This window comes from Bacillus sp. FSL M8-0063, from assembly GCF_038005545.1.
GTDB classification, from domain to species: Bacteria; Bacillota; Bacilli; order Bacillales; family Bacillaceae_G; genus Bacillus_A; species Bacillus_A wiedmannii.
Genome location: NZ_JBBOTJ010000001.1, coordinates 4281163 through 4375687 on the forward strand (window position 1 = coordinate 4281163; position 94525 = coordinate 4375687).

At 35.8% G+C, this 94525-nt stretch carries 92 protein-coding genes, 8 tRNA genes, 3 pseudogenes and 1 riboswitch (1 of these 104 cut by a window edge); of the genes and pseudogenes, 31 read left to right on the forward strand and 72 right to left on the reverse strand.

Annotated elements, in window-relative coordinates; all coding sequences use genetic code 11:
* Positions 1–170: the beginning of a MerR family transcriptional regulator gene (locus tag MKX31_RS21920; protein WP_064474482.1), read on the reverse strand. The gene continues 595 nt to the left of window position 1, outside the view; the window shows 170 of its 765 coding nt (coding positions 1–170); the start codon lies at positions 168–170; the stop codon falls past the left edge of the window.
* Between the two features lie 128 nt (positions 171–298).
* The gene (gene luxS, locus MKX31_RS21925) at positions 299–772 is read right to left on the reverse strand and encodes an S-ribosylhomocysteine lyase LuxS (RefSeq protein ID WP_001141371.1); all 474 of its coding nucleotides are present in this window, start codon (positions 770–772) and stop codon (positions 299–301) included.
* Positions 773–900: 128 nt separating this feature from the next.
* Between luxS and yidD the strand changes: the two genes are divergently transcribed.
* The gene (gene yidD, locus MKX31_RS21930) at positions 901–1137 is read left to right on the forward strand and encodes a membrane protein insertion efficiency factor YidD (RefSeq protein WP_098110792.1); all 237 of its coding nucleotides are present in this window, start codon (positions 901–903) and stop codon (positions 1135–1137) included.
* Here the strand turns inward: yidD and MKX31_RS21935 are convergent.
* A complete protein-coding gene (locus MKX31_RS21935) occupies positions 1134–1697 on the reverse strand; it encodes a beta-class carbonic anhydrase (protein ID WP_000838167.1) in 564 nt (187 codons plus the stop codon). The two genes, yidD and MKX31_RS21935, sit on opposite strands and share 4 nt — an antisense overlap.
* Positions 1698–1921: 224 nt before the next feature.
* Here MKX31_RS21935 and cydA point away from each other — a divergent pair, with 224 nt between their 5' ends.
* Positions 1922–3271, forward strand: coding sequence for a cytochrome ubiquinol oxidase subunit I (gene cydA / locus MKX31_RS21940; protein WP_098110793.1), 1350 nt, complete (start codon positions 1922–1924; stop codon positions 3269–3271).
* A complete protein-coding gene (gene cydB / locus MKX31_RS21945) occupies positions 3261–4289 on the forward strand; it encodes a cytochrome d ubiquinol oxidase subunit II (RefSeq protein WP_098110794.1) in 1029 nt (342 codons plus the stop codon). The genes cydA and cydB overlap by 11 nt, the downstream gene beginning before the upstream one ends.
* 165 nt (positions 4290–4454) lie before the next feature.
* Here the strand turns inward: cydB and MKX31_RS21950 are convergent, their stop codons facing one another.
* Complete coding sequence (locus MKX31_RS21950) at positions 4455–4688, reverse strand: spore germination protein (RefSeq protein ID WP_033657613.1); 234 nt, start codon at positions 4686–4688, stop codon at positions 4455–4457.
* A gap of 82 nt (positions 4689–4770) precedes the next feature.
* Entirely contained in the window at positions 4771–5577 is an 807-nt protein-coding gene (locus MKX31_RS21955) for an S-layer homology domain-containing protein (protein ID WP_064474479.1), read from the reverse strand.
* Positions 5578–6287: 710 nt separating this feature from the next.
* On the opposite strand from MKX31_RS21955, the gene MKX31_RS21960 reads away from it, so the two are divergent.
* Together MKX31_RS21960 and MKX31_RS21965 are read left to right on the forward strand one after the other, a co-directional pair.
* A complete protein-coding gene (locus MKX31_RS21960) occupies positions 6288–7322 on the forward strand; it encodes a YdcF family protein (RefSeq protein ID WP_340981507.1) in 1035 nt (344 codons plus the stop codon).
* A gap of 188 nt (positions 7323–7510) precedes the next feature.
* Positions 7511–8383: a YitT family protein gene (locus MKX31_RS21965; protein ID WP_000411242.1), complete on the forward strand. Its 873-nt coding sequence runs from the start codon at positions 7511–7513 to the stop codon at positions 8381–8383.
* Positions 8384–8478: 95 nt separating this feature from the next.
* Here MKX31_RS21965 and MKX31_RS21970 read toward each other — a convergent pair whose 3' ends face one another.
* The 5 genes from MKX31_RS21970 to MKX31_RS21990 all read right to left on the reverse strand — a co-directional run bounded on the left by MKX31_RS21970 (position 8479) and on the right by MKX31_RS21990 (position 11299).
* Positions 8479–8667, reverse strand: a complete 189-nt coding sequence (locus MKX31_RS21970; RefSeq protein ID WP_340981509.1) for a hypothetical protein — start codon at positions 8665–8667, stop codon at positions 8479–8481.
* A 126-nt stretch (positions 8668–8793) separates the two neighbouring features.
* Entirely contained in the window at positions 8794–9609 is an 816-nt protein-coding gene (locus tag MKX31_RS21975) for a DUF4247 domain-containing protein (RefSeq protein ID WP_000071177.1), read from the reverse strand.
* A 12-nt stretch (positions 9610–9621) separates the two neighbouring features.
* Positions 9622–10128, reverse strand: coding sequence for a DUF4178 domain-containing protein (locus MKX31_RS21980; RefSeq protein ID WP_000051753.1), 507 nt, complete (start codon positions 10126–10128; stop codon positions 9622–9624).
* 21 nt (positions 10129–10149) lie between these two features.
* On the reverse strand, positions 10150–10554 hold the full coding sequence (locus MKX31_RS21985; protein ID WP_000220323.1) for a DUF350 domain-containing protein: 405 nt from the start codon (positions 10552–10554) through the stop codon (positions 10150–10152).
* 79 nt (positions 10555–10633) lie between these two features.
* A complete protein-coding gene (locus MKX31_RS21990) occupies positions 10634–11299 on the reverse strand; it encodes a PspA/IM30 family protein (protein WP_340981510.1) in 666 nt (221 codons plus the stop codon).
* A gap of 402 nt (positions 11300–11701) precedes the next feature.
* Between MKX31_RS21990 and MKX31_RS21995 the strand changes: the two genes are divergently transcribed.
* On the forward strand, positions 11702–12280 hold the full coding sequence (locus MKX31_RS21995; protein ID WP_064474478.1) for a lipoprotein BA_5634 family protein: 579 nt from the start codon (positions 11702–11704) through the stop codon (positions 12278–12280).
* Between the two features lie 38 nt (positions 12281–12318).
* Here the strand turns inward: MKX31_RS21995 and MKX31_RS22000 are convergent, their stop codons facing one another.
* Genes MKX31_RS22000 through MKX31_RS22010 form a run of 3 tightly spaced genes read right to left on the reverse strand, consistent with a single transcriptional unit; the run spans position 12319 to position 14715 of the window.
* On the reverse strand, positions 12319–12486 hold the full coding sequence (locus MKX31_RS22000) for a FeoB-associated Cys-rich membrane protein (protein ID WP_000989597.1): 168 nt from the start codon (positions 12484–12486) through the stop codon (positions 12319–12321).
* Positions 12487–12502: 16 nt separating this feature from the next.
* Positions 12503–14491, reverse strand: a complete 1989-nt coding sequence (gene feoB, locus MKX31_RS22005; protein WP_340981511.1) for a ferrous iron transport protein B — start codon at positions 14489–14491, stop codon at positions 12503–12505.
* Positions 14488–14715, reverse strand: coding sequence for a FeoA family protein (locus MKX31_RS22010; protein ID WP_064474476.1), 228 nt, complete (start codon positions 14713–14715; stop codon positions 14488–14490). The genes feoB and MKX31_RS22010 overlap by 4 nt, the downstream gene beginning before the upstream one ends.
* Before the next feature lie 194 nt (positions 14716–14909).
* Positions 14910–15011: riboswitch (TPP riboswitch) on the forward strand.
* A gap of 86 nt (positions 15012–15097) precedes the next feature.
* Here MKX31_RS22010 and MKX31_RS22015 point away from each other — a divergent pair.
* A complete protein-coding gene (locus tag MKX31_RS22015; protein ID WP_088047679.1) occupies positions 15098–15769 on the forward strand; it encodes an energy-coupled thiamine transporter ThiT in 672 nt (223 codons plus the stop codon).
* Positions 15770–15977: 208 nt separating this feature from the next.
* On the opposite strand, the gene MKX31_RS22020 is transcribed toward MKX31_RS22015, so the two are convergent.
* The 6 genes from MKX31_RS22020 to MKX31_RS22045 form a co-directional block, all read right to left on the reverse strand.
* On the reverse strand, positions 15978–17831 hold the full coding sequence (locus MKX31_RS22020) for a sensor histidine kinase (protein ID WP_340981512.1): 1854 nt from the start codon (positions 17829–17831) through the stop codon (positions 15978–15980).
* Positions 17828–18517, reverse strand: a complete 690-nt coding sequence (locus MKX31_RS22025; RefSeq protein ID WP_064474474.1) for a response regulator transcription factor — start codon at positions 18515–18517, stop codon at positions 17828–17830. The genes MKX31_RS22020 and MKX31_RS22025 overlap by 4 nt, the downstream gene beginning before the upstream one ends.
* 39 nt (positions 18518–18556) lie before the next feature.
* Positions 18557–19177 carry a class D sortase gene (locus MKX31_RS22030; protein ID WP_340981513.1) on the reverse strand — a complete coding sequence of 207 codons (621 nt, stop codon included), beginning with the start codon at positions 19175–19177 and terminating at the stop codon, positions 18557–18559.
* 88 nt (positions 19178–19265) lie between these two features.
* Complete coding sequence (locus MKX31_RS22035) at positions 19266–19667, reverse strand: LPXTG cell wall anchor domain-containing protein (RefSeq protein ID WP_064474472.1); 402 nt, start codon at positions 19665–19667, stop codon at positions 19266–19268.
* A gap of 177 nt (positions 19668–19844) precedes the next feature.
* Positions 19845–20177: a hypothetical protein gene (locus MKX31_RS22040; RefSeq protein WP_000415592.1), complete on the reverse strand. Its 333-nt coding sequence runs from the start codon at positions 20175–20177 to the stop codon at positions 19845–19847.
* Between the two features lie 183 nt (positions 20178–20360).
* The gene (locus MKX31_RS22045) at positions 20361–20576 is read right to left on the reverse strand and encodes a hypothetical protein (protein WP_340981515.1); all 216 of its coding nucleotides are present in this window, start codon (positions 20574–20576) and stop codon (positions 20361–20363) included.
* 160 nt (positions 20577–20736) lie between these two features.
* Between MKX31_RS22045 and hpt the strand changes: the two genes are divergently transcribed.
* Complete coding sequence (hpt, locus tag MKX31_RS22050) at positions 20737–21264, forward strand: hypoxanthine phosphoribosyltransferase (protein ID WP_064469199.1); 528 nt, start codon at positions 20737–20739, stop codon at positions 21262–21264.
* A gap of 83 nt (positions 21265–21347) precedes the next feature.
* Positions 21348–22250 (forward strand): diacylglycerol/lipid kinase family protein, encoded by a 903-nt coding sequence (locus MKX31_RS22055; protein ID WP_064474471.1) that lies wholly within the window; start codon positions 21348–21350, stop codon positions 22248–22250.
* 78 nt (positions 22251–22328) lie between these two features.
* On the opposite strand, the gene MKX31_RS22060 is transcribed toward MKX31_RS22055, so the two are convergent.
* Entirely contained in the window at positions 22329–22475 is a 147-nt protein-coding gene (locus MKX31_RS22060; RefSeq protein WP_445661308.1) for a DUF7003 family protein, read from the reverse strand.
* 123 nt (positions 22476–22598) lie between these two features.
* On the opposite strand from MKX31_RS22060, the pseudogene MKX31_RS22065 reads away from it, so the two are divergent.
* Both MKX31_RS22065 and MKX31_RS22070 read left to right on the forward strand, forming a co-directional pair.
* Positions 22599–22883, forward strand: a pseudogene (locus MKX31_RS22065) (Rpn family recombination-promoting nuclease/putative transposase); the annotation flags it as partial.
* Positions 22884–22993: 110 nt separating this feature from the next.
* Positions 22994–23558 (forward strand): annotated as a pseudogene (locus tag MKX31_RS22070) (Rpn family recombination-promoting nuclease/putative transposase); the annotation flags it as partial.
* Here the strand turns inward: MKX31_RS22070 and MKX31_RS22075 are convergent.
* The 3 genes from MKX31_RS22075 to MKX31_RS22085 all read right to left on the reverse strand — a co-directional run bounded on the left by MKX31_RS22075 (position 23527) and on the right by MKX31_RS22085 (position 24393).
* Positions 23527–23748, reverse strand: a complete 222-nt coding sequence (locus MKX31_RS22075) for a hypothetical protein (RefSeq protein WP_064475076.1) — start codon at positions 23746–23748, stop codon at positions 23527–23529. The pseudogene MKX31_RS22070 and the gene MKX31_RS22075 sit on opposite strands and share 32 nt — an antisense overlap.
* A 43-nt stretch (positions 23749–23791) precedes the next feature.
* Positions 23792–23971, reverse strand: coding sequence for a hypothetical protein (locus tag MKX31_RS22080; protein WP_000924667.1), 180 nt, complete (start codon positions 23969–23971; stop codon positions 23792–23794).
* 74 nt (positions 23972–24045) lie between these two features.
* Entirely contained in the window at positions 24046–24393 is a 348-nt protein-coding gene (locus MKX31_RS22085) for a YxeA family protein (RefSeq protein ID WP_064474469.1), read from the reverse strand.
* A gap of 217 nt (positions 24394–24610) precedes the next feature.
* On the opposite strand from MKX31_RS22085, the gene MKX31_RS22090 reads away from it, so the two are divergent.
* The 3 genes and pseudogenes from MKX31_RS22090 (at position 24611) to MKX31_RS22100 (ending at position 25737) form a co-directional block, all read left to right on the forward strand.
* A complete protein-coding gene (locus tag MKX31_RS22090) occupies positions 24611–25069 on the forward strand; it encodes a helix-turn-helix transcriptional regulator (RefSeq protein WP_064474468.1) in 459 nt (152 codons plus the stop codon).
* Between the two features lie 73 nt (positions 25070–25142).
* Positions 25143–25328, forward strand: a pseudogene (locus MKX31_RS22095) (Rpn family recombination-promoting nuclease/putative transposase); the annotation flags it as partial.
* Between the two features lie 229 nt (positions 25329–25557).
* Positions 25558–25737 (forward strand): cold-inducible protein YdjO-related protein, encoded by a 180-nt coding sequence (locus MKX31_RS22100; protein ID WP_064474467.1) that lies wholly within the window; start codon positions 25558–25560, stop codon positions 25735–25737.
* Positions 25738–26218: 481 nt separating this feature from the next.
* Here MKX31_RS22100 and MKX31_RS22105 read toward each other — a convergent pair whose 3' ends face one another.
* From MKX31_RS22105 to MKX31_RS22165, 13 genes are all read right to left on the reverse strand, one after another.
* Positions 26219–28060 (reverse strand): FtsX-like permease family protein, encoded by a 1842-nt coding sequence (locus MKX31_RS22105; protein WP_064474466.1) that lies wholly within the window; start codon positions 28058–28060, stop codon positions 26219–26221.
* Positions 28061–28075: 15 nt separating this feature from the next.
* Complete coding sequence (locus tag MKX31_RS22110) at positions 28076–28837, reverse strand: ABC transporter ATP-binding protein (RefSeq protein WP_088047683.1); 762 nt, start codon at positions 28835–28837, stop codon at positions 28076–28078.
* A gap of 92 nt (positions 28838–28929) precedes the next feature.
* A complete protein-coding gene (locus tag MKX31_RS29335) occupies positions 28930–29265 on the reverse strand; it encodes an ATP-binding protein (RefSeq protein WP_002099385.1) in 336 nt (111 codons plus the stop codon).
* Between the two features lie 32 nt (positions 29266–29297).
* Positions 29298–29747, reverse strand: coding sequence for an LPXTG cell wall anchor domain-containing protein (locus MKX31_RS22120; RefSeq protein WP_064474464.1), 450 nt, complete (start codon positions 29745–29747; stop codon positions 29298–29300).
* Between the two features lie 326 nt (positions 29748–30073).
* Positions 30074–30730, reverse strand: coding sequence for a YkyA family protein (locus MKX31_RS22125; protein ID WP_340981516.1), 657 nt, complete (start codon positions 30728–30730; stop codon positions 30074–30076).
* Positions 30731–30747: 17 nt separating this feature from the next.
* Positions 30748–31569 carry a peptidoglycan-N-acetylglucosamine deacetylase gene (locus MKX31_RS22130; protein WP_088047684.1) on the reverse strand — a complete coding sequence of 274 codons (822 nt, stop codon included), beginning with the start codon at positions 31567–31569 and terminating at the stop codon, positions 30748–30750.
* A gap of 83 nt (positions 31570–31652) precedes the next feature.
* Positions 31653–33515, reverse strand: a complete 1863-nt coding sequence (locus MKX31_RS22135) for an ABC transporter permease (RefSeq protein ID WP_340981518.1) — start codon at positions 33513–33515, stop codon at positions 31653–31655.
* Positions 33516–34145: 630 nt separating this feature from the next.
* The gene (mreC, locus tag MKX31_RS22140) at positions 34146–34907 is read right to left on the reverse strand and encodes a rod shape-determining protein MreC (RefSeq protein WP_154131507.1); all 762 of its coding nucleotides are present in this window, start codon (positions 34905–34907) and stop codon (positions 34146–34148) included.
* Positions 34908–35107: 200 nt separating this feature from the next.
* On the reverse strand, positions 35108–35473 hold the full coding sequence (locus MKX31_RS22145) for a YxeA family protein (RefSeq protein ID WP_064474459.1): 366 nt from the start codon (positions 35471–35473) through the stop codon (positions 35108–35110).
* A 112-nt stretch (positions 35474–35585) separates the two neighbouring features.
* Positions 35586–37094, reverse strand: coding sequence for a sensor histidine kinase (locus MKX31_RS22150; protein WP_064474458.1), 1509 nt, complete (start codon positions 37092–37094; stop codon positions 35586–35588).
* A complete protein-coding gene (locus tag MKX31_RS22155) occupies positions 37078–37779 on the reverse strand; it encodes a response regulator transcription factor (protein ID WP_000033681.1) in 702 nt (233 codons plus the stop codon). Before MKX31_RS22155 ends, MKX31_RS22150 begins: the two co-directional genes overlap by 17 nt.
* Positions 37780–37807: 28 nt before the next feature.
* Positions 37808–38422 (reverse strand): DedA family protein, encoded by a 615-nt coding sequence (locus MKX31_RS22160; RefSeq protein WP_000418951.1) that lies wholly within the window; start codon positions 38420–38422, stop codon positions 37808–37810.
* Positions 38422–39000, reverse strand: a complete 579-nt coding sequence (locus MKX31_RS22165) for a class I SAM-dependent methyltransferase (protein WP_001176096.1) — start codon at positions 38998–39000, stop codon at positions 38422–38424. Before MKX31_RS22165 ends, MKX31_RS22160 begins: the two co-directional genes overlap by 1 nt.
* 308 nt (positions 39001–39308) lie before the next feature.
* Between MKX31_RS22165 and MKX31_RS22170 the strand changes: the two genes are divergently transcribed.
* The gene (locus tag MKX31_RS22170) at positions 39309–39767 is read left to right on the forward strand and encodes a hypothetical protein (protein ID WP_001064712.1); all 459 of its coding nucleotides are present in this window, start codon (positions 39309–39311) and stop codon (positions 39765–39767) included.
* A 67-nt stretch (positions 39768–39834) separates the two neighbouring features.
* On the opposite strand, the gene MKX31_RS22175 is transcribed toward MKX31_RS22170, so the two are convergent.
* Both MKX31_RS22175 and MKX31_RS22180 read right to left on the reverse strand, forming a co-directional pair.
* The gene (locus MKX31_RS22175) at positions 39835–41784 is read right to left on the reverse strand and encodes an ABC transporter permease (protein WP_000176143.1); all 1950 of its coding nucleotides are present in this window, start codon (positions 41782–41784) and stop codon (positions 39835–39837) included.
* Positions 41771–42541, reverse strand: a complete 771-nt coding sequence (locus MKX31_RS22180) for an ABC transporter ATP-binding protein (RefSeq protein ID WP_000859659.1) — start codon at positions 42539–42541, stop codon at positions 41771–41773. Before MKX31_RS22180 ends, MKX31_RS22175 begins: the two co-directional genes overlap by 14 nt.
* Positions 42542–42847: 306 nt before the next feature.
* Between MKX31_RS22180 and MKX31_RS22185 the strand changes: the two genes are divergently transcribed.
* The gene (locus tag MKX31_RS22185; RefSeq protein WP_064474457.1) at positions 42848–43720 is read left to right on the forward strand and encodes an AraC family transcriptional regulator; all 873 of its coding nucleotides are present in this window, start codon (positions 42848–42850) and stop codon (positions 43718–43720) included.
* A gap of 42 nt (positions 43721–43762) precedes the next feature.
* On the opposite strand, the gene MKX31_RS22190 is transcribed toward MKX31_RS22185, so the two are convergent.
* Together MKX31_RS22190 and MKX31_RS22195 are read right to left on the reverse strand one after the other, a co-directional pair.
* Positions 43763–44401, reverse strand: coding sequence for an SdpI family protein (locus MKX31_RS22190; protein ID WP_064474456.1), 639 nt, complete (start codon positions 44399–44401; stop codon positions 43763–43765).
* Entirely contained in the window at positions 44398–44670 is a 273-nt protein-coding gene (locus tag MKX31_RS22195; protein WP_001070536.1) for an autorepressor SdpR family transcription factor, read from the reverse strand. Before MKX31_RS22195 ends, MKX31_RS22190 begins: the two co-directional genes overlap by 4 nt.
* A 209-nt stretch (positions 44671–44879) precedes the next feature.
* Between MKX31_RS22195 and MKX31_RS22200 the strand changes: the two genes are divergently transcribed.
* The 6 genes from MKX31_RS22200 (at position 44880) to MKX31_RS22225 (ending at position 53441) form a co-directional block, all read left to right on the forward strand.
* Complete coding sequence (locus MKX31_RS22200; RefSeq protein WP_000276736.1) at positions 44880–45575, forward strand: response regulator transcription factor; 696 nt, start codon at positions 44880–44882, stop codon at positions 45573–45575.
* 2 nt (positions 45576–45577) lie between these two features.
* Positions 45578–46600, forward strand: coding sequence for a sensor histidine kinase (locus MKX31_RS22205; protein WP_000765337.1), 1023 nt, complete (start codon positions 45578–45580; stop codon positions 46598–46600).
* A gap of 94 nt (positions 46601–46694) precedes the next feature.
* On the forward strand, positions 46695–48674 hold the full coding sequence (locus MKX31_RS22210; protein WP_340981519.1) for an ABC transporter permease: 1980 nt from the start codon (positions 46695–46697) through the stop codon (positions 48672–48674).
* Positions 48675–48742: 68 nt separating this feature from the next.
* The gene (locus MKX31_RS22215; RefSeq protein WP_064474454.1) at positions 48743–50698 is read left to right on the forward strand and encodes an ABC transporter permease; all 1956 of its coding nucleotides are present in this window, start codon (positions 48743–48745) and stop codon (positions 50696–50698) included.
* Between the two features lie 20 nt (positions 50699–50718).
* Positions 50719–51471: an ABC transporter ATP-binding protein gene (locus tag MKX31_RS22220; protein ID WP_000393250.1), complete on the forward strand. Its 753-nt coding sequence runs from the start codon at positions 50719–50721 to the stop codon at positions 51469–51471.
* Positions 51468–53441 carry an ABC transporter permease gene (locus tag MKX31_RS22225; RefSeq protein WP_340981520.1) on the forward strand — a complete coding sequence of 658 codons (1974 nt, stop codon included), beginning with the start codon at positions 51468–51470 and terminating at the stop codon, positions 53439–53441. The genes MKX31_RS22220 and MKX31_RS22225 overlap by 4 nt, the downstream gene beginning before the upstream one ends.
* 54 nt (positions 53442–53495) lie before the next feature.
* Here the strand turns inward: MKX31_RS22225 and MKX31_RS22230 are convergent, their stop codons facing one another.
* From MKX31_RS22230 to MKX31_RS22260, 7 genes are all read right to left on the reverse strand, one after another.
* A complete protein-coding gene (locus tag MKX31_RS22230; protein ID WP_064474452.1) occupies positions 53496–53693 on the reverse strand; it encodes a YjcZ family sporulation protein in 198 nt (65 codons plus the stop codon).
* Positions 53694–53861: 168 nt separating this feature from the next.
* The gene (gene gntP, locus MKX31_RS22235) at positions 53862–55187 is read right to left on the reverse strand and encodes a gluconate permease GntP (RefSeq protein WP_088047692.1); all 1326 of its coding nucleotides are present in this window, start codon (positions 55185–55187) and stop codon (positions 53862–53864) included.
* Positions 55188–55299: 112 nt separating this feature from the next.
* Positions 55300–56025: a GntR family transcriptional regulator gene (locus tag MKX31_RS22240; protein WP_098110801.1), complete on the reverse strand. Its 726-nt coding sequence runs from the start codon at positions 56023–56025 to the stop codon at positions 55300–55302.
* Complete coding sequence (locus tag MKX31_RS22245) at positions 56025–57041, reverse strand: sugar kinase (RefSeq protein ID WP_340981521.1); 1017 nt, start codon at positions 57039–57041, stop codon at positions 56025–56027. The genes MKX31_RS22240 and MKX31_RS22245 overlap by 1 nt, the downstream gene beginning before the upstream one ends.
* Positions 57034–57789, reverse strand: coding sequence for a 2-dehydro-3-deoxy-phosphogluconate aldolase (dagF, locus tag MKX31_RS22250; RefSeq protein ID WP_098850457.1), 756 nt, complete (start codon positions 57787–57789; stop codon positions 57034–57036). Before dagF ends, MKX31_RS22245 begins: the two co-directional genes overlap by 8 nt.
* A 1-nt stretch (position 57790) precedes the next feature.
* Positions 57791–58894: a DgaE family pyridoxal phosphate-dependent ammonia lyase gene (locus tag MKX31_RS22255; protein ID WP_098110804.1), complete on the reverse strand. Its 1104-nt coding sequence runs from the start codon at positions 58892–58894 to the stop codon at positions 57791–57793.
* Positions 58872–59972: an amidohydrolase/deacetylase family metallohydrolase gene (locus tag MKX31_RS22260; RefSeq protein ID WP_340981523.1), complete on the reverse strand. Its 1101-nt coding sequence runs from the start codon at positions 59970–59972 to the stop codon at positions 58872–58874. Before MKX31_RS22260 ends, MKX31_RS22255 begins: the two co-directional genes overlap by 23 nt.
* A gap of 192 nt (positions 59973–60164) precedes the next feature.
* Here MKX31_RS22260 and MKX31_RS22265 point away from each other — a divergent pair, with 192 nt between their 5' ends.
* Complete coding sequence (locus MKX31_RS22265) at positions 60165–61394, forward strand: translocation protein TolB (RefSeq protein ID WP_340981524.1); 1230 nt, start codon at positions 60165–60167, stop codon at positions 61392–61394.
* An 86-nt stretch (positions 61395–61480) separates the two neighbouring features.
* On the opposite strand, the gene MKX31_RS22270 is transcribed toward MKX31_RS22265, so the two are convergent.
* The 9 genes from MKX31_RS22270 to MKX31_RS22310 form a co-directional block, all read right to left on the reverse strand.
* Positions 61481–62341, reverse strand: a complete 861-nt coding sequence (locus MKX31_RS22270) for a M15 family metallopeptidase (protein WP_340981525.1) — start codon at positions 62339–62341, stop codon at positions 61481–61483.
* A 91-nt stretch (positions 62342–62432) separates the two neighbouring features.
* The gene (locus MKX31_RS22275; protein WP_064474443.1) at positions 62433–63530 is read right to left on the reverse strand and encodes a HAMP domain-containing sensor histidine kinase; all 1098 of its coding nucleotides are present in this window, start codon (positions 63528–63530) and stop codon (positions 62433–62435) included.
* Complete coding sequence (locus MKX31_RS22280) at positions 63523–64221, reverse strand: response regulator transcription factor (RefSeq protein ID WP_000790344.1); 699 nt, start codon at positions 64219–64221, stop codon at positions 63523–63525. Before MKX31_RS22280 ends, MKX31_RS22275 begins: the two co-directional genes overlap by 8 nt.
* Before the next feature lie 160 nt (positions 64222–64381).
* Positions 64382–65488, reverse strand: a complete 1107-nt coding sequence (gene menC, locus MKX31_RS22285) for an o-succinylbenzoate synthase (protein WP_098101784.1) — start codon at positions 65486–65488, stop codon at positions 64382–64384.
* Positions 65489–66934 carry an o-succinylbenzoate--CoA ligase gene (locus MKX31_RS22290; RefSeq protein WP_064474441.1) on the reverse strand — a complete coding sequence of 482 codons (1446 nt, stop codon included), beginning with the start codon at positions 66932–66934 and terminating at the stop codon, positions 65489–65491.
* Positions 66935–67136: 202 nt separating this feature from the next.
* The gene (gene menB, locus MKX31_RS22295) at positions 67137–67955 is read right to left on the reverse strand and encodes a 1,4-dihydroxy-2-naphthoyl-CoA synthase (protein ID WP_000963888.1); all 819 of its coding nucleotides are present in this window, start codon (positions 67953–67955) and stop codon (positions 67137–67139) included.
* Positions 67956–68023: 68 nt separating this feature from the next.
* Positions 68024–68836, reverse strand: coding sequence for a 2-succinyl-6-hydroxy-2,4-cyclohexadiene-1-carboxylate synthase (gene menH, locus MKX31_RS22300; RefSeq protein ID WP_064474440.1), 813 nt, complete (start codon positions 68834–68836; stop codon positions 68024–68026).
* Positions 68833–70587 (reverse strand): 2-succinyl-5-enolpyruvyl-6-hydroxy-3-cyclohexene-1-carboxylic-acid synthase, encoded by a 1755-nt coding sequence (menD, locus tag MKX31_RS22305; protein WP_064474439.1) that lies wholly within the window; start codon positions 70585–70587, stop codon positions 68833–68835. The genes menH and menD overlap by 4 nt, the downstream gene beginning before the upstream one ends.
* Positions 70584–71978 carry an isochorismate synthase gene (locus MKX31_RS22310; RefSeq protein WP_064474438.1) on the reverse strand — a complete coding sequence of 465 codons (1395 nt, stop codon included), beginning with the start codon at positions 71976–71978 and terminating at the stop codon, positions 70584–70586. The genes menD and MKX31_RS22310 overlap by 4 nt, the downstream gene beginning before the upstream one ends.
* A gap of 194 nt (positions 71979–72172) precedes the next feature.
* Here MKX31_RS22310 and MKX31_RS22315 point away from each other — a divergent pair, with 194 nt between their 5' ends.
* Positions 72173–73126: a 1,4-dihydroxy-2-naphthoate polyprenyltransferase gene (locus MKX31_RS22315; protein WP_000425755.1), complete on the forward strand. Its 954-nt coding sequence runs from the start codon at positions 72173–72175 to the stop codon at positions 73124–73126.
* Between the two features lie 121 nt (positions 73127–73247).
* Positions 73248–73979 (forward strand): yteA family sporulation protein, encoded by a 732-nt coding sequence (locus tag MKX31_RS22320; RefSeq protein ID WP_064474437.1) that lies wholly within the window; start codon positions 73248–73250, stop codon positions 73977–73979.
* Between the two features lie 43 nt (positions 73980–74022).
* Here MKX31_RS22320 and cspD read toward each other — a convergent pair whose 3' ends face one another.
* The gene (gene cspD, locus MKX31_RS22325; protein WP_001193052.1) at positions 74023–74223 is read right to left on the reverse strand and encodes a cold-shock protein CspD; all 201 of its coding nucleotides are present in this window, start codon (positions 74221–74223) and stop codon (positions 74023–74025) included.
* Between the two features lie 321 nt (positions 74224–74544).
* On the opposite strand from cspD, the gene MKX31_RS22330 reads away from it, so the two are divergent.
* The 3 genes from MKX31_RS22330 to MKX31_RS22340 all read left to right on the forward strand — a co-directional run bounded on the left by MKX31_RS22330 (position 74545) and on the right by MKX31_RS22340 (position 76480).
* Positions 74545–75327, forward strand: coding sequence for a TIGR00266 family protein (locus MKX31_RS22330; protein ID WP_064474436.1), 783 nt, complete (start codon positions 74545–74547; stop codon positions 75325–75327).
* Positions 75328–75546: 219 nt separating this feature from the next.
* Positions 75547–76269, forward strand: coding sequence for a lipase family protein (locus tag MKX31_RS22335; protein ID WP_001260119.1), 723 nt, complete (start codon positions 75547–75549; stop codon positions 76267–76269).
* 76 nt (positions 76270–76345) lie between these two features.
* Entirely contained in the window at positions 76346–76480 is a 135-nt protein-coding gene (locus MKX31_RS22340; protein WP_081257150.1) for a hypothetical protein, read from the forward strand.
* 157 nt (positions 76481–76637) lie between these two features.
* Here MKX31_RS22340 and glgP read toward each other — a convergent pair whose 3' ends face one another.
* The 5 genes from glgP to glgB form a co-directional block, all read right to left on the reverse strand.
* Positions 76638–79046, reverse strand: coding sequence for a glycogen phosphorylase (gene glgP, locus MKX31_RS22345; protein WP_087984936.1), 2409 nt, complete (start codon positions 79044–79046; stop codon positions 76638–76640).
* Between the two features lie 18 nt (positions 79047–79064).
* Positions 79065–80495: a glycogen synthase GlgA gene (glgA, locus tag MKX31_RS22350; protein ID WP_002203738.1), complete on the reverse strand. Its 1431-nt coding sequence runs from the start codon at positions 80493–80495 to the stop codon at positions 79065–79067.
* A gap of 113 nt (positions 80496–80608) precedes the next feature.
* Positions 80609–81643, reverse strand: coding sequence for a glucose-1-phosphate adenylyltransferase subunit GlgD (gene glgD, locus MKX31_RS22355; protein WP_088047694.1), 1035 nt, complete (start codon positions 81641–81643; stop codon positions 80609–80611).
* Positions 81644–81661: 18 nt separating this feature from the next.
* Positions 81662–82792 carry a glucose-1-phosphate adenylyltransferase gene (gene glgC, locus MKX31_RS22360; protein WP_000057613.1) on the reverse strand — a complete coding sequence of 377 codons (1131 nt, stop codon included), beginning with the start codon at positions 82790–82792 and terminating at the stop codon, positions 81662–81664.
* A complete protein-coding gene (glgB, locus tag MKX31_RS22365) occupies positions 82740–84677 on the reverse strand; it encodes a 1,4-alpha-glucan branching protein GlgB (protein ID WP_098110811.1) in 1938 nt (645 codons plus the stop codon). The genes glgC and glgB overlap by 53 nt, the downstream gene beginning before the upstream one ends.
* Positions 84678–85149: 472 nt before the next feature.
* On the opposite strand from glgB, the gene MKX31_RS22370 reads away from it, so the two are divergent.
* Together MKX31_RS22370 and MKX31_RS22375 are read left to right on the forward strand one after the other, a co-directional pair.
* The gene (locus MKX31_RS22370; RefSeq protein WP_064474432.1) at positions 85150–85755 is read left to right on the forward strand and encodes a CalY family protein; all 606 of its coding nucleotides are present in this window, start codon (positions 85150–85152) and stop codon (positions 85753–85755) included.
* 32 nt (positions 85756–85787) lie between these two features.
* Entirely contained in the window at positions 85788–90011 is a 4224-nt protein-coding gene (locus MKX31_RS22375) for a S8 family serine peptidase (protein ID WP_340981533.1), read from the forward strand.
* Positions 90012–90182: 171 nt separating this feature from the next.
* Here MKX31_RS22375 and MKX31_RS22380 read toward each other — a convergent pair whose 3' ends face one another.
* Together MKX31_RS22380 and MKX31_RS22385 are read right to left on the reverse strand one after the other, a co-directional pair.
* Positions 90183–91127 (reverse strand): L-lactate dehydrogenase, encoded by a 945-nt coding sequence (locus MKX31_RS22380; protein WP_000715344.1) that lies wholly within the window; start codon positions 91125–91127, stop codon positions 90183–90185.
* Between the two features lie 399 nt (positions 91128–91526).
* A complete protein-coding gene (locus tag MKX31_RS22385) occupies positions 91527–92126 on the reverse strand; it encodes a TetR/AcrR family transcriptional regulator (RefSeq protein WP_064474430.1) in 600 nt (199 codons plus the stop codon).
* 323 nt (positions 92127–92449) lie between these two features.
* On the opposite strand from MKX31_RS22385, the gene MKX31_RS22390 reads away from it, so the two are divergent.
* A complete protein-coding gene (locus MKX31_RS22390; RefSeq protein WP_064474429.1) occupies positions 92450–93673 on the forward strand; it encodes an MFS transporter in 1224 nt (407 codons plus the stop codon).
* Positions 93674–93836: 163 nt separating this feature from the next.
* Here MKX31_RS22390 and MKX31_RS22395 read toward each other — a convergent pair.
* The 8 genes from MKX31_RS22395 to MKX31_RS22430 all read right to left on the reverse strand — a co-directional run bounded on the left by MKX31_RS22395 (position 93837) and on the right by MKX31_RS22430 (position 94515).
* A tRNA-Glu gene (locus tag MKX31_RS22395) sits at positions 93837–93908 on the reverse strand.
* Between the two features lie 5 nt (positions 93909–93913).
* Positions 93914–94004 (reverse strand) — tRNA-Ser (locus tag MKX31_RS22400).
* Positions 94005–94010: 6 nt separating this feature from the next.
* Positions 94011–94085: transfer RNA gene (locus MKX31_RS22405), tRNA-Asn, on the reverse strand.
* A gap of 7 nt (positions 94086–94092) precedes the next feature.
* A tRNA-Ile gene (locus tag MKX31_RS22410) sits at positions 94093–94169 on the reverse strand.
* A 10-nt stretch (positions 94170–94179) separates the two neighbouring features.
* Positions 94180–94250: transfer RNA gene (locus tag MKX31_RS22415), tRNA-Gly, on the reverse strand.
* 13 nt (positions 94251–94263) lie between these two features.
* A tRNA-Lys gene (locus MKX31_RS22420) sits at positions 94264–94339 on the reverse strand.
* A 10-nt stretch (positions 94340–94349) separates the two neighbouring features.
* Positions 94350–94425 (reverse strand) — tRNA-Thr (locus MKX31_RS22425).
* 14 nt (positions 94426–94439) lie between these two features.
* Positions 94440–94515: transfer RNA gene (locus MKX31_RS22430), tRNA-Phe, on the reverse strand.
* Positions 94516–94525 lie beyond the last annotated feature (10 nt).

A 94525-nucleotide genomic window follows, 5' to 3' on the forward strand; every position in this document is an offset into this window, starting at 1 on the left:
TTAAAAGTTGTGATTTGCTGCAATGTAATTACATCATCTTTTGAATAGTAACGATATCCTGAGTCAGCAACATAAGACGGTCTTAACAATCCAATTTCCTCATAATATCTAAGTGTTCTCGTCGTTACATTCGTTTCTTTTGAAATTTCGCCAATGCTATACTTATCCATCATTTCCTCCCTTTACTTACTTTATTTATCCCTACTATAAACTTTGACGTATACGTTAAAGTCAATACTCTTCATAACATACATTTCTACAAATAAAAAAACTGCCCTTTCACAGGCAGTTTTTCTTTCTATCCAAACACTTTCTCAAGTTCATCTTTATCTTGGCTTAACCAGAAGTTCATTAAGCGTTGAGCTCCTTCTAAGTCGTGAAGCTTCGCTTGACCACATTGTGTTTCATTTGCAGCTGGAATTTCTGTAATTTGAACCGCATCTTTTAATGTTAGTTCTAATAAATCAATAATTTCTCGAACCGTTGGTGTTCCGCTTACTACAAGATAATATCCTGTTTGGCAGCCCATTGGTGAAATATCGATAATATCAAAATGCGGATAACGATCAATATATTTACGTAAATTAAATGCTAATAAATGTTCTAACGTATGAATAACATCTGGTTTCATTGCTTGTTTATTCGGTTGGCAAAAACGAATATCAAATTTATTTACAATACCGTCACTTCCTACGTTGTGAACTCCGCAATGTCTTACATAAGGCGCCTTTACAATCGTATGATCTAATTCAAAGCTTTCTACTGATGGCATACAACATCTCTCCCGCTTTTAATTTAATTCCGTTATATCCAATATGATATAACGGAAATCAACATTAGTAAAGTATTATGTACAGTCGTGCTATAATACTTTAAGACTATGCGGAAAAGGAGACCATTATGAAACAGATTTTTATTTGGATTATACGCTTCTATCAAAAATTCATTTCTCCAATGACACCACCAACGTGCCGCTTTTATCCAACTTGCTCGCATTATGGATTAGAAGCATTTCAAAAACATGGTGCCCTAAAAGGTTTTTTGCTAACTTGTAAGCGGATATTAAAATGTCACCCTTTCCACCCGGGAGGATTTGATCCTGTCCCAGATAAAAAGGATGACAAAGTAAATTCTTAATTATCGTAACCATTCACAACTAAATCTAATTTTCCTGTGTCAGGATCTATAACAAGACCGTGAACAGGTACTTCTTCAGGAAGTAATGGATGGTTGCGAAGTATTGATACGCTATGTTCTACACTTTCTTCTACACTAGAGAATCCTTGTAGGAATCTTTCTAAATCGATTCCAGAATAACGAAGTGTATCTAATTTCTCTTCTGTGATACCGCGCTCTTTCATCTTCTCGATTGTACTGCTCGCTTGAATTTTAGCCATACCGCAATCATGGTGGCCAACTACACAAACTTCATCAGCACCAAGTTCGTATACAGCAACTAAAATACTACGCATAATACTTCCGAACGGATGGGAAATAACAGCGCCTGCTACTTTAATAATTTTCACATCACCGTTACGCATATTCATCGCTTTCGGTAATAATTCAACAAGACGAGTATCCATACAAGAGATAATTACCATCTTTTTGTTTGGAAATTTACCTGTTTCGTACTCTTCATATTTTTTTTCTTCAACAAATTTTTCATTGTATTGTAAAATCTCTTCTAATGACTTCATAGTAAAGAACCCTCTTTTCTCTCATTTACATTACTTATATAGTGTACCAAAATTTAAAAAACTCAAAAAGGATATTGCTTTATAGTAAAAATAAGATATTTTCAGATAACCGACATAATTCTTTCAAAATATACACACACCTTTGTAACAAGTCCCCCCTATTTAAAACGTTTTTTCACTATAAACTGATTGTAGATAATGTAAAAAAGGAGTGAATATTTATTATGTCCGACGTTCTGTTACTGAGTCGTTTTCAATTTGCAATTACTATTTTTTATCACTTTTTATTTGTACCTTTGACAATCGGACTTGTTATTTTAGTAGCATGTATGGAAACTCAATACGCCCGCACATTGAATCCAACATACCGCAAAATGGCAAATTTCTGGGGTAAATTATTTACAATTAACTTCGTAATGGGGATTATAACTGGGATTACGATGGAATTCCAATTTGGAACAAACTGGTCTGAGTACTCCAAATATATGGGAGATATTTTCGGATCACCTCTCGCAATCGAAGCACTCGTTGCCTTCTTCTTAGAATCTACTTTCATGGGAATATGGTTATTCGGTAAAGACAAAATTTCACCAAAGTTCCGTGCCTTCTGTATGTGGATGGTTGCACTTGGAACAAATATTTCCGCCCTTTGGATTATTACAGCAAACGGCTTTATGCAAAACCCTGTTGGCTACGTCGTACGTAACGGCCGCGCTGAATTAAGTGATTTCTGGGCACTTGTGACAAATCCATATGCTTGGAACATGTTCTTCCATACTGTAATTGGTTGTTATATCGTTGGTGCTTTCTTCGTTATGGCAATTAGTGCCTATCATTTATTACGCAAAAATGAAGTTGAATTCTTCAAAAAATCATTTAAGTTTGGTTTAATGTTAGGTTTATTCGCTGCAACTGTTACACCGTTTATGGGTCATCAGTCTGGTGTATCAGCAGCTAAATATCAACCAGCAAAAGGAGCTGCGATGGAAGCGGTTTGGGAAACTGGAAAAGGACAAGGCTTCTCGATTGTTCAAATTCCTGATGTGAAAAACGAAAAGAACTTTGAATTCCTTACGATTCCGAAACTAGGGAGTTTCTTCTATACAAACTCATTTGATGGCGAAATTGTTGGTTTAAAGGATATCCCGAAAGATGAACGTCCAAATGTTAACCTCGTGTACTATAGCTTCCGCTTAATGGTTGCACTTGGTATGTTCTTTATGGCATTAACTTGGTACGGTTTCTACTTAAACCGAAAAGGAAAACTAGAAAACTCAAAACGTTATTTAAAAATCACAATATGGTCGGTCTTACTACCATATATCGCAATTAACGCTGGTTGGATTGTTGCCGAAGTAGGTCGTCAACCATGGACAGTTTATAAACTAATGCGTACAGCAGAATCTGTATCACCTATATCTGTTCCACAAATTTGGTTCTCATTAATTAGTTTAATCTTGTTCTACACTTTACTTTTAATCGCAGACGTATACTTAATGCTAAAGTTCGCGAAAAAAGGACCAGCAGCATTAGAAGAACCTGCTACTGAAGGAGGTGCAGCTCATGTCTCATGATATGCTTGCAATCATCTGGTTTGGTTTATGGGGCGTGATTTGGACAGTTTACTTCATTCTTGATGGGTATGCACTTGGTAACGGAATGATTTTTCCTTTCGTTGCGAAAGACCGACAAGAACGAAATCAATTACAAGAAGCAATTGGCCCATTCTGGGGTGGTAATGAAGTATGGTTAATTACAGCTGGTGGCGCAACATTTGCTGCCTTCCCAGTCACGTATGCAAATATGTTTAGTTATTTATATACACCACTATTTTTAGTATTACTCGCACTGTTTGCTCGTGCTGCTGGACTTGAATTTATGCATAAAGACGATTCACCAATTTGGCAAAAAACTTGTAAATGGGCATTTACAATTGGTAGTTTCCTAATCGCCTTCTTATTCGGAGTTACGTTCGCTAACCTTTATTACGGACTACAAATCGGAAAAAATGGCTATGAAGGAAATTTACTTAGCTTATTAAATCATTACGGTATTTTAGGAGGTCTGTTCTTCACAGCTATATTCGTCGTATCTGGTGCCCTTTGGGTTATAATTAAAACGACTGGTGAAGTATCTGATCGTGCTTATAAAATCGCAAGACCATTTTCAATGGCAGCTGCTATTATTTTAGCTATTTTCTATGTAGCAACTGCAAATCGTACAAATTTATTCCAAAACTTCACAGAATATCCTGTACTATTCATTCTGCCAGTACTTGCAATGTTAATGAGTGTACTCGCACTTATTATGGTGTACAAACATAAAATCGGTCTTGCATTCACATTCGTTTGCTTAACAATCGCAATGTTTATGACAACTGGATTTGCAGGTATGTTCCCAAGAATGTTGCCATCTCGTATTAACGACGCTTATAGTACAACGTTATATAACGCAGCTGGTAGTCAATTAAACTTAAAAATTATGTTCTTCGTTGCAATGGTTATGGTACCAATTGTTATTGGATATCAACTTTGGAGCTACAGTATCTTTAAAAATAAAATTCATAAAGACTCTGCTAAAGGGTATCACTAAAATAAAAAAGACACTTCGTTTGAAGTGCCTTTTTTGTACGTATGATTTTTGATAAGATGTTATATTTCCAATCTAACAACTATAATACAGAAGAATCATGAACAGCTCACAGCTAGATTGTAGCACAGGGCAAGTTCATCATTTTATGCAATTTTACATATTTATCTATAAAGTAAACTGTATTCCTTGATCGTTCGCATCGCTATCCCTTACATCTGCTGTACTAATACCACTAAATGTTTGTACTTTTTTTCCTGTATTCGATGATCCTGATCCATTATAAGCTTTCGTTTTTTCAATCGGCTGCACGTTATATTTATCTCCTAAATTAATTGTTCCGTTACAGTTTTCAATAATAACGCCTTCCACAACTGATGGCATTTTGTCACCTACTTTCATTTCGTTACTTTTATTTTATGAGAATCGCCTAAAAAAATAGCATGTACAAATAAGAAAAAGCACTCAGACTGAGTGCTTTTTCTTATTTCCCTTTTTTATTTCTTTCACAAGCAATTCCATCGCCATCACGATCTAAATGCTTACCATAATACGGACTCTCTCTTGTAATATCATAATATCCAGCATCGTTTGCTTCTTTACAATTAGCAAAGCGTTTCGGATCCGGTTTTACTTCAGGCTTCACTTCTGGTTGTGGTTGTTTTGCTCCTGGTCTTTCTTCAAATGGTAACGTTGCATTATATAAGAACTGAACGTATTGCTCACGACTTACATGCATTTTAGGTGCGAATTTACCATCACCAGTTCCAGCCGTAATATAATTTGATTTTATTGCAGTAATCGCAGGATTCGCCCATCCATTTCTATCTACATCCGGGAAATTATGATCCCCTCTTATTTGCAATTGGAATCCCCTTGTCAAAATTTGTGCCATTTCTTCACGAGTTAACGAATCTTTCGGTCTAAATTTTCCTGTGTTATCTCCAACGAATACACCCATCTCTGTTAAAGCAAGAATCTCTTTTTTAAACATAGTTGAACGATCCGTAACATCTTTATACGGATTGTTATACTGTTCTTTTACTGTCGGTTTTAAATGACGGAACATAAGAGCTGCAACTTGCTCACGTGTTACATCATCACCAAATCCAAAAATCCCATTTCCGTATCCAGCAACAACGTTTTTATTTGCTAAATCCATAATTGCTTTATAAGACCAATGATTGTTTGGAACATCTTTAAAATCTGCACTTGCCTGTGCTGTTCCAATTGAAGTAAATGCTGTAGTTGCAACAATTGCACCTGTTAAAATTAATTTTTTAAATCCCATATTTGAGTCTCCTTCTCTTTCCTATAATAATCATTTAACAATATAACAAATTATTCTAATATATTTTGTCACATTATGTCGAACACAAAAAAGAATCCAGCAGGATTCTTTTTTGCTAAGCATGAATGGCAATTTTGGAGACAGTTGACTTCTTCAAAAATTTATTAGGGGTAATATTTTGAAAAAGAAAGCCTTTCATATGTAGGTTAACACCACTGGAATATATAGTAAATTGATAATGTTTATACGGAAGATTGCTAATGTTTAGTATAGATAGTTTCCACTATGTAAACAGTAGAAACTATCTATACTAAACAACAAAAAGGCGTCTTCAAAGAAGACACCTTTCATAAACAGACACTATAAAACAGAATTATTTATTGTTATACGATTGTTAGATACAAAAAGTAGAGGGAAATGTTTGTAAGAAATTCTGCTTTATATAGTCTGCCTACCACTTATATTTTAATCCTCTTCATTTGAAAATAAATATAATATGCATAATTACATGAAAAAAAGAAAAGACACTCCATAGAGTGCCTTTTCAACCATTTTACTTTTAATATATCGCCTTACATACATTTTAACATATGTATCCATACATTTTATTGAGAAAATTCAAAATCATTTTTCCTTTCATTTTTAATTATAAAATCATGTAATATAAAAGGTATGTCAAATTCTTTTACAAATTGAGGTGTACTATATTTATGTATTTTGGAATCATTCCTCTTATATTGTTTATTATTTTTCTTATCTCATATTTAAAAGATCCACGAAAAATAATAAATGGCTTTTTATTTAATGCCTTTTTCTGTTCATTTCTATTATTTTGCGCTATAGCCTCATATGAGTCTGGTAGTAACTCTTTACATTTTATCGTTATTATTCCCATGTTAGCGCTAATTGTAATGATACCTTTTGCTATAGTCGCTTTAATGTTTGGACTATTTCTTAATGCAAAAATTTTAATGCAACGTGAAGGAAGACGCTTCACAAACTCTTTAACTTTAATTGCTGCTTTAGGGATTTTATTCTTTATTATGCTCGCTATCATAAATCCAGCAAATTTATTCTCAGAGCATTTTCAATTTATTTTTACTGCGATTTCGCTTATAACTATGTATTTCTTTGTACATTTGTCTAACTTCTTAAGCGCATATTTTTTATATCAATTCAATAGACCAAGACGTAATCAAGATTTCATCATCGTTCTTGGTAGTGGCTTAATTAATGATAAAGTACCACCTTTACTTGCAAGTCGTATTAATAAAGCAATCGACTTTTATTGGAAACAAGCCTCTGTAAATGCACCACCAACAATCATTTTCTCTGGTGGACAGGGTCCAGATGAAGGTCTTCCTGAAGCAGAAGCAATGCAAAAATATGCTGTTGAAAAAGGAATTCCGTTTGAACATACAGTACAGGAAAATCGCTCTGTCAACACATATCAAAACATGTCGTTCTCTAAAGAAATTATGGATTCTTTAAAACCAGAAGGTAAGTATAGAAGTATCTTTACAACGAACAACTTCCATCTTTTCCGTGCTGGTATATATGCAAGACAAGCTGGTCTTAATAGCCAGGGAATTGGATCAAAAACAGCATTTTATTACTGGCCTAACGCAATGATTCGTGAATATGTCGCAATTGTTGTAATAGGACGTAAGCGCCATATGAAAGTGTGCGGGACTATTTTAGGTTTCGCTTTATTCCTAACAGTCCTTAGTTTTATTGTTTCTTAACATTCTCCCATCCTTTCATAAGGATGGGATTTCTTATACTTATTTCAAAAATATTTTAAAGATAATATGGTGATAATATTCCCTGCATACATCCATTAAAGGAGAAATTTTTCACATTAAATGTTAAAATGAAATTTAGGTGTGAATTACGTAACAAATAAGAAACTAGTTTGAAACGAGGAAATTACATGGAGAAAATTATCAAAAACAAGCCCAATAAGCTAAAAATCGCTTCAAAAGCTTTGATGATTATTATTGGGGCATTTATCACAGCATACGGATTAGAAGCGGTATTAATTCCAAATAACGTATCAGACGGTGGTGTGACTGGTTTAAGTATCGTTAGTTCAAGATTATTTGGATTGCCATTAGGAGCTCTAATCGCAGTTATTAACATTCCTTTCGTTTGGTTAGGATATAAACAAATAGGTAAAAGCTTTGCAATTTATTCTATTATCGGGATTGCTTCATTAGCAATAGGTACCGTTGTTATGCACGGAATACCTACTATTATTGAAGGCGATACACTACTCGTTACAGTTGTTGGTGGTATTATTATCGGTTTCGGTATGGGACTAGCATTACGTAACGGCGGCGCATTAGATGGAATCGATATGCTAGCTGTATTACTTTCTCGTAAGTTACCTTTTGGAACAAGTGACCTTATTTTATTCTTAAACATGTTCGTATTTATTTTCGTATCAACAGTATTCGGTCTTCAAGGAGCTATCCTTTCGGCAATTGCTTACTTTATCGCTTCGAAAGTCATTCATATCGTTGAAGTTGGTTTAAGTGGTTCGAAAACATTTAAAATCATCACGAAAGAACCTGAATTAATGGTAGAAACAATTCGTGATCGTTTAGGCCGAAGCGCAACGTATAACGAAGTATACGGTGGTTATTCAAGAGAGAAATTTAAAGAAATTTCTTGTGTAATTAACCGTTTAGAAGAAAGTAAAATGAAGGATTTGATTAATGAAATCGATCCAAATGCCTTTATTACAGTTTATGACGTAGCAGAAGTAAAAGGCGGTAACTTTAAGAAACGTGATATTCATTAATCATTATGAATAAAGAGGGTGTGCCAACAATTTGGCACACCCTCTTCTTATTATTAAGTTGCGGTCGATATATTCTAATAATCGCTCATATATTTTTACTCTCCCCATCTTCTTCCTCTCTTAATCCATGCTACGTATTTTTGAAAGGCGGGCACTTCTTGTTGAAAACGAAGCGGAACATATAGAAAGAGAGTACATGTACATAGTATCCATAGAATACCTACTACAAAGTAAAATTTCATCGTTGTGCTAATAAATAAACTGAGGAATAAGACGAGGAACATAATCAAACTAAACCTTATATATAGTCATAATAATCTCCTCCTTATAACTTCCTTGTATCAGCTACAAGGAATTAATTTCCATAATAAAAAGACCGAAAAGCAAATTCTACTTTTCGATCTTTTTAACTATCTTCGCTTCGTAATCTTTCCTGAACCACCGACCCTCGTTTTCGGGGGAGATGTATTCCTTGGCGGCGTTTTAATAGATGATTTCGGCTTCACATCTGATCCGCTCGAGCCACCTGGTGTTTTTGTAATTTTCCCTTTGCTTCCAGTAGAAGGCGGAGGTGTACTACTTCCTTTTTTCGTAATACTTCCTGTATCTCCTACGGAAGGTTTCGAATCTACATTATCGCCTCGCTTAATGATAGATCCTTTCCCTTCCTTCGTAATTGGAGGCGGGGTTTTCTTTTCTTCTTTCGTAGGCGGTCTCTCTGGAATAACCGGTTTATGATTTTGTCTGTCATTATATCCGCGATAATCACCGTATGATGATTTTCGTGAACCGAATATATCGTTTAAAATACTCCCCATAATATATCCTTGCAGGAAGGATGGTTGGTAATTTTGACGGACAAATTCTTTATTACTTATTTCAATTAACGTATCAGAAGGTTTCTCTTTATCCTTTTGCAGGTTATAAATCTTATCAGAATAAACGAGGAACATTTGATTTTCGTCTTCTTTAGATGCTTGCTTCGGTTCTCTTTCATTAATGAGTTCCTTTGCGACTTCAGGAACTGACCGATTGGCGGCCCTATACACGTAAGATTCTTGTTTACCTTCTTTTGCGACAGATTCTAGCGGATAACGATCTTGAATCGACTTTGTCTGTCCGCCTTGACAACCTGATAAGGCATATCCAGCAACAACAAGTAATAGAACGATAGCAAGTATAGGGATCGCGAACGATTTAATCATGGTAAACAATCGGTTTGACATGATTACGCCCCCTTACGTTGCTCTTATAATTTGTACATCAGCAGGAATAATTGCTTCTCCCTCATACATCATTGTGCGACCATTTTGCCATTCAATACGTAATAATTTTCGGTTATCTGATTGGAATTCCCATACGTACTGTTCCTCTGAAGCAGAGAATGGTGTTTTCCCCATCACAACAACACGTCCGTTATATTGCTCTTCCATATGGTACTCTGTATCATCCATTTCAATTGTCGTCGGAACTTCATCAATTGAATCTAAACGACCATCGATTGGTGTATATAATTTGTAATACGTATTTTCACGATCTTCAATTTTTAAATAACGAATATCTTTCCCATCTTGCAGTGTTAAAACAATTTCTTTACGAGAATGCATACTCGTTTTCCCAGTTAATTCGTACATGACTAATGAAACTTCAATCATATCGCCAGGAGCTAACGTTAACAAACTTTTCTCTGGTTTCGGCGGCTCTGGGCTCTTCATTATATTTTTAATTCGTTTAAATAAACTCATGATTTACCCCTCCTTCTCTCTTTATAAACAAGCACCTAAAATAAGTGCACCAACGATATGTAATGATCCGGCCAACATCGCATGTGCAACACTGCCTTCTTTCGTACCTTCTTCTAAATCTAAACCAGACATTTTCTTTAACACAAATTCAATAAACATTTCTACTACTAATAAAATAACGAAAGAAACTGCTGATGCAAGTAGTGCTTGCCATAAGTCGTTTGCTTTCGTTATGGATTGAGATAAAATGTACCCTTGCGCGAATAATTTCATAACGAAACGAGTTGTTACAGCTGTATTCCCATTCTTTATTTCTTTTAAATCATTGTATTTAGTAAAAATTGAATCAACCCACATAATTGCAAATAAAAGTACTGCACTTGCTCCAGTCCATACAAGCATGGCTAACACATTTGTCCATGTCATTGCAAAACCTCCTCTAAAAAGTAATAGAAAACCGACATGAATTCTCTTCAGACATGTCGGTTTCTTTGTCTATTCTATATTATTTCTCATACTGCTTCATAATACGAGCTAATTCATCGTCAACAGCAGAATTTTTATTTAAGCTTGCGAATTCATCATCTAGTGACTTTTCTTTTTTATAAACTTCGCCACTTGCTTCTGCTTCAGCCTCTAATTGAAGAGCTTTCTCTTCCATACGGCTTAAACCAGCTTTTGCTGAGTTTGAATCAAATCCAGACATCGCCTGATTAATATTCTTTTGTGCTTTCGCCGCATTTACACGTGCTACAAGTGTTTCACGTTTATTTTTCAGCTCTGTTAATTGCTTACGCATTTCTTCTAGCTTCAGGCGAAGATTATCAGCAGCAGCTTTATTTTGCTCATAGCTTGCTTTATATTCATTCATCTTTTGCTCTGCATTTTGTTTTTCTTCAAGAGCACGACGCGCAAGGTCAAGATTGCTTGCTTGAAAAGCCATATGAGCTTGCTCTTCACGTTTTTTCACAAGTGCTTCTTGCTCTTCAAATAATATTTTGAATTTCTTCTCAAGTGCAATTTGAGCTGCTACACTTTTCTCAGCTTCTTGTACATCCGCTTGCATATCGCGTAAATATTGATCCGTCATCTTAACTGGATCTTCCGCTTTTTCAATTAATGAATATACATTCGACATTGTTAAATCTCGTAATCGTTTAAATACAGACATTCTAATTCCTCCTATGACTTACCTCATATTTCAAATTCACTACTTGGAAAACTGAAAAATCTCCCTTAACAGTAAAGAATATTCATTTTTACAGCCTATGTGTTTATTATAACAAAACTAATATGTCCTTACATGTTATTTCCAAAATACAGCCAATATAATATGACATTCTAGATAAAACATTGTATTCCTAATATATTCTCATTAACCCTCTTCAGAATTGACTTATTTTTATACACTTTCACTAAATTACATTATTGTAATTTTACTGTAAGCTAACTCGATAGTTACGTTGCAATATTTCTTATACACTAATACCAGCAGCAACGAACAAGCTTCTCATCATTTCAGAACTAATACAAAAATGTATTTACTATAAAACATATAAAAGGAGAAATCATCATGAAAAAATTAGTAGGAATCGGATTAGCAGCAGCAATTTCACTTGGAGCATTATCAGGTTGTTCTTTATTAGGAGAAAAAGCGAACGGATTAGTATTATACGGATCAGAAGAGCAAGTTCAAAAAATTACAGATCAAAATAAGAAAGAAGTAAAAGAAAAAGACTTTTATAAAATGAAAATGGCAACATTAGAGGGTAAAAAAGTACTTGTAATGGATAAGAAAACTGGTGATGAACTTGTTAAGAAAGAACTACTTAAAAAAGTTGATAAAAATGATGATACAAAGGCAATCGATAAATTACCAGCTGTAACAGAAGAAGAAGGCGTGCTGTTTGCAAAAGAGAAAGTAGAAAATGCTACGCTTGATGGAGCAAAATTAAAATATGAAGGCAACACAATTATCGGTGATGGCCGTTCTTATGCAGATATGTTTGCTATCGTTGATGATGCAACATATGTAAATGTAAAAGGTGAAGAAAAATCTGTAGGTATTTTGAAATTTGATAAAGACCCAAGCAAAGAGCTACCTGGAGCAAATGGAGTAGAAGCTTCTCAACTTGTAAAAATTAAAAAATAACAAAAAAAAGCTTTGCGAAATTCGCAAAGCTTTTTTTGTTATTTGTGAGCAATTTGCTCCATATCCGGACTACAAGTTTGCGACTGACATGACTTATTTAAAGAACATGCTGCGCATTTTCCCTTTTTACTTCTCTTTACAAAATTAACTAACGTGTATGCTGCATAACCAAAAATGATAGCTCCAATTATAATATTGACCATCACTCTAATACATCTCCTTCTAGAATCCGAGTAAGGATCCAACTTGGTATATAATGAGCGTTAATACATAAGCAACGACGAGCGGATACACGACAGAGAAAATCGTCCACTTCGTTGACCCTGTTTCACGTTTAATAACGGCTACTGTCGCTAAACATGGAACATATAATAAAATAAAGAACATAAATGCATATGCTGATAACGCAGTATAATGTGCTCCCATAACATTTCCTAGCACATCTTCTTTCACCGCATAAATAATTGCCATTGTAGAAACGACAACTTCTTTCGCTAAAAATCCTGTTAAAAGAGATGCTGCCGCTTGCCATGTTCCAAAGCCGAGCGGTGCAAATAGTGGTGCGATAAACCCACCAATCATCGCTAAGTAACTGTCTCCCATATCAACACCAAATCCTGATGGACCTGCATAGTTTAATAACCAAATGACAACAGAACCACCGAAGATGAATGTACCTGCTTTACGAACAAATCCTTTCCCTTTCTCCCACGTGCTTAACCATAACGTTTTCGCTTGTGGCACGCGGTAAGGAGGGAGTTCGATGACGAAAATAGATTTTTCTGCTTTTAAAATAGTAAGTGACATGATTTTTGTAACGAGTAATGCAAGAACAATACCTGCAACATATAAAGAAAACACAACAGTTGCCTGACTATGAGGGAAGAATACTCCCGCAAATAATGCATATACAGGTAAACGCGCTGAACAAGACATAAATGGTGTTACAAGAACTGTAAGTAAACGTTCTTTTTCTTGTTCAATCGTTCTCGCTGCCATAATACCTGGAACATTACATCCAAAACCGATAATCATCGGAATGAATGCTTTTCCGTTTAAACCGAAGAACTCCATAATTCGATCCATAACAACTGCAATTCGCGCCATATATCCTGAGTCTTCTAATAATGAAATGAAAAAGAATAGTGCAAAGATTTGTGGAACGAATACTAATACCGCACCAACACCAGCAATAATACCTTCTGTAACGAGTGCTTGAATAAAATCAGAAGCCCCAACACTTGTGAGCCCAGCCGTCACCCAATCCGTAAGCTGTCCACCAAAAAAGTCATCTAACATATCGGATAAAGGTGTACCAATCCACGTAAACGTAACCTGAAAAATAAAAAACATAACTGCTAAAAAGATTGGAAGTCCTAAAATTTTATGCGTAATTAGTCTATCAATTTTTTCCGAAAAAGGAATTTTTCCTTCTTTCTCATGCTTCATAACATTTGTTTTTAACTTTTCAATATACGCTTCACGAGTTTTGTAAATGTGCTCTTCCAACGTACAATCAAGTTTTCCTTCTAAGCGAGATCGAATGGCTACAAGTTCCTTATAAATTGGTAATGCTTTCATTTCTTTTTCTACTACTTCGTTATTGCTTAAAAATTGAAGAGCTAACCACCTTGGGTGCTTATAATTCGCTGTCTCTAAAAGAGCTATTACCTCTCCAATACCTTCATCCATTTGTACACCATATGAAATAATGAATGGTTTTTTCTCGTTTTTGTCATTTTCTTTAAGAGTCGCAAGTAGTTCTTCACAGCCTTTTCCACTTCTTGCAACGACAGGAACGACTGTTACACCTAATAGTTCTGATAATCGTTTTACATCAATTACAATGCCTCGTTGCTTTGCCACATCGACCATATTTAATCCAATCGAAACCGGCTTTCCAAATTCAAGTAATTGCAACGTTAAATGCATATTTCTCTCGAATTGCGAAGAATCCACTATATTTAACATATGATGAAATTCGTCTGTTAGTAGAAAATTCGTAACGACACCTTCATCACGCGAAACTGGATTCAAATCATAAACACCCGGTAAATCAATTAATGTTCCTTGCTTATCTTTTAATTTACCAACCTTCTTTTCTACTGTTACACCGCTCCAGTTTCCTACATACTCATAAGAACCAGTAAGTGCATTAAATAATGATGTCTTCCCTGTATTTGGATTCCCTAGCAAAGCTACCTTATTCACGCTAATTCCACCTTTATCATTTTCGCGTCACAATGACGAATACTAATTAACTGTCCACGACACTCCAATGTACAAGGACCTTTGAACATCGTCTTTTGCTTCATGCGAAGTTCACTTCCTTCAGAAAGACCGAAAGCAGCCAATCTTCTCTTTAGTAAATGATTTAAAGACTGAACACTTTTTACTAGCACTTTCTCACCGATTTTAATATCTACTAAGCTCATAACCTTCCCCCTCAAAAGAGAATGATAATTATTTTCAGAAAAATTATAGCACACTCTATTTCTCTTGTACTATACCCTTTTGCTTCATATTTATTAACATTTCACTACAATTCTATTTCAATAATTGTCATACTACATTCATTTGCCATTCTCATCCATTTCGCTTACAATAAACAATAGCAAATAAAGAATCTCGTTATCACTGGGGGAGCCATGCCGCTGAGAGGGAACACTTCGTTCCGACCCTTCGAACCTGTTAGTTAATGCTAACGCAGGGATTGTGCAAACGTCCGAAATACATACCTCTTTTTTATTTACGTATTTCGTATCCTCCTATGATATCTATTCTTTTTTGTACAACTTGGATTTAGGGGGAGACAACATGCGTAACACCAATTTACAAGCGATGATCGAATCTGCTATTCTTGCAGCCTTCGCCTTGGTCATCGACATTTTTCCATTATTATCAATCAAACTTTCAACAGGTGGTTCCATTTCATTCGCTATGATTCCTATTTTTATTATCGCATACCGCTGGGGCTTCAAAATGGCTTTCTTAGGAGGCTTAATTTGGGGATTATTACAAATTGTCGTAGGCGATGCCATTATTGTCACACCAATTCAAGTACTAATTGAATACTTCGTTGCTTTCGCATTCATTGGATTTGCTGGTTTATTCTATCGTCCAATTCAAAAGGCACTTTTAACTTCTAATGAAAATAACGCAGAACAATCCAGTTTAGGTAGCCGTAAAGAAAAACCTTCTTCAAAACAAAACGCAGGAAAGAAAGTTATTGGTTACATTATTCTTGCTACATTTGTTGGTAGCTTTGCTCGCTACTTCTGTCACTTTATCGCCGGTATTATTTTTTGGGGACAATATGCACCGAAAGGTCAATCAGCTGTTCTATATTCATTAATCGTAAATGGTAGCACAATGATTGGTTCCTATATTTTATGTACCGTTTTACTTATCTTTTTATTTCTTACTTCACCACGCTTATTCAAGAGCATCAATGCTTATCAAATAAATTCAAACAAAAAGAGCGCTTAATGAGCGCTCTTTTTTCATATCGTAATATCAATTAAAAATACAATAAATGCACAAAAGAAAATAAATACCATTATACTTAGCCACTTGCTATGCACGGTTCATCGACTCCTTACATAACCTCATTTTCTATCCAAAGTATACTGTTTAAAAATAAAGATTAGGTAAAGATAATATGAAAATAAATTAAAAAAAGCGTAGCATGTACCATCTACGCTTTTTTTGGTAAGTAGAAGTAAAATAATACACCGTCTTCTGTATTCTTTACCCCATATTCAGCATCGTGTAGTTCTAAAATATTTTTAGAAATAGCTAGCCCAAGACCCGTTCCACCTTGTGAACGCTGACGAGCTGCATCCACGCGATAAAAACGGTCCCAAATTTTATCTAATTGTTCTTCTTCAATGTGAGTACCTTTATTTTCAATACACACTTTTATACGATCCTGCTCATCTATTGTGGAAATCATAATATCCTCTTTATTTGGTGTATAACGTATGGCATTCGTAATGAAGTTTACGATGACTTGTTCAATCCGACTTTGATTTGCCATCACTTCAACTGAACATATATTTTTATGCACACGAAGTTCTTTTTTCTCTATGTCCACAGAAAGGTATTCACATATATCTTCAATTACTGAATCAATATAAAATAAACCCTTTTTCATTTTATATGTACCTGACTCAAATTTAGCTAACTCAAGCATATCCAAAATTAAAGTATCCATTTTATCTACTTCTCGTTCCATCGCCTGAAAATAGTACTCTTTTTTATGTTCAGCTACTCCATCTTTTAAAATAGAAATACAGCTTTTCATAATACTCAGCGGTGTTTTCAATTCATGCGACACACCAGAAATAAATTCTTTCCGCGTATTTTCTAACTTTCTTTCCTTTTCAATATCTTGTTCTAGCTGTCCAATATGCGAATGGAGCTTATTAGATAATACATTAATATTTTTCGATAAATCACCAATTTCATCTTTTGAAGTAATCGGTATTTGTTCTGTGAAATCTAAGTGTGCTATTTTCTTCGTCGTATCATTTATTTTTAATAACGGCTTTGCAATTTGTTTTGAATAATAAAACGAAGCTAGAAAAATGAGAACGACTACAAATGCAATGATGTAAATGTAGTAATCTTGCACCATTTGTACTGCTTCATCTACAGGCTGTAAAGAAGCCATTGCATAAATATATGTTACTGATCCGTCTTTTTCTTTTATTGGCTTAATTAATAATTTATATTTTATATCATTCTTTTCATCGTCCATTGTTTGTGTTGTATATTGTATGTGTTTGTTCTCTTTTAATAATAAATCAGTTTGAAAAACCTTAATATTATCTAAAAATATGCTATTTTTATAAATTGGATTCACAGGACCGTTTACATCTGGTAACTGTACTTTTGTAACACGTCCTCCTATGTAAAAATCTGGTTCTTGGGCAGCTTGCTCCTGAACGGCCGGCCTCTTCTCCTTAACAACTTGTTCCCCGACTGCTTTCTTTTTCTCCTCATATAATTTACTCATTTTCTCATTAAATGCTTTTTCTAACGGTTTATTAGATCCGCTTAAATTCTGCTTAGATAAAGAAAAAGAGAATGGAATAAAACTATCTTCTTTTCTCACTCCAGAAAAATAAATTTCTTGTCCTAAAAACTGCTCTGATGATTTATTATCAATCTCCTCTATATTGACGAGATTACCTAAGGGAATCTTGAATATTTGTTGTCCAAAGCTCTTTTGTTGCATACGATTTATTGTTACTTCAAAATAAAAATCATCCGCATGTTTTAAATTCCCATTCTGATCTAACATTGTAATCCACGTATTATTTTCTCTTAAAAAATCTTGCTCCAGCTTCTGAATTCCTTCTGCACTTCCTGCATAATTCAAATAATTCTTCTCAAAAGTATTTAAATTCACTTTAATATCTTCTACTTTTCGATTCGCATAATATTGTTTAAAAAATATCGTTTGTCCAATAAATATCGTCACTAAAATTAACATGCATAATGCTGTTGTGAGGGTAAATAATTTTAGTACAATCCCTTTTCTCATACATTTCCCTCAAATTTATAACCTGTTCGTACTACAGTTGTAATGCACTTTGCTTTCTCTCCTAATTTATTTCTTAAATTACGAATATGACTATTAACCGTTCGATCATCACCAGCAAATTCATATCCCCAAATTCTTGAAATTAATTGTTCCCTTGTTAGTACAATTCCTTGGTTTTTCATGAAATACACTAATATTTCAAACTCCGTATGCGTTAAACTAACATCTGCCTCATCAACAGTAACAGTACGTGACGGAAAATGGACGTGGATGCCATGAATCGATAACGTATCATCTTCGTTCTCTAAAGGTTTCTTCGATGCTTTTCTACTTTCTAATAATCGTTTCGCTCTTGCTAATAGAATGGGTGGACTATACGGCTTCGTCACATAGTCATCTGCCCCAAGTTCAAAACCAAGTAACGTATCGTCTTCATCTACGCGCGCCGTCAGCATAATAATAGGCACCTCAGACGTCTTCCTAATTCTTCGGCAAACAGACCATCCATCGAGTTCTGGCAACATAATATCTAAAATAACTAAATCAACCTCTTCTTCCTCAAATACAACTAAAGCTTCTTTCCCATCTCTTGCTTCAAACACTACATATTGCTCGCTCAAAAAATAATCTTTTAATATTTCACGCAAAATATCTTCATCTTCCACAATTAAAATGTTTTTTGACATAACTTATGTATCCCCCTTCCGTTTTCAGAAACTATCACTTCATTCTGAATAACTAGCCGTTAACTTCGCCTCGATAATATATCTATCTGGTGCATCACCTATATAATCAAATGGATAGCAAGTCGTTAGTGTTAATATCGGTTCTTCTTTTTTTATAATAACAGTACGATCATCCGCATGGGTAATCCATATCTTTTGAATTTCGTATGTGTAAGTTTTATTATCATACTCTAAAACAAGAGTGTCTTTTTCTTTTAACTCTCCTAAATCTGTAAATACAGTATCCCGGTGTCCACTCAGTACAGTATGTCCCCCTCCAGATGGCGTTGTCGTTAAATCACTAACGAACATTCCAACTCCTTTCTTCAACGTTGCATCATCCGCTCCCCAGTATATAGAAAACTTCTTCTTTATTTTCGGTATATTTAACAGTGCTACCTTTTCTCCTTCTTTATGTTCTGTTTGAGCAGAAGGCACTTGGGAAGTCACAGCTGTTTCATGAGAAAGTTTATTATGTTGTATATTGTTAAGACTCTTTATTTCTTCTTTCGTCAATTGTTGAGCAGAGCTTTTTCCTTTATACCATTCCATAGCGTAATATGCTCCCGTGAATAGCCCTATGGCCATCAATATGATACCGATATAATTGAGTAACTTCATGTTCATCCCTCCATGTCAAAAATGGTAGGAATAACCTACCATTTTTAATATATGAAATTATTCCATTCTTTATAGGACAATATTTTATTTACGCCTTAACTTTATTGCGACGATTCAAACCAAATAATGTCCCTATCCCTACAAGACATGCGCTTAATGCCATCATTGCTACATTATTGGATGCTGTGTTTGGTAATTTTTCACCTTGTACAGCTGGCTTCGCTACTTCTTTTTTTACCGCACCATTTTTTTGTTGTACTTGTGCCGCTTCTTTTTTTGCCATATCATTTTTTAACTGTTCTTGCGCTATTCTCTTTTTCTCTTCTTCACTCTTTTGCTGTTCCTTAATCGCTGCTTCTTTTTTCGCTTTATCTTGCTGCAGTTGCGCCGCTTCTTCCTTTGTTACTGTTCCAGTATCTGCGCTTGCTACTGAAGAATATCCCACTGTTAAAAGTGCCATTGCACAAATTGGTAATAGTTTCTTTTTCATTTTATTTCTCTCCTTTTATACGTTTTACATCACTTCGCATCGGATGTATCACTAGCATAAGCAAGAGATATAAATATAAAATGCAGATGAAATATATTTCATTTAAAGATTTCATTGTAGAAAAATAAAAAAACATCGCAATATATACGATGTTTTTTCGGGTGTGTGTCTCAATATTTACATGTTACTTTCGCGTGATTTAGAAGTAGAATGGGCCGGAGCGATAACTAATTGTCTCGGCTCAGTTTTCTTTAAGTGATTTTTGACGTTACACTTACGACGTTGAACAACCCACGCTTTAATAGGGTTTGTCAAAATAATCTTTTGCTCTTCATTAGGGGCCTCTTCTTCAAACCTACAACTCTCGCTCCATTTATTCCATTTCATTGTAAATTTAGAAGAAGAATGATCGTCTTCTCGATCAAACAAGTGCAAAAAATCCATTTCGCCAGCTAGCATTACGGTGTTGCTAGTTGCTAAAAAAGAAAAGGTCGTCCAACGTTTCTCCATGCCCTCCTACTCCTTTTTCACATATAGAGTGCCTAAAACTTAATTTACCTAAAATATGCTTGCCTTTTACCTTACACCTATAGTTTATCCAAAACACTACTATGCAACTATCGATTTGCCTTACAACTACCTTACATTTTTGTAAGAAACAAAAAACCTTCACTCTCTATACGTGAAGGTTTCTCATATCTCATCTATATGATCTTTCATATGATCGACTCCAGCTTCTTGCAGCTGTGACATCATACCGTGGGAAATTGCGCCTAATACTAAAGTCATTCCAATTAGTGAAATCCGAATCGCTGGTACATCAATTATGTAAGCCAAACTGCCAAGAACAATTGTTAAAAACAATGCTTTTATAAATGTTGCACTTGTATACTCTTTCTTTCTCATCATAATCACCCTTTTGGAAGCGTTTTCTTTATATGATTAGTATATCATATCATCTGATTATTTTGTGGGGATTTCTGTAAAAAACTTATATCTTCTTTGACTTTTCCCTTTCTTTCCTTTACAGTCGAAATGTTCACAAGTTTTACACTGTAGGAGGACTCCAATGAATATTGAAATAAAAGACACTTTAATTTCTGAAGAAAAATTACAAGAAAAAGTAAAAGAACTAGCACTTCAAATCGAACGTGACTTTGAAGGAGAAGAAATCATAGTAATCGCTGTATTAAAAGGATCTTTCGTATTCGCTGCCGATTTAATTCGTCACATTAAAAATGATGTAACAATTGACTTTATTTCTGCATCTAGCTACGGAAATCAAACAGAAACAACTGGAAAAGTAAAACTATTAAAAGATATCGATGTAAACATTACTGGAAAAAACGTAATTGTCGTAGAAGACATTATCGATTCTGGTTTAACACTTCACTTCTTAAAAGATCACTTCTTTATGCATAAACCGAAAGCATTAAAATTCTGTACGTTACTTGATAAACCTGAGCGTCGTAAAGTGGACTTAAAAGCTGAATATGTTGGCTTCCAAATTCCAGACGAATTTATCGTTGGATACGGTATCGACTGCGCAGAAAAATATCGTAACTTACCATTTATCGCTTCAGTTGTAACGGAATAATATAATAGAATAAACTTCCATCAATTACTGGTGGAAGTTTATTTTCTATCACGATTCGTAAAAGACAAAGGGAGAGAATAAAAATGACAAAGACAAAATTTGAAAAAGTACTCCTCATCGTAAATCCAAAAGCAGGGCAAGGCGATTTACATACGAACTTAACGAAAATTGTACCACCTCTTGCGGCAGCTTTTCCTGACTTACATATCCTTCATACGAAAAAGCAAGGTGATGCAACAAAATATTGCCAAGAGTTTGCTAGTAAAGTAGATTTAATTATCGTCTTTGGTGGTGACGGCACTGTATTTGAATGCACAAATGGCTTAGCACCTCTTGAAACTAGACCTACACTTGCCATCATTCCAGGCGGAACTTGCAACGACTTCTCTCGCACACTTGGCGTTCCGCAAAACATCGCAGAAGCAGCAAAACTTATTACACAAGGACATGTAAAACCAGTTGACGTCGCAAAAGCAAATGACCTACACTTCTTAAACTTCTGGGGCATTGGACTTGTCTCTGAAGTATCAAACAATATCGATGCGGAAGAGAAAGCAAAGCTTGGGAAAATTGGTTACTATTTAAGCACCATTCGAACTGTCAAAAATGCTGAAACATTCCCCGTAAAAATTACGTACGACGGACAAGTATATGAAGACGAAGCCGTCCTTGTTATGGTTGGAAACGGTGAATATCTTGGCGGTATCCCGTCCTTTATTCCGAACGTAAAGTGCGACGACGGAACACTTGATATTTTCGTTGTAAAATCAACAGGCATTCAAGCGTTTAAAGATTATATCGGAAAGAAACTATTTGAAGACTCAAATGAAAATGACATCTTCCACGTAAAAGCGAAATCCATTCATATTGAAACCGAAGAAGAAAAAGAAGTAGATACAGATGGAGAAAGCTCGCTTCATACACCTTGTCATATTGAACTATTACAAGGACACTTTACGATGATTTATAATCCTGCGATTGTATAATATAAAAAGACGAGCTAAAGTTCCAACACTTCGGCTCGTCTTTTTATTAGCAATTCATTTTGATTTACTCTTTAATTTTTAATATAAATTTTCGTAATCAAACTCCACCCAATTTTTCCAGTGCGTATTAGAATCCTTATTCACAATAACACTTGGATCTTTCTTCTCTATTGCAGTGGCTACTGATTGGAAGAATTCAATTTCACTAGAGTATAACATAGACATATTTGTTTGCGACATTCTAATAATATTGCTAAAAAAATAGCAAAGTTTCCTGTTTGCATGCCCTAGTTCTTTTTAGATACAATGAAGGAAAGAAGGAACCTGACACAAGGGAGAAGAAAAGCTGTGTTCAGCCAACAGTTAGTTAATTTACGCATTGATTTTGCATTTAAACAATTGTTTGGTACGAATGGTAGTGAAGATATTCTAATTGCATTTTTAAACGCTATGTTACAAGATTCTTTAGAATCACCCATCGCTTCTCTACAACTAGAAGATCCACATTTACACCGGGAACATGCAAATGATAAATTATCAATTCTAGACATTTCAGCTACGTTAAACACAGGAACAAAAGTAAATGTAGAAATACAGCTCAATAATAATCACGATATGATGAAACGTAGTTTATCCCGCATTAACGGGCAGTAAGACCCCCACCTCAAAATTCAGCGGAAGCAAAGAAGTTAGGTAGGGAATCAACTGCCCGTAAAAGTCCGATTGGTTCAACTAATAATCAGTGGGGGAAATTATATACATCTCAATTACAAAAAGGTATGCCTTACAGTTCGCTTCATAAAACCATCACCATTAATTTATTGAACTTTATAATGTTCCTCAGACCACAAAGAATTTCATACAACGGGCACATTATGGAATACACAACAACAGAAACTCTTGAGTGATGACATAGAAATTCACATTATAGAAATTCCAAAGTTAACAAAACAATGGCATGAAGAAAAAGTAAATCCGTGGAAAGATCCATTTGTTCGTTGGCTTTTATTGCTTTCAGCAAATGAGGATGAACACTTAACTAAAACATTGGAGGATATTGCTATGAACCAAGACCCTATTTTACAAAAAGCAATAAACAAGTGGGAACGTATGAGTCAAGATTCCTCTTTCCGCCAAGCCTATGACGCAAGAGAGAAAGTTTTAATGGATGAAGTAGCAAAATTCGCCCACGCAGAGACAGAAGGAATAAAAAGAGGAATGGAACAAGGAATGAAACGAGGGCTTAAAAAAGGGCTTGAGTTGTTTCAAGCTCTTTTTATCCACTTTCCTCGATATCATCCAATTTAGTCTTATAACATTCATTACACTCTAGCATAGTAGGAAGAATCCCTCTTTCATCAGCTAATAACACCCTCAAAACTTCTCGATCTATCTCTACGAAATACTTCATAATAATGGGATATCCTTCAATAATATTCTTATACTCAATTCCTTGTTCAAACTTTTTTCCGCTCTTTATTTCTTCTATTTTCAACATAAAAAATCCGAAACCATACAAAATGATTTCGGATTTCCTATAGTTAAAATATTAAATTACATTTCGAACAAAAAGGAGCGGAATTGCCTCTCCTAATTTTCCCATCACATTTTGGACAATATACATATCGCTCTTCTATCTTTTCTCGCTCTATCATATGTAAAGATACTATTCTCATACTACACATAAATCCAATTAAAATAAGACTAACAATGAGTAACATCACTCTCGCCCCCCTCACTAAACTTTACCATAAAACAACAAAACCGATTCCCACATTGAGAATCGGTTTTATACTTATAATCCTAACTTCATCTTCGCTCCATTAGGAATTTTATCTATCGTTACTTGCACTTTATCATATAAGAACTTACCTCTCGTAAGCACATGCCAGTATGAATCTTTCGGTAATTCATCTACTCCGTCAATTGTAACTTCTTTTTCCTTACCATTTTCATCATAAGCTTTCACTTTATATTCACGACCTTTATTTCCATCTAATTCTTTACCATCGTTATCAATTATTGCATAATGGTGCTCTATATCAAGAAATGGATTCATTCTATCAATCGCAGCACTCCCATTTAATAAATATGCCGCTCCTGCGACGATAACAAGTAATGATCCAAAAATAAATCTTTTCATCTATATTCGGCCTTTCATTATGTTTTCTTTAAGATGTTTCTAAGTATAGAGCGTATTTCTTAATAAAAAATAGTACGGTTTCTTAACATTTTCTTAAACTAAAATTGAAATAGTAATTAGAAAGATCAAAACAGCAATAAATAACTTTTTTGCACTACCTTTGACAAAATTACACTCACAGTGTAATTTTACACTATAAGAGAAAAGGAGATGCATTATGGATAAACAAGAATTTATTGAACTCGTTAATTCGAAATTAAAACTCATACGTGTTGAAAATGATTTATCACAAGATAAAATGTCAGAAATTATTGGTTTATCGAAGAAAACATTAGTAGAAATTGAAAAAGGGAGACGTACGCTAACATGGTCAGGTGCAGTTTGTGTCGTAACACTCTTCGAACAGAGCAATACAGTCCAGATGACATTCGGGGATGATGTGAATGAAATTATAAAAACAATCGCTTTTACACATTACAATATGAACTTTCCGAAGACTTTAGGTGGAAAAGTGTGGTGGCGACAAATAAAAGAATTAAACGGTTATCACATTCAACAAAATATTTTATCCCAACATTATCGAATTTTAGATAAAGAGGATCGTAGAATATGCCATTCATTCGAATTGGATGAAATTGAACAAAGCTTTATGGAAATGGCAAAAACCTCTCAATAAAGTCCAACTAATTGGGCTTTTACAGATAGTCCGACTCCTACCTAACTACTTCGCTTCAACCAAATTTTGAAGTGGGGTCCCTATTACCCGTTTATGCCCGATAAATTTATTAAACTTCCTAATGTTTTCAAAACAAAAAGGCTTCCATGCAACGAGCATACTATGGAAGACACAACAGCAGAAACGCCTAAGTGATGACATAGAAATTCCAAAGTTAACAAAACAATGGCATGAAGAAGATGTAGAAAAACACCGAGAAGGTTGCCGGTATACACTGTATCAAATTGAATTATTACTAAAGCTTTCAACGATGATTTATAATCCTTAGCTTATATAATCCTTATTTTTCTATACTTTAACAATTACTAACCTTCGCATTTTTTCAAAAAATAAAGTATAATGAACTAATATAAAAAAGGTTGTTAACAAAATCGTTAACAACCTTTTTTGTTTTTCTGAAAAACTTTTCAATTTAAGGGAGCGATCACATGTATTGGAGAAAAAATGATAAACCTGTAGTAGAACCAGAAGCAATTGCTGTATGGGAATGCCTAGAAGAAAACTGCCGTGGATGGATGCGTAAAAACTTTGCATTAGACGCAGAACCGAAATGTCCGTTATGCAAAAGCGATATGGAAAGCGGCGAACGCTTATTACAAAAGATATAATAAATTCTCTTCTTCACCTTTTATAAACTGAAACATAGAGGATTCTCTTTCTCCTTATTTACAATGTGCATCGAAAGCAAATAAACTATACAAAAGTTTTGCGTATCCTCGCAAAGCTTTTGCAATATCTCAAACTCATTCCAACTATCATTCTTTACTAAAAAAATAAATTACATTTTGAATAAAAAGGAGCAGAATTCCCCTTTCCAATTCTCCCATTACACTTCGGACAATACATATACAAACCTTTGTCTCTCTACTATCCCAAAAACTACTACTTTCATCCCGATCATAATTCCTATCAAAATGATGCTAAGAATCAATAACATAGTGTATCCTCACTTACAAAAAAAGTGAAATATTAGGAAATCTTATGTCATATTTTATACCCCTATATTCATTAAATCAATTTGCTACAATCATTTTGTTTTCAAAACAATCTAATATAACCTTTTACTAGATTTATATCTAGGCTTACATACTACACTTCTTTCGGAAGAACAATTTTTTTATAAAATTGAACTGTAATAAAATAATAAGCTACGTAAATGACTAAGAAAATAATAATAGGAAGCCAAATACGGAAATATGGATTATTGATTATGAACGAAAACATGTTCATGCCAACTAATACGTGCATTATACCTACTATCGCTGGGAACAAGAAGACGAAAAGTAATTCTTTATAAATTGATTTAGTTAATAACTCATAACGTACACCAATTTTACGAAGCATTTGATAGCGAATAATATCTTTTGAAGTGCTAGAAAGAATCTTAAACATTAAACTGCTTGCCAACATCGCTAAGAATGCTATCCCTAAGAAAAATCCCATAAATACGGTTCCACTGTAAGTACTGTACAATGATTTATATGTCATATATTTACTACGTAATTCTGTTTTTTCTACCTCTTTATATTTAATAACTTCTAATTCGTCAATTTGCTTCCATCTTTGTTCATATTTCATGAAATCTTCTGTTTTTCCAAAGAATACAATTCTTTCTTCACCTTGGATTTCATCGTACATCTTTTTATCTACAATCTTTATACTTTGATTAGGGTATACATAAGTTTTTTGGAGAGTTCTTAGCGCATATCTCCATTCTTCTGGAATGAGGATATCATTCTCGATTTTCTCTGGACCACGACTTAAAACAGCTCCAACTGGTAGCTCTTTAGAAACAGATATAAATTGCTTTCCATCCTCTCCACCAGTCGGTATTAACAGACGATTTGCTTCCAAATCTTCTTTCAAATAATAAATGAACTGATCATCTACTTTATAGCGATATTCGTTTTTCTCTTTAAATGTAATTCCACTTAATATTTTCTTTTCTTCTACTGTCGGATTGTTAATTTCAACATCATAATAATCAAATGTTTCAATAATGTTTGTAACATTATTTTTTAAAGCCATACCACTAGAGACAGCACCCGCACCGAGAGCCACTAACATAGCAACTGTCGCTAATACTTTCGTTAAACTATTAATAGAAAAACTTAACTGTGCAAGCGTGAACGCATTAATTCCTGTTTCACTACAATTTTTATTCGCTTTTAGTTTGTTAATAATAATAGGAAGGAATGATGTAAATAGCATGTAAGTTCCTAATGTTACTGTAATTGTAGCAATGATAAATCCTGATTCCTTTAACTCTTTCATATAAATCATAGAAATATAACCAACTGCTAATAAAACAATTGATAAAAGTGCTACTATATTCGTTAAATTCCCTTTAGTAGGAGTACCAGCTGTTTTATCATTAGAGTGAACCAGCTGTAATAGCGAATTACGCACTAGTTTTATACCATTCATAATTGCGGACAACATAAATAATGCAATGAAAAAGATGAAAGTAACAATGATTGATGGTACATAGAATGCATGATAACCAACTCCAGTAAACTCCAGCTCCTTCATCAGTAAATACCCAACACCTTGCGCCAAAATTATACCGAATACCACACCTACTATAAGAGACACCATTCCTAATACAATCGTTTCAATACACATGAGCAATGTAATTTTATGCTTTTTTGCCCCTAATACCATATACATACCAAATTCTTTTTGCCGGAGTGATAATAAAAATGAATTGGCGTGTAAAATATAAAATAATGTAATAAATCCTAATAAAAATGAGCCTGTTTGGAAAACCGAAAAAATTCCATCCATGGAATTCCCTTCGATAAATGTTTTATTTAAAGCTAACGTTTGAAACATATAAAAAATTGAAATAGACATAATAAGACCCACTAATAAGACAATATAGTCTTTTCGTTTACTTTTTAATCCTGACATGGAAAGTTTGAATAACATGTTGAACCTTCTTTCCTATGCTTTTTGTGTGCCTAAATCGGCAAGCACATCTAAAATTTCTTTATAGAATTCATCACACGTACCTCTGCGATAAATTTCTTTATACAGTTCTCCGTCTTGAATGAATAAAATACGTCGGCAGTAACTCGCACTAAATGGATCATGTGTAACCATCATAATCGAAACATCCTGTTCTTCATTTAATTTGGTCATCGCCTCTAATAAACTTTTTGCATTTTTAGAATCAAGCGCTCCTGTTGGCTCATCTCCTAAAATTATTGCTGGCTTATGTACAAGTGCACGAGCCGCTGCCGAACGTTGTTTTTGTCCACCTGATACTTCCGACGGATATTTTTGAAGAATCTCTGATATCCCTAACATTTCCGATACCTTTTTCACCTTTGATCCAATTCTTTTGGAGTGAACACCTTGCAGAGAAAGTGGTAATGCAATGTTTTCATATATTGATAAATTTTCAAGTAAATTAAAATCTTGAAAGATAAATCCTAGTTTCTCTGAGCGAAAATCAGATAATTCCTCTTGCTTCATTTTCGTAATATCTATTCCAGCAATTTCAACAACTCCACCTGTTGCCTTATCTAATGTAGAAATTACATTCAATAATGTTGTTTTTCCTGAACCTGATGGTCCCATAATTCCAACGAATTCACCCTCTTGAATTGAGAACGATACATTCTTTAATACACGTGATTGGCTCTCTTCTTTCTTACCATATACCTTTTGTACATTCTTTACCTCTACAACTGATGTTTTCATATATATCCTCCTACACTTCTTAACCCATTTCTAAGTATAGATAGAATTTCTTAATAAATAGCGGCGGATATTCTTAACATTTCTTTAAGAATCTAAAAGCCCCAAATCATAGTAGATTGGGGCTTTTGAATTCTATATTCTATTTTTGAGTAACAAATAAAGTATTTATTTCTCCACTTTAATTTTTGTTTGTTTATTGTAGAAATAATAACATCTTTTTTCGCTGGCGTATAACGGATTGCATTCGTTATATAGTTGACAATTACTTTTTCAATAAGATCTTGATTGGCAACAACTTGCATTGCAGATACATGTTTGTAAACATGTATTTTTTTCTCTATATCTAATGATAGCTGTTCACATATATACTCTATAACCAAATCAATATAAAAGGAAATCCAATACGATTTACAAGTCTCACTTTTCATTCATCCATTTTTTTATAGGCTAATGCAAAATTTTATGCTTTAATCTTACGACGAGTAAATCCAAATACGGATCCTAATGCTACAAGGCACGCGCTTAGTATCATCATTATTACACTATTTGATGCTGTATTTGGTAGTTTTTCTCCTTTTACAGCTTGTTTCGCTACTTCTTTTTTCTCTACATCATTCTTTTGTTGGGCTTGAATCGCTGCTTTCTTTTTTTCTAATGCTTCTTTTTGTTGATCCTGAATCGCTACTTCTGCTTTTTCTAATGCTTTTTTTTCTTGATCCTGCATTGCTGCTTTCTTCTTCTCTAACGCCTCTTTTTGCCAAGCCTGAAATTCTGCTTCCTTTTTTTCTAACGCCTGTTCTTGCGCTTGTACTTCTTCCTTTGACATTGTTCCAGTAGATGCACTAGCTACCGATGAGTATCCTATTGATAAAAGTGCTATTGCACAAATTAGTAAAAATTTCTTTTTCATTTTTTCTCTCCCTATATACTTTTTTAAACACCACCTTGGGTGTATTTATAGAATAAACAAGCTATATAAATATAAGATGCAGATACGATATATTTCACTTAAAGATTCAATTAGTGTAATTAATCTCTATGTATAGATGTATTCCCTTGAAAAATAGTAGAGGAATTTCTTGATTTTTCCCTTAAGAATATTAAAAAGCCCCAAACTATAATAGTTTGAGACCCTTGAATTCTATATTCTATTTTTGAGTAAGAAACAAACTTTTATTTTTGATTTTTTCCTTTTGTACTTAATAAATAAGATTAAATGATATAGGAATAAAGTATTTACTTCTCATCTTTAATTTTAATTTTCGCTTGTTTATAAAAATCTAATTTCTCTTTGTTATATTCTTTTGTATATCCATTAAATTTCTCTTTTTCTCGTTGAATGTCCTCATTCATTTGATTTACACCTTTAATCTTTTCACTAATCTTTTTTAAGTTCGTTTCTTTTTCGCCTAAGCTTTTATATACTTCTCTTTCAAATCCCATTAATTTTTGATACGAATCATTTATCTTATTAAAAGATGAATAACGCTTTTTATAAATATCCTGTATGTTTTTTGCTTGTTTTTGAAGAGCAGCATCTTCCATTTTATCTATAGTTTTATGAACTGATTTTATTTCTTCCTGTGCTTTTTCAAAAGCTTCTTTTTCTTTGTTCCATACTTTTTCACGTTCGTCCATGCTTTTTGTAGCTTGCTCTATCTTCGGCATAATTGCTTGGTTACTATCTTTACCATCATTTATAATTTGATTGTATAACTCTTGACCTTGTTTTTCTAAACCCTCTAGTTTTTTCACATCTTCAGAAACCGCCTTTTCTTGCTTCGTTGCATTTTCAAATGTGACGTACAATTCTGCTTCTGGCTTTGCGCCAAAACACCCTGTCAATAAGCTTATAGATATAATTCCGGTAATCGTTAACGCTTTATAAGTCAATGTCAATTCCTCCTATGTTACATTCGTTTATCATGCATAAAGTTCAAGGGGAAATGATCATCTTCATGATATGCTTCAAATTCATACCCTTTTTCTTTTAAACCTTTAATAATAGCCGGTACTGCAGCGATAGATTGCGGATGAATATCGTGCATTAAAATAACTTCTTTGGGATTTGTCGCACTAGCAAGTACATTTTGAACAATTTTCGCTTTCGCAATATCAATTGGTATACTATTATATTCCCAATCTAATGAATCAATTGTCCAATCCCATACTCTAAGACCATTTTCTACAACTTTATTACGAAGTTCTTCGTGTAATCCTGGCTTTGAACCATATGGTGGGCGTGTTAGTTTTGGGGCATGTCCGAGAATACTAGCAATTAAGCCTTGATCCTCTTTCATTTCATCTACGTAGCCACCTTGGGCATATAATTTTCTATTATTGTGCGTCATACTATGCATACCAACATAGTGTCCTTCCGCTTCTTCTCGTTTTACTAAATCAGGGTATGATTTTACATTTTGACCGATTAGAAAAAATGTTGCTTTTGCATCATTTTCCTTTAATATGTCTAGTAACTGTGCCGTATATTTTCCTGGTCCGTCATCAAAAGTAAGATAGGCAATTTTCCTAGTTTGACCATTAAATTGCGTTGGTGCAACCTTATTCATCTCCACTTTTATTTGTTCATTTGCATTTTGAACTGGATTCTCTTGATTTGCTATCGCTTTTGCAGGTGAAGTTATCGCTTGAAATACAAAAAAAGCCCCTCCCACTACAACTATAGCTACCATCATTACAACTATATTCTTTACCTTTAACAGTTTCCCCATTTTATTAATTCCTTTCTACGTCCATTACTTACTTATACTAAAAATATTACTCTAGTTTTTTACCCCTTCCCCCGGCATCCATTCTATTTTTCCTTTGGAAGCACAATCCTCTTATATAATTGAACAGTGATCAAATAGTAGACACCGTAAATGATTAAAAATATACAAATCGGAAGTCCAATATTCACATATGGATTTACAAAAAACTTAACAAATGTAAATATATTCATTCCTACTAAAACGTGTATAAGACCCAATATGGCTGGAAATAAAAATACAATGCCTAATTCTTTATACATAGATTGTATAAGTAATTCTTTACGTACCCCAATTTTCCGAAGCATCTCATACCGCCCTATATCTTTCGTAGCTCCAGAAAGGATCTTAAACATTAAACAACTTGCCATCATAGCTAAAAAAGCAAGACCTAAAAAGAATCCCATAAAGGAAGTTCCTTTTGAAAAGGCAAGCATAGATTCATAATCATTATAGTTTGTTGGTAAATATACGTCTTCCTTAGGCTTATTAATAGCGGCGGCTATTTTTTCGATTTGACGATTATCCATCTCTTTTAGCTCTGTCTTATACCGTAAAATATTATCGATTTTAGCAATAAAAAACGTATGCTCATTACCTTGAATTGCTTTATACCGGTTTTCGTCGACGATATAGACAGGTTTACGATTATATACAGTAATATTCGATCTAAAATCACTATCCATACTCTTATCCCAATTCAGTGGTAACGTAGAACTAGATGGATCAACTTCCTCTCCCTTAAACATCCTATAGCTCGAAGATGGAAGTTGTTCAGTAATATGTATTGTCTCTTTCTTTCCAAACAACAGTGGCGGATTCTCTAATAATTCTTCTTTTAAATAGTAAACAGCCTCATTATTAACTTTATATTTATATTGTTTTTTATCTACAATTTTCATTTTTTCCATAGCTTTATAATCCGCTGCTTCTGGATCATGAATTGTAATATCATACCCTGACATTCTTTCTGCTGTAAGGATTACGTTTTTCTGTAAAGACATGCCACCAGCCATTGCCCCCACACCAAGACCAATTAACATCGTTACCGTTCCTAATATTTTCGCCAAACTACTTACACGGAACTGCAATTGTGCAAATGTAAATGCATTTAATTTCTTCTCATTTAAATAGCGCGTTTTCTTTAGCCTATTAACAATCATAGGTAAGAACGAAATAAATATAAGATATGTCCCAATTGTAATCGTGAATAATGGAAGCATAATGGCGCCAGCACCTTTTATTCCTACGAAGATTACGAAATAATATCCTACACCTAGTCCTAGCAAACTACATAAAAGTAACAATATCGTGGCTGGTCCTTTCATTCGTATGCGCTCCGTTTGCTGCTCTGTACGAATTAAATCTAGTTCTGTTTTAAGTGCTATACGAATGGCATTTACAACGGATGTAAGCAGAAATAACGCACTAAAGAATATAAATGTTATTTTGAATGCAGGAACATAAAATGCTTGATAACCTTCCGTTGAAATTTCCAATTGTTTCGTTAAAAATTTGCTAACAAAATTAGAAAGAATAGCTCCGAATACACTACCTAATGCTAGTGAAATCATTCCCATAGACAATGTCTCAAAGAATAAAAGTTGGCTGATTTTACTCTTTTTGGCCCCTAAAACAAGATACATGCCAAGTTCTTTCCGCCGGAGTGAAAGTAGAAAAGAGTTTGCATAAAAAATATAAAAGAATGTAATAAATGCTACCAAAACAGAGCCTATTTGAAATACAAATACAATTGAACCAATAATACTGTTATTCATTGTAAACTCTTTATTTAGCGCAAGCGTTTGAACCATATAAAAAATAGAAATTGAGATGACAAGGCCTATTAGTAAAACGATGTAATCCTTTATCATTTTTTTCATACTAGAAATAGAAAGTTTTAATAACACACTCTACACCCACGCTTCTCTACAGTGTGGTGTACTACATTCATCTTTTTACTATACCCTCTTTGTACAACGTTCTCTTCAAATATTAAATTTTTCATATTGCCTCCTGTCATTTGGCTAGTGCTGCGATCATGCTATTTTCATAGCCACTAACTATCATTTTATCTTTTCCCTACAAACAGCAATATTGATTCCTCTTACATTTTTGTAATGTACACTCCCGAAAAAAAACATTACAATATGCAAATCAAACATTTTATAATCCGATTCATATACCTTTTGACATCAATATTCTCACGCTCAAATAATATATTTACACATATAAAGTCGAAGGATATTATATAGGTTTTCTAGCCTATTTAAGAGGTTATATAAATAATTAATATTAAAAATGTACAAAAAAAAGCCCCACTGTAATACTTAATAACTTTGCACTTATCATCAGTTTACCTCTTCATTATAATTGTCCGAGATAAAGATAAGATAAAGATAAAATAAAAACATTATAAATATATAACCATATATTATTAAATTTAGTACTGTTTTACTTTTCCTTATCCCTCTTACTCTTTATTTTACGTTCATTCTCTTCGTTTCTAATTCACCTCTCAAAGGCACTACATAAAACTATTATTTAGGTTCTATTAAAATTACATCTTCTAAATCATATAAATTCGCCTTTGGTTTTGCATAAATAATATAAGCAAGACCATATTGATCCGGTTCTTGCTCTATCACCTCTGCTACTTCAAGGCCAGGTGGTATTTTCTGACTCAGTTCAGAGGTAATAATACTATCACCTATTTTTATTTCTTTCGCTTTATCTGATGGAATATTATCAATTCGAAGAGCCTGTTTTTTCTTATCATACCCTGTAACAAATCCTAAAATGGATGAATTATTTTGAAGGGTGATTGCTAAACGATTCGTTCGTTCATCATTCGTAATTAATTTCACAACAGATGTATATTGATCTACACTCTCTACCTTTCCGATAAAACCTTCCACTGTAATAACAGCCATATCAACCTTTACACCATGTTGTGCACCTCTATCAATAGTGACTTCTCCATACCACTCTTCTGCTACACGAGTTACTACTGTAGCTTGAATTAAATTGTATTTTCCTTGTTCCTTTAATTCTTTCGTTTTGTTGATAAGTTTAGTAAGGTTTTCTTTCTCCTCACTTAATATTTGCACTTTACTCTTTAACGATTCTTGATGTTCAATTTTCCCTTTCAATACCTGATTCTCTCTATATACTTTATAGATGTCTTCTATATTATGAACAATATTTTGGACATGCTTATTATTTGCACATACATACACCATCAATAAAGCCAAAAGAATAATTGAAAGAAATAATAATATTTTCTTCTTAGAAACCTGCATAATTATCCTGCTACTCCCTACTATTTTTTATCTACATACTATAGAATACTAGTCATTGTACACAGAAGAAATGCAGTTTAAATAAAGTTAAGATAAACTTTATCTTCTTTATAAAAAATTTAGAACTTATCATATACTGCTACAATCTTCGAAGCTTGCTCGTTATCTTATCCATGGAATGCCACTTATAATTTCTATAACTAATTATGTTGTATTTGTACTTTCTCTTTTACTTTCTTAGGTATTTCATCTATTTGTACTTCTTCCCATTCCATACCATAACTTCCTTTAGATCTAATCTTTAAATATGCTCCTATTCTTAAATGTTTTGAAGCAGTCATCGCAATCTTTTGCTCTTGACCAGATTCATTATATCCTTTGAATTTATATTCCCATCTAGCAAAACCTTTGTTTTCAGCTCCATATTTACCATCATTATCAACAACAGCATAATAAATATCTTCTTTAATAAATGGATTGAGTTGATCTACAATCGGTCCCCCCTTTCCTATAAGTAATGTAACTCCAACTATAATTAATACGATAAACGCACTTATTTTTTTCATGAAACTTTCTATTCTCCTCTTCTCAGATATTTCCACTTAAAGGACTTCCTCTAAATCCATCGCGACGCTATTACGTATTAAAATGTAACCAAATTTCCTAGTGCTCTTCTAATTAAATTGGCAATAAGATAATAAATTGAATAACCCCATTTTCATATTCTGCTCGAATTTCTCCTTTGTGCAATTCAACAATGCTTTTTGCAATTGCAAGCCCCAAACCTGAACCTTCTACAGCTCTACTTCTCGATTGATCTTTTTTATAAAAACGCTCAAACAAATTCTCTAATTCTATTTTTGTAAATTCTTCACTATGATTCGCTATAGAAATTTTGATATGCTGTTCTTCTCTTTGAAGTAAAACCCGAATTTCTGCTTTATCTATACTGTATTTAATTGCATTTATTAAAAGATTTTCAAACACACGTACCATTTTTTCTGAGTCCACAACAGCATATATACGACCTTCTTGAAATTCTTTTACAAAAGAAATATTATGCTCCTCCGCTTGTGGTACTAACTCTTCTATTAATTGATCAAGTAGTTCATTTATACACACTTCTTGCGAATCTAACGCCATATTTTCATCTGTTAGTTTTGTATACTCAAACAAATCTTCTATTAACATCTTCAACTGCTCTGATTTTGAAAAGGCAATTTTTATATACTCATCATGCTGTTCTTTATTTTCATATTTCGCATCACCTAGTAAACGTAAATACCCCATAATAGAAGTAAGTGGTGTTCTTAAATCATGTGATACATTTGTAATCAATTCACTTTTTTGCTTCTCTATTTGTTTTTCCTTTTCTATATTAGCCAAAAGCTTTTCTGCCATTTGATTAATATTAGAAGTTAATAAACCTATTTCATCTTGACCTGCCTGTTTGATTTTATATTGTAAATTACCTTTCGAAAACTCCCTTACTCCTTCTGCCATCGCTTCAATCTGATTCATCTTCCTTTTCGTTATATAAAAGAAAGATAGTATAAAAGTGATAAAACCTAGTAAAGATGGAAATGGGCTGCTATCATTCACTATATACTTCACATTTCCTTGTGGTATACCACTTGCAATGATATACATATTTTCCGTATTAACAGTAACCGGATAAAAAGTTGTAAACTCCTTACGCTTTTGTTCAGTTCCATCTTGAATTAAATTTTGCGCCTCTACATATCGTACTTGATCCATTTTAAAATCCATCACATTACGCATCGTCTCATGAAGATTGATTTGTTCTTCCGGCGCTCCCTTTGTTTTATAAACGACTTTCCCATTCTCATCTATTATTAAAATCTTCAGTTGATTTTGGTGATTCAATTGATCAAGCAATTCTTGTATATTAATTTCCTTACCTTCCTCGGTTATACTTTCAACAAGCCTTTGTGTCTGTCCATCAATGGCTTCCATACCTGATGCATAATCAATGATAGAAATTTTATTCGCATCCTCGAAAAAAGAAGATGAAGACCATCCTACTAATACCCCGAGTAACGTACAAAAAGTAAATGTAGCCATTAGCTGTATCCGTATGCTCTTTTCCAAATAACTCACTATTTTACCTATCATTTTTTTAAAAACTTGATTCATCCATATTATCGGTTCAAATATCTTTCTCAATCTTATAGCCAACTCCCCATACCGTTTTAATGTACCGAGGCTTCCTTGGAATCGCCTCTATCTTTTCACGTATTTTCCGAATATGTACCATCACAGTATTATCGGATTGGAAAGCTTGCTCTTTCCATACTCTTTCATAAATTTGTGCTGCATTTAATACCATTCCTTGATTTCGTGCAAGCAATTCTAATACCTCAAACTCTCTCGGTGTCAATTTCGCCTCTTTATTTGCAATAATGACCTGCCGTGTTACTATATTAATTTTCATATCTCCAATTTCTATTTCATTTTCATCCTGTACACTTGTCCCGCTCATTTTCATATATCTCCGAAGTTGTGATTTAATACGAGCAATGAGTTCCAGTGGATTAAATGGTTTGGCTACGTAATCATCTGCCCCAGTTGTTAATCCTAAAATCTTGTCCATATCTTGCGTTTTTGCCGAAAGCATAATAATAGGCATTTCCGCTATTTCTCTCACTTTCATACACATATGAATACCATCTATTTTCGGCATCATAATATCAAGGACGATTAGATGCACGTCTCTTTTCTTTACTATTTCTAAACCCTCTTCACCATCTCCAGCTTGTAATACTTCGTAACCTTCATTCTTCAAATAGATAGTGATAAGTTTTCTAATTTCCTTCTCATCGTCCACGATAAGTATCGTTCCTTTACTCACAAAATCTCCTCCAGCATCATTTACCAAACTATGAATGTTGCTTTATTTCACTCACTACTGCATTCCTCTTTTGAATGTACACATAAGAAATGATAGTAATGATCATAATGCCCCCGCCTAAATACATCCCATATTTCGTCGCAAGTGCTACAATCGTTTCTATCTGTTTTCCGAATAGAGAGCCCAGCATAAAATAAGCTAGCGTCCAAACAAGTCCTGCCATATAGGAATACAATGCATACGTTTTAAATGACATATTATTCATTCCAACCAAATACGGTACGATATGTCTCACAACGGGGATAAAATAACTTATTACTAATGCATAATGACCATATTTCCCTACTATTTCTTGTGATTTTAAAAGGTACTTTGCCTTTTTCTTTTTCATCAATTTATTAAGCACTTTTATGCCAAATATTTTCCCTAGTATATACCCTAAAGAAAGACCTGATACAACACCTAAATACGTTAATAAAAAGGCTGGAATCATACTTAATATCCCCATTGATGATACAAATCCACCGCTCATGACAATCATTTCATCTGGAATCGGCATACCGATAATACCAAGCCATAAACAAAAAAATAGTGCCCAATAACCATACTGCTCAATGTATGACATTAATTCATGTAACTCCATTATGCATATGCTCTCCTTAGCTCTTTTCTACAACTAAAGACGTAAGCTGGTGGGAAATTAAGCCACACCTTTTCTAGTGTAATTTCAGGAAAGAAATTCTGTATAAATCCTTTTTTCACAAGTGAATATTGAAATGTAATAAATTCCCCGTTCTCATGTATCGTTTCCATTACACTGTTTAAAATGCGCTTTGAAACCTCTTCTCGTAAAGAAGTGAAAGGCAATCCTGATAAGACGTAATCAATACATTCTATATTTAATTGTTCCATATACTTCTTTATATTTTCAGCTGAACCGTGTATAACAATCACGTTCTGCTCATCTTTAAATTTTCTCTTTAACTCTTTAAAAAATACTTCATTAATTTCAACAAGAAGAAATATTGTCTCCTTCTTCTTTCTCTTCATAATCTCTTTCGTAAAAGCTCCTGTACCAGGCCCTAGCTCTACAATACATTTCGCTCTATTAAAATCAATTACATCTACCATTTTCCTTGCTAATATTTTTGAGCTCGGTACAACCGCACCAATATGTTTCGGATGTTTTATAAATTCAGTTAAGAATGTTATGAGCTGCATATACTCTCTCTCCATTCGTTCAATAGTTTTTAACTTGTGTTTAAGTATAACTATCGTTTCTTAACAAATATTGAGGAGATTTCTTAAGATTTTATGAAGATGAAGGAAATTTTCATCTTTACTATAAACAAACATAAAAAATTGAATTCCAAAGATAAGCGAATCAAACATATACAAATAAGTCAGCTTGTTTATTTACCATGAATGATCATGATCCTACTCCGATTTTGTATAGCGAAGTTACTATTTTTATGTTAAAATCCTCTAAGATATTTGGAATTAGTATAGAAATCATTTTTGGAGGCTTTATGAATAATCAAAACGATAATAAATCAAATGCATTATTTGCAGCTATACAAATAGTGCTACCACTTTTATTACCTATTCTTGTCCCTACCTTTTTAATAGTGGGAATGAAAAAGTGGATGCCCGATGAAGTTAAGTATCCAAGCATAATATCATTGTTCGCATTATGTATGGGATTTTTCATAGTAGGAATTCTCTTCTCTATTGTTTTACGTTTATGTAAATTATCTGAGGAAAAATTAAAGGAATTAGGATTTTTAGGATTTACACTTTCGGCTGTTAGCACATTTTTAAGTTTTTATGTAGGTTACTTTTGGTTGGCAGACCTTAACTTCACATCAGTTGAATTATCACCTCATGCCGTATTAATTTTCGCTATTTTATGTACCTTGCTATTGGAAGGTATTTTTAAAGTAATGGACATGTTTGATAGTTCGGACGAAAATAAAGCTCACGTATAGACAAAAAAAGCATCCGACTAACATGTTAGTCGGATGCTTTTTTACTAAGATAAAAACAACTCTTGCATTACTTCGCACTCACAATCTTATAATAAGAACGAACTGTTAAGAAGTAATATCCGATATAAATAACGCTATATACTCCGATACTAATTAGAAGCGGAACCATAATTTCAAATGGTAGTATGTTTCCTAAACCTTTTAATGCAAACAAACTGTGTAGAATTCCGATTACTAGTGGAATTGCAAAGATAAAGCTCACTTGTTTTGCAATAGCTTTCTTCATCTCTTGTTTCGTTACACCAACTTTATGAAGGACAATGTAACGATCACGGTCAGCACTTGCTTCTGTAAGCTGCTTGAAGTAAATAATGGAGCCTGTCGCTAATAGGAAGACTAAGCCTAAGAATAGTCCGATGAACATCATTAGTCCAGTTGCTTCAAGTCCCATATGGAAACCAGTGTAGAAGTCTCTAAATGGTGGTGCCATTTCTGATTCACCAGCTGGCATCACTTTTGTTAATTTTTCTGTTAATACTTTACTGTTTCTTTCATCTTTTACATCAATATTTTTTACAACACGTGTTCCAAATGCTTGCTTCGCTTGTTCATACATTTCATCTGGAACGACAACAACTAATTCACCTAAGTTCGTAATTGCAGTATTATTTACACCTTGGATCGTCAATGTCTTCGTTTCATTTCCAATTTGGAATACCGCTTTATTTCCTTTATATTCAGGGCTAAACTCATACCCTTCCATATAAGAACTATCATATATAAATGCTTCGCCAGTAGCTACATTCACTGTTTCCGCATCAATTTTTTTCGCAATTTTGTTGAATTCAGATTGAGATATAAACTGATATTTCTCTGAAATCGTGTAATTCATATTAAGAATGAAATCAACTTTATCTCCTTCGAATTTCCCTTTGACAGGAACCGTTTCAATTTCAAATTGATCTTTAACAGGGTGATCCTGCTTCTCCTCCACAAGAATTGCATTTACTTTCTTATCCAATTCTGCATCTTTTTTCTCATAAGAGTAACTGTATGGCATGGATGTTTTTGATTGCGTAAATGTGTTGTAATACATCGTAACTGACGTACCAACAGCTGTTAATGTTACTGCACTTAAAATAGAAATTGTCGCAAGTGACTTTGCATTTCCTTTAATACGGTATAGTAACTGTGAAGTCGTTATCATATTCATACCATTATAAAACGCTGACTTATTATTTCTTGCACGTTTCAATACGAATACTGTAAAGAACATAAATAGTAAATACGTACCTAATACTGTTGCAAGTAATATATAAAGTGCAACTACCATAAAGTTTGCATACATAACTGCCTTCATAAACATTAACGCTAAGAAATAACCTGAGCCGATTAAGAAAACTGAAATTAACGCCATAATGACAGATCCTTTTGGCATTGCCTCTCCTTCACGTTCTGCGCGGAAAAGTTCAATTAACTTAAATCGATAAATTAAACGATATCCTTGAAGTGATGTATACAAAATAATTACAAAGAAAATAATTGCTGTATCAATAACTGCAGCCATCGGTACTTCAAAATGAACGTTTAAGTTTATTCCCATCATATTTATTAGTAGTTCAAGGAATAGTTTTGAAAGAACGCTACCGATCGCAATACCGATTACTAATGACATTAATCCCATTAACATATTTTCATAAAAGAGCATTTTACCTATTTGTCTTTTTCGAATACCTAATAAGGAATATAGCCCAACTTCTTTTTTACGCTTCCGTGTAAAGAAACCGTTTGAATATATAATGAACACTGCCACGAAAATAATAAGCATCACACTTGAAACTTGAAATGCTCCGCTAATTTTTTTAGAAGCTTCCGCAGCTTTTTCCATTTGTGAATTATACTGCAACGCCTTAAATGTAAAATAAATGACGATACTAAAAATCATAGATGCAAAATATACAAAGTAGTCTTTAAAGTTCCGCTGTATGTTGCGGAGGGCAATGCTAGATAAGGTCATCAGCCATACCTCCAGAAATGGAAGACATTACGTCAACGACTTTTTGGAAGAACTGTTTACGTGTTGATTCACCCCGGTGCAATTCTTTATATAACTCACCATCTTTAATGAAAATAACTCGTTTACAATAACTTGCGGCAAACGCATCGTGTGTTACCATTAAAATTGTAGAGTTATCATATTCATTTAACGACTTCATGCTTTCTAATAAATCTGTCGCTGATTTAGAATCAAGTGCTCCCGTCGGCTCGTCACCAAATATCATACTAGGACTTGTAACAATCGCACGCGATGCTGCGCAGCGCTGCTTCTGTCCACCCGACACTTGATATGGGAACTGACTTAAAATATGATCAATACCAAATTTCTTTGAGATTTCAAGAACGCGGCGATCAATTTCACTCGCTTTCACCTTTGATAACGCAAGAGGTAACGCAATGTTCTCTTTTACCGTTAACGTATCTAATAAATTATAATCTTGGAAAATGAACCCTAAATGATCACGGCGGAATAACGCTAACTTATCATCGTTCATCTTCACGATATCTTTTCCATCAATTAAAATTTCACCGTTCGTCGCATTATCAATTGTAGAAAGAACGTTTAGTAGCGTCGTCTTACCCGAACCAGAAGGTCCCATAATTCCAACGAACTCACCTTCTTTTACTTGTAAGTTAATACCTTTTAACGCTGCAAATTTATTACCACCCGTGTCATACACTTTTTCAATATTTTTTGCTTCTAACACTGTTTTCATCTCGACATCCCTCATTTCTTCTATTCTCTATTTTCAACTATATACACTCTCTACTCTTGCCACTATCGATGTTTCTTACACAAACATGACAGTTATGTAAGACGCATAAGTAAAGATATAAAAATTTAACCTACTGAACAAAAGTACTTTGTTACTATAACATTGGGATATCATACCATCCATTCATTCTCCTTACAGGAACATTACAATTTTGTAAGGTTAAAAATGTACCCTACAAAATTGTGCATGAAATGTCGGATGGAGCTATTTTGTTCCTGCTATTCTATTTAACAAGGAGGTCATCGTATGGATTCACTTAAAAACATGAATGCAGCAATGCAGTATATTGAAAACACCCTAACAGATGAAATTGATTTTAAAGAAGTCGCAAAAATAGCTTACTGCTCTGAATATCATTTCAAAAGAATGTTTTCTTTCCTAGCTGGCATATCACTGTCAGAATATATTCGCTGTAGACGTCTTACTCTTGCTGCTTTTGAACTAAAAAACAGCGATGCAAAAGTCATTGATGTCGCTATAAAATATGGGTACAACTCACCAGACTCTTTTGCACGTGCCTTTCAAAACTTGCACGGCATAACGCCTTCAGAGGCCCGAAATAGTAGTCATTCTTTGAAAGCTTATTCACCAATGACCTTCCAGTTATCGATTCAAGGAGGAAACGAAATGAACTATCGAATTGAAAAAAAAGAACCATTTCGAATTATTGGTATTACAAAACGCGTACCGATTGTATTTAACGGTGTAAATGAAGAAATTGCTTCTATGTGGAAAAGTTTAAATCCAGAGTCCATTCAAACGTTAAAGTCCCTTTCAAACATGGAACCGAATGGAATCATTAGTGCTTCTACTAACTTTTCTGAAGGAAGAATGGAGGAAAAGGGAGAACTCGATCACTACATTGGAGTAGCCTCAACGAAAGATTGTCCAGAGCAATTCGCACAACTTGAAGTCGCAGCTTCAACGTGGGCCGTATTTGAAGCTGTCGGTCCATTTCCTGAAACATTACAAAATGTATGGGGACGCATTTATTCCGAATGGTTTCCTTCCTCAAACTATGAACTAGCGGAAGGACCAGAAATATTGTGGAATGAACAGAAAGATACATCCTCTCCAAACTTTAAAAGTGCAATTTGGATACCGGTTTTGAAGAAATAAAAAATAAAGCTGCTCCTCCTTAAAAGGAAAAGCAGCTTTTATTTATATTTTTAGTTCTTTTTTATAAGCGACGTAGGAATATCCCATTGTTAATCCTACTGCACCGATAATAATGCCAATGATTAGGAAAGCTTTCCACTCTACCGGTGCAACAATACTTAAAATCATAATAACTCCTAATACAACAAACACCTTTCCGCTAAAACGGTGCGTTTTTCTCCATACTTCTTCGTTACTTAACGTCCACGGTGTTTTTATACCTACAAAGTAGTTTGGTTTACATTGTGGTAAATAATTGCCGATGACTATAAATAAAAGACCAACAAGAATATGCGGTGTACTATTCATTGGAATGTCATAACCTAATCCAGCCCCAATTCCAATGATATTTACTAAAAATAATAAGATTAATACGCTATAATTTATTACATTATATCCTTTAGAAAACTTATCATAGTTTTTATGCTTCGGATCTATCTTAGGCAATACGGTTAATAAAGCATATATAAAAACCATAATTGCTACATCAAAAATCATCCCTCCCATTTTAGACATATGTCCATCTACCTCCCCAGCAACATTCCAATGGCTCGGAACTTCACCTGGTAAATGCGGCCACGCGACACACCATGCAATAATCGTTAAAGCAATTAATAGTAACGGAAATATATGCTTCCTCATTTCCCCTCTTCCCCCTTATTCGTAAATGTAAACACCCACGTTAATAAATCTTGAAAGACAGTTGTGTTTAAAGAGTACACAACAAATTGACCTTTCTTTTCATCTTGAATAAGTTCAGCATTTTTCAGTGCGTTTAAGTGGTGTGAAATACTTGGTTTTGTCATATTAAATTGTTCAGCAATCTCACCAGCGGTTAGATCGCCTTCTTTTAATAAGTCTAAAATTTTTCGCCTTGTTGGATCTGCTAATGCTTTGAATGCTTGATTCAATGTCTTTCTTCCTTTCACTAATTAGACATTTAGATATTTATCTAAATGTTAAAATGATTTCAGTTAATTGTCAATTATATACGAGGCCTTTTTTACTTTTTCCGCTTTTGACCTATACTGTTTACTAGCTTATCTTTCAACATAATGAAAAGACTTGAAACACATGATACACTATAGCTACAATTGTTTTTTTGAGGAGGAATATACATATGTATAAAATTTTAATCGTTGAAGACGATCCAAATATTTCATCATTACTGCAATCTCACATTCAGAAGTACGGTTATGAGGCTGTGGTAGCGGAGAATTTCGATGATATTATGGAATCGTTTAACGCAGTGAAACCACACCTTGTTTTACTTGATGTAAACTTACCGAAATTCGATGGTTTCTACTGGTGCCGTCAAATTCGTCATGAATCTACTTGTCCAATTATTTTCATTTCAGCTCGTGCTGGTGAGATGGAACAAATTATGGCGATTGAAAGCGGTGCGGATGATTATATTACAAAACCATTCCACTATGACGTTGTAATGGCGAAAATTAAAGGTCAATTACGCCGTATTTACGGTGATTATGCCCCAAATATTTCTGAACGTATCGTTGAAGTAGAAGGACTAAAATTATTCCCGGAACGTCCAGAAATTCATTTCGGTGCTGAGCAAGTTCTTTTAACGAAAAAAGAAGCTATTTTAGCAGAAATGTTATTATCTAAATTCCCTCGTACAGCGAGCCGTGAAGATTTATTAGCTGCCCTATGGGATGACGAAAGCTTCGTTGAAGAAAATACATTAAACGTAAACATTACGCGTCTTCGTAAAAAGTTCAATGAGCTTGGTATTGAAAATGCTATTGAAACAGTACGTGGACTTGGGTATCGTTTTAACGCAACTTGGAGTGAATAAGCATGAAGCTATTTTTACGTGATCATTTTGCATTTTTTCTACTATACGTATTAAACTTCGGTATCATTTTCGTTCTTTATGATGCAGTAGATGGATTTCAAAATAATAAATTTTACTTCGTCGTTTTAAGTTTATATTTATTCATTTGTTTCCTCGCTTATCGTTACGTTCGCAATCGTAGAATGTACCATAGATTAAGTGAGCAACCAGAGAAAATGGAAGATGCGTTTATTGAAAGAGCAACTGCTCCGATGCCTCACGGTGTAAATGAACTCGTGCGCACGCAGTATCGTCTATTCCAAAAAGAACTACAATCGTATGAAGTAAAACAGCAAGAACATCAATTATTTATTAATCACTGGGTGCATCAAATGAAGACACCTGTTTCTGTTATGCAACTTATGGTGCTAGAAATGGAAGATGAACACTTGATTCCGAAATTCAAAAAAGAATTAGAACGATTAAATCAAGGACTCGATATGGCTTTATATATGGCAAGATTAAATAACTTCCATGAAGATTTCCATGTTGAGACGATTTCATTAAAAGATGCGGTAACAAAAAATATTAACGGATTAAAAGAACTATTCATTCGAAACGGAGTCTTCCCTGTTTTAGAAGTTCATTCCGATTTAAAAGTTGCTTCTGATGCGAAATGGCTAAAATTCATTATTTATCAGTTAATGACAAATGCCGTTCGTTACTCTGGTGAGCGCGGAAAGAAAGTTTTCTTATCTGCTTACCGAAACGGAAAAGATATTATTTTAGAAGTTCGTGATGAAGGTGTTGGTATCCCACAAGAAGATATTCGAAGAGTATTTGAACCTTTTTACACTGGAAAAAATGGTCGCGCATTCGGAGAATCTACTGGTATGGGACTTTATATTGTAAGTAAAATTTGTGATTATTTAGGTCACTCTGTGAAACTAGACTCTGAAGTTGGTAAAGGAACGACGATTAAAATCATCTTCCACAACGCTGCAAATAATCAAGCAGAGCATACAGAGAAGGTGACCGAAGCATGATCGGAACATATGCTAGCAAAATGTATGAGAACGCACTCTCATACATTTTTTGCAATAAAACTACATATTTGCCTTCTAGCGGGAGGTACATATTATGACATTTTGGCAGTTTGCCTTTAAAAATGTAACGCGTAATTCCAGAGCTTATTTTGCTTATTTCGTCAGCAGTTCCTTTTCAATTGCTGTTTTCTTTTCGTTTGCTGTTTACTTATTCCATCCAAAATTACAAAACTTTAGCATGAACGCTGAAATTTCAGGATTAATGATATTTTCAGAAGTTGTAATTGTATTTTTCTCTTTCTTCTTTTTACTATATTCCATTGGTACTTTTTTAAAAGTTAGAAAAAAACAATTCGGAGTTTTGACCGTTTTAGGTATATCGAGAAAGCAATTACATCGTCTCGTTTTTATGGAAAATATGTTAATCGGTATTTTATCTATCTTTTTCGGTATGCAGTTTGGACTTGTATTTTCACAATTTTTCTTATTAGTCACAGCAAAAATTACGCACGTCCCAGGCATATATTTATACTTGCCTATTAACGCCTTTATTTTAACGACTATCGTCTTCCTTAGTCTTTTTATCATTGTATCTACATTCACACCAATGCTTATTCGTACAAAAAAAGCGGTACGCCTTTTAAAAACAAATGGCGGAAAACAAAAAGAAAAAAAACCGTCCATACTTGTTTCCTTATTTGGTGCGATTTGTTTATTAGGTGGTTATGCTTTAGCTGGAAATCCTAAATATTTCGTATCAGTAAGCCCGCAAATAGGTGTTATATATATGGTTTCAAGTATTTTTGTTATCCCAACGCTTGTTACAATTGGGACATATTTTTTCTTTTCACAAATTAGTTTTTTACTTATTTACATTTTAAAAACGAGAAGAAAGTTTTATATGAAACGGGTTAATATGCTTTGGATTTCTGATTTAGCAAGCCGTATTCGAACGAATATTAATATGCTTTTTATTGTAGCAATGCTCTCTACTATTGCTTTCACAATGATAACGTTCCTATATGGATTCGGGAAATTTGTTAAGCTAGAAGTTAATAGAATTTCTCCTTTCCCAATTTCTTATTTTTCTTATGATGCAAATCCTTTTGTTACTGAGCATTTAAATTGGCTTGAACACCAATTACAAAAAGAGCATTTTCCTTATGAGAAAATCAAAACTAATATATATGAAACACCACTAGAAGAAGATAAAGGTGTAGCTATTTATAATGACGTATACGCAATTAAGCAAAGTGACTATAACAAACTTGCGGGTTCTTTACGAATGAAACAACTATTTATGGACAATAACGAAGCATACGTGTTAACGGGGACATCTTATATCACTATATTCAACGAATTTGAGCAAAGCTACAAAAGAGATTACATTACACTCTCTAGTACAAATACGAAATTAAAAGTAAAAGGCTATGAACATGTTAATGCGATTCCATCTGACTTTTCATATCAAACGATAGTTTTGCCTGATATTCACGTAAATAACTTACCTAACACGGTAAAGCATATATCAGCATACAATTACAAAATTCAAAACTGGGAACAGACATATAAAATAGCTGATGATTTTATAGAAAAAGTGCAAAAAGATCGAAATAACTCCCATTATGAAGGACCTCTTATTCGATCCTTTGAATCAGCAGGAACGTTATATAAAATAACGTCTGGTAGTGCCGCATTCTTCCTAATCGGGACATTTTTAGGAGTTATTTTCTTCATTGGAGCTGGTAGTGTTCTTTACTTTAGAATGTATACAGATTTGACGAATGAACAAGAGAAGTATATAACAATTTCTAAGATCGGTGTGACAGATGAAGAGATGAAACGATCTGCGACCATTCAGCTTAGTATTTTATTTTTCGTTCCTTACATTATGGCATCCATTCATACAATGTTTGCAACGAAAATGCTACAAGATGTAATTGGTTTATCTTTGTTCAAAGAAGTTTCAGCCGTTCTTATTATTTTTGGATTCGTTGAAGTTGTATTTTTCTTATTCATTCGTTCACTTTACATGCAAAAATTATCACAGTATACGAATGGACAAATTATTTAAAACAAACGTGATGAAAAGAGTATCTTTCATACTTTTTTCATCTTCACTTTATTAGGAGGCTTAGGTGAATGACATTTTGGCAGTTTGCATTTAAAAACGTGACTCGGAACGCCAGAGCTTATTTCGCCTATTTTGTAAGCAGTGCGTTTTCCATTGCTATTTTTTTCTCATTTGCAGTTTATTTATTTCATCCTAAATTGCATATGACAGACGTAAATGTTGCTCTGAACATATTAATGACAATTTCAGAAGTTGTCATTGTATTCTTTTCGTTTTTCTTTTTACTATATTCAATCGGTACTTTCTTAAAAGTACGAAAAAAGCAATTTGGGATTTTAACAGTACTTGGCATATCTCAAAAGCAATTAAAAAGACTCGTATTTCTAGAAAACATGCTAATTGGTGTTCTTTCCATATTTTTCGGCATTCAACTTGGACTTGTCTTTTCACAGTTCTTTCTATTAGTTACCGCCAAAATTACACATGTACCTGGTTTATATTTATATTGGCCGACGAGTGCTATTATTTTAACTACGATCATCTTTCTTGGACTCTTCATTCTCGTTTCATCTTTTACGCCGATGCTCATTCGGACGAGAAAGGCTGTACGTCTTTTAAAAGAAGGAACAAAGCAAAAAGAAAGAAAAGCATCCGTGCTCATCTCTCTATTTGGTGCGACATGTTTAATAACTGGATATGTATTAGCAGCAAATCCGTTATATTTTATGTCCCTAGGTGATATGATTGGAATCCTATATGCCGTCTCTAGCATATTCGTCATTCCTTCACTTGTTGCAGCTGGAACATATTTTTTCTTTTCACAAATTAGTTTTTTACTCATTCGTATATTAAAAACGCGAAGAACATTTTATATGAAGCGTACGAATATGCTTTGGATTTCTGATTTAGCAGCGCGCATTCGGACAAACATTAACATGCTCTTTATTGTAGCGATGCTATCAACACTCGCTTTTACTATGATTACATTCTTATACGGTTTTGGGAAATTTACAAAGTTTGATGCAATAAGACAAAACCCTTTCCCTTTTACGTATTTATCACATACTGAAAATACGTTAGCGGATGAACATTTAAATTGGTTAGAACAAAAATTTAATGAAGAGCACTTTACTTATAAAAAACTTAAAACGGATATATATGAAGTATCTTCGGCTGAAGAAAACCCAAAGCTCTATTATGCAATTAAACAAAGTGATTACAATATACTTGCTAAGGCGTTAAATTGGGAACATCTCAACGTGAAAAATAATGAATCTTATATCCTTATAAAAGACATAGATGATCAATTCATTGGCACAATTTATGATACAGAACGGAAAGATATTCTTACACTTACTCAAAACAGCCTACAGCTCCAAGTGAAAGAATATAAAAATTATAATCCTTTCCCAAACAGCTTAATCTCAACATTACTCGTATTATCTGATGCAAATGTAGAGGCATTATCATCAGCTTCAAAACAGATGAGTGTATATAGCTTTAAAGTTAACGAATGGGAAAAAGCACATAACATCGGTTCGGAATTTATAACAAAAATTATTAATGATAATGAAACGATCAAAGCTGAGCACCCACCATTCCATGCAAGTGAAGCAAGCGATTCTCTATACACAACTAAACTAAATGTCGCTTCGTTCTTCTTAATTGGTACTTTCTTAGGTGTTATTTTCTTTATTGGTGCTGGTAGTGTTCTTTACTTCAGGATGTATACAGATTTAACAAATGAGCAAGAAAAGTATGTAACGATTACAAAAATTGGTTTAACAGAAGCCGAAATGAAACGATCTGCTACCATTCAACTTGCGATTCTGTTCTTTGTTCCATACATTATGGCATCGATTCATACGATGTTTGCGACAAAGATGCTACAAGAAATATTACATCTCTCGTTCTTCGCTGAGATTACAGTCGTACTGATGATTTTTGGAACAGTTGAAGTTATATTTTTCCTTTTAATTCGTTCCTTCTATATGCAAAAATTATCACAACACATTAAGTTCTAAAGGATAGAAAGGTGATTACTATGGAAGAAGTATTACACATAAAAAATGTCTCAAAAGTGTATGAAGGAAAAGTCCCTCATACTGCTTTAAAAAATATAAATTTACATGTAGATAAAGGAGAATTTGTCGCTATCATGGGACCATCTGGTAGTGGTAAATCTACATTTTTAAACGTTATCTCTACAATTGATTCACCTACTTCTGGTGATGTCGTGATTAACGGAAAAAAACCGCACACATTTCGTAGAGAGAAGTTAGCTATTTTCCGCCGACAAGAGTTAGGATTTGTTTTCCAAAACTTTAACCTACTAGATACACTAACAATCGGTGAAAATATCGTACTACCTTTAACATTAGATAATGTTCCATTAAAAGAAATGGACGAAAAGCTTGATAACATTTCAAAAAAGCTTGGCATTGATCATATTTTAGACAAACGTATTTTTGAAGTTTCTGGGGGCCAAGCACAGCGTACCGCAGTAGCACGTGCTGTTATTCATCATCCGTCACTTCTACTTGCCGATGAACCAACAGGAAACTTAGATTCGAAAGCAGCGATCGATGTAATGGAGTTATTTACGAAGTTAAATAAAGAAGAAGATGCAACAATTTTAATGGTTACGCACGATCCATTTGCAGCAAGTTATTGTAACCGCGTCATTTTCATTAAAGATGGTGAGCTTTACAACGAACTACACCGCGGACTATATCGCGAGAAATTTTATCAAGAAATATTAGATGTTTTAGCATTATTAGGAGGGAGACGTGGATGACATTTTGGCAATTCGCATTTAAAAATGTCTCGCGTAATTCGAAAGCATATTTCGCCTACTTTGTAAGTAGTGCGTTTTCTATCATGGTTTTCTTTTCATTTACTGTAACCGCGTATCACCCGCGGTTACAGAGTGTACAAAGCTTTCAAGAACGTGATCCTCTAATGAACTTAGCTAGTACGGCACAGCTTGTGATTGTTATGTTCTCGTTCTTCTTTCTCTTATATTCAATTGGAACATTTTTAAATGTACGGAAGCAGCAATTCGGGATACTCACAATTCTCGGTATCTCACAGAGACAATTAAAAAGACTGTTATTTACTGAAAACATGATGATCGGGATATTGTCCATCTTTATCGGTATACAAGGTGGCCTCGTGTTTTCTAACTTTTTCTTATTAGTCACTTCGAAATTAACAAGTGCGAAAGGCCTTTATTTATATTGGCCAACAGAGGCGATTATCGTTACAACCGTAACGTTTATCATTTTATTTTTAATCGTTTCTACGTTTACACCAATGTTTATTCGTACTCGAAAAACAGCCCACCTCATTAAAGGGAACAAGAAAATGCCAGCTGAAAAAAGACCATCTATACTCATCTCTTTATTCGCTTTAATTTGTTTAGGGCTATGCTATTATATCGCTGGTTATCCGCGAGGCTACGTAACGGAAAAAAATGTGCAAAATGGATCTGTCTTTTTTATTATGTTATCTATTTTACCACTCGTAGTAGTCGGGACATATTTATTCTTTTCACAAACATTTCTTCTTTTTATCTATATTTTAAAGAAGCGTAGAAAGTTTTATTTGAAACAAATAAATATGTTATGGATTTCGGACTTAGTTGCTCGTACCCGTAGTAATATTAACGTACTCTTTATCGTTTCTATGCTATCTGCACTTGCATTTACAATTATTATTGGGTTATTCGCCGCTAATAACAATACGAAGGCATCAGTACTAGAGCGATATCCCGTCCCCTTCACTTATACATCAGAAGGTGACAATTCCCTTGAGCAAAAGCATATTTCTACAATTGAAACGGAGCTTACAACTAGTAATTTTCAGTACAACAAATATAAGTTTACAGTCTTAAAAGATACAGCTTCAAAAGAAGATATTATGCTTATGAAGATGAGCGATTATAACGCAATCGCTCAACAATTGAAAAGACCGGAAATAACAATCGATTCTGCAGAAGTGTATATTATTTCTCGCCACTCACCAGAACTTCTCGATCTCGTATCTAATCCATTTGCAAAGCAAAATACGATTACACTCGGATCTAATAAAAAAGAATTTCATATTAAAGGGTTTATTAATAAGGGAATAGAACCATCCTTTGCATTCCCACATTTAGCTGTCGTACAAGATTATGTATTTGATAATATGATTCCTCATATTGAAACAACCGTAATCTATAACTACTTCGTAGAAAACTGGGAAAATGCAATAGTTCCAACCAGAAATATGTTACGCGTTATTAGTGGTGATGCACGTGCGTTCTACGAAAAGCATACAGAAGAGAACGCTCAAGTTCCTTTCTTCATACATACGGCTACGGATGAACTCATTTACGGTAAAGGAAATGCAGTTGCTCAATTCTTTATTTGGGCATTTCTTGGTTTTATCTTCTTTATCGGTGCGGCTAGTGTCTTATATTTCCGTATGTATAATGACTTAACAACTGAAAAACAAAAGTATATTACGATTACAAAGCTTGGCTTAACTGAATTAGAAATGTTTCGCTCTGCAACCATTCAATTAGGAATTTTATTTTTTGTTCCGTATATCGTTGCTGGTGTTCACACGTTATTTGCGGTTAAGTTTTTACAAAGCATGTTTTCTTTCTCCTTACTAAAAGAGACATGTATCGTACTCACCTTTTTCGGGATTATCGAGATTATTTTCTTCTTCTTAATCCGTTCTCTGTACATTAATAAATTATCACAGCATATAAAAATATGAATAAAATGGCCTTGTGCGTATTGCACAAGGCCATTTTCAATAGTTTTTAAAAAATTAGCAGCAATATCCACCATAGCCGCCTGCGTAACCGCCGTAACCACCATAACCACAACCGCCTCCGCCTCCGCCGAAGCAGCTAGCACCGATGATAATTAATAAAATAAACAATACGATTAGAAGCGCAAAACCGCCTCCGCAACCATGGTTTCTGCGGTTACAATCATCATGTCTGTGTTCACACTTTTCGCTCATTACTCTATTCCTCCTTTAGTATCATTCATAACAAGTTCACCTTGCTCTAAATGAGGGGATTCCATTTATAGTATGTTTTCAGGGCGAATAGGAAGCTTGGCTTACCTAAAAACGGGCTTGTTTTTGGAAATGGGCTTCATCAAAAAAAGATACCAATTAAGGTATCTTCTAAATAAAAGTATTTAATAAAAGCGCAAAGCCAAATGCAATAAATGATAACAATGTCTCAAGTACCGTCCACGTTTTAAACGTTTCCTTCACCGTTAATCCTAAATACTCTTTTACAAGCCAAAACCCTGCATCATTTACGTGAGAAAACATTAATGATCCTGCACCTGTTGCTATAACGAGCAATTCTAAATTTACACCTGACATGTGCTGAATAACTGGTGAAACAATCCCTGCTGCTGTCGTTAATGCTACTGTCGCTGAACCTGTTGCAATTCGAATTAATCCAGCTACCATAAAAGCTAACACAATTGGTGATAACGCTATATGTTCTGCCATTTGGGCAATCGCTGTTCCAACGCCGCTTTCAATTAATATTTGTTTAAATCCACCGCCTGCACCAATAATTAAAATAATGGAACCGACCGGTAATAAACTGTCATCCGTTAATTTTTTAATCATCTTTTTATTAATTCCTTGTCTTATTCCAAGTAAATAGAACGCTGCGAAACATGAAATAAGTAAAGCAATTACTGGGCTCCCTATAAATACGAAAAATTCAGTTATCTTTTTCGGTAATGAAATATATGGTGCAACTACTGATAAAATCATTAATACAACCGGTAATAAAATAATAAAGAATGAAACTTTACGACTTGGTAAATCAGTTGATACTGTCGTAACTCGAACAAGCTCTGGTTCATTTTCAGGTATAACCCTTTTATGTACCCACTTTGCAAATATAGGTCCTGCGATAATGGCTGTTGGTAACGCGATAATTAATGAATATAAAAGTACCTTTCCTAAGTTCGCGTTATAAATACCGATTGCTGTCATCGCCCCTGGATGTGGCGGTACGAGCCCATGCACAATAGATAATCCAGCAATAACAGGTAACGCAATTAATAATATATTTTGCTTCGTCGTTTTTCGAATGGAAATAACAAGTGGTAATAAAATGACAATCCCCACTTCAAAAAATACCGGAATCCCTATAACAAATCCTGCAAATAACATAGCCCAAGGTAGTTTCTTCACACCGAAAAATCGAATAAAGAAATCTGCCACTTGCATGCCGGCCCCTGAATCGGACATCATTTTTCCTAAAATTGTTCCGAGAGCTAAAATACCAACTAAATGCCCTAGTACACTACCAACACCAGTTTCATAGGCGGTCACTATTTTCGTTAAATTCAGTCCAGACATGATGGCTAAAAATAAACTCGCAACTGTTAAACTAATAAATGCATGCCATTTCCACCATGATACCCCTAAAATAACAATTGCGATTGCAAGTAACGTGACGATTAATAAGTATATATCCATCTCTCATTCCCCTTACTTTTCCCCGTATTTGTGGACAGTAAACACCTAATTGGTGCGGGATGAACCCAATTAAAGTTTCACTTTATAAAAAAAGAGGGCGAATCCCCTCTTTTTATACGTCATAATTCACTACATAATGCTGCATTTCTGTGTTGTAGTAGCCTTCGCTATATTCAATTACTTCGCCAACTTCATCGTAAGAATAACGCATACGTTTTAATAGCGCTGTCCCCTCTGTTTCACCTAACGCTTCTGCAACGAAACTAGGCGCGAGTCCAACTGCGAATTCATCTCTGAAGTTTTCTAAATGTATACCTCGGTCTTCAACTAAATCATAAAGCGATTGTAAATCAAAGTCCGATAAATCTGTACTTGCCATGTGTGCTGAGAAATAGTGCGTATAATGAATGTACGGTGCATCATTTAACGTATATAAACGTTCGATACGAAAACTCTCCTTACCGAATAATCGAAATGGCACTGTTCCTTCTTCATTATGAACGACTTCTGCTTTTAGTAATTTCTTTTGTACTTTATATCCTTCTTCCACTAACACTTCTGTAAATTTCTTTCCCTTTGACAACTTTGTCGCAGAAGTATTACGGATGACTTTCGTTCCTTTACCGCTTTTCTTTTCCAAATATCCTTCTTGAGCAAGTTCTTTAATCGCATTACGCACTGTAATTTTACTCACTTTGAACTCTTCTTCTAACTGCGGTTCGGAAGGAATATTCGTATGAATCGCATATACACCATGCAATATTCGATCACGAATAATATTTTTTATTTGTAAATATAATGGTCCTTTTTTCCTCGTTACGTTCACCGTTACACCCACTACCTTTCTACATCACCTACTGATGCCGTCATTGCCCGAAGTATATCCTTCTCTGATGACATTGGCGTATCACCGACGATTGTATGTGCAAGCATTCCAGCTGCTGACGCAAATGAAACAGCTTTCTCTGGTGCAAACTCTTCTATCTCGCCATGAATAATCCCGGTCGTATAAGCATCTCCAGCACCTATTCTATCATATACAGAAAACGTAAGTGTTTTTGCAAAAGTGAACGCACCATCTTTACATATAAACCCGCGAAGCGAGTGTGTATTATCGCTATTAATAGAGCGATGTGTACCAGCAATTGTAGCAATATGATATGTTTCAGCCACTTTCGGAATAAGATCAACAAGTTGCGCCTCTCGCTCTGTCTCTTCTGTTTTCATTCCAAGAACGAACATTGCATCTTTTTCATTCATCATAACGATATCAGCAAGAGCTAGCATTTCTTCATAATGCGGTTTCGCCTGCTCATATCCATCCTCTCCCCAAAGAGATGGACGATAATTGCAATCAAAAACGACAGTGCCTCCGCTTTCTTTAACTGCTTTCGCTAAAGATTTCATATGATGGCGCACCGTATCATTCATCGCAAGTGTAATGCCGCAAAAATGAACGATATCAATTTCCTTGGCGATTTCTTCAAATTGATACATCTCTTCACATGCCGTATTAAAGCTACTTTCTAATCGATTTGAATATGTAACGCGGCTTGCACGTGCTCCAAATCCATTTTCTAAAAAGTACATGCCAACATATTTACCGCCTCTTGAAATAAACGGTGCCTGAATGCCTAATTTTTGAATGTGCGATACCGCAGCATCTCCAATCGAGTTTTCCGGTAAAGTTGAAATAAGAAACCCTTCATGCCCTAGATGAGAAAGCGCTGCTGCAACATTCACACCTGTACCAGAAAATGAGTAATTTAATGTGTTAGCTTGTGACAACAATTCATATCCTGGTACTTGCAGGCGCATCATTACTTCGCCAAATGCTGCAATTTTCTTACGCATATTGATCAACTAGCTTCTTCACTACCGCTAATAACTCACGAACATCTTCTGTTTTCGTATTACCAGTTTCTTTATCAATAATAGAAGAGTACACGTGCGGGATAACTTGCTCTACATTTGCATCTAATGCGATACGTACAATTGTTTCAAAGTTTTCTTTATCAATTCCGCCTGTTGGCTCTAATGCAAAGCCTTCTTCCGCACATGCTTTCGCAACTGCGCGATATTCTTCTTCATGCGCTAATCCTTTCATTGGGAAGTATTTCAATGAATTTCCGCCCATATCACGTACAAGTGCGATTGCTGTTTTAATTGGAACGATTGCTTTTTCTTCTCCAGCTGCACTAATTGGACCAGTAGAAATATTTACGTACCCTACTTTTCCTGTTGGTGATACTAAACTATTAATCCAGCTATCTTTTCCGCCAAGGTTTGCACGTGTCGCTCCAACTGAAGGGAACACTTGGTTAATATGACTACCAGGATAATGCTTCGCAATTTCAGCTACAACTGCCGCTTGGCGATTATCTCCTGCTCCTAGTCCTATTGATACAGCGTCATCAATTTCTTTTCCGTATGCTTTCATTGCAGTTACTGCTTCTTCTACTGTTGGATAGTCTTTTGATAACACTCCCACTACTACATAACCTTCTGCCGCTTCAAAAATGTCTTTTGCATTTTCGATATTGTTTGCTAATACATTTAATGCTACACGGCCTTTATAAAAACGTTTTTGAATGTTTGTCATTTTAGTTTCCCCCTACGATTTCTCTCATTTTTTCTTCAATTACATGTATGTCATCACCTTGAAGTGGACGTGGGTCAATGTCAAAGAATCCTTGTCTTACTCCATAATCACGTGTGTAAATTGCGATTTCCCCTTCGCGTAATGCTGTTACAACGTCTTTTGCTGATTTATTTAACTCTTTCTCGTTAATATGAATACGCGCTCTAAAGATTGCTCTTCCTGCTTCATCTTGAACGATCGTTACATTTACACCATTTAATTCTTTTAGCGGCATAAGTACTTGTAATAACTCTTTTTCTTGCTGGCTCTTATCTTCTTTTACTCCGTACTCATCCAGCGCTTGAAGTAAACCGAAAGTCGTTTCTTTCCCAACTTTCATACTTCTTCCGATGCAATGTAATTGTACTTTCAGCCACTCGATATATTTTCGTTTACCGCCGACAATACCAGAAGTAGGTCCTTCAATTGCCTTTGAACCGCTATAAATGGCAAGGTCTGCATACTTCACATACTTTTGAATATCCTCTTCAGCTGCCGCATCGACGATAAGTGGTACGTTATTTCGCTGCGCAACTTCCCATGCTTCTTCAACAGAAATCATATTTTTTTGCACGGCATGATGGGATTTCACATATAGAATCGCTGCTGTATTTTCACCAATCGCATCTTCAATATGCTCTGCTTTCCCTTCATTTGCGTAACCCACTTCAACAAGCTTACCGCCGCCTAAATAAATCATCGTTTCAACAGGAGCACCATATTGAACGTTATGACCTTTTAACATAATCACTTCGTTTTTCGCGATGACCTCTTGATGAAGTCTTTCACTTTTACGACGGTTTCCTTCTGTAACGATACCAGCGATAGAAAGCGCAATTCCGCTTGATGCTGAATTTACAACAACTGCTGCCTCTGAATCTAGAATTCTCGCAATATGGTCTCCCGCTTTATCTACTAAATCAGCAATTTCCACATAATTTTGTCCACCATGTTTCATCGCATCCATAACTGTATCTGTAGGAGCGGATACACCTAAAATACTCATTCTACCGCTCGCATTAATCACTCTTTTTAATCCGTACTTAGCATTCAATGAATGACCCATTGATTACAACCCCTTTCGTATCAATTCTTCTTTCAGCAATGCGCTGATCCCCTTCTGAATCAATTAACGTAATCGGTTCATCTTTCACCGTAAATAAAGTTAAGTTTGCAATATCGCCTTCTTGAATACGGCCAAGCTCTGGTTTCTTCAGCCACTCTGCCGCATTTTTCGTCACCGCATTTATTACTTCTTCTAGCGGATACCCTAAGTAAAGGAATTTCGAAAGAACGTGAGCCATACTATACACTGGACCGTCTATACGATTCTTCCGGTAAATGTCTGTACTAATTGTATTAAAGGCAATGCCGTGACGCTTCGCCGCTTCTGCTACTTTAAAAGAAAAACTAGCATTGCCGTGACCAACATCTAAATGAACACCGCGCTTCGCTGCATCTAGTAATACAGGTAGCGGTTTGCCTTCTTCATCAAATAAATTATTTTCTTTCCCGTTTAAGTAATGTGTAATCACATCATCTTTTTCTAAAAGAGGTACAACTTCCTCAATGCGAGGGGGGGCTGAACCGATATGTACCATAATCGGCAATGATGTTTCACGAGATAAAGAGCGTGCAACATGAAGCGGTTCAATTCCGCTGTCACAAACGACACTTTTACTCATTCTCGCCTTTACCCCAACGATTACATCTTTATACTTTTCTACTGATTCTATTACTTTCTCTTTATCTATCCATTCCATATTGGATAATTCATCAATTCGTTTCAAACCGATGCGAGAAATATTTAAAAAGGCAAATAAATTCGTTTTTGCCTGCTCTCTACTTTTTACTAAATCTGCAATGCGATCAGCTCCGCAGCTACCCGCATCAACAATTGTCGTTACCCCTTGCTTAACGCCAATTTCATCCACCTCATCGCCATACGGATCAAACTCTGGAAAAGCATGAACGTGTAAATCAATCCAGCCACTCGATACGTACGTACCCGAGTAATCAAGAACCTTCCCACCCCTGCCAGAACCAGCTTTCGTCACCTCTGCGATTTTATTATTTTCAATTACAATGTCAATCTCTTCCCCGTTCACACGTTTCACATTACGTAGTACGAATCGTTCTGTCATTGTATTTCCACCCTTTTCTATAAGAAGCCATAAGAATACGCTTACATTAAAGTTTCATTTTATATCTCTTTCACACGTTTAGCGTAACACAAAAAAAGGGAGAAGTAAATATAACGTTATAATGTTTGATTTTATATTAAAATGAGAGTTTCCATTACATATTCGGACAACCTATAAGCAGGAGGGATATTCATGGGATTTCAAATTTTATTATTTATAATTTTAATTACTTTGTCTATATCAACAACGGTTAGCGCAGCCCCTCCATCACTCACGGCTGCATTTATCCGGGACCATCAGCTATGGATAAAGACAGGAAATCAAGAAATACAACTCACAAAAAATCGATATGTGTATTCTCCAAAATGGTCTTATGACGGTAGGTTTATTGGCTATATTGATAGTGATGAAGCGGGTAAAGAATCTAACTTATTCATCTATGATACGGAAGATAAAATAAACTATCAGCCTTATGTAAGAGTCGTAACATCTGACTTTAAGTGGTCACCAAACAAAAATCAATTGGCTTACACTGATCAAGGTTTATTAAACGTTACAAAAATTAAAAACGGTCGCCCACAAGATTTTGAAAATGTATCACTTGGGGTTAGTGATTTCGAATGGTTCCCGAACGGAAAGGAATTTATCGTCTCCTCACAATCCTGCTTGCGTCCGACCGGATGGGGCAAGATTCCACTTTATAAAATACCAGTCGATGCAAATCTTTCTAAAGATAAAATAAAGCCTTTTTATACGATTCAAACAAATGAAACTGATTTATTTGCGATTAACACTAACTATTTCAAGTGGAGTTCTGATGGAAAGTGGCTTAGTTTTTTGGCTAGTCCTACTGCCTCCTTAGCAATGGATAGCAATACATTATGTGTTATCTCATCAAAAGGGAAACACTTTCGAACGATTGGTAACATGCTATGGTTCAAAGACTGGATGAAGTGGGCTCCATCAGCCAATCAACTGGCCTATATTTCAGGAGAAGGAAGATTTTTTGTAGAAAATAAAAAATTTACAGTTGCAGACATGGTAATAGCAAAACAACAAAAGGTCTACACACCTGTCGGTTATGTAGACCTTGATTTAGAATGGTTTTCACCAAACAAAGTGGTTGTGGCTCGTGTAAAAGAAAATAAGGCATGGAAAGAAGGCCTTGTTCCGACGATGCTTACAACACTTTATATGATCAATATAAAAACAGAAGAACAGAAACAAATCTCGTTCCCAAAACAGAATGAACGTGATGAAGACCCTCAAGTTATTCGCCCTTATCTTACTTGGCTTCGCAAGAAAACAAATGAATATAAAGGCGATGTCTGGGTGAAGGATAGCTTACATAGTCAGGAGTATATATGGCTGAAGAATGTTGATGAGGCTCCGACTTTTTTTACTCTGACTAAACTTCATTGAAAATATGTTAATTACAATCCTAGTCATATAAAAATTTGTACCTGTTCCTCTATTTTGATTCTCCCGCATGGGAGAATCAAAATGATCTATTCCTGAACCGTCACAATAACCCCATCCATATTGTTGCCCGAAATTTCATACTGCTTATCCGCTGGAACATTCACTTTCCTATTCCCGGACACTTTATAATAAGAAACCGTATATTTCTTACCTTCCACATCGGTTGTGATTTCTTTTTTCTCTTTTAAGAAGTCCAAATATTCCTCTAATGTAATTTTCTCTTTTTGCATAATCGCACTATGAGGTAATCCGACATAACGTATATGCCACGGCTCATATTGAATGCCTGTAATATGACTTTTATTTTTCGGATAACGTAAAACAAAGCCATGCTTCCATACGTTCTCTTCAATCCACTTTCCTTCAGGGGCTCTCTCCATCTTCTTTTGCGTAGATCCAACATCCAGTGATAATCCTAAATTATGTTCACTATATCCTGCTGGAAGTGCATAATCAGAGCCCATTTTTTCATATAACTTTTCTTGCTCATTAAAATCTCGATATCCGCTATTCATTAAAAAATGCTGTACACCATCTTTCCCAGCTGCATCGACAACGTTCAAAAACTTGCTCACAACATCCTTTGATAAACGAAGATTTCTATCAAATATCACATAGCCTCTTACTAATTCACTATTGTGATTTACATTTATAATATCGGATCTAATACTATCTTTTTTAACGGGGTAATCTTTATTAACTAATAATAGATTACCTTTATAAACTTGTTCTTTTGTAACCTCTAGCTTTTCAATATTCGCCGATTTTACCTTATTATCTTTTCCCGCAATTTTAACATCGATCTCCTTTTGAAATAACGGTGATATATAAAAGCCTACACAGACTGTACATAATATAAAAAGAGAAATAAATACCCACTTTTTCATTTCTAGTTCCTCCTTAACGTGACTTACGTATAGAATAGAAAAAACTATTAAAATAAAAAGTGGGGTAAAGTTTAAATTTTTATTAAATTGCTTAGCTTTCTTCTTTTGGTAATCTTACTTCAAATATCGTTCTAATTACATTACTTTCAGCAGAAATCTTCCCATCATGCTGTTCAACAATATTTTTCGCGATAAATAAACCAAGGCCTGTACTACCTTGTTGCTCTGACCTTGCTTTATCACCTGTATAAAACATATCAAAAAGATACGGTAAATCTTCTTCCGGAATGCTATCTCCGTAATTAATAATTTGTACGACTACCTCTTCACTCTCAATATATGCGTTCACATCGACAAACTTTCCATCATACCCGTAACGAATCGCGTTCGTTAAAAGATTTTCAAATACCCTCGCTAATAATTTTCCATCACCGCTAATAGGTAAATAAGAATCCATGTTCAATCTCGCTTCTAAACCCTTTTTCTCTAATAACGGATACAATTCTTCCTCTAACTGTATAAGCAATTCACTTATATCAATTGGTCTTTTGTCCAGCTGCAACATCCCATAATTCATTCTCGTAATTTCAAATAATTCATCAATTAAACTTTCCAGCCTTTCGGATTTCGTAAAAGCGATTGTGGAAAAATGTTTAATTTGTTCTTTCGTCAAATTTTCATCTTTAAGAATTAAATCTAAATAACCTAAAACAGATGTTAACGGCGTTCTTAAATCGTGAGCTAAGTTAACAATAAGCTGGTCTTTACTACTTTCCGCAAAGTCTCCTCGTTCCACTGCTTCCTTTAATTTTTCACTCGCTACATTTATTTCACGTGCGATATATCCAAACTCATCATTTGATGAAACGTGCACTTCATTTGTAAAATCTCCGTTCGCCAAATGGTGAATCCCGTTTGAAATCTCATCAAAATATTTTACATAAGGCCTAGTAAGGAAGAAGAAAAACATAATAGACAGAGGGATAAAAATAATTAAAAAGAAATTAACATCCCCAATTTGTCTTATCATTGAACGGAATTGGGCTAATGGATCTTCAAAACGAACGACTAATTTATAGTAGATCCGTAAGCCTTCATAAATGATATACGTTACCCCACCAGCTAATATCATACTTAACGCAAATAGCATAACCATCTTCGAGCGAAAGCTTCTCATCTTTTTAGCCATTGAAAGTATACCCTACTCCCCACACTGTTTTTATTAACTTATTCTTTCTTTTATCTTCTCCAAGTTTTTTCCGCAGTGTACGAATATGTACCATAACTGTATTTCCACTTTCATAATAACCTTCAGCCCATACTTGCTGAAAAATATTTTCCACATTGTACACTTTCTTCGGATGGCTCGCTAATAAATATAAAATATCAAACTCTTTCGGTGTTAATTCAACTTGTTCTCCGTACACATTTACTGTTCTTCGCTCAGGATCAATAACAACTCCGCCTACCTCTAAAGCAGATTTATTCTCCGCTACTTTCGGCTGATTTAACGTAAGAAATCGGCGTAATTGTGCATTTACACGTGCAACTAATTCAATCGGTGTAAAAGGTTTCGTCATATAATCATCTGCACCTAATACTAAACCTGTCACCTTATCAAAATCAGACGTTTTCGCACTTAAGAAAATGATTGGCATATGATGCTTCGCGCGAATTTGGCGCGTCACTTCATAACCATCCATTTTTGGCATCATAATATCTAAAACCACTAAGTCGATTGGCTGCGTTTTAATAACATGAATTGCCTCTTCTCCATCAGCTGCCTTCACGACGTGGTAACCTTCTTTTTCTAAATGTATCTCAATTAAATCAGCAATTTCTGCCTCATCATCCGCTATTAAAATTGAAATGTTCTTCATTTTACTCCCCCTTGTATACGCTCGATTGTAAACTAGTCTATCCAATTTGTACAATACGAAAAGGTTACTCACGGGAGTAACCTTAGTAAATGAAATTATATCGACTTACCGACAATTAACAACAAAATCCTACCGCTATTTGCGGCCATCCTGATTAAATTCACCGCTCCAAAACTATCCGCTGCTTCGTGATTTCCGCCAGCCTTCCTCGATTTACTTCATACTCAGTGTCAACACTTTGCGGTACAATCACCTTTCCGCCCTCAAGCATCACTTCCGGCGAAATAATATCCTTCTCCCAATGTCGGCTAGAGGCAGATATATCACCTGGAATCGTAAAGTTTGGCAGTGAAGCAAGCGCAACATTTTGTGCTCGTGAAATCCCCATCTCTACCATACCACCGCACCAAACTGGTATGTTATGCTCCATGCAGTAATCATGAATTTGAATGGATTCTGTTAATCCACCCACTCGCCCTGGTTTAATATTAACGATGCGGCAACTACCAAGCGTAATCGCAACGCGCGCGTCTTCTAAACTATGTATGCTTTCGTCTAAACAAATTGGCGTTTCAATTTTCTTTTGCAGTTGTGCATGATCCAGAAAATCGTAATCCGCTAACGGCTGTTCAATCATCATCAATTGAAATTCATCTAATCGCTTCAACTTCTCCGTATCCGCTAATGTATAGGCTGAATTTGCATCAGCCATTAACGGGATATGCGGGAATTCTTTACGAATTTCTTTCAATAATTCGTAATCATGCTCTGGCTTTATTTTCACTTTAAAACGCTCGTACCCTTCTTCTGCATACTTCTCAATTTGTTTTAACATGACGGGAATTGTATTGATACCAATCACAACGCCAACTTCAATTTCAGTCCTAGTTCCGCCAAGTAATGCCGCTAATGACTTCTTTTGACGCTTTGCATATAAGCCCCAAACAGCCCCTTCAATTCCGGCCTTTGCCATTCTGTTTCTCTTTATATGCTTGAACAAATCTGGTATTTCATTCGGATGAGAAATTTCAGCTTTCAATAAATCCGGTATTAAAAAATCTTGAAGTACATGTAGCGCTGTCTTCACCGTTTCTTCCGTATACCACGGTTCAGAGAACGCAACGACTTCGCCAAATCCAATGTATCCGTCCGTATCTTCTAATTCAATGACGATACTTTCACGCTTTTCATACGTTCCGTAGCTTGCAGCGAACGGAATGACGAGTGGCATTTCCGTTATATGAAGTGTCGCTTTTTTTATTTCCACTTACATCTCCTCCACTAATTGTCTTAACTCTCGTCTTAACAATTTTTTCGAAGCGTTTCGTGGTAATTCCTCTAAGAAACATGCTTTCTTCGGCACTTTATATTTCGCTAATTTCTCCTCGCAAAAATGCAGAATTTCTTCTTCTGTTACCTCTCCACTTTTTACAACAAAAGCAGCGGGTACTTGTCCCCATTTATCGTCAGTCATACCGACGACACCGGCTTCGGCTACCATCGGATGAGAGAGCAACACTTCTTCAATTTGAGCCGGATATATATTTTCACCGCCAGAAATAATTAAATCACTGCGGCGGTCTAATACGTATAAAAATCCTTCTTCGTCTAAATAACCGAGGTCACCAGTATGAAGCCATCCGTTTTGGATGGTTTCGCGCGTCGCATCTTCACGATTAAAATAACCGCCTGTTACGTTCGGTCCTTTTACTGCGATCTCGCCTTCCGTAAACGGCGGCACTACTACGCCATCTTTTTCAATACGAAGTTGGCACTGAAATAGTGGTTTCCCGGCTGATCCTACTTTCGTTAACATGTAATCTGCGGATAACGTACAAATTTGCGACGACGTTTCTGTCATACCGTACGTTTGATACACAGGAATTCCTTTATCTACACACGTTTCTAGTAGTGGTTTCGGGGCTGGTCCTCCGCCAAGTAACATGCATCGTAAAGAAGATGGATATGTCTCTCCTCCAAGTCTCTCTAATAAATCAGTTAACATTTTAGAAACGACAGAAATGATCGTAACACCTCTCGTTTGAAGTGCTTTATGAATAAAATCAGCATCATATTTCGGAACGAGTAAAATACGCATTCCGTACATAACATTTTTCATTAAAAGAGATAACCCGCCAACGTGGAACATCGGCATACAAGCTAACCAGCAATCATCATCACGAAGCCCTAAATTAAGCGAAGAACCAACCGCGCTTGCCCAGTGATTGCCGTACGTTAAAATAACGCCTTTCGGCTTCCCTGTCGTCCCTGACGTATAAATAATTGTCATTGCTTTTTCTAAAGAGAATTCTTCTTGTATAGAGGCTTCCGCCTTCGATCCATTCATCACTTCGGCAAATGAATATACAGGAACATCTTTAGGCTCGAAATCTTGATCCGTCACTAAGCATACAACTTCAGCATCATCCATTTGCCAAAGTAGCTCTTCTCTTGAAAGACGCGTATTTAAAAGCACAGCTACTGCACCTACGTAAGATAGGGCGTGAATAACTGTAATCATCTCCATACCATTTTTCATCAGAACAGCCACCTTTTGCCCACGCTTCACTCCTACATGTGTGAGGTGTTCACAAACAGATACTACTTTTTCATGCAGCTGCATAAAAGTAACTTTCTCTTCCTCTATTTCAATTGCAATGCGATCTGGTGTTAAAAATGCACGTTGCATTAACCAATTTGGCATCGTCTCCATTATCCATTCTCCTTTCATGAAAGAAAGAGACTTGATATGACATCAAGTCTCTTAGTTGTTTTGTTTCCGGTTTGATCTCATCTAGCTGCGCCTCCTAGCCCCTTCCGTCTAAGAACCTTCCGCCCGAGAAAGTAAAAAACACTTTCTGTGCGAAAGAACCTTAGCCTACGAGGCTAAACAGTCGGCTCCGCTTTTGATTTGATCACGGGAAACGAGGGAATTGACCGAAGTCCGGACTGCGTTTTTCTTTGAACGCGTCGCGACCTTCTTTTGCTTCGTCAGTTGTGTAGTACAATAACGTTGCATCTCCAGCTAGTTGTTGAATACCAGCTAGACCGTCTGTGTCTGCGTTGAATGCAGCTTTTAGGAAACGAAGTGCCATTGGGCTGTTTGCTAAGATTTCTTGTGCCCATTGTACTGTTTCTGCTTCAAGCTCTTCTAATGGTACTACTGTGTTTACTAAGCCCATATCAAGCGCTTCTTGTGCGCTGTATTGACGGCATAGGTACCAAATTTCGCGAGCTTTCTTATGGCCTACCATACGAGCTAAGTAACCAGCTCCGTATCCACCGTCAAAGCTTCCTACTTTAGGACCTGTTTGTCCAAATACAGCATTGTCTGCAGCGATTGTTAAGTCACATACGATATGAAGTACGTGTCCACCACCGATTGCATAACCTGCTACCATTGCAATAACTGGTTTAGGAATTGCGCGAATTAGACGTTGTAAGTCTAATACGTTTAAACGAGGGATTTGGTCGTCACCTACATATCCACCATGACCGCGAACTTTTTGGTCGCCGCCAGAACAGAATGCACGTCCACCTTCACCTGTTAAAATGATAACGCCAACATTTGCATCATCACGAGCGTGTGCAAAAGCGTTGATTAACTCCATTACCGTTTTAGGACGGAATGCGTTATGTACTTCAGGACGGTTAATCGAAATCTTTGCGATACCATTGTATGTTGAATAAATAATATCTTCGTAATTGCCTTCTTTTACCCATTCAATAGCCATTACAACTACCTCCTTGTATATTTCTGATCTCCTCTATAAGTGTAGCTTCCTTCTTAGATGAAAAAGCATCACTGCATAGTTTTTAGAAATCCCTTTACTATTGTATCAAACTTTTCCGGTTGTTCCACATGAATTGCATGGCCAGCACCATCAATTTTGACAAATTTCGCGTCAGAGACGCATTTTTCGATGTTTTTTAATATGCGAAAGAACTTTTCATCATACTCCCCGTTCATTAAAAGAACAGGCATTTTTAAGTTTTGCAGCTCGTTCCACCATGAAAGCTGAGCCCCTGTTCCCATGCCGCGCAAGCTATTTGCAAGTCCTTTTGGATTGTTAGCAAGTCTTTCTTTTCGCACTGCTTCTTGTACGTTTTGTGCTAAACATTTTTGCGTTTCAAACAGCGGAATATTTTCCCACATCGTTACAAAACTATTGATGCCTTCTCGCTCAATTTTATTGGCAAGTCGCTCATCTTTTACACGACGTTCTTCTCTCTCATCTTCACTTTTGAGTCCAGCTGTACAATTTTCTAATAAAAGGGAATGCACATACTCTGGATATAGACATGCCATCGTAATCGCCAGTCTACCGCCCATTGAATAGCCAAGTATGTGTGCTTTTTCAATATGAAGATAATCTAGTAGTTCTTTCATTTGCAATGCTGCATTTCGAATATCATAGTGAGTTACATCTTCAGGACTTTCCGTTTTTCCGTGCCCCACAATATCTACTAAAATGACTTGAAACTGTTCACTCCAAGAAGGAACGAAGGAACGCCACGTTTCCATGCTTCCCGTAAAACCATGAAGAAGTAGAAGTGGTTCCCCGCTTCCAACTACTTCATATTCATACGATACACCTTGCAGCGTTACGTTCATTTTGATTCACCTTGCAACGATGCAGTAATTATGTCCTGCGTTTTCGCCCACAATTTACGGTGCAATATTAAGTTTTCATCACGGTTCGTACAAATTTCTACAACGTATAAACCTTCCTTCGTCGTTCCCTTTTGCACCTCTTCTCGGAATTGCTCCCAACCATTTACACGGCTAAATGAACCGCCATACATTTTGACAACATGCTCGTAATCAAGTCCAATTGGCGTTCCAAATAATGATTCGAAATGTTCCTTTTTCTCATATTGTGGTAAGAATGAGAAAATACCGCCACCATCATTGTTTACAACGACAATCGTTATATTTAATTCATGTAATTTTGCGGCTAATAATCCGTTTAAATCGTGATAAAATGATAAATCACCAATAACTAATACGAGCGGATCGCAAATAATACTCGCTCCTAAAGCTGTCGAAATGATTCCATCAATCCCATTTACACCACGGTTTGCCATCACTTGAATATTTTTATCTGATGTGAAGAAGAATGAATCTGTATCACGAATTGGCATACTATTACTCGCGAATAATGTTGCCCCTTCTGGTAGTACGCGGACGATATCCGTAATAACTTTCCCTTCAAATGCAGTTTCATATGTTTCCATTTCACGAAGCGTTTCCTTCGTTTTTTCGTTTATATGTTGCCACATTCCGAACCAATCATTCTGTTTCATAGCTGGTATTTTTTCTATTAGTGCCTTGCAAAATGCAGTATCACTTGCCTGTACAACTTCTGTCGCAACGAGAGCTGGGTCTCTCCATTGGCCAGATTCTTCAACAACGATATGAACGGCTTTCTTCTGTTTTTTAATGAACTGCGTTAATGCTTTAGAAACAGGCATACCACCAAAGCGAATTATAACTTCTGGCTTCCACGTTTCTTTTAACAATTCATTTCGTAAAAATGTATCGTAACAGTCGATTACCATCGTTTTATCGTGATGTCCGCTACGAATGTTCGAAAGTGGATCCGCTAATATTGGATATCCCGTTTTTTCAGCTAGTTCTGCCGCAAACGCTGCGATTTCTGAATGACTATCATCTCCACAAATAATAAGCCCCTTTTCCATATGTGAAAGGCGCCCTACAAGAGAATCTACATATTCACTCGGCATCATCACGTTCCCTTGCTGAACTACTCCTGTATATTCCCCGCGTCCTTTATCCCATAAACTTTCTAATGAGAAATCTGGGATAAGCGGCTCGCGAACTGGAAAATTAAGATGAACAGGTCCTTGCGGCGCTAGAAGTGCGCTTGCTATCGTGCGCTGCGTCGTCATGCGAGCATAATGATACATCGCTTCACTCGCTTCTGGAAGTGCCATCTCTGTAAATTGCTTCACAAATGTACCGTATAAATTGAATTGATTCATCGCTTGTGGTGCACCAACATCTCTTAATTCATGCGGTCTATCTGCCGTTAAGACGATAAGCGGCACTCGTGAATGAAAAGCTTCACATACAGCTGGATAGTAGTTCGCTGCTGCCGTTCCTGACGTACATAATAATGCAACAGGGCGTTTTTTTGCTTTTGCGATACCGAGCGCAAAAAATCCTGCTGATCTTTCATCTACATGTAAATATGTGTTCATTCCTTCATGTTGTTCCATTAGTAGAGCAATCGGTGTTGACCGTGAGCCTGGACTAATGACAACATCACATACATTTAGACGCGTCAGTTCATCCACGAACGCGCCTAAATAATATGATAATGCTTCTATATGATTGTTCATTTCATTAATTCCTCCAAAGCACCAAGCATCGGTCTAAACTTCAAGCTTGTTTCTTCATATTCAAGTTGCGGTACTGAATCAATTACAATCCCGCATCCGGCAAATAAGGATGCTTTCGCGCCATTTAATAATCCGCAGCGAAGTGCAACCGCAAATTCACCATTTCCTTCATCATCTATCCAGCCAATCGGTGCACCATATAACCCTCTGTCTAACAATTCAACATCACGAATCAGTTTCATCGCTTCCAAACGAGGTGTCCCGCCAAGAGCTGGTGTTGGGTGTAATTCTTCTACCATTGTTAAAAGACTCGCATCGCCGTTTGCCTCTACAGGCGTATATAAATGAATTAAGTTTTTCGTTGTTAATAAGCCCGGACTTTCCGGAATATTAACGGATTCGCAGTGCTCATTTAGCACTCCTCGAATCATGTTCACAACATAACCGTGTTCAGCTAAATTCTTTTCATCATGAAGAAGCGCATTACTATTTCGTTTACTTTCTTCTATAGATTGACCATGACCAGTTGAACCAGCAAGACACATCGAAGTAAATTTCTCATCTTCTTTGCGTATTAACCTCTCTGGCGTCGCTCCTAAGAAGCATGCTCCTTTATAATCAAAAGAAAATACGTAACAATCCGGTTGCCCAATGCGAAGCGCTTCTAAAACAAGAGCAGAATCAATATGATGATCCATTTCTACTTTTAGCTCCCTCGCTAATACAACCTTCTGCACGTTCCCCTGCTTCATCTCATCTTGCACTGTCTCAATGGCCTTCATCCAGCCTTTCGGATCTACTTCTACTTTAGAAGTAACTGTTAATTTCGATCCCTCTAGTGCACATTTACTCTCCCCAAAAATTTTCTCTTCTAAAGAAACAATTTCGTTATAAAGAGTTTCTGCACAATCAGTTGCTGAAACGAATGTATTCATTGTTAACCATGCTTTTTCATTTTTTACAGTTAATAAAAATGCTGGTAGTGAAAATGTCGTATCATCAAATTCTTTCCATAAGTCGGTTTTCTCTTTTTCTTGGTCAAATGAAAATCCACCAAATAAAAGAGGACCTGTCCCAAATTCGTATCTTCCTCTTTGTACAAATGCTTTCTCTTTTACTTTATCCCACTCGTCACGAGCCGTTTGAAAGCGTTTGTGAGAAGAAGTTGCTATAGTGAAAACAGAGCCAATTCCAGCAAATATTACATGCTGAGCTGGGTCTGCAAAATAACATCTATTTTCGAATGAGATCCTTTTTCCTGCTGCATAAAACAGAAGCGGATCTATCCAGTCTATTTGTTTTACGAAGCTAACCAATATTTTTTCATCAGTTGCACGCTTAATGGCTGCACTAAGAACTTCTTGCAAGCCTATTTGTTTCGTTTGAATCACAATTGTCTCCCCCCTATGGGCGAAAAATAGTCATAATTACGCTTGATTTTAAGATACACCTCAAACGAAAGGCCTGTCAACGTTTAGCATTTCTGAGAAATTCACCTTCTCTTCCTAGAAAATAAACGTTGACACTAAATGATGCTTTTTCTACACTTAGTTGTGTACAATATGTGACCAAAGGAGGATTCAACATGGAAATGAACGTCGAAACGAATTCCTCTCCTACGGCGCCAAAGCCAAGTAAGCAAACCGGCTGGCGCATTTGGTGGAGTTTACTACGTCCCCATACATTAACAGCAGCTTTCGTTCCTGTTTTCATCGGAACAGCCTATGCGATGCAGGTCGGAGGTATAAATCAAATACATCTCCCTCTTTTCCTTATGATGCTTCTCGCTTGTCTTCTCATTCAAGCAGCAACAAACATGTTTAATGAATACTTTGATTATAAAAGAGGACTCGATCACGAAGGGTCAGTCGGTATCGGCGGCGCTATCGTTCGCGATGGCATTCAGCCGAAAACAGTGCTTAACTTAGCATTTGGATTTTTCGGCATCGCAATACTATTAGGTGTTTATATTTGTATGAATTCTAGCTGGTGGCTTGCTGCAATCGGTCTTGTTTGTATGGCCGTTGCCTACCTTTATACAGGTGGCCCACTTCCAATTGCCTATACACCATTTGGAGAGTTAACAGCCGGATTATTTATGGGTGTCATTATTATTGGGATTTCATTCTTTATTCAAACTGGAACTGTAACATCAGAAGTCATTTTATTATCTATTCCAAGCTCCATTTTAATTGGTGCCATTTTACTAGCTAATAACATTCGTGACTTAGATGGCGATAAAGAAAACGGTCGTAAAACGTTAGCAATTCTCGTCGGACGTGAAAGAGCCGTTGGTGTACTCGCTTCTATGTTCATCGTTTCTTATATTTGGACAATCGCTCTAATTATCGTGAACATCGTATCGCCGTGGATGCTTATCGTATTTTTAAGTGCACCGAAAGCATTGAAAGCGACGAAAGGCTTTATCGGCAAAAGCATTCCAATGGAAATGGTACCTGCGATGATTGCAACAGCGAAAACAAATACAATCTTCGGTCTCCTCATGGGAATCGGATTATTGCTTGGATATTTTCTATAAAAAGGAGCTGCTTATGCGGCTCTTTTTTTATACCGATTTCCGAGCTGAAATTCAGCTCATAATTCCTACTCTCAACGCTCATACTATGTAAAGAAACTGACTTGTAGGAAGGTGGAAGACTATGTTAACTCCACAACAAATAAATCAATTTAAATCTATTTTAGAAAAACAACAGCAAGAAGTTGAAGTAACAATACAAACTCATGAGAATACAGATCGTGCTTCTGAACGCGATTCTGTTGGAGAATTATCTAGCTATGACAATCATCCAGGTGATATGGCTACAGAATTATACGAACGCGAGAAAGATTTCGGGCTCATCGAATTTTGGCATAAGCAGCTAGAAGATACGAAACATGCCCTGCAAAAAATTGAAGCAGGTACGTATGGAATTTGCGAAGTATCTGGCGAAGAAATTCCGTTTGAAAGATTAGAGGCAATGCCAACCGCTACAACGTGTATTCAGCACACTACAAATAAATTAAATATGAACACACGACCAGTTGAAGAAGAGGTGTTGGCTCCTTCTTTTCACAAGCACGACGAAGATCATTCTGTAGAATACGATGCTGAAGATGCATGGCAAGATGTCGCAAATTACGGGACATCAGAAACACCGTCCGATTTAGAAAGACAGGATTCCAAAAACTATAATGGCATGTACGTAAATAGTGAAGAAAATGTTGGGTATGTAGAGGATTTCGAAAATTTTATAGGAACAGACATGTATGGCAAAAATCCGCAAGTTTTCGCCACAGAAGAACATGAAGAGTATGAACAAATGCTTGATGACTTTGAAGAGCGCACTTTCAAAGGCGAGTTATCTTCAAATGAATCTAGCTCCAAAGAATAAAAAAAGCATTCCGAAATTCGGAATGCTTTTTATCGCTAGCTAATTAGTTTTTTGTAACGTTAGCTGCTTGTGGTCCGCGGTTTCCTTCAACGATTTCGAAAGAAACTTCTTGACCTTCTTCTAAAGTTTTGAAGCCGTCGCCTTGGATAGCTGAGAAATGTACGAATACGTCTTCTCCGCCTTCAACTTCGATGAAGCCAAAACCTTTTTCGCCGTTAAACCATTTAACTTTACCTGTTTGCATGTCATGTACCTCCTAAATAAAAATGAAACTATGAATCCACATGAAAAGGTGGATATAAAGGACATGAATGTATAACAAGCTTACAGCCTTTAATACAACGTGCTTTATTTCCGTACCACATTATGTAGCTCAATAGTGTTTTCACTATATCATGCTATGTCAAAAACGTCAAATGAGAACACTTTCAAACCATCGTTTTTTATAATCCTAGTATAACCTTAAATTTTCATTCTATTTTTATTCAAAAATTAACAAATCTACAGTATTCTAATTCCTTTGATTTTTGTACAATATAATTACTACATATGATGAGGTGAAAAAATGCAAGCACATGAAATCGAGTATAAATTATATGGCGATGATATGCAGTTTGTTGAAATTGAATTAGATCCAGAAGAAAGCGTTATCGCAGAAGCTGGCGCAATGATGATGATGGAAGATCATATCGAAATGGAAACCATTTTCGGTGATGGTTCTGGCCCATCTAGTGGTCTATTCGGTAAATTAATGGGCGCTGGTAAGCGTCTCGTTACAGGTGAAAGTATGTTTATGACTGTCTTTACAAATACAGGTCCTGGCAAGCGCCACGTATCATTCGCCGCTCCTTATCCAGGAAAAATCATCCCTGTTGATTTAACACAATATCAAGGGAAAGTCGTTTGTCAAAAAGACGCGTTTCTTTGTGCAGCAAAGGGCGTTTCTATCGGAATTGAGTTTACGAAAAAAATTGGAACTGGTTTCTTCGGTGGTGAAGGTTTCATCATGCAGAAACTTGAAGGTGATGGACTCGCTTTCATGCATGCAGGAGGAACTGTATATAAGCGTGAATTAAAACCTGGCGAAAGACTTCGCATCGATACAGGTTGTCTCGTTGCCATGACAAAAGACGTTAACTACGATATCGAGTTCGTTGGAAAAGTAAAAACAGCTCTATTTGGCGGCGAAGGTTTATTCTTCGCAACGTTAGAAGGTCCTGGAACGGTTTGGATTCAGTCCTTAACACTTAGCCGTTTAGCAGCACGCCTTACAAGCCCAGCAGCTCAAAACAGCGGTGAAGGCAGCGTTTTAGGCGGACTTGGACGTCTTTTAGATGGGAAAGAATAAAACAAAAAAGAGATAGTCCCCTTCATAGGGAACTATCTTTTTTTGGACTGTATAAACCATTTTGAATCGTATTGGATTCCATAACCTCATTAGCCGCGCTTCTTCTTCATATTTATAAAGGAAAGGTTCAAGCCTAATTTTCAAACTTCCTCAAAAGAATGAATCAAGTCCCTCACTGCATATATTGAACTATACCTTTTCTTAAGGAGGGCTTCCTTAATGCGTACTCCTTTATCCTTCGATAAAGATACTGCCATATTGTTAGCTTCTTGTTGTGAGTTAACGTATGAACAATATAAACAAAATGGGATTTTCGAAATACCGGATGGTTTTCAATATGTACAAGGCTTTCAAGGAAAAACCATTCAAACGACAGAATGGTTTGGATTCATACTAGAATCTGAGGATACGATTATTGTAGCTTTTCGCGGGACACAAACAGATACAGACTGGATTATCGATTCACTCGTTAACCAAAAACCATACCCATATGCTTTAAACAGCGGAAATGTCCATAACGGCTTTCTTTCCATTTATGAATCTTGTCGAGATTCTATTATGGATATGCTCGTATCACTACCAGCCCATAAAAAACTTCTTGCAACAGGTCATAGCTTAGGCGGCGCGCTCGCCACACTACATATACTCGATGCGCGTATCAACACCGCCTTCGCACAGTACGGTCTTTATACATTTGCCTCTCCCAAAGTGGGCGATATTGCATTTCGTAATTATTATAAACTACAAGTAGCTAGTAGCTTTCGCTTTGTTAATCTATTTGATGTCGTTCCTCTTCTTCCTCCGCGCAATGTCCATTTTAATGACCAAGACTGGGAATATGCACACGTTCATCACAATATGACTTTTACAAAAAACACAAAATCTATTACAAATAATCATGCCATGACAACATACAAAACATGTCTGACTTCTCATTTTTAACCAGGTAATGATTGGAAATTCTATATCCTTATACTATAATAATATATGAAGTTATTTTTGGATGAGGGGACCTTACATGCTAAAATTTATCTTTGCACTTTTTCTCATTATAATTTTTTCGTTTACAGGTTTCTTTACATTTTCATACTTTGCGACGGGAGAATATGGTGGAACAGGTATCATATATACCGCTATCCCATTTCTTTCTTAAGCAAAAAAAGAAAACCGAGCTTAATGAGATTAAGCTCGGTTTTTCAAGTGATTATATTCCTCTTTTAAAAGTGAATACACTTTAGCATCCCTATACGTATAATTCATTTTTACACTTTGTCTCCATGAATAAAAGTCCCTTCAAAAGGGACTTTCACTTAATACTGTGTAACCGCATTACCAATACTCCAAATCTCATTACTATACTGTAAAATCGTTCGATCACTCGCAAAATGACCAGACTGTGCAATATTTAAAATCGACATTTCTAGCCACTTCGTTCGATTTTCATACGCTCTACCAACAGCTTCTTGCCTTTCCGCATATGGACCAAAATCTCGCAGAACGAAGTATTCATCATTTTGAATTACGAGAGAATCATAAATCGCTTCAAATTCAGCTCCCGAATGTGCAAAGAAACCATTCGTTAACTGATCTACTACTTTTTTAATATGCATATTGTGGTGATAATAATCACTTGCACGATATCCACCATTTTGATAGTAATGAAGAACCTCTTCCGCTGTTAAGCCAAAAATGAAACAGTTATCATCACCGACCCGGTCTTTTATTTCAACATTAGCTCCATCTAACGTTCCGAGTGTAATCGCACCATTCATCATAAATTTCATATTCCCCGTTCCTGATGCTTCTTTACTCGCAGTTGAAATTTGCTCACTCACATCCGCAGCTGGGAATATATCTTCCGCTAAAGACACTCGATAGTTTTCTAGAAAGATAACTTTCATATATTGGCTTACGTACGGATCATTATTCACTTTCCTTGCGAGTTCATTGATTAATTTAATAATTTTTTTCGCATAGTAATAGCCAGGTGATGCTTTCGCTCCAAAGATAAAAGTACGCGGGTAAAATGTAAAACTAGCATCCTCTTTCAAACGGTTATACAAATATAAAATATGAAGAACATTTAATAATTGTCGTTTGTAAGCATGTAGTCTTTTTACTTGCACATCAAAAATAGAATTAGGATCAATTGTAATCCCCATTTTATTATGAATGCGCTCCGCTAAAATCTCTTTACGCTCTTGTTTTACCTCTGCAAATTTCTCTTGGAAACTCGCATCATATTGAACTAATTGTAGCTCTTGAAGCTTAATCGGTTCTTTCTTCCACTCTGTTCCAATTGCCTCTGAAATAAGGTTCGTCAGCTGCGGATTCGCCTTCATTAACCAACGTCTATGAGCGATTCCATTCGTTTTATTATTAAACTTATCTGGATAAAACTCATAAAACAGTCGCATTTCACGTTGCTTTAAAATTTCCGTATGAATTTTTGCTACACCATTTACGCTATGGCTACCGACAATTGCTAAATGAGCCATTTTCACAAGATCATGCGCAATAATCGCCATCTCTTCAATACGATGCCATTCATATGGATAACGTTCCCAAAGTTCATGACAGAAACGTTCATTAATCTCTTCAATAATCATATAAATTCTCGGTAATAACGGTTTGAAAATGTGAATTGGCCACTTCTCAAGCGCTTCTGATAACGTCGTATGATTCGTATAAGAAATCGTTTGCGTTGTTATGTGCCAAGCTTCTTCCCATGCTAGTTTTTCTTCATCTAATAAAATACGCATCAGTTCTGGAATCGCCAAAACGGGATGTGTATCATTAATATGAATCGCAATTTTCTCATGTAATTGACGAAGGTCACCATATCTTTCTCTATGCATACGAACGATATTTTGCAAACTTGCTGATACGAGGAAATACTGTTGTTTCAAACGAAGTATTTTCCCCTCATCATGCGTATCATCTGGATATAAAAACTCCGATACCGCCTCTGTTTCACGCTTATATTTCAAAATATCTTTACAATTTTGCGGGAAAGGAACTGGTTCAGCATTCCAAAGTCTGAGTGTATTTACAGTACTCGTCTCATAACCTACTACTGGAACGTCATATGGTACTGCCATAATCACTTCTGCATTCGTATGCCTGAACTCTAAACGCCCGTCAATGTATAGCGGTTCCACATTGCCGAAATAACTTACTTCTACAGCTTGATCATGCCTTCTTACTTCCCATACGTTTTCATGAAGAAGCCACTGTTCTGGAAATTCAACTTGATAACCATCAACAATTTTTTGATCAAATAAGCCATGTTTGTAACGAATTCCACAGCCATGACCTGGTAAGTTTAAAGATGCAAGTGAATCAAGGAAACAGGCTGCTAATCGTCCAAGTCCACCATTTCCAAGACCTGCATCTGCTTCCACCTCTTCTAACTGTTGCAAAGAAATCCCAAGCTCAGAAAGTCCTTGCTCACATACATCCCTGATGCCTAAATTTAATATGTTACTTCCAAGCAAACGCCCAAGTAAAAACTCAATGGATAAGTAATACATTTGCTTTTGCTCTCCAGACCGATAACTTTCGTTCGTTGCAATCCATTGACTATTCATATACTCACGTACCATGTACCCAAGCGTATTGTATTGATCACGAGTTGTAGAGTCTTTAAAACTTTTACCATACATCGTCTCTAACTTTTCTAGAAAAGCTGATTTGAAACTTTCAACATGAGTAAACATTTCTTCACCACCTACATGTTATTCCATGAGACTTTTATACAATTTCTTATAGGCAAGAGCTGATTTCTCCCAGCTATAATCTTCAGTCATCGCTTGTTTTACAAGCTGCTCCCACACCGGTTTATCATGATAAAATTCAATTGCACGAAGAACCGTGTGCAACATGTCATGTGCATTAAAGTTCGTGAAACTGAAACCATTTCCTTCTCCAGTTTCTTCGTCATAAGATTGTACAGTATCATTTAATCCGCCTGTCTCTCTTACAATCGGAATTGTACCGTACGCTAATGCGATAAGTTGTCCAAGTCCACACGGTTCAAATAGTGATGGCATTAAGAATAAATCACTTCCTGCATACACTTGGTGGGCTAGTTCTTCATTAAATCCGATATACACTTTTACCTTCTCAGGATACTCGTATGCCATCCACTCAAAGAATTGTTCATATTCAGAATCACCTGATCCTAAAATAATACATTGCACATCTTCCTCCATTATTTCGCGGAATACAGTACGTACTAAATCAAGACCTTTTTGCTTCGTTAATCTCGTTACCATTGAAATAATTGGTGTATCTTCTTTTTCTGGCAAACCAAAATAACGCTGCAAGGCGCGTTTATTTTCATTCTTTTCCTCTAATGACTCTGCATCATACTGAGCAGTAATATACGAATCCGTTTCTGGATTATATACGCTCGTATCAATTCCATTTACGATGCCGCTAAGCTTACCATTATTTTTTCGTAACAATCCATCTAACTTCTCACCGAAAAACTCATATTGAATTTCCTCTTTGTATGTCGGGCTAACCGCTGTAATTTGATCAGAAGCGATAATTCCGCCCTTCATAAAGTTCACATTTCCATAGAACTCTAGCTGCTCACTATGAAAATATTCGTCACCAAGTTCTAACAAGTCGTACATCACTTCAGGAGGAAATACACCTTGGAACTGCAAGTTATGAATCGTATACACCGTTTTAATATGCTCATATAATGGATTATCTTGATACTTTTCACGCAGTAAGAAATTCACCATAGCTGTATGCCAATCGTGGCTATGGAGAACATCCACTTCGAAATCAAGATGCGGAATACACTCTAAAACTGCTTTCGAAAAATAAGAAAAACGCTCTCCATCATCATAATGACCATATAGAGAATCTCTCTTAAAATAATATTCATTATCTATTAAATAATACGTAATCCCGTCTTGCTCACCTTTTAAAATTCCGCAATATTGATTTCTCCACCCAAGCGGGACGTTAATTACTTTATGTAACGTACATCCATCCCTTAATTTTTGCGGAATAAGACTATAATTTGGAAGTATAATGCGAACGTCCACACCTAATTTTTTCAGCTCTTTTGGGAGCGCACCTGCTACATCAGCTAATCCTCCCGATTTAACAAATGGTACACATTCTGATACTGCAAATAAAATATTCACTTGTTGTCCCACTGCACGAAAAGCTTATACGACTTCCCTTGCAGCTTCCTCCCTTCGAGTTTTCATTTGAATGAATGCTTTAATCAGTGGAGGAAAAACCCCCACTGATTCTTTTAAGAATAACTATTAATCGTACTGCTTTGAACGCTTCCTTTTTCTACAACATATGGATCATCGGCGTTTCCTTTTAGTACAACACCGTCACCAATTTTCACGTCTTTATCAATAATAACACCGTCTATTATACAGTTATCTCCAATTTTGCTCTTTTGCATAATAATGCTATTACGAACAATTGAACCTTTTCCAATTGTAACAGAACGGGAGATAACACTATTTTCTACTTCTCCTTCAATAATACTGCCGTTTGCAATCATTGTATTTTTCACGGCTGCACCCTTCAGGTAACGAGTTGGTGGTTCATCTTTTACTTTCGTAAAGATCGGTGCTTCTTTCTTAAATAATTGCTTCCAAATAGCAGGCTGCAAAATTTCTAAGCTATGTTTATAGTAACTTTCAATCGAATCAATAATAGCTACATATCCTGTATGCTCATACGTAGCAATATGCAGTGATTTTCCGCGCTTTTCTCTCACTACATCAAATAAACTGTATTGCTCCACATCTTTATATGTCTCAAATAAATCTAACAATAATTGTTTCTTTAACACGTATGTTTGAAGCGAAACCCCTTCATGGCAAACTTCAGTAATATCAGCTGCCGTATGTATATGTCGCTCTAACACCGCTTGAAAATTTAATGCTGTTACGAGATGGCTATTCGTAATAACAACGTATTCTTCTCTAGCTCTTAAAAAATAATCAATATGTCTTCTAAAATGTGCAAAAGATCCAAATTCATCTTGGTCACATTGGCAATTTGGCGGGAATAAAAACAATCCGTCTCTTTTTCTATCTAAATCCCACTGTTTTCCTGAACCAACATGGTCCATTAGTGAACGGTTTTTATGACTTGTAAAAACCGCTACACTATGAATATTAGAATTCACCATATTTGAAAGCATGAAATCAATGAGTCGGTAACGGCCCCCAAACGGTAACGCCGCTAATGAACGATGCCCTGTTACTTTCTTTAAGGAAGGAAAACTTCCCGTTGCATTAATAATTCCTAACATTTTTTCTCCCATTCATTTCATCCCCCTTTTCTATTTCCCTTCAGCAATGAGTACTACATCGTCGACATTTTTTTCTGGACGAATAATTGTTCCATCTTCAATAACCATTTCCGAACCAACGATCGCTCTTTCAATCACAACATTTTTACCAATCTTCGCTCCTGGCATAACGACCGAATCAATAACCATACTACCTTCTTCCACCGTCACCCCTTGGAATAACACAGAATGCTTCACGTCCCCTTCAATGACGCATCCTTCGTTAATAAGTGATTCTTCTACTTTTGCCTTTTCTGCAATATATTGAGGTGGCTCATTTGGATTCACAGAATAAATACGCCAATTACGATCATTTAAATTCAGTGATGTTTCATCGCGAAGTAAATCCATATTCGCTTCCCATAAGCTCTTCACCGTTCCAACATCTTTCCAATATCCTTCAAACGGATACGCCATCAGCTTTTTCCCTTCATCTAATAAAAGCGGAAGTACATCTTTTCCGAAATCATTACTAGATTCAGGATTTCTTGCATCCATCTCTAAATACTCTTTCAAAATTGCCCAGTTAAAAATATAAATTCCCATTGATGCAAGATTACTTCTTGGAAATTGCGGTTTCTCTTCAAATTCAACAATCTCCATCTCTTCGTTCGTATTCATAATACCGAAACGACTCGCTTCATCCCACGGCACTTCAATAACAGAAATCGAAACGTCCGCTTCTTTCTCAATATGGTAATCTAGCATTTTACTGTAATCCATTTTATAAATATGGTCGCCTGATAAAATCAGAACATATTCTGGTTCGTACTGACTTAAATAGTTTAAGTTTTGATAAATGGCACTTGCCGTACCTGTGTACCACTTCACCCCTGAAGATTCTGCATAAGGAGGTAACACTGTGACTCCACCGCTTACTCGGTCTAAATCCCAAGCATTGCCGATTCCGATATAGTTATGAAGTTCAAGTGGTTGATATTGCGTCAAAATCCCCACTGTTTCAATACCAGAATTCGCACAGTTGCTTAGCGTAAAATCAATAATGCGATATTTACCACCAAATGGAACAGCTGGCTTGGCTAAATTTTTTGTTAATGCACTTAATCGACTACCTTTTCCCCCTGCTAGTAACATTGCTACGCATTTTTGTTTTTGAGCCATCTTGTTTTTTGCTCCCCTTTCTCGTCTTCACTGGTCGTAATATGGATACGCCAAATGGTGGAATTGTAATTTCTACATGCGCCGCTTGATTATGATACGGCTCTTGAATCGTCTTGAGACGTTTCTTATTCACTTGCCCCGAGCCGCCATATTGCTCAGCGTCACTGTTTAAAATCTCGTTATAATACTCAAAATCTGGCAAGCCTACTTTATAGTTTTCATATGTAGCTTTCGTAAAATTACATACGACAACTAACGCATCTTCTTGTTTATCCCCTTGGCGGATAAACGAGAAAATACTTTGCTCATGATTATTAGCATCTATCCACTGAAATCCTTCAGGTGAATGATCAAGCTGCCAAAGTGGTTTGGAGCGCTTATACAATGCTATGAGCTCTTTAAAGTAATCATGCATATAACGATGCATTTCAAAATCATGTAAATTCCAATCTAAATCTTCAAGGTCTTTCCACTCATCAAACTGCCCGAATTCTCCACCCATAAAGAGTAATTTCTTACCTGGATGAGTAAAGAAATATCCATATAATAAACGAAGTTGAGCAAACTTATCCCAGTAATCTCCTGGCATTTTATTTAATAACGACTTTTTCCCATGAACGACTTCATCATGAGAAAGCGGTAATATGAAATTTTCAGAGTAAGCATATATTAAAGAGAACGTCATTTTCTCATGAATATACTTCCTATACTCAGGCGCACACTCCATATATTTCAGCACATCATTCATCCAGCCCATATTCCATTTGTAATTGAACCCAAGCCCACCTTCATACGTTGGAGCTGTTACAAGTGGCCAAGCTGTTGAATCTTCTGCTGTCATAAGAAAATCTTCATCTTCTGCAAACACCGCTTCATTTAACTCTCGTAAAAATGAAACAGCGTGCTCATTACTTTGCTCTTGTCCTTCTTTATTCCAGTACAGCATGTTCGCAACTGCATCCACCCTGAAACCGTCAATGTGGAAATACTTCATCCAAAATAACGCATTTGAAATTAAGAAATTACGTACTTCCCTCTTCCCTAAATCAAAATTAACAGTTCCCCATACTAGGTTTTCTTGTACATCTATATCTTTATATTCATAAGTCGGTGTCCCATCAAACAAATATAAACCGTGAGCATCTTTACAAAAATGCCCCGGCACCCAATCTAAAATGACACCGATTCCATATTTATGACATTCATCGACAAAATACATCAAATCATGTGGCGTGCCGAATCTACTTGTCGCTGCATAATATCCCGTCCCCTGATATCCCCAAGAACGATCATATGGATGCTCAACAAGCGGCATAATTTCAATATGTGTAAATTGATGTTCCACCACATACGGAATGAGCTCCTCGGCCATTTCTCTATAAGAATACAGAGCGCCATCTTCTTTCTTTTTCCAAGAACCGAAATGTAATTCATAAACTGTCATCGCTTCTTTATAAATCGATTTTTTCTTTCTCTTACGAATCCAGTTTTTATCATTCCATTCATATCCCTCTATATCAAAAACTACAGATGCCGTATTTGGTCTTACTTCTGCATATACTGCGTAAGGATCTGCTTTTAAAATCACATCACCGTCCATCGTTTCAATCGCATACTTATATATCTCATTCTCTTCAATATGCGGTACAAACAAGGACCAAATCCCATCTTCTGTCACTTGTAGCATCTTATGTTGCTCATAATCCCATTCATTAAAATCTCCAACAACACTCATTGCTTTCGCATGAGGAGCCCATACTGTGAATCGTACACCTCGCATCCCATCTTCCGTCACAATATGTGCCCCAAAGATGTTATAACTGTCATAGTACTTTTCTGTATGAAACTCATCTCGTTTCACTTCTTCACAATTTATTACATCCAATATGTTCACCTCACTAAGATGACAGAAATTTTTTACTCTTTATCATTTCTGCGAAAAACTGAAATATCCTTGTTATTTTTTAAAAAATATTCGTTTTTTTCTTTAATTTCGCTTAAAATATTCAAATTTACTGTGTAAAATATCGAATTTTGACGAATATTCATTACAAACGCTTCATTTCCTACTAGTCTTTCATCCTATTATTTATTTCTCAACCTTTATTTTATTAGATTTATCCTATTTTACTCGCTATTTATCACTTAAAATCGCCACAAAATAATCTGTCATAAAAAATGTTTCTCAACATTTTTTTGTCATAATTTTATTGAAATGGAAAATTCATAAGCATATACTTGTTCTCAATAAAGAACATCGACCTTTCGTAATTATAATTCATAGTGGACTACTGTGTTTACTTATTTATCCTTGTTACGAACGGTCGCTATAAAAAATTTAACTAGGGGGCTTTCTTATGTCATTAAAACAAAAGGTTGGAATGGGAGTTGTCACAGCTTCACTTGGCTTATCCCTTACATTCGGTGGTGTATTCGCCTATTTCAGTGATGCTGAAACATCTAGTAACTCATTCCAAGCTGGTACACTAGATCTTTCTATTAACCCAAGTGTAATCGTTAACGTGAAAGATTTAAAACCAGGCGATTTGATTGAAAGAAATTTCAAGCTTGAAAACAAAGGATCATTGGATATTGCGAAAGTAGCACTTGAAACATCCTATGACGTTACAGATGCAAAGCAAAATAATGATGGTGAAGATTTAGGGGATCATATCATCGTCAAATTTTTAGTGAATGATGGAAAGCCATCTAATCCAAACGATGATCATGAAATTTTGTGGGAAACAAAACTATCAAAATTAAAAACTATGAAACCTGAAGATGTAGCTACTTCTCTAGAACGTCATAACTTAATAGATGGTATTAAATCTGGTGAAACAGATTCCTTACATGTGCTCTTCTCCTTTGAAGATAACGACCAGGATCAAAATAAATTCCAAGGTGATTCCTTACAGCTAAACTGGACATTCCATGCAGAGCAAACACCTGGCGTGGAGAAATAAATTTTAAAATATAAATTATCGGAGGCCTATATATGAAAAAGAAAAATCGTTTTGTTACCGGAATTGTAACGGCTGGCGTTCTATTTTCAACTGCCCTTCCGTTCAATGTTCTCGCTGAAAACCCAATTAACCAAATTGACTCTTCCAGCGCCCAGTCTTTACTATCAAAACTTTCTAAAGAACAACGTCAGGCATTACAAACGTTAGATACCAATCCTGGTTTTACTATTTCGCCAGATATTAATACGAGTAGTTCTGAACCAGTAAATATCATTGTAGAGTTTCAAACTGCTCCAGTAAAGATTAATGAATTAAAGCAAAAAGAAAAAGGGTTACAAGCTGCTCCTAAAAATATAAAAGCACGTATTGATCAAGAACATGAAGAATTCCAAAAAGGACTCAAACGTCTTTATCAATTTAGCCCATCAGTAAAATCAGGGAATTTCCAGTCTGTACAAATTAAACGTTCTTATAAGCATGCTATAAATGGCGTTGCGCTGACATTACCTGCCAATACAGTTGAAGAATTGTTACGAATTGGCGTTGTAAAACGTATTTGGAAAGATTACGAAGTGAAACTAAATTTACCAAAACAAGCAGAGCAGAAAGCACCTCAAAAACTAACAGATAGCATTCCACAAATTGGGGTAGATAAGTTACATAGCGAGGGCATTACCGGAAAAGGAATTAAAGTTGGTGTATTAGATACAGGTATTGATTACAATCATCCCGACTTAAAAGACGTGTATAAAGGCTATCGCGCAAAACCGGGTGAAGATTCTAGTAAGGTAGACCCAAACTCCGTAAAAGGTTGGGACTTTATTAATAACGATGCAGATCCGATGGAAACAACTTATACAGAGTGGCAACAATCTGGTGCTCCTGAATTTGATGATCGCGGTTCTTCCTTCTACACTGCGCATGGTACTCACGTAGCAGGTATCGTTTCTGCTCAAAAGAAAAACAAATCAGATTCCGCAGTAAAAGGTGTTGCACCTGACATTGAACTGTATAACTACCGAGTACTCGGTCCTTATGGAAGCGGAGATAGTTCCGGTATTATTGCTGCAATCGATAAATCTATTTCTGACGGTATGAACGTCATTAACTTATCGTTAGGTGACGATAGCAACAATCCGCTTGATCCAACGTCTATCGCTGTCAATAATGCAATGCTTTCGGGCGTTGTTACAGTCGTTGCTGCTGGTAACTCTGGTCCAAATCCAGCAACACTCGGATCACCAGGCGCTTCTCCATTTGCTATTACAGTCGGAGCAAGTGATAGCTCTATTTCCTTACCGAAACTATCAGGTCATGCTGGACAATTACAATTCCCTAATCTAATTTTATTCGGCAAAAACTTCACTGATAAAATAGAAGATTTCAAAGGAAAATCTCTCCCTATTGAATCTGTAGGAATTGGTACTCCTGACGAGTTTAGTAAAAAAGATGTAAAAGGAAAAATCGCTCTCGTTGCACGTGGTACAATTTCATTTGATGAAAAGATCGCAAATGCGAAACAAGCTGGTGCAACAGCAGTTATTATTTATAACAATGTGGATGGAGAAATTCCTAACTACATTGGCGAAAGCACAAAATACATTCCTGCATTCCGCCTAACGAAAGAAGATGGCGAAAAACTAAAAGCTCAAATCGAACAAGGCAAAACATCCTTAACTTTCGATAAAATCAATTACATTCAAACAGAAGGCGATCATCTTGCAGACTTTAGCTCACGCGGTCCTGTTACATCAAATGATGATATTAAACCTGATATTACAGCGCCTGGTGTTGCGGTACTTTCAACAGTACCGGAATATATTAACGACCCACAAGAAGGTGAAAACTACGATGTTTCCTATGAACGTATGCAAGGAACATCTATGGCATCTCCACATATCGCTGGCGTTGCTGCTCTTATTTTACAAAAACACCCAGAATACTCTCCATTCGATGTAAAAGCGTCTCTTATGAACACTGCTGATGATTTAAAAGAAAAGTATTCCGTATATGAAGTGGGAGCTGGAAGAGTAGATGCTTATAACTCTGTTCACACTGAAACAAGTTTTAAAGTGTTAGATACGACAAAAACGATTGTAAACGATGAAGTGATTGAAGTACCCGAAGAAACTGGATCCATTGCATTCGGTAAATACTATCAAAAAGATGGGGAATCTCTTGAACAAAAACGAAAAATTAAAGTTGAAAATCGCAATAAACAAGAGAAGAAAGAATTTAAAACAGAAATTTCTTATACACCAGCATCTTCTGCTATTAACGATGCTACCGCAAACGGTGTAAAAGTTTCTACTTCTGAAACAATTACAATTGATGCTGGAAAATCAGATGAAATTGAAGCAAAAATCAATATTCCAGCTGGTGCAAAGCAAGGCCGATATGAAGGATATATTCATATTACAAATACGAAAAATAAAGAAGAAACATATCAAATTCCGTTCTCTATTCGTGTATCAGAGCCTGGTATTGAAAATGCACTGTTATCAAGAAAAACAATCTCAACTGATACATCTAAATTCAATCCATACCGTGAATCGTATTTGCACGGGGCATTCCAATTAAACAGCGAACTGGAGACGTTAGACCTTATCGTGAAAGATTCAAAAACAAATAAAGCGCTTGGCTTCATCGGAACGTTAAACACGAGTGGACTAAAAACGGACGTGTATTACTACTTAGATTCATTCTTTAACGGCAGAGTGTATCCTTTTACAAATGATCCTGCAAAACCAATTGGTGATGAGAAAATCGACTTACCAGAAGGTGATTACACAATTGAGTTTGTTGGCTATGATAAAGCCGGAAAAGCACGTGTGAAAGGTGATTATGTCGTAATTGATAATACACCGCCAGAAGTGAAATTAACTGGATTACAGCCTGGTATTTATGAATTAAATGAAGAAAACTATACAGTAGAAGACGGTAAAAAAGCACTATGGATTAAAGGAAATGTATATGATTCTAACGTTGACTACTTAAAAGGAAAAGGATTTAACATTACGCAAGAAGCGAACGGTGTTATGTACTATGATTATTCTCCATACTTGCATAAGTTTTTGCCTATTAATGCAAATGGTGACTTTAAAGTTGGCATTACTCCTGAATCCTTTAAGGTGGAAGGCCCAATGAATACAGGCGTATATATTTTCGATTATGCAACTGCAGGTCCTGACTACCCAAGCGGTGTAAATAACTATTGGTTTATCCCGCAAGGCGCTCAATATGCAAAAGCTAGTTACGATAAAAAGGAATTATATAAAGATGATGAATTCACTGTGACGCTAAACGCCAAACATGTGAAACAATTTATATCTGGAGAATTTAACGTAAAATTCCTAGAGAAGAACTTCAAATTTGCAAATGCGAAATTGAATCCTGCTTTTGAAAAGCTCCTTTCTGAAAAAGGGGTAACGGCAAAAGTGAATGAACCTAAATTAGAAGAAGGTTCTGTCACAGTAGGCGGAGCTATCGATGACAAAAACTTTGCTGGGTTAGATGGTGATTTCCCGTTCATTGATGTAACTTTCAAAGTAGAAAATGATGAATTTTATGAAGCAAATGCTCAATTAGATTTAGCAGTGTTTGCTTACTGGAAACAAGGTGAATCAGAGCCAAACAGAATGCGTGTACTTCAAGATCAAACATTCTCAGTAATGTCTTTAAACTCACTAGCAGAAGGCAATATTAAACCTGGTGCATTCTTAAATGAACGTGGCTATTTAGATGAGAAATTCGATTATACAAAGCTTGGCGTAAAAGTATATGCAACAGATTCTTACCGTCATAAGTTTGAAGGCTCACTTGATAAATACGGTTACTTCAAACTGAATGGACTTCCTGTTAATAAACGCGACTACAACTTATACGTGGAGATTCCAGGGCATTTAACAAGCCGACTAACAACGAAATTAGGTACTGAAAAAGATGGTAAGCTACTTGGCCAATATTATTATGCACGCCTTAATGAAAGCCTTGCAGGTGATGTAAACGGAGATAAAGTAATTGATATTAAAGATGCAGAAATTATCGCTAGCAACTATGATAAAAAAGGACTGTCTGTAAAAGACGGTGACCTTAACAAAGATGGTATTGTCGACGAAAAAGATATTCGCTTCGTTGAAAAGAACTTCTTGAAGAAAGGTCCAGATGCATCTAACTCAAAAACACCTGTTGAAAAATCAAAAAGCGGTACACTTGCAGATATTTTAAAGAAATTAGGATTAACGCCTAAAAAATAATAATAAAGAGCACTCTATATAAAGTAGAGTGCTCTTTTCTATAAACGACCCTTATCCAGCAAAAGGGGTATATTGGGGATATACAAGGGAAACCGGAAAAGGAATTTATATTAAATTATATGAATTCAGAGGTAGGAAGCAGTGTCCCGCCTCTGAATGGTTTAACAATTATTATAGTACTGGTGCCATTGTTTCTTTTAATACTTTTACAGAATGAGCGAATTTCGCTTTTTCATCTTCATTTAGCTCAAGTTCTACGATCTCACGTACACCTTCGCGGTTAATAACAGCTGGAACTCCTACGAAAGCATCTTTCTCACCATATTGTCCTTCAAGATATGCAGATACAGTTAATACGCTGTTCTCGTTGCTTAAGATTGCTTTAGTTACACGAAGTAGTGACATACCGATTCCGTAGTAAGTTGCACCTTTACGCTCGATGATATGGTAAGCTGCATCACGTACGTTTTCGAAGATTTTATCTAAGTCTTCTTGTTTGTACTGTTCGTTGTTAGCTAAGATTGTTTCTAGTTTTTGTACACCGATAGTAGCGTGGCTCCATACTGGAAGTTCAGTGTCACCGTGTTCACCAACGATGTAAGCATGAACGTTACGTGGATCTACATCTAAGTAGTCACCTAACATGTAACGGAAACGAGCAGAGTCTAAAGTAGTACCAGAACCGATTACGCGCTCTTTTGGTAAACCAGATTCTTTCCAAGTTACGTAAGTTAAAATATCAACTGGGTTTGTAGCGATTAAGAAAATTCCATCGAATCCGCTATCCATAATGCCGCGAACGATTTGTTTAAAGATCTTTGTATTTTTCTCAACTAAGTCTAAACGAGTTTCACCTGGCTTTTGTGGTAATCCAGCAGTGATAACAACTAGATCTGCATCTTTACAATCTGCATAGCTACCGCTCCAAACTTTTGTTGGTGATGGAGAGAATGGTACCGCATGGCTTAAGTCCATTGCTTCCCCTTCTGCTTTTGCTTCATTAACATCTACTAATACGAATTCTTCAGCTACACCTTGGTTGATCATTGAGTAAGCGTAACTACAACCTACAGCTCCTGTTCCTACTAATACTACACGATTGATACCTTTTTTCATGTTAATTTCCCCTCTCTATTGTTCACATATATTTTTTATGATTGTTTAAGTAATTAATTAAAATACTAATTTAATGTTGTTTAACTTCTTTACATTCATATTGTAGCACGTATCATTGTGAATTACTTCACAAATTATGACCTATTTGTGAACTTTTTCACATAGAGTGTAAAGTTGATGGAATAGGTGTGGAATCCATACCAAATTAGGTGTTTTCTTTAGATTGTGAATAAAAATGTAATCACATTATAAGATTAAACTGACTGATCACATCATCCCCTTACAAGATGGACGTCAATTAGCTTATATAGAATACGATGAACTAAATGGATTAGCATATACTTTAACACCTCCCTTTTAACCATTACTGTATATTAATAAAAAGAATATCCGTTAAAATCATGCATTCTTTTCTAGTAATAAACCATCCAATATAAGTGATAGGCTATGCAAAGCTTTAGACAATTGCATCTCTGCATCTTCAGAATTCGCAATCCAACAAGCAAGGTCCACTAGTCCGCCATTTATGAATCTTGCTAAAGCCTCACAGTCCGTCTTTTCAATAATAGAGTCCTTCATTAATTGTTGAAGTATCTCCGCCATCGTCGTTAAACATTTCGACTGTGATGATTGATAATAACTAGTTCCTAATACTGCCGGTGCATCTCGAAGTACGATTCGCTGAATTTCTGGATTAAGTGCCATTGTTAAATACGCACGACAACGCCCAACAAATCCTTCCCATTTTCCTTCGGCCTCATCTGATACTTCCCCTAATTTATTATCCATTTCCATGTCAATTTCTTTTACAACCGCTTCTAACAATCCTTTTTTATCACCAAAATGATGATAAATTGCACCACGTGTTAAACCGACAGATGCTGTAAAATCATCCATAGACGTATTTACATATCCAACTGTACCAAAAGCCTCTCTTGCTGCACTCAGCAATTTAGCACGTGTTTCAGTGATCATTTCTGCTCTTGTTTTTTTAATCATCTTTTCCTCCTACTTCTATTCATCCTCTTTATTCAAAATGAATTGCATTATAGTACCGTTCTCTATGTAAAAGAATAACTCCTTTAAACGTCAGCTCTCTATCTAGAGATAAAACATTTAAATTGACATACGCTCCGTATGTTAATATGATATTGGCATACGGTGCGTATGTCAATTATTTCTAGCTTACAAGATAGTATAACTTCTTACCTATATCCTACATTGACTCACTGTCCCTTTTTATAGAAGGTATTAATGAAACAGAGGAGGAGTTAAAAGAATGAAGAATGTATATGTAAACGTCAAATACTTTGGTGATTATCATGTTTAATTCCTACCGTGAGATTTTCAGTACTCCTGGTACAAAAGGATTCTCATTAGCAGGATTTATAGCTCGGATGTCCATATCAATGATGGGTATTGGTATTATTACAATGTTATCTCAGTTACGTGGTGACTATTGGCTTGCTGGAGCTGTTGCAGCCACCTTTACATTATCATCTGCTTTACTAGCTCCTCATATTTCTCGTATGGCCGATCAATTAGGGCAATCTCGCATACTTCTTCCGACTGCAGGTATCAGTATTTTCTTTACGATCCTCTTACTTCTATGTACGAAATATGAAGCTCCTTATTGGACACTATTTCTATCCGCCTTATGTGCAGGTTGTATGCCAAACATGTCAGCTATGGTACGTGCGCGTTGGACTAAACTATACCGTGGATCCCACAAATTGCATACAGCATTTTCCTTTGAATCGGTCGTCGACGAAATTTGCTTCATAATTGGTCCTGTATTATCTGTCAGTTTAAGTGTTATGTTCTTCCCAGAAGCCGGACCACTTTTATCATCTGTTTTTCTCACAATTGGGGTATGCCTATTCACCATGCAAAAAAGCACAGAACCGCCTGTGCACCCTCATGACATTACAAACAAAGGAACAGTATTTAAAATTGGTTCTTTGCGAGTACTAGTATTGACACTCATTGCTATAGGCACTATCTTCGGCACAATAGATGTCGTTAGTGTAGCTTTTGCTGAACAGCAAGGAAACACAGTAGCTGCTAGCTTTGTGCTTTCTGTCTATGCAATCGGTTCATGCCTTGCAGGTCTAATTTTCGGTACTCTTAAACTCAATACTCCACCCTATAATCAGTTTTTAATAGCAGTCACACTTTCCATGATAACAATGCTGCCACTAGTTCTCGTAAGCACTATTACTTGGCTAGTAGTTATTGTTTTCTTTGCAGGGTTATCTGTCGCTCCTACTATGATTATTACTATGGGGCTTGTGGAAAAAATCGTACCTGAATCAAAAATAACTGAAGGAATGACTTGGGCAATTACAGGACTTGGTATTGGAGTCTCTCTAGGATCAGCAGTAGCTGGTTTAGTTATTGATAACTTTGGAGCTCGTGCAGGGTTTAGTGTTGCTATTATAGCAGGAGGCCTTGCCTTAACTATTGCACTTTTAGGATACAAAACTCTCCACTCCGCATATAGTCATGCTGTTATGAAACCGGATGGGCATTCAGTAGAGAGTTAAAACATATTCAAAAAATAGGATTACCTCTTCTTATGTGTAAGGAGAGGTAATCCTATTTAAATTAATATAACTTTTTAAACTTATTATTTATAATCTCTTATAGCTTCCTCTATATTTATAAACAACAAAAAAGAGATAGCAGATTATGCTATCTCTTTTAGTATGACCCGTACGGGATTCGAACCCGTGTTACCGCCGTGAAAGGGCGGTGTCTTAACCACTTGACCAACGGGCCAATTCTGGCAGAGAAGAAGGGATTCGAACCCTCGCACCGCGTTCGCGATCTACTCCCTTAGCAGGGGAGCCCCTTGAGCCACTTGGGTACTTCTCTATAATATGGCTCCGCAGGTAGGACTCGAACCTACGACCGATCGGTTAACAGCCGATAGCTCTACCACTGAGCTACTGCGGAATAATTATGGTGGGCCTAAATGGACTCGAACCATCGACCTCACGCTTATCAGGCGTGCGCTCTAACCAGCTGAGCTATAGGCCCATAATTAAAAAGCGGGTGAAGAGAATCGAACTCTCGACCAGAGCTTGGAAGGCTCTTGTTTTACCACTAAACTACACCCGCATTAAATTGTAAATGGTGAGCCATGAAGGATTCGAACCTTCGACCCTCTGATTAAAAGTCAGATGCTCTACCAACTGAGCTAATGGCTCATTTTGAAAGTGGTGCCGACTAGAGGACTTGAACCCCCAACCTACTGATTACAAGTCAGTTGCTCTACCAGTTGAGCTAAGTCGGCTTGCGACTTCAAAATGGTGGCTCGGGACGGAATCGAACCGCCGACACGAGGATTTTCAGTCCTCTGCTCTACCGACTGAGCTACCGAGCCTTTATGTAAA

Bases quoted from the DNA above. Each gene is read 5' to 3' on its own strand.
- luxS (WP_001141371.1), bottom strand. From the start codon at position 772: ATGCCATCAGTAGAAAGCTTTGAATTAGATCATACGATTGTAAAGGCG.
- yidD (WP_098110792.1), top strand. From the start codon at position 901: ATGAAACAGATTTTTATTTGGATTATACGCTTCTATCAAAAATTCATT.
- MKX31_RS21935 (WP_000838167.1), bottom strand. From the start codon at position 1,697: ATGAAGTCATTAGAAGAGATTTTACAATACAATGAAAAATTTGTTGAA.
- cydA (WP_098110793.1), top strand. From the start codon at position 1,922: ATGTCCGACGTTCTGTTACTGAGTCGTTTTCAATTTGCAATTACTATT.
- cydB (WP_098110794.1), top strand. From the start codon at position 3,261: ATGTCTCATGATATGCTTGCAATCATCTGGTTTGGTTTATGGGGCGTG.
- MKX31_RS21950 (WP_033657613.1), bottom strand. From the start codon at position 4,688: ATGAAAGTAGGTGACAAAATGCCATCAGTTGTGGAAGGCGTTATTATT.
- MKX31_RS21955 (WP_064474479.1), bottom strand. From the start codon at position 5,577: ATGGGATTTAAAAAATTAATTTTAACAGGTGCAATTGTTGCAACTACA.
- MKX31_RS21960 (WP_340981507.1), top strand. From the start codon at position 6,288: ATGTATTTTGGAATCATTCCTCTTATATTGTTTATTATTTTTCTTATC.
- MKX31_RS21965 (WP_000411242.1), top strand. From the start codon at position 7,511: ATGGAGAAAATTATCAAAAACAAGCCCAATAAGCTAAAAATCGCTTCA.
- MKX31_RS21970 (WP_340981509.1), bottom strand. From the start codon at position 8,667: ATGTTCCTCGTCTTATTCCTCAGTTTATTTATTAGCACAACGATGAAA.
- MKX31_RS21975 (WP_000071177.1), bottom strand. From the start codon at position 9,609: ATGTCAAACCGATTGTTTACCATGATTAAATCGTTCGCGATCCCTATA.
- MKX31_RS21980 (WP_000051753.1), bottom strand. From the start codon at position 10,128: ATGAGTTTATTTAAACGAATTAAAAATATAATGAAGAGCCCAGAGCCG.
- MKX31_RS21985 (WP_000220323.1), bottom strand. From the start codon at position 10,554: ATGACATGGACAAATGTGTTAGCCATGCTTGTATGGACTGGAGCAAGT.
- MKX31_RS21990 (WP_340981510.1), bottom strand. From the start codon at position 11,299: ATGTCTGTATTTAAACGATTACGAGATTTAACAATGTCGAATGTATAT.
- MKX31_RS21995 (WP_064474478.1), top strand. From the start codon at position 11,702: ATGAAAAAATTAGTAGGAATCGGATTAGCAGCAGCAATTTCACTTGGA.
- MKX31_RS22010 (WP_064474476.1), bottom strand. From the start codon at position 14,715: ATGAGCTTAGTAGATATTAAAATCGGTGAGAAAGTGCTAGTAAAAAGT.
- MKX31_RS22015 (WP_088047679.1), top strand. From the start codon at position 15,098: ATGCGTAACACCAATTTACAAGCGATGATCGAATCTGCTATTCTTGCA.
- MKX31_RS22020 (WP_340981512.1), bottom strand. From the start codon at position 17,831: ATGAGAAAAGGGATTGTACTAAAATTATTTACCCTCACAACAGCATTA.
- MKX31_RS22025 (WP_064474474.1), bottom strand. From the start codon at position 18,517: ATGTCAAAAAACATTTTAATTGTGGAAGATGAAGATATTTTGCGTGAA.
- MKX31_RS22030 (WP_340981513.1), bottom strand. From the start codon at position 19,177: ATGAAGTTACTCAATTATATCGGTATCATATTGATGGCCATAGGGCTA.
- MKX31_RS22035 (WP_064474472.1), bottom strand. From the start codon at position 19,667: ATGAAAAAGAAACTATTACCAATTTGTGCAATGGCACTTTTAACAGTG.
- MKX31_RS22040 (WP_000415592.1), bottom strand. From the start codon at position 20,177: ATGGAGAAACGTTGGACGACCTTTTCTTTTTTAGCAACTAGCAACACC.
- MKX31_RS22045 (WP_340981515.1), bottom strand. From the start codon at position 20,576: ATGATGAGAAAGAAAGAGTATACAAGTGCAACATTTATAAAAGCATTG.
- hpt (WP_064469199.1), top strand. From the start codon at position 20,737: ATGAATATTGAAATAAAAGACACTTTAATTTCTGAAGAAAAATTACAA.
- MKX31_RS22055 (WP_064474471.1), top strand. From the start codon at position 21,348: ATGACAAAGACAAAATTTGAAAAAGTACTCCTCATCGTAAATCCAAAA.
- MKX31_RS22060 (WP_445661308.1), bottom strand. From the start codon at position 22,475: ATGTCTATGTTATACTCTAGTGAAATTGAATTCTTCCAATCAGTAGCC.
- MKX31_RS22075 (WP_064475076.1), bottom strand. From the start codon at position 23,748: ATGTTGAAAATAGAAGAAATAAAGAGCGGAAAAAAGTTTGAACAAGGA.
- MKX31_RS22080 (WP_000924667.1), bottom strand. From the start codon at position 23,971: ATGTTACTCATTGTTAGTCTTATTTTAATTGGATTTATGTGTAGTATG.
- MKX31_RS22085 (WP_064474469.1), bottom strand. From the start codon at position 24,393: ATGAAAAGATTTATTTTTGGATCATTACTTGTTATCGTCGCAGGAGCG.
- MKX31_RS22090 (WP_064474468.1), top strand. From the start codon at position 24,611: ATGGATAAACAAGAATTTATTGAACTCGTTAATTCGAAATTAAAACTC.
- MKX31_RS22100 (WP_064474467.1), top strand. From the start codon at position 25,558: ATGTATTGGAGAAAAAATGATAAACCTGTAGTAGAACCAGAAGCAATT.
- MKX31_RS22105 (WP_064474466.1), bottom strand. From the start codon at position 28,060: ATGTTATTCAAACTTTCCATGTCAGGATTAAAAAGTAAACGAAAAGAC.
- MKX31_RS22110 (WP_088047683.1), bottom strand. From the start codon at position 28,837: ATGAAAACATCAGTTGTAGAGGTAAAGAATGTACAAAAGGTATATGGT.
- MKX31_RS29335 (WP_002099385.1), bottom strand. From the start codon at position 29,265: ATGAAAAGTGAGACTTGTAAATCGTATTGGATTTCCTTTTATATTGAT.
- MKX31_RS22120 (WP_064474464.1), bottom strand. From the start codon at position 29,747: ATGAAAAAGAAATTTTTACTAATTTGTGCAATAGCACTTTTATCAATA.
- MKX31_RS22130 (WP_088047684.1), bottom strand. From the start codon at position 31,569: ATGGGGAAACTGTTAAAGGTAAAGAATATAGTTGTAATGATGGTAGCT.
- mreC (WP_154131507.1), bottom strand. From the start codon at position 34,907: ATGCAGGTTTCTAAGAAGAAAATATTATTATTTCTTTCAATTATTCTT.
- MKX31_RS22145 (WP_064474459.1), bottom strand. From the start codon at position 35,473: ATGAAAAAAATAAGTGCGTTTATCGTATTAATTATAGTTGGAGTTACA.
- MKX31_RS22160 (WP_000418951.1), bottom strand. From the start codon at position 38,422: ATGGAGTTACATGAATTAATGTCATACATTGAGCAGTATGGTTATTGG.
- MKX31_RS22165 (WP_001176096.1), bottom strand. From the start codon at position 39,000: ATGCAGCTCATAACATTCTTAACTGAATTTATAAAACATCCGAAACAT.
- MKX31_RS22170 (WP_001064712.1), top strand. From the start codon at position 39,309: ATGAATAATCAAAACGATAATAAATCAAATGCATTATTTGCAGCTATA.
- MKX31_RS22175 (WP_000176143.1), bottom strand. From the start codon at position 41,784: ATGACCTTATCTAGCATTGCCCTCCGCAACATACAGCGGAACTTTAAA.
- MKX31_RS22180 (WP_000859659.1), bottom strand. From the start codon at position 42,541: ATGAAAACAGTGTTAGAAGCAAAAAATATTGAAAAAGTGTATGACACG.
- MKX31_RS22185 (WP_064474457.1), top strand. From the start codon at position 42,848: ATGGATTCACTTAAAAACATGAATGCAGCAATGCAGTATATTGAAAAC.
- MKX31_RS22190 (WP_064474456.1), bottom strand. From the start codon at position 44,401: ATGAGGAAGCATATATTTCCGTTACTATTAATTGCTTTAACGATTATT.
- MKX31_RS22200 (WP_000276736.1), top strand. From the start codon at position 44,880: ATGTATAAAATTTTAATCGTTGAAGACGATCCAAATATTTCATCATTA.
- MKX31_RS22205 (WP_000765337.1), top strand. From the start codon at position 45,578: ATGAAGCTATTTTTACGTGATCATTTTGCATTTTTTCTACTATACGTA.
- MKX31_RS22210 (WP_340981519.1), top strand. From the start codon at position 46,695: ATGACATTTTGGCAGTTTGCCTTTAAAAATGTAACGCGTAATTCCAGA.
- MKX31_RS22215 (WP_064474454.1), top strand. From the start codon at position 48,743: ATGACATTTTGGCAGTTTGCATTTAAAAACGTGACTCGGAACGCCAGA.
- MKX31_RS22220 (WP_000393250.1), top strand. From the start codon at position 50,719: ATGGAAGAAGTATTACACATAAAAAATGTCTCAAAAGTGTATGAAGGA.
- MKX31_RS22225 (WP_340981520.1), top strand. From the start codon at position 51,468: ATGACATTTTGGCAATTCGCATTTAAAAATGTCTCGCGTAATTCGAAA.
- MKX31_RS22230 (WP_064474452.1), bottom strand. From the start codon at position 53,693: ATGAGCGAAAAGTGTGAACACAGACATGATGATTGTAACCGCAGAAAC.
- gntP (WP_088047692.1), bottom strand. From the start codon at position 55,187: ATGGATATATACTTATTAATCGTCACGTTACTTGCAATCGCAATTGTT.
- MKX31_RS22245 (WP_340981521.1), bottom strand. From the start codon at position 57,041: ATGCGTAAGAAAATTGCAGCATTTGGCGAAGTAATGATGCGCCTGCAA.
- dagF (WP_098850457.1), bottom strand. From the start codon at position 57,789: ATGACAAACATTCAAAAACGTTTTTATAAAGGCCGTGTAGCATTAAAT.
- MKX31_RS22255 (WP_098110804.1), bottom strand. From the start codon at position 58,894: ATGGGTCATTCATTGAATGCTAAGTACGGATTAAAAAGAGTGATTAAT.
- MKX31_RS22260 (WP_340981523.1), bottom strand. From the start codon at position 59,972: ATGACAGAACGATTCGTACTACGTAATGTGAAACGTGTGAACGGGGAA.
- MKX31_RS22265 (WP_340981524.1), top strand. From the start codon at position 60,165: ATGGGATTTCAAATTTTATTATTTATAATTTTAATTACTTTGTCTATA.
- MKX31_RS22270 (WP_340981525.1), bottom strand. From the start codon at position 62,341: ATGAAAAAGTGGGTATTTATTTCTCTTTTTATATTATGTACAGTCTGT.
- MKX31_RS22275 (WP_064474443.1), bottom strand. From the start codon at position 63,530: ATGGCTAAAAAGATGAGAAGCTTTCGCTCGAAGATGGTTATGCTATTT.
- MKX31_RS22280 (WP_000790344.1), bottom strand. From the start codon at position 64,221: ATGAAGAACATTTCAATTTTAATAGCGGATGATGAGGCAGAAATTGCT.
- MKX31_RS22290 (WP_064474441.1), bottom strand. From the start codon at position 66,934: ATGGAGACGATGCCAAATTGGTTAATGCAACGTGCATTTTTAACACCA.
- menB (WP_000963888.1), bottom strand. From the start codon at position 67,955: ATGGCTATTGAATGGGTAAAAGAAGGCAATTACGAAGATATTATTTAT.
- menH (WP_064474440.1), bottom strand. From the start codon at position 68,836: ATGAACGTAACGCTGCAAGGTGTATCGTATGAATATGAAGTAGTTGGA.
- menD (WP_064474439.1), bottom strand. From the start codon at position 70,587: ATGAACAATCATATAGAAGCATTATCATATTATTTAGGCGCGTTCGTG.
- MKX31_RS22315 (WP_000425755.1), top strand. From the start codon at position 72,173: ATGGAAATGAACGTCGAAACGAATTCCTCTCCTACGGCGCCAAAGCCA.
- MKX31_RS22320 (WP_064474437.1), top strand. From the start codon at position 73,248: ATGTTAACTCCACAACAAATAAATCAATTTAAATCTATTTTAGAAAAA.
- cspD (WP_001193052.1), bottom strand. From the start codon at position 74,223: ATGCAAACAGGTAAAGTTAAATGGTTTAACGGCGAAAAAGGTTTTGGC.
- MKX31_RS22330 (WP_064474436.1), top strand. From the start codon at position 74,545: ATGCAAGCACATGAAATCGAGTATAAATTATATGGCGATGATATGCAG.
- MKX31_RS22335 (WP_001260119.1), top strand. From the start codon at position 75,547: ATGCGTACTCCTTTATCCTTCGATAAAGATACTGCCATATTGTTAGCT.
- MKX31_RS22340 (WP_081257150.1), top strand. From the start codon at position 76,346: ATGCTAAAATTTATCTTTGCACTTTTTCTCATTATAATTTTTTCGTTT.
- glgP (WP_087984936.1), bottom strand. From the start codon at position 79,046: ATGTTTACTCATGTTGAAAGTTTCAAATCAGCTTTTCTAGAAAAGTTA.
- glgD (WP_088047694.1), bottom strand. From the start codon at position 81,643: ATGGGAGAAAAAATGTTAGGAATTATTAATGCAACGGGAAGTTTTCCT.
- glgC (WP_000057613.1), bottom strand. From the start codon at position 82,792: ATGGCTCAAAAACAAAAATGCGTAGCAATGTTACTAGCAGGGGGAAAA.
- MKX31_RS22370 (WP_064474432.1), top strand. From the start codon at position 85,150: ATGTCATTAAAACAAAAGGTTGGAATGGGAGTTGTCACAGCTTCACTT.
- MKX31_RS22375 (WP_340981533.1), top strand. From the start codon at position 85,788: ATGAAAAAGAAAAATCGTTTTGTTACCGGAATTGTAACGGCTGGCGTT.
- MKX31_RS22380 (WP_000715344.1), bottom strand. From the start codon at position 91,127: ATGAAAAAAGGTATCAATCGTGTAGTATTAGTAGGAACAGGAGCTGTA.
- MKX31_RS22385 (WP_064474430.1), bottom strand. From the start codon at position 92,126: ATGATTAAAAAAACAAGAGCAGAAATGATCACTGAAACACGTGCTAAA.
- MKX31_RS22390 (WP_064474429.1), top strand. From the start codon at position 92,450: ATGTTTAATTCCTACCGTGAGATTTTCAGTACTCCTGGTACAAAAGGA.